Here is a 110099-nt window from a genome sequence, read left to right as displayed (position 1 = left end):
GTCCCGGCCACGCGGTCGTGAGCATCATGACGCCCGCGGCCGCGTAGCAGACCAGTGCGAACCACACCGTCCAGCGCGCTCCGCGGACCGTCGCGATCGACGAGATCCCCGCTTCCCTGTCCGCGACGACGTCCTGGACGGCACCGAACGCATGGGAGGCGACCCCCCAGAGCGCGAAAGCGACGATCACCGCCGCAAGCTGCCACGTCCAGGCGACACCGGCGAGCACCAGCCCGTACACGGCGGGGGAGAAGAAGTGGATGCTGGAGGTCACCGAGTCCGCGAACGGGACCTCCTTCAGCCGCAGTGGAGGGGCACTGTAGAAGACGACGAAGAACAGGCTCGCCGCCAGCACGATCCAGGAGGCCGGCGAGCCGACGATCAGCAGGTACACCACGAACGGCAGGCACGACACGGTCGCCGCCCACAGCGTGATGCGATGCATCCTCCGGTCCAGGACCGCCCCGTGGGCACCGCCCTTGCGCGGATTGCGCAGGTCGGTCTCGTAGTCGAAGACGTCGTTGATCCCGTACATCGCGAGGTTGTAGGGGATGAGGAAGAAGATCGCACCGATGATCAGGGTGGCGTCGATCTGACGCGTCGCCAGAAGGTACGCGGCGGCGAACGGATACGCCGTGTTGACCCAGCTCACCGGACGCGAGGCCACGAACAGCTGACCGATGATCGTGCTCACCCGCAGGGGGGTGCGCGACTGGCTCATGCGTGTCTCTCCTCGGGGGTCTTCCGTGTGAGCAGCGTGTATACGGCCGGAACCAGGAACGCCGCGCACAGCGGATACGAGAAGTCTTCCAAAGGTGCCAAGCCGATGCGCAATCCGCTCAGATGCTCCTCCGGATACACGACGAGCCCGGCCGCGATCATGGCGTTGTCGAACACGGCGGTGAGCACGAGGAGCACGGCCGCCGAGATCGCCGATGCCGCCATGCGACGGCCGAACGCCGGCCGGCGGAGCGTGGCGAGGGTGACGATCACCGTCACGACGACGAACGGGATGACGATCAGGGAATAGGTCACGACGACTCACCACCCTGCGACGGAGGCGCGTCGGTGCCGGGCTGCGTCGCCCGGCGCGCGAGCACGCGCATTCCCGCCGCCCACGCGACCAGCCCGAGGTAGCACAGGAAGGTGAGGAAGAAGAGCTCCTCGAGGGGCAGCTCCGGGGCGATGTCGATCCCGGTGAAGTAGGGGCTGTCGCCCTTGAGGAACACGCCGGTGACGATACCGACGGCATCCCAGGCGAGGAAGAAGGCGACGCCGACGCCGACGGCGGCGAGTGTCCGGCCGGGGGAGGCCCACAGCGCGAGCCGGAAGCGTGCGTCGAGTGTCGCGATGCCGGCGGCGGAGATCAGGATCGCGAGCAGGTACAGTCCGGGCACGTCAGACCCGGGCAGGCTCGGCGAGGGGACCGGGGGAGCGATCGCCGCGAAGGCGCTTCAGCACGAGTTCGGCTGAGATCAGGCACATCGGCAGGCCGATGCCGGGCAGCGCGGACGTGCCCGCGTAGGAGAGGTTGCGGACCTTCCTGGACGCATTGCGCGGGCGGAAGACCGCGCTCTGTCCGAGCGTGTGCGCGAGCCCGAGCGAGTTGCCGCGCCATGAGTGCAGATCGGTCTCGAAATCCCCGGGGGCGATCGTCCGACGCACGGTGATGCGCTCGGCCAGATCCGGGATGCCGCACCACTGGGAGATCTGCTGGATGACGTGATCTGCCGCGGTCTCCACGGCCGGGTCGCCGTCACCGTCGACGCCGCCGTGCCCGATACCGGGATCGGCGGGGACCGGCACGAGGACGAAGAGGTTCTCGCTGCCCGCGGGAGCGACGTCGTCGTCCGTCGCGCTCGGACGGCAGATGTACAGCGACGCGGGATCGGAGATCCGGGTCGGGGCGTCGAAGATGTCCTCGAAGTTCTCGCGCCACTTGCTTGCGAACAGCAGGGTGTGATGTGCGAGCTGGGGGAGCTCACCCTCCACTCCCAGCAGCAGCAGCAGCGCGCCCGGACTGGGGACCCGCTTGTCCCACCACTTCTGTGGATAGGTCTGCAGCTCCGGCGGCAGCAGCGTCGTCTCGGTGTGGTGCAGGTCGGCCGTGGAGACGACGAGGTCGGCGGGGATGCGGGTGCCGTCCGAGAGGCGGACGCCCGTGGCGACGGCATCCGTCGTCGTGATCTCCATCACCTCGGCGCCGGTGCGAATGGTCGCCCCGTGTGCGCGCGCGAGCCGCTCCACCGCGCGGATGACCTCGACGAACCCCCCGCGCGGGTACAGCACGCCGTCGTCGAGATCGAGGTGGCTCATCAGGTGGTAAAGGCTCGGGACGCCGTACGGTGAGCCGCCGAGGAACACGGCGGGATACTCGAGGATCTGCCGCAGTCGCTGGTCGGTGAAGCGCTTGTCGACATATCCCGCGAGCGTTTTGGTCAGCAGCGGCGCGAGTTGCCCGGCTCGCTTGAGCAGTTGCGGATCGCGCAGCCCCGCCGTGGTCTCGTACGTGTCGTACAGGAAGCGCGAGACGGACAGCTCGTACGCGTCCGCGGCGGAGTCGAGATAGGCGTCCAGCTTCGCACCCGCGCCGGGCTCGATGCTCTCGAAGAGGGCCGTCGCCTCGGCGCGCCCCGTCCGCACGTCTATCGGCGCGTCCGCGCTCATCGACGGATCGGTGTACACGCGATAGGCGGGGTCCAAGCGAACGAGGTCGAGCTCGTCCGCGGCGCTCGTGCCCAGCATCCGGAAGAAGTGGTCGAAGACCTCCGGCATCAGGTACCAGCTCGGACCGGTGTCGAAGCGGAAGCCCTCGTGCTCCCAGGATCCCGCTCGTCCGCCGAGTTGGTCGCGGGCTTCGAGGACGGTGACCGTCCACCCCTCGGCGCTCAGGAGGGCGGCTGTGGCCAGTCCCGCGATGCCGCCGCCGATCACGACAGCGGTGCCCTTGTCCTGCTCTGCCATTTCTCGGTCCTCTGCGGTCGGTGGGTGCGTGGTCATGTGCGGACGCCCGCGCCGCTCGGCCGGCGCGGCGGGAAGCCCAGAAGTGCGCGCGCGGCCAGGGTCGCCTTGACCGGATCGGGCACGCGCACGCGCTGCGTCGGGTTCTCGTCGCGCCGCAGGCGCTCGGAGAGTGCCGCGAACAGGTCGTGCGCCGCCGTCACGGCGCGGCGGCAGTCGGCGGGCAGCTGAGGCACGACGGCCGCGGCGGCCGCGAGATCGGCATCGATGCGGTCGAGGACCTCGATCCGGCGCCGGCCCCCCTCGGCGAGCCCGAGGTAGTCGCGTCCGAGTGCGTCTTCGTCGTGGTGCTGGTCGCGGAGGAAATTCACATCCTGGAACGCGGAACCGAGGCGCCGCGCGCCGTCGACGAGTTCCGCGGAAGCCGGGATCGGACGCGGCGCGCCGGCGTTCACGAACACCTGCAGACACATGAGCCCCACCACCTCGGCGGACCCGTACACGTAGTCGTCGTGCGAGGCGGAATCGTGGTGTGCGGTCTGCAGGTCCGTGCGCATCGAAGCGAAGAAGGGGCCGGTGAGGTCGGCGCCGATGCCGCACTCCCGCGCGGTGCGCGCGAACGCGTGGACGATGAGATTGGAACTGAAACCGCGCTCGATCGCCGCGAGCGTCTCCTCTTCCAGCGCGTCCAGCACGGCGCGCTCCGCGGCGGCGTCCAATCCCGCCTCCGCGGCGGGACCGTCCACGATCTCATCCGCGACGCGGACCAGCGCGTAGATGTTGCGCACGTGCGGGCGCGGACGCGGTCCCAGAAGGCGCGTCGCCAGGCCGAACGAGGTCGAGTACGCCGCAATCACCGCGGCGGCGGCATCCTGTGCTGTCCTGTCGTACAGGGCGAGCCCCGTCGGCTCGTGACTCACGGAATGCGCTCCTCGATGCGGTCGGCCAGCCCCTGGATCAAGGGGCGGGCGCAGGTGGGGAAGGAGGGATCCTCCACGGCGCTGCGCACACTCCCGAGCGTATCGTCGATCAGGGAACGCAGGCTCGCCCGGGCGCCGCTCTCTTCGAGCGCCCGCTGCGCCTCACGCACCGCGATCGGCCCGGTGTGGGCGATGGCGAGCGCATCGTTCACACGCGACCACGTGGTGGACTCCCGGGCCAGGGCGATCAGCGGCGTGCGCTTGGATTCGCGGAGGTCGCCGCCTTCGTCGCGCCCCGCCTGTGCGGCCGAGCCGAACGCGCCGATCAGGTCGTCGACGAGCTGGAAGGCCAGCCCCAGTCGTCCGCCTTCGGCATCCAACGCCGCGATCGCGTCAGGCGTCGCGCCGGCCAGCAGAGCACCCGCGCACAGCGGCGCGCTGAACGAGTACACCGCCGTCTTGTTGAAGGTGGCGTCGAAGATCGCCTCCGCCTCGGCGTAGTCGGGCGTCACGGCGTTCTCGACGTCGGCGAGCTCGCCGGCGGCGGAGACGTAGATCGCGTCATCGAGGAGGCCGAACAGGCCGGCGCGTACCGGCGCCGGGACGTCCGCGAGCGCGATCAGGCGCGACGCCTCGTGCAGCAGCAGGTCGCCCGCGAGGATCGCCGCAGCATCGCCGAGAACCACGGAGCCCTGCTCATCGGCGCCGCGGCGGCGGGCACGGTCTCGGAACTCACCACCCACATTCGGGATGCCGCGCCGCACGGTGTCGTGATCGATCACGTCATCGTGCACGACGAACGCCGTATGCAGCAGCTCGAACGCTGCGGCGACCGCGTACACCGCGTCGGTGTCGTCCTCTGATCCGCCGAACGCCGAGAACGACGCCGCGACGAGGGCGGGACGCAGTCGCTTGCCTCCGGAGGTCGCGCGGGTGACAGCATCGCCCAGATCGCTGAATCCGCCGCCCAGCTCGTTCGCGCGCCCGCGGATCCGCCGCAACGACCCATCGATCGCGTCGTCGATGGCCGTGCGGGTGGAGGGAGGGATCATGACGCCTGTCGTCGCTGGAGCGCCGGCCTGCCGGAGTCGAACAGGTGCAGCTGCTCGGCCTGCAGCACGAGCCAGGGGCTGAACGCCCACGGGGTGGCGGCGAGGGAGGTGCCCAGATCGACGGGGTCGACCCACATCGCATCGACGACTTCCAGCGGGTTCAGGACGGGCTCGTCCGTCGTGCGCGCGGTGTAGACCGGGCAGACCTCGTACTCGACGATGCCGGACGTGTCCACCGCGCGATACCGGAACAGCGGCAGGGCGAGCTCGATGTCGGTGAGGGTGATGCCGAGCTCGAACTCCGCGCGACGGTGGACGGCGCTGAGCACCGGCTCGGCGGGACGCGGGTGCCCGCAGAAGGAGTTGCTCCACACGCCCGGCCACGTCGTCTTGCTGAGCGCCCGACGTGTCACGAGGACCTTGCCGTCCTCGTTGAGGACGTGGCACGAGAAGGCCAGGTGCAGTGCGGTGTCCGTGCCGTGGACGCTCGACTTGGGCGCGGTGCCGATCGCCCGTCCTTCGTCGTCAAGGAGGACGACCTCGTCGGTGTCGCTCATCGATCCTCCTCAGATCGCTAGATTAGCTAGCAACATTGCCTTCCGCCGATGATACAAGGGCGTCGCGGGGAGTGTCCACACGACCCCCGGCGAGGACCGCTCGCCGCCTCCGGCGGTGTTCGCACGCCCTCGTGCGTACCATCACGTCCCTCCACGATGCCACGGATCGGCGTTCTCCGCGCCGCGCTGCAGACGACGAAGAAGGCGCCCCCCGGAGGGGACGCCTTCTTCGTTTTCGTTGCGGGGACAGGATTTGAACCTGCGACCTCTGGGTTATGAGCCCAGCGAGCTACCGAGCTGCTCCACCCCGCGGCACAAGAGGAAAGCCTAGCACGGATCCGGGGAGTCGTCACATCGCGGCGCCGGTTGCCGGGGGCACCGGCGACCGGTCAGGATGAACACATGCCTGCCGAGCGCGACACCGATCGTCACGACGACCTCGTGGACGGCCGGGACGAGTCTCCTGCGGAGCGCGCCGATCGCAACTGGAGCGAAGTCCTGCAGGAGCTGCGTGTCATGCAGACGGGAACGCAGATCCTGACCGGCTTCCTGCTCGCTCTGGCCTTCCAGCCCGCGTTCGCCGAGCTGGATGCCCGCCAACGCGGGGTGTACCTCACGCTCGTCGTCCTCTCCGCGCTCAGCTCGATCATCGCGCTCGCGCCGGTCGCCCTCCATCGCATGCTCTTCCGACAGCGCGCCAAGCAGCACGTCGTCGCGTACGGGCACGCGGCCCTGGTGACCGCGCTGATCACGGTGTCGGTGCTGTTGATCGGCGTCGTCGGTTTCCTCTTCGATGTAGTCGTCGACGTCGACGCCGGTGTGCTGGCGGCCGTCATGCTCGCCCTCGTGATCGTGATCCTCTGGGTCGCGGCGCCTCTCATCCTGCGCATCAGGGCACGAACGGAGGTCCGCTCGTGAGCGATTCCGCCCCCGGGCAGCCGCTGGCGATCGCGGCGGCCCAATTCGCCCCCGTCGCCGACAAGGCCGTCAACCTCGCCGCGATCGCAGACCTGGTCCGCATCGCCGCGGCGCGTGACGCGCGGCTGGTGGTGCTCCCCGAGTACTCCAGCTATTTCGTCGACCCTTTCGACGACTCGCTGGTCCGCAACGCCGAGACACTCACCGGCCCCTTCGTCGCCGCACTCACCGAGCAGGCGGGTGCGCACGGGATCGTGATCGTCGCGGGCCTGCTGGAACAGGCGGAAGACGGACGACGAGTGCGCAACACCGTCGTCGCGGTGGATCGCAGCGGCGTCGTGGCGCGCTACCGCAAGCTGCATCTGTACGACGCCTTCGGTCAGCGCGAGTCGGACTGGGTCGAGCCCGGACGCCTGGAACCTCCGGAGACGTTCGTGGTCGACGGTGTCCGCTTCGGGCTCATGACCTGCTACGACGTGCGCTTCCCGGAGGTCGCCCGCACACTCGCCGATGCCGGCGCCGATGTGTTCGCCATCCCCGCCGAGTGGGTTCGGGGCCCGCTCAAGGAGCACCACTGGCGCACCCTGCTGCACGCGCGCGCGATCGAGAACACCGCGTACGTGATCGCCGCGGACCACCCGCCGCCACTCGGCGTCGGCAACTCGATGGTGGTCGACCCGCAAGGCGTCGAGATCGCCGCAATCGGGACGACGACGGACGTCGTCGTTGCGCACGTGGACCCCGCGTTGATCGAGCGGGTGCGGCGCGTGAACCCGGCTCTGCGCCTTCGCCGGATGTCGGTGACGCCGATCGACTGAGCGCCCTCAGTCCGTCATGCGCGCCAGACGGGATGCCGCCTCATCCAGCACCGACAGGCGCTTGCACGCCGCGAACCTCACGAGCGTCGCGTAGCGATCGCGGTTCCGCGTCGTCGCGAACGCCGTCAGAGGAATCGCCACGATGCCGGCGCGGGCCGGCAGCTCGCGGCAGAACGCCGCCGCGTCCGTGACGCCCAGGGGAGCGGCATCCGCGACGGTGAAATAGGAGCCGGACGGCCGCGACACCTCCAGGCCGGCAGATCGCAACCCCTCGCCGAGGAGCGCGCTCTTCGCCCGCATCTGCTCCGACAGCGCCTGGAAGAACTCGTCGGGCAGGCGGAGGCCGGCAGCGATCGCCGGCTGGAAAGGTCCGCCGTTCACATACGTCAAGTACTGCTTCACCGCGAGCACGGCGTCGACGAGCTCGGCGGGACCGCTGATCCAGCCGATCTTCCACCCCGTCGCGGAGAAGGTCTTGCCGCCGGAGGAGATCGTCAGCGTCCGCGCCGCCGCGCCCGGCAGAGTCGAGATCGGTTCGTGCGTCCGTCCGAACGCGAGGTGCTCGTACACCTCGTCCGTGATGATGACGGCGTCGTGTCGGTCAGCCAGTCTGACCACTTCATCGCGGAGCTCGCGGGTGAACATCGTGCCGGTCGGATTGTGCGGGTCGTTCACGAGGATCGCGCGCGTACGGTCCGTCACCGCCGCGGCGAGTTCCTGCAGATCGGGCTGGAAGTCCGGCCAGCGCAGCGGCACCGGCACGAGGCGCGCACCCGTCAGCGCGATGATCGCCGCGTAGGAGTCGTAGTACGGCTCGAAGACGACCACCTCGTCCTCCGGGCCGTCGATCAGCGCCAGGAGGGCTGCAGCGAGCGCCTCGGTGGCTCCGGCCGTCACGAGGATCTCGCGGGCAGGATCCAACCGGATGCCGTAGAAGCGCTGCTGGTGCTCGGCGATCGCCTCGAGCAGCTCGGGCACACCGCGCCCCGGCGGGTATTGGTTGCGCCCGCTCGAGATCGCCGAGCGCGCCGCCTCCAGGACTTCGGCCGGGCCGTCCTCGTCCGGAAAGCCCTGGCCGAGGTTGATCGCTCCTGTCCGCGCCGCGAGGGCCGACATCTCGGCGAAGATGGTGGGACGGGTCGCGCCGTCGGCGTCGACCAGGCCCGCCCCTGCGGCGGCACGGCGCCATGCTCCGGGAAGAACTCGCATCACGCTCACGCTACTCGCATAGACGGCCCCCATCCCCGACATAAGAAACGCACAGACAGCGACTCCAGAGTGGTCATCGTCGGCAGAAGGAGCACACCATGAGCCAGAACCCGGGCGATCGCCCCGAAGAGACCACCCCTGAGAACGAGCACCGGGCGGAGACCCCCGAGACGGCGACGCCGCTGTCGGACGCGCCGTCGGACGCGACGGAACCCCGTGCAGCGGCGGAGTCGCCCGCGCAGACCGAGCCTGCCGCCGCGGCGATCCCGCCCCAGCCGCCCGCCCCTCAGGCTCCCGCGTCATCCGTGACGCCGGCGTGGCAGGCTCCCCAGCCTCCGCGTCAGGGCGCTTATCCCGCCTACCCGCAGCAGCAGTACGGCGCGCCCCGCCCTCAGCAATACGCGGGGCAGCCCGCCGCCGCACCCGCGTATGCGTCGTCCTTCGGCGCGGGCGCGAACCAGACCCAGCCGACCATCCCGTTCGACCCGCGCGCGACGGGCGCCGTTCCGACGTCGCCCTCCGCAGAGCCGAAGAAGAAATCCGGCGCCGGAAAGGTCGTCGGGCTCATCGTCGCCGCCGCGATCGTCGGCGGCGCGGCGGGTCTCGGCGGTGCCTACGCCGGCGTGAACCTCTTCACACCCGCCGGGACGAGTCCCGCGGCGGGGCCCGCCACCGTCACGGTGAACAACACCGACTCGGTCAACCAGACCACCGCGATCGCGGGGAAGGTCCTGCCGAGCGTCGTCACGATCCAGGCAACGGGCACGAACGGTGCCGGGACGGGCTCGGGTGTCGTGCTGACCAGCGACGGGTACGTGGTCACGAACACCCACGTCGTGACGCTGGACGGGCAGACCGCCGACGCCACGATCCGGGTCACGACCTCGGACGGCCGCGTCTACGACGCCGAGGTCGTCGGCACGGACCCGACGTACGACCTCGCCGTGATCAAACTGACGGATGCCGAGGATCTCACCCCGGTGGAGTTCGCCGACTCTTCGGCCCTCAACGTCGGCGACCAGACGATCGCGATCGGCGCTCCGCTCGGGCTGTCGAACACCGTCACCACCGGCATCGTGAGCGCGCTGAACCGCTCGATCCAGATCGCGTCCTCCGCGGCGCCCGACTCGGGCACGCAGCAGGATGACCAGACTCCGGAGGGTGAGGGGCAGCAGGGTCAGAGTCCCTTCCAGTTCGACTTCGGCGACGGCAATCAGGCGTCGACGCCCACCGAGTCCATCTCGATCGCGGTGATCCAGACCGACGCGGCCATCAACCCGGGCAACTCCGGCGGTGCACTCGTCGACGAGGACGGCAAGCTCATCGGCATCAACGTCGCGATCGCGACCGCGGGAGGCTCCAGCGGGGAGTCCGGTTCCATCGGCGTCGGATTCTCGATCCCCTCGAACATCGTGCAGCGCGTGACGGACGAGATCATCGAGACCGGTGCGGCCACGCACGGCCTCCTCGGTGCGAGCGTGCGCGACGCGGCGACGGTCGAGGACTCGACCACGACGGGCGCGTACATCGCCGAGGTCGTCGACGGGGGAGCGGCTGCGGCCGCGGGCCTGCAGGTCGGCGATGTCGTCACGGCCTTCAACGGTGTCCCGGTCACCGACGCGACGGATCTGACGGCGCAGGTGCGTGCGGCGGCGGCAGGATCCGACGCCACGGTCACGATCGTCAGAGACGGCAAGACCGTGACGCTGGACGCCACGCTCGGCCAGCTCCAGTAGCCGGCGCTCGTCCGCCGATACGGACGCCACCCCGCGATAGAGTCGCGGGGTGGCGTCCTTCTCGTTCGGCGCGGGGAACGCGCAGAAGCTCGCGAGCATCCCCCTGTACGCGCTCGGTCGCCTGGTCACGGCGCTCATCCCGCGTTCGGCGGACGGCTGGGTCTTCGGCTGCGCGGTCGGCATCGCTGACGGCGCGCTCGCACTCTGGAGGGTCGCGGCCGCCGACGGTGTGCCGGCCGTCTGGCTCGTCGATTCGGACCGCGAGTCGCGGGAGGCTGCGGCGCAGGGCATCCCGCACGCGCGCAAGCGCTCGCTGCGGGGCTTCTGGCTCACCGCTCGCGCGCGGGTCGTCGTGGTCACCCACGGCTTCGGCGACGTGAACCGCTACGCGGTCTCCGGGGCGTTCATCGTGCAGCTGTGGCACGGCATCCCGCTCAAGCGCATCGGGTTGGACTCGCCGGAGACCGTCCGCAGCGGCGTCCTCCCCGGCTGGGCGCCCGTCCGGGCGCTGCTGGCATTCATGTACCGCTCCGCGACCCGGCGGATCCGCCTGCTGCCGGCGGCATCGCACGCGGTCCGCGGGCGCCTGGAGTCCGCGTTCTCGGTGCCGGATGCGCGGGTGCCGGTGACCGGCGAACCCCGCGTCGACGTGCTCTCGCAGGGTACGCCGGAGGAGCGTCGATCCCTCGCCCGCGCCGCGATCGGGGCCGCAGCCGGATCATTCGATGCCGGCGACCGGCTCGTGCTGTACGCCCCGACGTGGCGCGACGGTGCGCCGGATCCGGCCGTCCCCTCGGCGGCGGAGTGGCAGGCGATCGTGGACGTGCTGACCCGGCGTCGAGCCGTCCTCCTCGTCCGGTCGCACCCCCTCGGAGCGGGCGAGTACACACCGCCATTCGCCACCGAACGAGTGCGGCATCTCGGCAGTGACGTGCTGCCTGACGTCACGCCGGTCCTCCCGGCCCTCGACGTCCTGGTCACCGATTACTCCTCGCTCGTGTTCGATTCCGCGCTCGTCCCGGTTCCCATCGTCTTCCTCGCCCCGGATGCGGACGAGTACGCCCGCACCCGGGGCTTCTACGGCTCGTACGCCGATGTCGCCGGCGCGGACTGGGCGACCGAGTGGACGGGTGCCGCCGCCCAGCTGGATGCCGTGCTCTCGGACGACGCGGAGCGTGCCCGGAGGATCGCGGCCGCAGCGCGGACGAGCGCCCGCGTGCACGCGTTCCGGGACGGGCAGAACACCCGGAGGGTGTACCGTGCGATCCTGGCGGGGACGGGCGCGCGGCCCACCCGTCCGACGGAAGGACCTCGATGACCGACGCCCGTTTCGCCTCTGACGACGGTGTCTCGCTGATCATCTCCGGACAGGGACCGCGTCCGGCGACCGCAGAGCTCGTCGGCCCGCGGGCACGGGTGAGCGGCACCCTGACCGGCCGCGGCAAGACCTGGCGCGCCGCGCTGCCGTTGCAGGCCTCACGCTGGGGCGGTGCCGAGCTTCCGCTGCCGTCCGGCACGTACACGCTGCGCATCGTCGGAGCGGACGGCTCCGTCATCGATCCCCCGGAGGGTGTTCCGCTCACGCAGCTCGGGACGCTGCGCGCGGCGCTCACGGGGGACGCGCTCACCGTCGGCCCGCCGATCGACCCGGCCTACGACTCCGGCGAGGGGCAGGCCGCCCTCGATCGCCGCTACGCCACGCGGCCGGCCGCTTTGGAGAACGCGGTGTTCTTCGAGAGCTTCTACGGGCGCAACGCCAGCTGCAATCCGCTCGCGATCGATCGTGAACTCGCCCATCGTGCCCCGGGAGTCACCCGGTACTGGAGCGTCGTGGACCTCTCGGTGCAGGTTCCCGACGGGGCGATCCCGGTGGTGGACGGCTCACCGGAGTGGTGGCGCGCCCGCGGCTCGGCGCGTCTGCTCGTCGTGAACGACTGGTTGCGCCGCACGTTCTCCCGGCGGCCCGGGCAAGTCGTGATCCAGACGTGGCATGGGACTCCGCTCAAGCGTCTCGCGCTCCATCGCCCCGGTTTCGACCCGCGACGGATGGCGGCGGTGATCAAGGAGTCGCGGCGCTGGAACGTGCTTCTCGCCCAGAATCCCTACGCAGCCCGCATCCTCGGCAAGGCCTACGCGTTCGTGACCCGCCCGGTCTGGGTGGAGGGGTATCCGCGCAACGACATCCTGACGACCGGCGACGGCGCCGCCACACGGGAGGCGCTGGGCATCGACGCCGGCGAGCGCGTGCTCCTGTATGCGCCGACGTGGCGCGACGACCGCGCGGAGATGGTCGATTTCGTGGACCCCGCCGCGCTGGCGAAGGCGACCGACGCGGTGGTGCTCGTCCGGGGTCACTCCCGCACGCTGCAGCCCGGGCGGGATGCCGAAGGCCCGCGTGTCGTGGACGTCACCGGCTTCCCGGACACGTCTCGGCTGCTCCTGGTCGCCGATGCGCTCATCACCGACTATTCGTCGGTTATGTTCGATTTCAGCGTGACCGGAAAACCCATGTACTTCCTCGTGCCCGACATCGAGCACTACCGGGGCCAGCTGCGGGGGTTCTACTTCGACCTGACGGCGCACGCGCCGGGTCCGGTCGTCCGCACCGAGGCGGAGCTCATCGCTGCCGTCCGGGACGGGGATCCGACCGCTTTCGCCGACCGCTACACGCAGTGGCGCGCGAAGTTCAACTCCCGCGACGACGGCCATGCCGCCGAGCGGGTCGTCGGTCGCATCCTCGATCAGCGCCTGATCGAGCGGGACTGAGTCAGGGCAGAGGGGTGTTGCGGTCGCCCAGCCGCGACGTGTCGACAGTGTCGTGCGCGCCGCGGATCAGACCGCCGAGGAACCCCGCGCCCCACGACAGGTGCATCGTGGGCAGCACCGCGAGCGTCCAGAGCTTGTCGCGCCAGCCCGTGCCCCCGCCGGGACCGATCGCGACGACGACCACGAGCAGGACGTATGCGATCACCGGGAGATAGACCAGGGCGGCCATTGCCGACCACAAGCCGGTGAGGATGCCGGAGACCTGCAGCACCCCCACGACGGCCGCGAGCACGAGGACGACCACGAGTGCCGGCGGCGCGAAGAAGCGCACCGAGTTGCCGCGGCCGTAGCGTCGCACGAGCTCACCGCGCCAGCGTCCGGTCGCGGAGAACTGGCGGGCGAGCCGCGTCCAACTCTCCCGCGGCCAGTACGTCACCGCGAGCGCGGGGTCGAACCACACCCGATAGCCGGCCCGGCGGATGCGCAGATTCAGCTCCCAGTCCTCGCCGCGGCGGATGCTCTCATCGAACATGCCGACTTCCTCGAGCACGTCGCGCCGCATGACGCCGAGGTAGGCGCTCTCGGCTTCGCCCTCCTGTGTGCCCCCGTGATACGCCCCGCCGCCGAGTCCGATCGGGGAGTTGTACGCGCGGGCGACCGCGCGCTGGAAGGGGCTACGCCCGTCTGCGCGCATCACGCCGCCCACGTTCGCCGCGCGCACGCGGGAGAGGGTGGCGAGGGCGCGCGTCGCATAGCCGGGCTCGAGTTCGGAGTGGGCGTCCACGCGGACGATCGTCGGGTAGCGGGCCGCGCGGATCGCACGGTTCAGCCCGATCGGGATGTCGGCCTGCGGATTGTCCACGAGCACGACCTCATGTCCCTGATCATGGCGGCGCGCGAGCTCCCGGGCGAGTTCCGTCGTCCCGTCGGTGGACGGTCCGAGAGCGAGGATCAGCTCGACCGGCCCGTCGACCTCCTGAGCAAGCACGGTCTCGACCGCGCGCTCCAGATACGCCTTCTCGTTGAGCACCGGCATCACGAAGCTCACCCCGGCGCCGGCGCCCACCACGGGCGCATCCTTGCGCCCCGGCTGGTCGACATGCACCCGTCGATCATGCCACGCCCGCACCGGGCCCCCGGGTGCGCCCAGCACGGCTCGGTATCCTGGATCGGTGGGAATCGTCTCGGATGCGAAGAAGGCCACCGCGCTCCTGCGGAAGGCCGTCGACAGTCGGAGCGCTGTGCGCGAAGTGCGTCGAACCCTCTCGCACCTGCCCGCGCACCCCTCCCACCACTATCGCGTGGCCGTCTACTTCGCCGACGGCGCCGTGAACATGTACCAGATGCGTCAGTGGTACAAGCCCCTGGCCGAACTGGCGCGTACGTGGCCCGTCGTCGTGCTCAGCAGGTCCGCGACGGGAGCGCGCGCTCTGCTCTCCGAGGACGCACCGCCGGTCGCGTTCGTCCCCACGGTGCGCGACGTGGAGCGCTTCATCGCCGATCAGGACATCCGGGTCGTCCTGTACGTGAATCAGAACACCCGCAATTTCCAGATGTTCCGCTACGGGCGCCGGTGGCACGTCTTCATCAACCACGGCGAGTCGGACAAGATGTACATGACGACGAACCAATACAAGGCGTACGACTACGCGTTCATCGCCGGTGAAGCCGCGCGAGAGCGTCTGGAGCGCGTGCTGTGGGACTACGACCTCGATCGCCGCACGATCCAGATCGGGCGCCCGCAGGCCGACCATTACTCAGGGGCGCTCCCGTACACGCCCGACGAGCGGACGGTCGTGCTGTACGCGCCGACATGGGAGGGTGACCGCCCGTCCGCGCACTACGGGTCGATCCGCTCGCACGGTGAAGCGCTGGTCCACGCGCTCCTCGCGACCGGGCGACACCGGGTCATCTACCGGCCGCATCCGCGTTCCGGCGTCGTCGATCCCGCGTACGGCGACGCGAACCGCCGGATCATCGCCGCCCTGCACGCGGCGAACGCCGCAGATCCGGCATCCGCTCATGTGTTCGACGACGGACCGGAACTCGGCTGGCAGCTCGCCGCCGCGGATGTCGCGATCGTGGACATCTCGGCGATGGTGTACGACCGTCTGGCAGCCGACCGCCCGCTCATCATCACGCGTCCGGCCGACCCCGAGGCGCTGATCGACACGAACGGCTACCTCTCGGCGTGCGAGTGGCTCGACAGCGCGGATGCCGGCCGCATCGTCGCCGAGACCGACCGGGTGCTCGGCGATGACGCCGCGGTGGCACGCCTCGAGCAGTGGGTGCGGCACTATTTCGGCGACACGACGCCCGGCGCGGCGACCGCCCGGTTCCACGCCGCGGTCGGCAGGCTGATGGACGAATGGGACCACTGGCACGCGCGGACGCTCGCGCGTGAGGACGAGGGCGACGACGAGCTCGACAATGACGAAGCGGAGCTCGACGACTGAGACGGCTCAGCCGACGCGGGCGGGTCCGTCGACCAGGCGCGCGATGGCCCGGAGGGGGATCGTGACCCAGGTGGGACGATTGCGCGCCTCGTAGATGGCCTCGTAGACCGCCTTGTCGAGTTCGAGCGCAGCCAGCAGCGGGCTGTCCTCGTCACCCGTCTCGCCGGACGTCGCCGCGTAGCCCTCCACGAAGGCGGCGCGGGATCTCTGCGCCCAATCGCGCACAGCCTCGCCGCGATCGGGACGATCCAGACGGATGGAGCCGGCGACGTAGTCGAACGACCGCAGCATCCCGGCGACGTCGCGCAAGGCGAGATCGGGCTGGATGCGCTCGGCCATGGGCCGCAGCGGCTCACCCTCGAAATCCAGCAGCACCCAGCCGCGGTGAGGGTCCTGCAGCACCTGCCCGAGGTGGTAGTCGCCGTGGATCCGCTGCAGCGGCGGCCAGGCGACCTCCATCGCTCGTGCGTAGACGGTCTCGATCGCCGCGCGGCGATCGGCGATGGCGGGCACCTCCGAGATCGCGATCCCGAGTCGGCGATGCCAGGTCGCCGTGGTCGCAGCACGGTCCGACGGTGCGCACGGGCGGATGGGGAAGAGCTCCGCGAGAGACAGGTGCACGTCCGCGGTCGCCGCGCCGAGCGCGCGCGCCCGATCGCGGAAGTCCTCGCCGCGCGCCGCGGCGTGCAGTGCCACGCGCCACGCATCCTCGACCCCCGGAAGGAACTCCTGCGCGAACGCCAGTGACCCCGACACCGGAGTGCCCCCGGTGCCCGGCCACGTGCCGTCGACGGACCCGACGGCCCGTGGCACGTGCGTGGACCCGGCGTCGGCGAGTGCGCTCTGCAGCTCGATGTCGGGGTTCAGCCCGGCGTGCAGCTGCCGGAAGACCTTGCAGATGATCGGCATCGCCCCGTCGCCGCGGTAGATGATCGACGTGTTGGACTGCTCGCCGGAGAGCACCGCTGCGGTCCGCGCGACGCCATCGGGCGCAACGGTGCGAATCGGCTGTCCGACCGCGACGGCATCCGGCCCCTCGCCCGCGCCGCCGCGGGTCACTATCTCCAGCAGCGCGCGACTGTACGCAGGATCGAATGGGCCGTCGATGTAGGTGGTGCCGGGTTCCGGGCTTCCGATGATGTGGTCGGCGGACGCGTCGACGCCGGCGGTGGCGCGCGCGACGACCGGGACCTGATACAGCACGGACGGCTGGGAGCCGTCGTCCGCGACCAGGAACGTGCGCACGCGCGCCTCGAACGTCGCCCCGGCGTCGGACTCCGCGCCCGCAACTGCGGGGGCGTCCCACCACGCGACGAGCCGCAGTGCGGGCGGACGACCCTTCGCGGCGTACCATCGCTGCCGCGGCATCCACGCCGCCAGGCACGCCAGCGTACTTTCCATGGTTCCGAGATTATGCCCTCGCGTGCAACACGTCGATTCGCGTGGTGCCTCGAACGGCTCCCGGTGACCGGGGATCCGCGGAATCCGCCGCGGCGGCCGGCCGGTCTGCGACGATGAGCGCATGAAGGAGCTCGAGGGCTGGCAGCGATCGTATCTGACGGTGGGCGAGGAGACCCGCGCGTACTACCGCAAGGGGGACGGTCGCGGGGTCATCATCATCCACGAGTTCCCCGGGATCGAGCCGAGCCTGCTCCGTCTGGCCGAGGAGGTGGTCGCGGCCGGCTTCACCGTCGTCCTGCCGCACCTGTTCGGCGATCCCGGCGCCGGGTTCTCGGCGCGCAACATCACGGGGGACATCCGGCAGTTCTGTGTGCGGCGAGAGTTCTCGGTGTTCGCCCGGGGGAGGACGAGTCCTATCGCCGGGTGGCTGCGCGCGCTGGCCAGGGACCTTCACGAGGGTGTCGGCGGACCTGGTGTGGGGGTGATCGGCATGTGCTTCACCGGAGGCTTCGGTCTGGCGATGATGGCCGACGCGCCGGTCATCGCCCCGGTGGTCGCCGAGCCGTCGCTTCCCGCCGCGATCGGCTTCCCCCGTTCGGCGGCTCTGCGCGGTGCCGACCTGGGGCTCTCACCCGCCGATGCGGATGCCGTCGCCGATTCCGGCTGCGAGGTCCTGGGTCTGCGGTTCCGGACGGACGTGGCGACCGGGACGCGCTTCGAGAGCCTCCGGCGCCTGCTGGGCGAGCGCTTCCTCTCTCTGGAGTTCGAGGGTCGCGGACATTCCGTGCTGACTGCCGATCGTCAGGAATTCGCGGTCGAGGAGGTGCTGGCCTTCCTGGATCGCACACTCAACGACGGGACGGTCCGGCGTGAAGCCGAGCGCGACCGCATGCTCGAATCCCGCCTCGAGACCGCGTTGGGTTCCGGTTTCGAAGCGCGCATCACGCACGGTCCCGACCGCGTCACCCTCCTGATCCAACGCGGACTCACCCGCAAGGGCCTCAAGCGCGTGCAGGGGATCACGCGGGAGGTCACCTCGGTCGACCCGGAAGTGGTGCGGGTCACCCCGCGCGGGGCCGTCGCCTCAGACGCCGTCGGAGGTTGAGGAGTCGTCGTCGGCGCCGGTCGGATCGGGCGGTGACAACGGGATCGCGACGGACGCGATCGAGGTGCCGAGCAGGCCGAGCGAGTCCGCCGAGTCGATCGGCTCGGGAAGCGCTTCGGCTCCGCTGCGGACGCGTTCCGGCTCGGAGGGGAGGCCGGCCCACTCCGTCGGCTCTTCGGGTCGCGTACTGAAGATTCCCATGGATCCATCCTGCCGCGCGTGCGGCGTCGTCAGTTCGAGGTGGTGTCCCGGCCGACGGAACCGTCGACGTCGGGCTCGGCATCCGGATTCTCGATCGCCGCGCGACCGCGGGGCGTGACCGCCTTCGCGACGCTGCGTCCTGCCGACCCGACCGCGGATCCGGCGCGAGTGAAGCCACCCGCGATCGCGCCGCCCGCCCTGCGGATTCCCCGCGTCGCGGCGTGCTCGAGGCGCAGTGTGTCGGGGCGCGGCTCCAGCTCAGCCGGCAGATCAAGCGGCGGCAGGCCGAACGCGCGGCGGGAACCCACGAGCACGCGACGCCCCAGGATGTGGTTGCCCGCGCCGCCCACCGCGGCGCCGATGCCGAACGGCAGCGCTTTGCCGACGAAGGACGCGCCGCCGCGCGCCGCGAACGACCGCACGAACGTCGTCTTCAGCCGATCGACGAGGGGACCCATCGCGGCGCGGGGGATCGTCTTGGTGACCAGTTCGCCCCAGTACCGGTCGCGAGTGGGGCCCTTGCCGGCGGCCTGGCCCGCGAGTTGGGCAACGAGGTCGACGCCCTCCTTGCCCAGCATCATGGTGAGCACGAGGGCACGAGCGCGGTCGGGGTCGGCCACCGGGATGCCGTGGACCTCGGCGACCGACTGGGCGAAAAGCGTCGTCGCCTCGAGGAAGCCGACGGTTTCGACACCGCTGAGCGCCAGGGTCACGCCCGTGCCGATGCCGGGGACGACGGCCGTCGCCCCGACCGCGGCGCCGCCCGTCGTCACCGCGGCGAGATATCGCCGCTCGAGGATGCGGACGATCTCCGCCGTCGTGGCCGTCGGGTGACGCAGACGGATGCTGCGCAGGTGCGCGAGTACGACCGGGCGCTGGATCGCGAGGACCCGGTCGAGCACCCGGACGAGCATCGGATGCTCCGCCGACCCGGCGGGCGGAAGCCCTCCCGTCCACGGCGCGTCGTCGGGGAGGGAGTGGATTCGGTGCACCTTGTCGGCCATAACGGCCCGATCCTATGCGCGCGCTCTGGATGAAGCCTGGGCTTGACACGCCGCGCCCACGAGCGCAGGCGGGGTCAGACGAAGAGGTTCGCGCGCTCCAGGTCTTCGGCGAAGTCCACCTCGACCGCGTACAGGTCGGAGATGTCCATCGGCTGGAGGCGGATGCCGTCCTGCTCGATCGCGAGCTCGAGGCCGCGCTCGAAGTAGTCCTGGTCGTCCACGCGCGACAGCTGACGGATGAACGCCTTCTTGTCCGCGGCGGAGATGTAGTTGATACCGACCGCCTCGCCGATGCCGCCGACCACCGTCTTGGAGAGCTGGTCGATGAATCCGTCCGCGGTCACGGTGTACTTGACCTCTTCGTCGCTCACCTTCGAGGTGTTGACGGTCACGAAGGACTGGTCGCGCTCGATGAGCTCGATCGCCCGGCCGAGGACCATGGGATCGAAGACGACGTCGCCGTTCATCCAGAGCACCCCGCCCTTGCCGCTCTTGGTGAGGGCGCGCAGGAGACTCTTCGAGGTGTTGGTCTGGTCGTAGCGGTCGTTGTAGACGTAGTCGACCTCGGGGAAGGCTTCCACGATCGTCTCGGCGCGGTAGCCGACGACGGTCATGATGCGGGCATCGGTCCCGAACGCCGCGCGGACGTTGTCATGCTGCTGCTGCATGATGCTGCGGCCGTCGCTGAGCTCGGTGAGCGGCTTGGGCAGGCTGCGGCCGAGCCGCGAGCCCATGCCGGCGGCCAGAATCACGGTCTGAAGGGTCAAAGTCTGCTCCTGGGATGAGTGTCTTCACTGTCGGTTCACCGACGCGACACTCCCTCGTGCCGGTTTCATGGTAGCGAAGACACCTGGGAAGGCGCATAATGCACCGGTCCCGTTGCCGATTCGTGATGTGGGGCGTGTCGCCGGCGTGTGGTTTCGCGCGGTGTCAATTCATTGGGGGCGCGGGCACGCGCTTGATACGTTGGGTCGGTGCCAGCCTCGCTGCCCCAGCCCGATGACGCCCCGACGGAGGACCCGACGGGCGAAGACGGTGGCGTGCCCGCGGCGATCCACAGCCTGCAGACGAGCGGGCGGGGCGAGGCCCCCGCGGCGCCGCACCCCGGTCCGCCGCCGCCCCTGCCCGCGGATCTGCGGATTCCTCCGCGCCCTCCCCTTCCCGTCGTGCAGCCGGTGCTCGTAGCTGAGCCTGAGCCGGAGACGGAAGCCGAGGCCGAGCTTGAACCCCACGTCGAACCCGAATCCGAGCCAGAGGGTGAACTCGAGTCCGAGTCCGAGTCCGAGTCCGAGTCCGAGCCCGAGCCGCAGGCCGAGCCCGAACCCGAGGTCGAACCCGAACCCGAGGTCCAACCCGAACCCGAGGTCCAACCCGAAGTCGAGGCCGAACCTGAGTCCGAACCCGACGTAGAGCCGGAACCCGAGGTCGAACCCGAACCCGAGATGATCCCCGATCCCGTCGACATCGAGGAGGCCGGCGACGAGTCGACGGATGCCGAGCTCGCCGTGGTCGATCCGAACGCGCTCGGCGCGGCATCCGTCGATACCGCTGGCGACGCCCTCGTGGTGAAAGGCGTCACGAAGGTCTTCGGCGACACCCGGGCGGTGGACGGCATCGACCTCACCGTGCCGGCCGGGATCTTCTACGGCCTGGTCGGTCCGAACGGCGCGGGGAAGACCACGACCCTGTCGATGATCGCGGGTCTGCTGCGCGCCGATCGCGGCACGATCCGCGTGAACGGAGTGGATGCCGCCGCCGATCCGGTCGGAGCGAAGCGCCAGATGGGCGTGCTGCCGGACCGCCTTCGCACGTTCGACCGCCTGACCGGCCGCCAGTTGCTGCACTACTACGGCGTGCTGCGCGGGCTGCCGTCCGCCGTCGTGGAGAGCCGCACCGCCGACCTCGCGCGCGCGTTCGACCTCACGGAATCGCTCGGGCGCGTCGTGTCCGACTACTCCGCCGGCATGGTGAAGAAGATCATGCTCGCCGGCGCCCTCATCCACTCGCCGCGACTGCTGGTCCTCGACGAGCCGTTCGAATCGGTCGACCCGGTCTCCAGCGCGATCATCCTCGACATCCTCAAGACCTACGTCGCCCACGGCGGGACCGTGATCCTCTCGAGTCACGGTATGGATCTCGTGCAGCGCGTGTGCTCGCGCGTCGCGGTGATCGTGGCGGGACAGGTGCTCGCCGAAGGGACGATCGACGAGGTGAGAGGCGAACTCACCCTCGAGCAGCGCTTCATAGAGCTGGCCGGCGGTCTCAGCGACGTGGAGGGCCTCGAGTGGCTGCACACGTTCTCCGACTGAGACTCGCCCTCCTCGTCGGCGCGCTGCGCGGCGATGCCGGGCACGTCCGGCGCACCGTGCTGGCGCTCTTCCTGCTGGTCGCCGCGACGGCGGTCGCGTGCTGGGCACTTCTCACGCTGCAGGATGCCGCGACCCCCGTGGTGCTCGCGGTCATCGTCCTCGGCGGCTCGGCCGTCACGCTCGGCTTCGCCCTCGCTCCGCTCGTGGCGGGGGCGACCGATCCGCTGGACCCCCGCCGCTTCGCCGTCCTGGGGCTGCCGAGCGGTCGCCTCGCCGCCGTGCTCGCCGTCGCCGGGTTCCTCAGCGTCCCCACTTTCGCGCTTCTGGCGGTCTCGGTCTGCGCGGCGATCGTGTGGACGGCGCACGGCGTGCCGTGGCCGGCTGCGGTGATCGGTGTCGTCCTGGGCGTCGCGACCTGCGTCCTGCTCGCCAGGGTCTGCATGGCGCTGACCGCGCTGTTCCTGCGCGAAAGGCGATCGCGCGAACTCTCGGGCCTCTTCGCGCTGGCCGTCCTCGTCGTCGTGGTCCCGGTCGGCGTGTTCTTCGCCTCACTGGAGTGGCGAGGACGGGTGCCGACGCAGCTGGCCGAAGCCGTCGCCACGCTCGCGGTGACTCCGCTCGGCGCGGCGTGGGCGTATCCCGGTCGCGTCGCACAGTTGGGGACGGGATCCGCGACGGCTTCACTGCTCGTCGCCCTCGGCACGCTCGTGGTGCTGGGCCTGCTGTGGGCACTCCTGGTCCGTCTCATGCTCTCGCGGACCGAGCGACCGCTGTCCGGTCGTGAGCGCGGCGGGCTCGGCTGGTTCGCGGTCGCACCGGGAACACCCGGGGGAGCGGTCGCCGCGCGCAGCCTCGTCTACTGGCTGCGCGATCGCCGCTACATCGTCAACGTCCTGATCATCCCGATCGCCGGCGCGATCACGACCGTGCCGCTGCTGATCGCCGGCGTTCCGCCTCAGATCGTCGCCCTCGTGCCCGTGCCGATCATCGCGCTGTTCCTCGGCTGGCTGCCGCACAACGACCTCGCGTACGACTCGACCGCCGTCTGGATGCACATCGCGAGCGGCTTGCGCGGGGTGTCCGACCGGGCCGGCCGGCTCGTGCCGGTGCTGGTGATCGGCATTCCCCTTCTGGCGATCCTGATCCCGGTCGCGATCTCGCTGCACGGCAGGTGGGCGCTCCTGCCCGCCATGGTCGGGGTCTGCGCCTCGCTGTTCCTGTGCGGACTCGGCCTGTCCAGCATCTCGTCGGTGCTCGCCCCCTATGCCGCGTCACGGCCGGGCGACAGTCCGTTCCAGCAGCCGCCGCGCGCGGGCTCCGCGAGCGCGATCGCCCAGGCGCTCGTGATGATCGGCGCGATCGTGCTGAGCGCACCGGCGTTGTGGTTCGCTTGGCTCGCCCTGACCGCCGACATCGAGGATTCGTCGACCGCTCTCTGGGTCGGGCTCGGCGGCGGGCTCGTCGTGCTCGCCGTCGGCGTCGCGATCGGCGCGGCGATCTTCGAGCGGCGCGGTGGGCGACTGATGGAGTTCGCGGAGTCGGTCTGAGCGCGTTCGCGGGGTTCGGCATCCGCCCGCCGTGTCATGCCCCGCGTTACACTGGCTGACCATGAGCACCCCCCTCGACGCCCCGGACCAGGGTGGCAACGAACCCGGCGGCACGATGACGCTCGACCGCGAACTCGAAGAGCTCATCCGCGAGGAGAACCTCGAGCCGGGCGATCACGAGCGCTTCTCGCACTACGTGAAGAAGGAGAAGATCCTCGAGTCGGCCCTGACCGGCAAGCCGGTGCGGGCTCTGTGCGGCAAGAAGTGGACACCGGGCCGCGACCCGGACAAGTTCCCGGTCTGCCCCACCTGCAAAGAGATCTACGAGTCGCTCGTCGGCTGACGCACCCTCGCGCTCACTCCCGCGCGTCGACGTAGACGGTGGGGATTGCCGGATCGGACTTGCTGAGCGCGAGCGCGCGCACCGGCAACTCCTCGCGGACCCGAGCGTGGTGGCTGCGGGCGCCCTCGACGCCGGCCGGTCCGACGTAGCGGGCATCCGTGCGGCCCGCCTCGACGAGCGGCACCTGCAACGGTCGTGCATCCGGATGCTCGGACGCGGTGTCCACGTGCTCGAAACCGTCCGAGACCGCGATGAGCTCGCTGGTCGCCGTGCCGTCCGCCACGGTGCGGAACGCGGCCTTGCGTCCGCCCTTGGACCCCTTGTCCGTGGAGGCCTTCGCCACCGCGATCCACGAGCCCGCGGCGTCCTGCCGCGCGACGAGCTTGTAGACCATCCCGGCGGTGGGCGTTCCCGACCCGGTCACGACCGAGGTGCCGACGCCGTACGCGTCGACGGGGGATGCCGCGAGAGAGGCGATCGCGTACTCGTCGAGGTCGCTGGTCACGGTGATCTTCGTCCCCGTCGCGCCGAGCGCGTCCAGCTGCGCGCGGACCTCGGCGGCGACCGTCGGCAAGTCGCCGGAGTCGATGCGGACACCGCCGAGTCGGGTTCCGGCGACCTGGACGGCGAGCTCGACTCCTCGTCGGGTGTCGTACGTGTCGACGAGGAGCGTCGTCCCCACGCCGAGCGCCTCGACCTGCGAGCGGAACGCGTCTTCTTCGGTGTCGTGCAGGAGCGTCCACGCGTGTGCCGCTGTGCCCATCGTGGGGATGCCCCAGCGCCGTCCCGCTTCGAGGTTGCTCGTCGCGCCGAAGCCGGTGATGTAGGCGGCGCGAGCGGCCGCGACCGCCGACTCCTCGGCGGCGCGCCGCGACCCCATTTCGGCGAGCGGGCGGTCGCCGGCGGCGATGCTCATGCGGGCGGCCGCCGTGGCGACCGCGGAATCATGGTTGAGGACGCTCAGCGCGAGCGTCTCCAGGATCACCGCCTCGGCGAACGTGCCCTCCACCGTCAGGATCGGCGAGCCGGGGAAGTAGAGCTCCCCCTCGCGATAGCCGCTGATCGAGCCGCGGAAGCGATAGTCGGCGAGGAAGGCCAGGGTAGCGGCATCCACGACCCTGTTGTCCCGGAGGAAGCGGAGTTCGTCGTCCCCGAAGCGGAAGTCGTCGATGAGGGAGAGCAGCCTGCCCGTGCCCGCGACGACACCGAAGCGGCGGCCGCCAGGGAGGCGTCTGCCGAACAGCTCGAAGACGCAGCGCCGGTGCGCCGTGCCGTCGCGAAGGGCCGCCTCGAGCATCGTGAGCTCGTACCGGTCGGTGTGCAGGGCGGTGCTCGTGGTCACGGCGTCAGCCTACTGAGAGTGAAGCCGCGGGTAGGCTGGTCGATCGTGGATGACGCGCCGATCGGGATCTTCGACTCCGGAGTGGGCGGCTTGACCGTCGCCCGCGCGATCTCCGCCCAGCTCCCGCGCGAGTCACTGCGCTACATCGGCGACACGGCACGCTCGCCGTACGGGCCCAAGCCGATCGCCGATGTGCGGCGCTACGCGCTCGAAGTGCTCGACACTCTGGTCGACGAGGGCGTGAAGATGCTCGTGATCGCCTGCAACACCGCGTCGGCCGCCATGCTGCGCGACGCGCGCGAGCGGTACGACGTGCCGGTCGTCGAAGTCATCGGTCCGGCGGTGCGCACCGCGATGTCCACGACCCGCAACGGCCGCATCGGTGTGATCGGCACGACCGGCACGATCGGTTCAGGTGCTTATCAGGACATGCTCGAGGTGAACGCGAAGCTCACGGTGTTCGCCGAGGCGTGCCCGCGGTTCGTCGAGTTCGTCGAGGCCGGGGTCACCGACTCGCCCGAAGTCCTGCGCGTCGCGGAGGAGTACCTCGCTCCACTCCGGCACGCGGGAGTGGACACGCTCGTGCTCGGCTGCACGCACTACCCGTTCCTCGAGGGCGCGATCAGCTACGTGATGGGCCCGGACGTCTCGCTCGTCTCCAGCGACACCGAGACGGCGAAGGACGTGTACCGCCAGCTCGTCAGCCGCGACCTGCTCGCGGGGCCCGACGCGATGCCGCACCACGTGTACGAAGCGACCGGTGAGTCTGCGGACGACTTCCTCCGTCTCGCGCACCGCCTGATGGGGCGCGAGGTCAGCGAGGTGCAGCTCGTCCAGACCGGCGTGATCGAGCTTCCGCGCTGAGCGCCCAGCGCCCCCTGACCGCCCTTGCCCGGCACCCCGCCGGACCTTCCCCGACGTGAGGAACCTCATGACCGACACCACCGCCCCCACCGTCCGCGCCGACGGACGCTCTGCGGATCAGCTTCGCGAGATCACGATCGAGCGCGGATGGAGTGCGCACGCCGAAGGCTCGGCACTCATCTCCTTCGGCGGCACGAAGGTGCTGTGCACGGCGTCCTTCACCAACGGCGTGCCGCGGTGGCTCACCGGCAAGGGCAAGGGCTGGGTCACCGCGGAGTACGCGATGCTGCCACGGGCGACCAACAGCCGCAACGACCGCGAGTCGATCAAGGGCAAGGTCGGCGGGCGCACGCACGAGATCTCACGCCTGATCGGGCGCGCCCTGCGCGCCGTCGTCGATACGAAGGCACTCGGCGAGAACACGATCGTGATCGACTGCGACGTGCTCCAAGCCGACGGCGGCACGCGCACCGCGGCGATCACCGGTGCCTACGTGGCGCTCGCGGACGCGATCGAGTGGGGTCGGCGCAAGAAGTTCATCGGACAGAAGGCGACGCCCCTCATCGACTCTGTGTCCGCCGTGTCGGTAGGGATCATCGACGGTGAGCCGATGCTCGATCTCGCCTACGTCGAGGACGTCCGTGCCGAGACGGACATGAACGTCGTCGTGACCGGCCGGGGCCTGTTCGTCGAGGTGCAGGGCACCGCCGAAGGGGCCCCGTTCGACAAGCGCGAGCTCGACGCGCTGCTCGAGCTCGGCGTGGCCGGCTGCGCCGATCTGCGCGAGGCGCAGCTGGCAGCGCTCGCGGCGGAGTGACCGACGTGCACAACTCCTCAGATCCGGCGGTTCCGACTCGCAGAATCGTCCTGGCGACCCACAATCCGCACAAAGTCGAGGAGTTCCGCGCGATCGTCGCCCAGACCAGGCCCGATCTCGAGGTCGTCGGGTACGACGGCCCGGAGCCGGTGGAGGACGGTGTCACGTTCGCGGAGAACGCGCTCATCAAGGCCCGCGTGGCGGCCGCGCACACCGGGTTGCCCGCGCTCGCGGACGATTCGGGCATCTGCGTCGATGTCCTCGGCGGATCCCCGGGCGTGTTCTCGGCGTACTGGGCCGGTCACGCGAAGGACGCCCGCGCCAACCTCGAGCTGCTGCTCGATCAGCTCTCCGACGTGCAGGATCCGCACCGCACCGCCTCCTTCGTCTCCACGATCGCCCTCGTGATCCCCGTTGACGGGGGACCGGATGCCGCAACCGAGCACACCGTCGAGGGCCGGTGGCCCGGTCGGCTGGCGCGCGTCGCGTCGGGCGCCGGCGGCTTCGGGTACGACCCGGTGTTCGTGCCGGACGACCAGCCGGCCGGCGCGGAGCGGACGGTCGGGGAGTGGTCGGCGGAGGAGAAGAACGCCGCCTCGCATCGAGCGCGGGCCTTCGTCGCACTCGTGCCGCTGCTCGCGCGGATCCCGTGAGAACGGCGATCATTCCCGACTAGACGGAATGCCCCGACCCGCGCACGGCGCGGCTCTACCCTGGGCGTATGCACGATCACGCGCCCGGCATCCGCGGCACCGGCAACCGCCGGCTGCTCGCGATCTCGCTCGCGATCACGACGGTCGTCATGGTCGTCCAGATCGTCGGCGCGGCACTTTCCGGCTCCCTCGCCCTGCTCGCCGATGCGGCGCACATGTTCACGGATGCCGCGGCGCTCGTGATCGCGCTGATCGCGAGCATCGTGGCGGCACGGCCGGCGAACGACCGCCGCACGTTCGGGTTCCAACGGGCGGAGGTGTTCGGCGCCGCCGTGAACGCGGTCATCCTGATCGCGCTCTCGGTATGGGTCTCGATCGAGGGCATCACCCGACTCGTGCGGCCGTCGGACGTGGAGGTGTCCGGCACCCTCATGCTCGCGATCGCGATCATCGGACTGATCGCGAACGCCGTCGCGATGTGGCTGCTGAGCGCCGCGCAGCGCACGAGCATCAACGTCCGCGGCGCGTACCTCGAGGTCATGGGCGATCTGATCGGGTCGGCGGCGGTGATCGTCGCCGCGATCCTCATCGTCACGACGGGCTGGGTGCAGGCCGATGCGATCGCCTCGCTGTTCATCGCCGCCATGATCATCCCGCGCGCGATCTCCCTCTTGCGCGAAGTCGTCTCGGTGCTGAGCGAGTCGACGCCGAAGGGCATGCACGTCACCGAGATCCGCGACCACATCCTCGCGACGCCGGGCGTCGTCGGCTGCCACGACGTGCACGTCTGGCAGCTCACGCGCGGGGCGCCGGTGTTCACCGCTCACGTGGTCGTCGACGACCAGGTCCTCGCCGAGGGACGGTCCGGGGCGATCCTGCAGCGGCTGCAGTCGTGCCTGAGCGATCACTTCGACGTCGAGCACTCCACGTTCCAGCTCGAGCCCGCCGGACACGTCGAGCACGACGCGCACGCCTGATCAGGACTCGCGGACGACGTCCTCGGGCGCCTTGTCGGGGCGGAGACCCCGCCAGCGCGAGTGGCGGAGGATGCCGCCGGGAGTGAACTCACCGAACTCGACTTCGCCGACGAGCTCCGGACGCACCCACTGCACACCGCGGGCATCGAGCGCCGGCACATCGCGGAGCGGGCGCTCCGCGGTGTGCAGGGGGGCGAGGGTCTGCATGAGCGAACGCAGCGTCGTGTCGCTGAAGCCGGTGCCGACCCGTCCGGCGTAGTCGAGACCGTCGGGTCCCGGGATGCCGAGCAGGAGCGATCCGAACGTCTGCGCGCGGCCGCCCTGCCCCGGCCGGATGCCGACGATGACGACTTCCTGTGTCCGGGTGAGCTTGACCTTGAGCCAGGACTCCGATCTGACACCGCGCCGGTACGTCGAGGCCGGGTCTTTCACTACGATGCCCTCGAGGTCGAAGCGGCGGCTCGCCTGGAGGGCGGCATCCACGTCGTCGAACACGGGCGGCAGGACCAGTGGCGCGGTCACCCGCGCGGCGAGGCGCTCGAGCATCGTGCGGCGGTCCGCGAGCGGCCGTGCGGTGAGATCGTGTCCGTCGGCGGCGAGCAGGTCGAACAGGTGGTACTGCACCGGAGTCCGCGTGCGCTCGCGCGCGATCTCGGCGGGCCGCTGCAGGTTCATGCGGCTCTGCAGGAGCGGGAAGCTGGGCCGCCCGTTCTCGTCGATCGCGACGATCTCGCCGTCGATGATCGCAGGTTCCGGACCGAGCCCCACGTCGATCTCGGTCACTTCGGGATACTTGGCGGTCACGTCATTGCCGCTGCGGGCGACCAGTCGCAGCCTCGATCCGTCCCACACGCCGATCGCGCGGATGCCGTCCCACTTGGCCTCTGCCCACACCGGGTCTCCCCACCGACGCGCCGCGAGTTTCGCACGCTCGGGTGTCGCGCTCGTGGACAGCATCGGCCGCAGGTCCTCGCGGGTCGGCGGCCAGGTCGCGGTCGGATCCTCGGCCGGTGCCGTCTCCGCCTGCGGGGCGGGCTCGACCACGATCCCGTCCGCCTGCGGGGAGGGCTCGACGACGACCCCGTCCGGCTGCACCCGCCCCTCGGCATCCGTCTTCATGCGGTGAAGGAGCCAGCTGGACTTCTCGCCGTGACCGTCGGTGCGGATCAGGGCGAGGCGCACCCGCCCGAGCGGGCCGCCCGGTCGACCCTCGAGCGTCGCGATGATCTCGTCCTCGCGCCACTTCTCCAGTTCGTACCGCCCGTCGTCCCAGATGGTGACGCTGCCGCCGCCGTATTCTCCGGCCGGGATCGTCCCCTCGAAGACGGCGTAGGACATCGGGTGGTCCTCGGTCATGATCGCGAGGTTGTTGCGCCGAGAGGAGTGCGGAACCCCGCGAGGGACGGCCCAGCTCACCAGCACGCCGTCGTGTTCGAGGCGGAAGTCCCAGTGCAGGGCGGTCGCATGATGTTCCTGGATCACGAAGATCGGCAGCGTTGCCGGACCCGGCGGCTCCGCCGACGGGTCGTCGGGCACCGGCTCGGGCGTTCTGGCGGCCGAGCGCTTGGCGATGTATGCGCGCAGCGGCGCGTCGTCCGCGGACCGTGCACCCGCATGGACGCCGAGCGCCGCCATCGGATCGCCGATCGAGTCGACGCGGTCCAGGACCTCGTGGAACGACAGCTGACCGAGTTCGGGGTCGTCGAGTTCCTCCCACGTGCGCGGCGCCGCGACGTTCGGATGAGCGCGACCGCGCAGCGAGTAGGGGGCGATCGTCGTCTTGGCGGTGTTGTTCTGGCTCCAGTCGATCAGCACCTTGCCGCCGCGGAGATCCTTCTTCATCGTGCTCACGACGAGATCGGGGTGATCCGCCTCGATCGCGCGCGCCAGCTCGTGCGCGAGTGCGGATGCCGCTTCGCTGCGCTGCCCCGGCGGGAGCGCGCAGTACAGCTGCATACCCTTGCTGCCGCTCGTGACCGGGTACGGGTCCAGCCCCATGTGACCGAGGATCTCGCGCGCCCAGCGCGCCACCTGCGCGCACTCCGCAAGACCTGCGCCGGGGCCCGGATCCAGGTCGAGCACGAGGCGGTCGGCATCCCCGCGCGTCCCCTCCGCCGTGAAACGCCACTGCGGCACGTGCAGTTCGAGGCTCGCGACCTGCGCGAGGTAGACGAGCGTCGGCACGTCGCCGATCAGCGGGTAGTCCTTCGGCCCGCCGGAGTGCGGGATCGGCAGGCGATGAACCCAGCCCGGTGCGCCCGGCTCGAGATCCTTCGCGAAGAAGGACTGCGCGGGGTGCTCGTCGGTGCCCACGCCGTCCGGCCAGCGCTTGCGGGTGACCGGACGGCCCGTGACGTGCGGGATCATCACCGCGCCGATGCGCGTGTAGTAGGCGATCACCTCGCCCTTGGTCGTCCCGGTCTCGGGGTACAGGACCTTGTCGAGGTTCGTGATCTTCAGACGGCGTCCGCCGACGGTGACCAGCTGTTCCTTCGACGCGCTCCGATCCGCCCGCGCATCCGCCATCCCCTCATCCTGCCCTCAACCGGCGCGGGCGCGCAGGATGCGGAGTCGGATGAACCGGTAGCCGACGCCGAGCAGGACGACGGCGGTGCCGATCACGACCGCCGTCGGGGGGAGGGTGACCACGAGCACCGCGCAGCCGATCACGCCGAGGATCTGGAGGGTGCGCGGGTAGCGGCGGTGCGGCGCGCGCTGTCGCCAGGCGGCGAGGTTCGCGACGAAGTAGTAGAGGAGCACGCCGAACGACGAGAAGCCGATCGCGCCCCGAAGGTCGGTGACCGCGACTGCCACGACGACGATCAGGCCGATCGCGACCTCGGCGCGGACGGGGACGTTCCGGCGCGGGTGGACGGCGGAGAGGAAGCGCGGCAGATCGTCCTCGCGCGCCATCGCGAGGGTGGTTCGGCCGATGCCCGCGATCAGGGCGAGCAGGGCTCCGAGGGATGCCGCTGCCGCGCCGACGCGGACGACCGGCTGCGTCCATCCCCAGCCCGATGCCGCGGCGACGTCGGCGAGCGGCGCGGGGGATGCCGCTGTCGCGGCCGGGCCGAGGACCGTGAGCACGGTGACGGCGATCACCGCGTACACCGTGATCGCCAGCAGCAGAGCGAGGACGATCGCGCGGGGGATCGTCCGGGCGGGGTCGCGCACCTCTTCGCCCATCGTGGCGATGCGGGCGTAGCCGGCGAACGCGAAGAACAGCAGCCCCGCCGACTGCAGGATGCCGTACACCCCGCTCCGGAGAAGATCCGGTGCCGCAAACCCGACGTGATCGGGTGCGGCGATCCCCGCGGCCACGACGACCGCGAGCGTCAGCAGCACGGCGACGACGATGATCCGGGTGAGCTGGGCGGTGCGGGTGACGCCGAGGCAGTTCACGGTCACCAGCGCGATCACGGCGAGGATGCCAACGGGGCGTTCCCAGCCGGGCGGCGCGGCGTACGCGGCGAACGTGAGCGCCATCGCCGCACAGCTGGCCAGCTTGCCGATCACGAACGACCAGCCGGCGATGAAGCCCCACCAGGGCCCCAGCTCGGCGCGACCGTAGGCGTAGGTGCCACCCGAGGTCGGATACGCCGCGGCGAGCTGGGCTGAGGCGGTCGCGTTGCAGAAGGCCACGATCGCGGCGAGGACCAGACCGACGAGGAGCCCGGCTCCGGCGGCGGCCGCGGCCGGGGCGAACGCGGCGAACACCCCCGCACCCATCATCGACCCGAGCCCGATGAAGACGGCGTCCGTGAGTCCCAGGCGGCGCTGCAGCGCGGGCGGATCGGAGGGGGCACTCACTCTGCCGACTTTACGGACAGCGGGTGAACGCATGGTGACTCAGCCGCGGAGGTAGCGGGGCTCGGTGTGACAGGTGTGTACTGGTGTGATGAGAGCGATCTGGAAGGGCGCGCTGACCTTCGGCCTCGTGAACGTGCCGGTCAAGGTGTACTCCGCGACCGAGGACCACGACGTGCCGCTGCACCAGGTGCACAACAAGGACGGCGGGCGTATCCGCTATCAGCGCATCTGCGAGATCGACGGTGAGGTCGTGCCGTACGCCGACATCGACAAGGCGTACGACGACGGCGAGCGTACCGTCGTGCTCACGAAGGAGGACATCGACTCGCTCCCCTCGGAGCGCAGTCGCGAGATCGACGTCGTCGAATTCGTCCCGAGCGACCAGGTCGACCTGCTCACCCTCGACCGCGCCTACTACCTCGAGCCGGACTCGGCATCGCCGAAGGCCTATGTGCTGCTGCGCAAGACGCTCGAGCAGACCGACCGCACCGCGATCGTCCGCTTCTCACTGCGGCAGAAGACGCGTCTGGCGGCGCTGCGGGTGCGCGGGGACGTTCTGGTGCTGCAGACCCTGCTGTGGGCGGACGAGGTCCGCGAGGCGGCCTTCCCGGCGCTGGATGAGCCGGTGCGCATTTCGGCGAAGGAACTCGAGCTGTCGGCATCCCTCGTCGAGAGCTTCGCGGCCGATTTCGATCCGACCGAGTTCACGGATGAGTACCAGGAGGAGCTGCGCACCCTGATCGACGCGAAGCTCGAGAAGGGGGAGGCGCTGGACACGACCGAGACCTTCGGCGAGCAGGACGAGGACGCGAAGGGCGGCGAGGTCATCGACCTCATGGAGGCGCTGCGCGCGAGTGTCGAGCGCAGCCGCGCCGCGCGGGCGGGATCCGCGGATGCCGAGGCGAAGCCCGCGGCGAAAAAGAGCGCCGACGCGAAGAGCCCGGCAAAGAGCACATCGAAGAAGGCCGCCGGAAGCACGGCGAAGAAGAAGTCGAAGGCCTCTTAGCCGAGCGGGTTCTTCGGCGCGGGGCCCGCGTCGGGGTGGCCGGGGCCGTGCTCGAACACCTCCGGGTCGAGGACGAGGGCTTCGGCCTCCTCATGGTCGGTCACGACGTCTTCGCCGGCGGCCGCCGCCTTCTTCGCCTTGCGGCGCTCGCTGAGATAATGCCAGAGCGTGACGATCGCCGTGCCGCCGACGGCGACCAGCAGGATGATGTCGATGTACTCGGTGACGATGTCGGCCACCCAGGGGATGAAGCCGATCAGGTAGCCGACCATCGTGAGCCCGAAGCCCCACAGCATCGCGCCGATGAAGTTGTAGAGGGTGTAGCGCCGCCACGGCATGTGTCCGACGCCCGCCGCGACCGGCGCGAACGTCCGCACGATCGGGACGAAGCGGGCGAGGATGATCGTGAGGCCGCCGAAGCGCTCGAAGAAGGCGTTCGTCCGCTCGACGTTCTTCTTGCTGAAGACGCCGGACTCCTTGCGCTCGAACACGGCCGGTCCGCCCTTGTGGCCGATGAGGTATCCGACCTCGCCGCCCACGAACGCGGCCAGGGCGATCAGCAGCGAGACGACCCAGATGTTGACGCCGAAGATGTTGCTCGTGTTGGTGAGCAGACCCGAGATGATCAGGAGCGTGTCACCGGGCAGAAGGAACCCGACGAGCAGGCCGGTCTCTGCGAACACGATGAAGCAGACCACGAGCAGAGCCCAGGGGCCGGCCGCAGCGATGATCGTCTCGGGATCCAGCCAGGGGATCAGGGCGATGTTGTGCAAGGGTCTTCCCGTCGGTCGGCACGGTCGGCGGTCATATCGTCGGTGCGGGTGCGGATGATCGCGTGCGGAAGGTGGGACTTGAACCCACACGCCCGAAGGCACAGGAACCTAAATCCTGCGTGTCTGCCGATTTCACCACTCCCGCGGGTCGGATCAGTCTATCCGGGCGGGTCCGCGCCCACCGTAGGGATGACCCCCGCTCTCGGTCGCTTCTCGGCCAGCGGATGCGATGGCGCGGATCAGCGGTTGCGGTGCACGTAGAAGTAGGCGAGCGGACCGATCCAGTTGATGAGGATCACGGGGATCCACGCGGGCTTCGGTCCTCTCACCTCGTCTGCGCGACGGTGGGAAAGGTCCCAGAAGGCGAGACCGGCGAGGGCGAACTGCACGACACCCAGAAGACCCATCGCGACCCGTCCGGCGGGGGAGACATCGGTGTTCGTGCGCGACATGGGGATCCTCTCGACCGGTCCTCCCATCCTGCCTCGCGGCGGGCGCGCGCGCACCTGTGGATAACTTCCAGACCGGATGCCGGGGGATTGCGAGGATGCTCGGATGACTCTCGCGTACACTGGCACGTCCTCCGCTGCGGCGGTCGTGGCGGAGCGTGTGCGTGAGCGGCTCCGTGCGGAGCGGACGGACCCCACCCGCGAGCCGGAGCTGGCGACGAGGATCGTGCACGCCGAAGTGCGCCGGCACAACGACTTCGCCCTGGCGCGCGGGCTCACGCCGGTCGACGATGAGGGCGCTTGCGTCCGCGAGGTGCTCGCCGCCGTCGCCGGATACGGCCCGCTGCAGCCCTACCTCGACGACCCGACGGTCGAAGAGCTGTGGATCAACGCACCCGACCGGATCTTCATCGCCCGAGCAGGCGTCGCCGAGCGCGTCCCGCTGAACCTGACCGACTCCGCGGTGCGCGATCTCGTGGAGCGGATGCTGCACGCGACCGGTCGGCGGGTGGATCTGAGTCAGCCCTTCGTGGACGCGTCGATGCCCGACGGGAGCCGGTTGCACGTCGTCATCCCGGACATCACGCGCCGGCACTGGTCGGTGAACATCAGGAAGTTCCTTCCTGCGTTCCGCGATCTCGGACGCCTCGTGCATGCGGGCTCGATCGCGCCGTCGGCGGCGGGGATCCTGTCGGAGGCGATGTGCGCGGGACGCAGCGTCCTCGTCTCGGGAGCCACTCACGCGGGGAAGACCACGCTGCTGGCGGCTCTGATCGCCGCGTGCCCGCCCGAGCATCGGGTCATCACGGTGGAGGAGACGTTCGAACTCGCGGTGGACGCGCCCGACCTCGTCAGCCTCCAGGGTCGTCAGCCGAGTCTGGAGGGCACCGGGGAGGTCTCGCTCCGCCGGCTCGTGAAGGAAGCATTGCGCATGAGGCCGGACCGACTCGTGGTCGGCGAGGTCCGCGACGCGGAGGCGCTGGACCTCCTGCTCGCGCTGAACACCGGCGTCCCGGGCGCCGCGACGATCCACGCGAATTCGGCCCGCGAGGCGCTCGCCAAGCTCGCGGCGCTGCCGCTGCTCGCCGGCCGCAACATCGATGCCGGCTTCGTCCTTCCCGCGGTCGCCGCGTCCGTGGATCTCGTCGCGCACTGCGAGCGCGATGCGACCGGGCGGCGTCGCGTGGTCGAGATCGTGACGCCGACCGACGTGACCGGATCCACGATCCAGGCACGGACGCTCTATCGGGCGGACACCCCATGAGCATCGTCTGGGGCGCGGTCCTGGCGGCCGGGATCCTGCTCCTGATCTCCCCGTGGGTCTGGCCGGCGCACGAGCGCCGTGCTCCGCGCGCCGCGACCGGCGCGCTCACCCGACTTCTCGAGTCGGCGGGCCTCGGCCGGGTTCCTCCCGCGGGCGTCATCGCGGCCTCCGTCGGCGTCGCCGTCCTGCTCGCCTCCCTCGCGTGGCTGCTCACGCAGGTGCCGGCGCTCGTCGTGGTCGCGGCGGTTGCCGGTGTCCTGGCCCCGTTCGGCGCGCTGCGCGCCCGCCGGTCCCGCCTCATCCGTTCCCGCCGCGCGCTGTGGCCCGACGTCTGCGATCTGCTGATCGCCTCCGTGCGTGCGGGCATGTCGCTTCCCGATGCGGTCGCGAGTCTCGCGGCATCGGCTCCGGCGCCGCTCCGCCCGCCGTTCGCCGCGTTCGCGCGCGACATCGCCGCGTCGGGTCACTTCGATTCGAGTGCTCAGCGACTGAAGGTCGCGTTGTCCGATCCGGTGGGGGACCGGATCGTCGAGACGTTGCGGATGGCGCGACAGGTCGGCGGCACGGAGCTCACGCCGGTGCTGCGGGCGCTCGCCGCCTCGGTCCGCGCCGACGCCTCCCTTCGGGCCGAAGTCGAGGCGCGACAGTCCTGGATCCGCGGCGCCGCCGTCCTCGGGGTCGCCGCACCGTGGGTCATCCTCCTCCTGCTCGCGATGAGACCGGAGGCCTCGCGCGCCTACAGCAGCCCGGAGGGCGTCGTACTGATCCTGACCGGTGCGGCGGTCTCCTTCGTCGCGTTCCGCGTCATGCTCCGCATCGGTCGGCTTCCCGAGCCGCGGAGGTGGTTCGGATGACCGCTCTCGGTGCGACGGATGTCGCACTCGCCGTCGTGCTGGGCGCCTCGTTCGGACTGGGCGTGTGCCTTCTGGTCTCGCTCGCCCCGCGCTGGGGTGCGCCCTCGCTCGCGCGCCGCATCGCGCCGTACATCCGCGACGTCACGGATCCGCGCGGAACGAGTCTCCCGACGAACCTGCCGGGGACGACGTTCGCTGAGATGTGGGGTGCGCTCCAGAGCCGACTCGGCCGCATGATGGGCGGGTCCGCGGCGATCGAGCGTCGTCTGCAGCAGGCGGGATGGGCGATGGATGCCGCGACCTTCCGTGGTCGGCAGCTGGCGTGGGCCGTCGGCGGCTTGGCCGCAGGTGGGGTCCTGGTGGTCGTGCTCGTCCTCACAGGCCGTGCGACCGGTGCGTCGGTGCTCGTTCCGCCGACCGCCGCGGCGATCGCTGCGGTGCTGTGCGACGCAGGCCTCTCGCGGGCGGCCCGCGGGCGCGTCACCCGGATCCAGGAGGAGCTGCCGACCGTGCTGGAGTTCCTCGCGCTGTGTCTGTCGGCGGGCGAAGGCATCCTCGATTCGCTCCGCCGGGTGAGCACCGTCGGCGCCGGGGAGTTCACGGGCGAGCTGCGCGGGGTGGTCCTCGCCGTCGGAACCGGGTCGTCTCTCCCGGAAGCACTGGGGCGCGTATCGCGACGTCTGGACATCCCGGCGGTCTCGCGGAGCATCGATCAACTCGTCGCGGCGATCGACCGCGGGGCACCTCTCGCGCAGGTGCTGCACTCCCAGGCGCTCGACGCGCGCGAAGAGGCCAAGCGCGGCCTCATCGAACGTGCCGGGCGGAAGGAGATCTACATGCTCGTACCGCTCGTCTTCCTCATCCTGCCCCTGAGCGTGCTGTTCGCCGTCTTCCCGGGGATCTTCATGCTTCGACTCGGAATCGGCTGACCGCCGGAAGGAGAACCCCATGATCCGAAACGCCTTCGGTCGACTGGAGATCCCGCGTACGATCGCCCGGCTCTGGCGCGACGCGCACGACGACGAGCGCGGCGACGTCCCGGGCTGGGTGCTGATCACCCTCATGACCGCAGGGTTGGTCGTCGTGATCTGGGCGCTCGCAGGTCCCGCGCTCGCCGGGTTGTTCGAGCAGGCGATCTCCCGGGTCTCCGGCCTCTGACCCGTGCGCGGCATCCTTCGCCGTCTGCGCGACACGCTCGGCGACGAGACAGGATCCAGCCCCGTCGAGTTCGTCCTCGTGGGGACCCTCCTGACGCTTCTCACGCTCGGCGTCCTGCAATTCGGGCTCACGGTGTACGTCCGCAATGTCGTGCACGATGCCGCGGTGGAGGGTGCGCACGAGGCCGCGCTGGCGGATGCGACGCTCGGCGACGGTGTCGCGCGCACACGGGCGATCGTGGAGCGCACCGTCGGCGCGGAGTACGCCGCCGATGTCCGGGCGCGCGAGACGGACGCTCTCGGACACGCTGCGGTCGAGGTGCGCGTGAGTGCCACTCTGCCGCTCGTCGGTCTGCTCGGTCTGCCGCGGCTCCTGGAGGTGACCGCTCATGCGCCGATCGAGTCACTGGACTGATCGCATCGACGACGAGACCGACGATGGCGGGTCGGCGGCACTCGAGTTCATCGTCGTCGGCCTGCTCCTGCTCGTCCCGTTGGTCTACCTCGTCGTCGCGCTGGGTCTCATCCAGGGGCAGTCTCTCGGGGCGGAAGCGGGTGCGCGGCACATCGCGCGAGCGCTGTCGACAGCTGAGAACGCGGATGCCGCGCGGCGAAGCGCAGATCGGATCCTGCAGTCCGTCATCGAGGAATACGACCTCGATCCGGGATCCGTCGGCGTCTCCTTCGCGTGCCGACCCGCCGGCGCGACGTGCCCCGCAGCCGGCGCCACTCTGGTGGTGACCGTCCAGACCAGGGTCGCTCTTCCGCTCGTCCCTCCCGTGCTCGGACTCGACCGACTCGCCAGCATCCCGGTCGAAGCCTCGGCGGCGCAGAAGATCTCGCGGTTCTGGGGGTCCGGATGATGCGGTGGCGCGAGGATCACCGGCGGGGGCGCCCGGATGATGAGGGCAGCATCCTGCTCCTGACGCTCGGGTACGCGCTGCTCGCGATCGCGGTCATCCTCGTGTGCATCGACGCGACGAGCCTGTACCTCGCCCAGAAGCGACTCGATGCGCTCGCCGACGCCGCCGCACTGGCGGGTGCGGACGGCTTCACACTCGTGGTCGACGGCGGCGAGCCTCGGGCGGTGCTCTCCGATGACGGCGTCCGGGATCAGGCTGAGGCGATCGTCGCCGAGGTGGGGGACGGGGCGACGGTGATCGAGGCGGGCACCCCCGACGGCGTGTCGGCCCGTGTGCGGGTCGCGGACACATGGCGTCCACCGCTGGTCGCGCTGTTCGTCCCCGACGGTGTCGCGCTCAGCGCGACGGCGACGAGCCGCACCGCTCTGCGGTGATCGCGCGGCTCAGGCGCGCGATCCGGTTCTGCTCGCCGCGACGATGCCGGTCACCGGCACCGCCCACAGCGCGATCGCTACGACGAGTTCGACCGTCGACATCACGATGACCGGGACACCGAGCCCCGCCACCGTCTCCGTGACCGATTGCGGCTCCAGCACCGACTCCGGCAGGGGGGAGAGCAACAGGTCGAGCACCGAGACCGTCCAGTGCGTCACCCCCGCGGCATAGACAGCACTCACGAGCGCGGAAGCGGCGGCGAACCCGAGTGCGACCAGCCCGCACACGAGGGCTCGGCGCGACCGGCTCCGCACGCCCATCACGAGACTCCCGACGGCCAGGACGATGTACAAGCCCAGGAAGACGAGCAGCATGTCCTCACGTTACTGCTGCCCGGTGGGTCCCTCGCTCCATCCGTGCGTGTTGAACCAGTCAGCGCGGTCGAGGCTCTCCTGAGCGGATGCCGCTCCCGCGGTGTCATGCTCATCCAGGAACCGCGCCCCGACGAGGGGGATGAACCGCAGGCATACCGGGCAGAGCGCACGCCCCGCGGGGAACCCGTTCGATAGGAGCTCGGCGGGCGCGCCCGGCGCCCCGGACCCGGTGCACCGCGGATCGTCGGCTCCGGCATCCGCCCACATGATCGTCCGGTGACGATGCAGTCCCCGGTGGTCGAGCTCGCGCGTGCAACGCCGGCCGCCCCTGCGACTCCGACAGAAGACGACCGTCATGATGCGCTCTTCGGGACGAACATCGGCACCCAGCGCGCGAACGCGACCGCGCCGAGGAGCGCCACGACACCGATCGCGCCCGTCGCGAGACCGAGCGACGAGGCCGCCGCGATCGCCGAGACGGCCAGTGGCGCGACGGCACCGCCGGCATCCGTGAGGGTGCGCCACGACCCGAGGAACGGCGCCGGATCGGCGCGGGGGGCGACGTCGGCACCGAGTGTGAGGAGGATGCCGCTGGAAAGGCCGTTGCCCACACCGAGCACGGCGGCGAACATCGCGAACCACATGGCCGCGGAGTCCAGGTCGTGCGTGAACGAGAGTGCCAGGAATCCCGCACCCATCAGCAGCATCGCGGGAAGAGCCGCCCAGAGCCGGCCGAATCTGTCCATGACCTGCCCGCTCGCGTAGAACAGGGCGAAGTCGATCGCGCCCGAGATGCCGACGACGAGGGCGATCGTCTGCGCGTCCAGCCCGATCGACAGGCCCCAGATCGGCAAGACCACCTGGCGCGCCGAGCGCACCGCCGACAGAGAGGCCGCGGCCAGACCCAGCCGGACGAGCACGCGGCGGAACCGCCACATCGTCCGGAACACCCCCGCGCGCTCCGACGTCGGGATCGATCCGGTCACGGCCTCGCCGGTGTCCTCGGCGACGCCCGGTCCCTCGTCCGACGTTTGCAGTTGCTTCTCCGGGTCGGGTCCGAGGAGCACCAGCAGCACGGTGGCGACCAGGCACACGCCGAAGAACCAGATCGCGGCGTGCTCGTCGCCGAAGACCGCCAGGAGTCCCGCCGCGATGAACGGACCCACGAACATGCCCAGCCGAAAGGTGCCGCCGAGCAGCGACAGCGCCCGCGCGCGGAACGCGAGTGGGACCCGGGTCGTCATGAACGAGTGCCGCGCGAGGCCGAACCCGGCGGCGCAGAACCCGATGAGGAAGACGGAGGCGGCGAAGACACCCAGGACCGGAGCGAACACCATTCCGAGCACTCCGACGAGCGACAGCATCCCCGCGGTCGCCATCGTCATGCGTTCGCCGACGTGCGCGACCGCCCAGCCCGCCGGGATGTTGCCGACGAGCTGCCCGACCACGAGAGCCGACGCCACGAGCGCAGCGAGGGCGACATCGGCGCCGAGACGCGCCGCGATGATCGGGATCAGCGGGATGATCGCACCCTCGCCGAGCGCGAAGAGGATCGTCGGGCCGTAGATCATCGGGCCGAACCGCCACAGGACGGATGCGGCGCGGTCGGTCACCGCATCCACGTTAGTCTGGACTGTCATGCTCGACTTCGATCCTTCCGCCGACATCCAGGCGCTGCGCGCCACGTTCGCCGACATCAAGGCGGTGGTCGACGTCCCCGCTCTCGAGGCCGAGATCGCGCGCCTGAGCGACGAGGCCGGTGCGCCGGACCTCTGGGACGACGTCGAGAAGGCGCAGAAGGTCACGAGTGCACTGAGTCACCGGCAGGCCGAGCTCAAGCGGGTCACCGATGTCGAGCGGCGCCTGGACGACCTCGAGGTGCTCGTCGAGCTCGCGAACGAGATGGACGACGAGGACTCCGCCGAAGAGGCCCGGCACGAGATCGCCGAGCTCGAGGACATCGTCGGCCAGCTCGAGGTGCAGACCCTGCTCGACGGCGAGTACGACGCGCGGTCGGCGGTCGTCACGATCCGCTCCGGCGCGGGCGGCGACGACGCGACCGACTTCGCCGAGATGCTCATGCGCATGTACCTGCGCTGGGCCGAGCGGCACAAGTACCCCGTCAAGGTCATGGACACCTCCTACGCCGAGGGCGCGGGCATCAAGTCGGCGACGTTCGAAGTCGACGCGCCCTACGCGTACGGCACGCTCTCCGTCGAAGCCGGGACCCACCGTCTCGCGCGCATCAGCCCGTTCGGCTCGGCCGACAAGCGGCAGACGAGCTTCGCGGCGGTCGAGGTCATCCCGGTGATGGAGGAGGCCGTCGAGGTCGATGTTCCGGACGGCGACATCCGCGTGGACGTCTTCCGCTCGTCGGGCCCCGGCGGGCAGTCCGTCAACACGACAGACTCCGCGGTGCGCATCACGCACCTGCCGACCGGACTCGTCGTCTCGATGCAGAACGAGAAGTCGCAGATCCAGAACCGTGCGGCCGCGATGCGCGTGCTCCAGACCCGCCTCCTGCTGCTCAAGCGCGAGGAGGAGGCGGCGACGAAGAAAGAGCTCGCCGGCACGATCACCGCGAGCTGGGGCGATCAGATGCGCTCGTACTTCCTCTACGGACAGCAGCTCGTGAAGGACCTCCGCACCGGGCACGAGGTCGGCAACCCCGCCGTGGTGTTCGACGGCGACCTCGACGGGTTCATCTCGGCCGGCATCCGCTGGCGCAAGCGGAAAGACGACGACTGACCCGTCGCTGAAGCGGGTGTCGCAGAACGCCCTGACGGATGCCGCCGCTTAGGCTCATCTGGCCATGATCCGGTTCGAGAACGTCACGAAGCGCTTCCGCGGCACCGCGAAGCCCGCCCTGAGCAACGTCGACTTCGAGGTGGTCCGCGGCGAGTTCGTGTTCCTCGTCGGCGCGTCCGGGTCGGGCAAGTCGTCGTGTCTGCGGCTCATCCTGCGAGAAGAGGTTCCGAGCGACGGCCGCGTCGTCGTGCTCGGGCGCGACCTGCGCTCGCTCTCCAACCGCAAGGTGCCCTACTTCCGGCGGCATGTGGGGGCGGTCTTCCAGGACTTCCGGCTGCTGCCCAACAAGACCGTCTTCCAGAACGTCGCGTTCACCCTGCAGGTGATCGGATCGTCTCGCGGATTCATCCAGCAGGCGGTCCCCGAGGTGCTCGCCCTCGTGGGTCTCGCGGGCAAGGACAAGCGTCTGCCGCACGAGCTCTCCGGCGGTGAGCAGCAGCGCGTAGCGATCGCGCGCGCGCTCGTGAACCGGCCGCAGGTGCTCCTGGCCGACGAGCCGACCGGAAACCTGGACCCCGCCACCTCGGTCGACATCATGCAGCTGCTCGCGCGCATCAACGCGAACGGCACGACCGTGGTGATGGCCACGCACGAGGCGGGATTCGTCGACCAGATGCAGCGCCGTGTGATCGAGCTCGTCGACGGCGAGATCGTCCGCGACGAGCGCCACGGTGGCTACGGCGACACGTCGAGCCTGCCGAGCCTGGCTCCCGAACCCGAGCGGGGAGCGGCCGCGGTCGCCGCGCTCACCGCCGTCCTCGAGGTGCAGCGCGAGACCGCCGCGAACCCCTCGACCGCTGTCGCGAGCGCGTACGGTCACGGTGGTGCTGCCGACATTGCCGCGCGCGCAGCCGCCACCGGCGCGGTCGCCGCCGTGGCGGCGATGGCGGAGGCGCGGGAGGATGCCGAGACTCCGGCGTCAGCGCCGGCCGACGTCGCCGCGTCCGAGCAGCCGGCGCCCGTCGCCGAAGACGCCGCGGCGTCACCGCGCACCCAGCCGGTGCCGCTCGTGGATATCGCCGAGGTGGATGTCGCCGAGCTCGGACTCGCCGACCGCCTGGGCCTGGGGGATCCGGATGCCGACGAAGTGGGGCCGACCTCATGAGGGTCGGGCTCGTCCTCTCGGAGGCGCTCACCGGACTCCGCCGCAATGCGTCGATGGTCGTCTCGGTCGTACTCGTCACGTTCGTCTCGCTCACGTTCGTGGGCGCGGCGATCCTGATGCAGATGCAGATCGGCCAGATGAAGGACTACTGGGCCGACCGTGCCCAAGTCGCGATCTACATGTGCACCGCGATCTCGCAGGCCCCGACGTGCACCGACGGCGTCGCAACCGACGATCAGCTCGCCGAGGTGCAGACCAAGCTCGACAGCCCCGCCCTGGCCCCGCTCATCCGCGACCTGCGCTTCGAGGACCGCGAGCAGGCCTACGCGAACGTCATCGAGCTGCTCGGCGAGGACTACGCGAGCGTGATAACGCCCGAGCAGCTGAACGAGACGTATTGGATCAATCTCGTCGACCAGAGCCAGTCCGATGTGATCGTCGAGGCCTTCACGGGGATGAAGGGTGTGGAGGAGGTCAAGGATCAGCTCCAGTACCTCGAGCCGCTGTTCTCCGCGCTCACGGTCGCGACCTACATCGCCGTCGGCATCGCCGCGCTCATGCTCGTCGCTGCCGTGCTGCTGATCGCGACGACGATCCGCCTGTCCGCGTACGCCCGACGTCGGGAGCTGGGCATCATGCGGCTCGTCGGCGCGTCGAACCGGTTCATCCAAACGCCGTTCATCCTCGAGGGGGTGTTCGCGGCGCTGCTCGGATCGATCCTCGCGGGCGCGGCGGTGCTCGCCGGCGTGCACTTCGGCGTCGACCAGTACCTCCGTCAGCGCGTGGACTTCGTCACGACGTGGGTCGGCATCTCCGAGGCCTGGATCGTGGTGCCGATCCTGATCCTCATCGGCGTGCTGCTGGCGGCGCTGTCCGCGGGCTTCGCGATCCGCCGGTGGCTGCGCGCCTGAGTCGGGGTGCTAGGCTGACAGGCTGCCGTACGCCCGGTGCGGCATCCCGAGTCAGTCCCGACCCGGTCATCGAGGAGTCGTCATGCCCAAGGAACGCGGTGAGAAGGTCGTCGCGACCAATCGTCGCGCGCGCCACGAGTACAACATCGAAAAGACGTACGAGGCGGGTCTGGTCCTCACCGGGACCGAGGTGAAGTCTTTGCGGCAGGGTCGCGCGAACCTGTCGGACGGTTACGCCTTCATCGACGGCGGCGAGGCGTGGTTGGACGCGGTGCACATCCCGGAGTATTCGCAGGGCCACTGGACGAATCACGCGACCAAGCGCACGCGCAAGCTCCTCCTGCACAAGGACGAGATCGTCAAGCTCTCGCACGCGATCTCGGCGGGCGGGTACACGCTCGTGCCGCTGAAGCTCTACTTCTCCGACGGTCGCGCGAAGGTCGAGATCGCGATCGCCAAGGGCAAGAAGGAATGGGACAAGCGCCAGACGCTGCGTGAGCGCCAGGACAAGCGCGAAGCCGAGCGCGCGATGCGCTCGCGCAATCGCCTCGGCGAGTGACCGACGGACTCAGCGCACGACAGGGTCGGCAGCTGCCTCGAGCACGGCGCGATCGGTGAAGGCCGTTTTCGGCACGAAGATCAGCGCGACCGCCGCGACGAGCGCGGTCGCGCCGCACACGACCCAGACGGTCACGTAGCCTGAGAACGAGCCGGCAGTGCTCTCCGCGGTTCCGGAGACCGCGCCCTGCAGCAGCGCGATGCCGAACACGCACGATGCGATCGCGCCACCGACGGTCTTCACCGAGTTCGTCAGCCCGGTCGCGACCCCGGTCTGCGTGGCGGGCGCCGCGGATGCCGCCGCCGCGGGGAGCGCGGCGACGAGGGCTCCCGAGCCGAGGCCGACCACGAGCATGTTCACGATGACCTGCGTATACGTGTCATGGAACGGCAGGAACATCAGGAATCCGATCCCGACGAGCGTGGAAGCGCCGATGAGCGTGAGCCGGGGAGCGGTGAGCCGGGCGATGACCGGGAACAGCAGCGCGCCGGCGATCATCGCGATCAGATAGATCCCGATGATGAGCGACGTCGCGAATCCGGTGGTGCCCAGCCCGTACCCGTAGACGTCCGGATCCGTGCGGGCGAACGTCGACAACGGCGCCTGCGCGCCGAGCACGCTCACGCCGAAGAGTCCCGCCGTGAGGAAGACCGGACCGAGGGCGGGGGAGCGGAACATCCGGACGTCGATCAGCGGGTCGTGGTGGCGCAGCTCCCAGAGCGCGAACGGGATCACCAGCATGATGCCGAGCACGACGACCGCCCACGACCACGGGTTCACGAGTCCGCCGTCGAGACGCAGAAGGCTGAGGCCGCCCGTGAAGCAGATGAGCGCGAGAGAGATGAGCACGAGTCCGACCGTGTCGAACACGCCACCGGTGGGCTCGGGCGACTCCTTCACCCCGAACAGGATCACGAAGAAGCACACGACGATCAGGACGGCCGGGATGAGCAGCACCGCTGTGAGCGGGAGGGTGTCGATCAGTGCGCCGCCGACCAGCGCGCCGGTGATCGCGCCGAGCTCGAGCGCGGCCACCAGCAGCCCGGCCGCCCGGGCCGTGATGATCGATCGCCCCTCCATGCGTCGCGAGCGCGACCAGATCAGGGCGATCTCCAGCGGCAGCCACACGACGTAGAAGCCCATGAGCGCCCAGGCGATCAGGAACACCGCGAACGAATCGGTGAACGGCAGCACGAGTGCAGCGGAGCCGGTGAGGGCGGTCGAGATGAGCAGCATGCGCTTGTGCCCGACCATGTCGCCGAGCTTGGCGAAGGCGGGCACCACGAGGGCGGAAAGCATGAGCTGCGCCCCCTCGAGCCAGTTCACATCGGCGTCGTTGATGCCGAGGTGACGGGCGATGTCGGTGAGCATCGGCGTGTAGTAGCCCTGCAGCACGCCGCTGGTGAACTCGACGAAGGCGAGGAAGCCGACGACGCTCGCCAGCGCCCCGAGGGCGGCACGCTTCATCGCGGATCCTTCCGGCGGAGGGGTTCGGGTGCGATCACTGTAGCCGCTGCAGGAGGGTGCGGTGGAACAGCTCACCGCGCTCGAGAGACGCGATCTCGACGCGCTCGTCCACGCCGTGGATCGATGCTCGCTGGGCGCCCGTCATCCGCAGCGGAGCGAACCGGTACACCGCGGGTGCGAAGCGATGGAAGTGCCGGCTGTCGGTGGCCGCCATCATGACGTACGGCACCGTGGCGGCATCCGGATACGACGCGGCGAGGGCCGCTGCGATCAGAGCGAACTGGTCGTTGTCGGTCGGAGACTCCGGGGACGGTTCGCTCGATTCGAGGACCGTTACCTGGACAAGAGGGTCGCGGATGCGGCGCGTCACCCGCCGGACGGTGCCGGCGACGGTCTCGCCGAGGGCGATGCGCAGGTTCAGGGTGGCCGATGCCTGTGAGGGGAGGACGTTCGCCGCGGTGCCGCCCTCCTGCATGGTGGCGGCGACGGTCGTGCGGACCAGCGCGGCGGGTTCGCCGCCGAGGGTCGTGAAGATGCGCGCGGTGAGGCGCGGAAACGTCGCCAACGTGCGCAGGATCGTCTGATCCCGCCCGCGCGCCCTGTCGGCGAACACGCTCAGCATCCGCGTGATCGCCGGAGGTGTGCGGGCCCGGAACGTGCCGGGCTCGAGCCGATCGATCGCCCGGGCTATCCGGCCGACGGCCGTCACGGAGGGCGGTGCCGACGCGTGTCCGCCCTCGCCTCGGGTGCTCAGATGCAGGGTCAGGACGCCTTTCTCGGCGACCCCCACCATCGCCGCGTCACCGACGGCGAACGGGAGGGGAGCGTCCACGACCGCGCCGCCTTCATCGACGACGAGCCACGGGACGATCCCGCGCTCGCGCAGGGTGGTTGCGGCCGCCACGGCCGCGGCGCCGTAGGTCTCCTCGTTGCCGCCGAAAGAGAGGTACACGTCCCGCGGCGGGGTGAAGTCCGCCTCCAGCAGATTCTCGACGGCCTCCAGGATCACCAGGAGCGGGCCTTTGTCGTCGAGGGCACCGCGACCGTGCACCCAGCCGTTCTCTATCGCACCGGCGAACGGCGGGTGCGTCCAGTCGTCTGATCCGTCGACCGGAACGACGTCGTAGTGCGCCATGAGCACGACGGGCGCTGCGGATGCCGACACCCCGGCCCACCGGAAGAGCAGACCGAACTCGGTGATGCGCTCGAGTTCGAGCCGTTCATGCACGAGCGGATAAAGGTCGGCCAAGAGAGCGACGAAGTTCTCGAACGGCGCGGTCCCGCGGCTGTCGATCTCGGCGCTGACCGTGGGCAGCTGGATCATCCGCGACAGGCGCTCGGGCGCGCCGGTGCGCACGGAGACGGGCAGGTCGGTCATGCGCGCTCTCAACGGGCGACGAAGCGCGCTTCGACCGCAGCGGTCACCACGATGTCTTCGGGCTGGAGCTCGACGGCCGGTGCGGAACCGGCATCCATCGACATCGCCATCGCGCGCATCATCTTCGGTGCCGGCGCGGGGGAGTCCGACGAGCGGGAGAGCAGTCCCACGTCGGCGATCTCGAGCGGGGTGAGGTTCGCGAGGCCCAGGGCGGCGGCGTAGGCCGTGGCCCGGTCGACGGCGACGCCGACCGCCTGTGCGGCGACCTCCGACTCGGTGGCCTTCGACGTCGCCGGGGTGAGACGCCAGGTCACGGTGTCGACCTGCACGCCGTCACGCTCGGCGACGTCGGTGAGCCACCACGACATGACGGCGAAGTCGCTGAAGGTCGCGGTGATCTCCACGGAGGCGTAGTGGACGAGGGCGAGCTGCTTGCCCTCGTTGTTCCACGGACGGTTCGCCCACACCGAAACGCGCTGGCTCGACCAGTCCACGAGCGCGCCGGCGTCCTTACGGGCGGCGAGGTCTTCGCGAAGCGGAGCCGCAAGGGCGGCGATCTGCTCCACGACGGGACCCCGTTCGGGTCCCTCCGCCCGGACGGTGAGGTGGGCCACGGCTTCTTCGGGAGCGACGCGGGCTTCGTGCTCGCCCCGGACGGTGATGGTGACGTCGGTCATGGCTCAGACTCTACGCTCCGGGCGGGAATCGCCGAGGAGCGGCATCCGTTGTAGACTGGGATGCTCGGCGCCTCCGGTGCCGAGTGGCAAGACAACTCCACAGAGCGTGACAGCGGTCCTCTGCATGACAGGGGAGACCATGGGGATGATCGGTTTCGACATCGCCTGAGCTCCTGCGAGAAGCGGGCCGAGGATGCAGGGTTATCTCGTAAACGATCTCTGCAAAACAATAAGTGCCGATGCAAAGCGCACTGAGTTCGCCCTCGCTGCCTAAGCGAGCCTGAACTCCGTCAGACCGTAGGTGTTCCCGCTACGGATTCTGGCGTCATCTAGGGGACTTGCTGTGTGGCGGCGTCTGGACGTCACGCGGGACTCTTCCCAGACTGGGCTTGTCGACCTGGATGCCTGTGGCAAAGGTCGGAGCCGAGCAGAACGTCAGCACAGGCTACGCCCGTAGAAGGCGCAGAGACACAGCGATGGACGGGGGTTCGATTCCCCCCATCTCCACCGATCCGCTGTCACGCGGAAGGCCCGAGAGCCGCGGAATTCCGTGGGTCTCGGGCCTTTGTGTTCTCAGCCCCGAGCCTGTGCTCGGCTGGATCACCAGACCGTTCCGCCGCCGATTGAGATCCCGCCCCACGTGAGTGCGATGAAGATCGCAGCGAACACGACGGGAGCGATTCCCTTGCCGCTGCGTGCGAGCCCCTTCAACAAGGCGATCACGGCGAGGATCGCGGCGACGATCGAGAGGCCGCCGCCGAGGATCAGTCCGATGAAGACCGGGATCGGCATGAGGAGGAGACCGGCCAGCGCGAACCAGAAGGCAGCCCATGCTGCGGGATTCGTGCGGCGTTCGACGGAGGAGGACATGCGTACATCATCCCTCACGCGGAGGCTTCGATCCCGATCGCACGGGGCAGTCTCACCCCGACTCCGCCGTACTCGGCACTCCAGGGGGCGTTGGGGGCCCGCTCTTCAGCGCGCCACCGTTCGGCCTGTGGGATCACCCGGATACGTGCCCTCGAGAAGGACGTGTCCGGATCGCTCGGTGAGCCGGCTGACGATCAGCGCGCGCCGACCGACCATCCACTCGGGTGTCACCGCGTCCCACTCATCCTCGGGCGGAACATAGAGAACGAGCGGCGTGACACCCCAGCCGGCATCGAAGATGAAGCCACGGGAGCCCTCCCAGTAGATGACCTCCTCCTTCCACCGACCTTCCACTTCGAAGGTGTCGTCGTCGCCGCGCTGCACACACGGAAGAGTAGCGCCGTGCGCGTGGTCCGGGCGACGCGGAATGCCGGCATCCTCATCCGGCTTTCACCTCTCATGCGAACGATCATCTACACCCAGCGCGGCCCGTCTTCCGTCCTCGATCTGGTCGATCGTGAACCGGCTCAGCCCGGGCCCGGTGAAGTGCGCGTGCGCATCGCGGTCTCGGGTGTGAACCCGACGGACTGGAAGGCGCGTGCCGGCGGAACACCGATGGGCTTCGATGAGATCACACCGAACCAGGACGGCGCAGGCGTCGTGGATGCGGTGGGCGAGGGTGTCAGCGGTCTGACGGTCGGGGATCGGGTCTGGCTCTTCCTTGCTGCGCACGAGCGCCCGACGGGCACCGCGCAGGAGTTCGCCGTCGTCCCCGCGAGCCGGGCCGTCCGGGTTCCCGACGGCATCGGATTCGACGTCGCAGCCAGCCTCGGCGTTCCCGCCATGACGGCCCATCGCGCCCTGACGGTCCACGAGGACGGTCCTGCGCGACTGTCGCCGGGCTCGCTCGCGGGCCGGACCGTCCTCGTGCAGGGTGGCGCGGGCGCCGTCGGGCACGCCGCGATCCAGCTCGCCGTGTGGGCAGGAGCCACGGTGATCGCGACGGTGAGCAGCGAGGAGAAGGCGGAATTGGCTCGCTCGGCGGGCGCACACCACGTTGTGCAGTACCCGGATGCCGATCTCGTCGGCGCGATCCGCGCCGTGGCTCCGGACGGAGTCGACCAGATCGTCGAGGTCGCACCGGCCCAGAACGCGGCGCTCGATGTCGACGTGATCGCCAATCACGGCAGCATCGCGTACTACGCCAACAACAACGGCGACGAGTTCACGGCGCCGATCGTGGCGAGCTTCGCGAAGAACGTACGGTGGCAGGGTCTGCTGCTCTACACCGTGGGGGATGCCGCCCTCCAGGCCGCCGCCGCCGACATCACCGTTGCGCTCCAAGACGGTGCACTGCCCGTCGGAGCTGCCGCGGGACTGCCCCTGACGTGGTTCGCACTCGAGGAGACGGCATCCGCTCACGACGCCGTCGAGGCCGGCGTCACCGGCAAGGTGCTCATCCGCGTGGCGGACGACCTCACTTGATCAGGTCCGGTCAGCGCACCCAGGCCCGCTCGATCGAGACCTTGCGGCCGAGCACGTTCTCGGCGGCGCGGTGGCCTGAGCACATCGCGGCCGTCACCGTGGCGGGGTCATCCGTCCACGTCGCCTCGCCGGCCAGATGCAGCACACCGCCTCCGATCGGTGCCGCCAGTGCGTCGTGGTCGGCGGTCGTGGATCCCACTTTCATGTAGGCGTAGGAGCCGTGACTGAGCGGATCGTCCTGCCAGTCGGTGATGTGAACGTGCGCCGGCGCGGGGATCTCGGGCCCGTAGAGCCTCCGCAGCTGCTCCATCACGGACTCGACGATCTCGTCCTCGCCCCAGTCCCGTGTCTCCCGGGCGGCCGGGCCGGCGGCGAACGTGAGAAGCGTGGGCGTGCCGTGCAGCGCGGTGAGGTCGTACCAGGAGTGCCACCAGCGACCCTCCGGTCCCTGCTGGCGGACCGCATAGACTCCGTCGTCCCAGAACTTGGCCGGAAACCGGAGGAAGATCTTCTCGAAGGCGTTCATCGTCAGGCGTCCGAGGGCACCCGCGACCGGCTCGGGAATCGGCGGGTCGATCTCGAAGTCGTCGGACTGCAGGACGCCGACCGGAACCGTGATGATCGCCCGTGCGGCGCTCACCGTCCCGAAGTCGCTCGTGACCTCGACACCGGTCTCTGTCCACACCACGCGCTCGACCACATGGGTGAGCCGGATGTTCAGGCCCTCGGCGAGGTGGGAGGCGAGCCGGTCGTATCCGTCGGGGAACACGACTTCATCGCCGCCGATCGAATCGTCGTCGAGTCCGTGCGCCGCGAGATCGTCGATCCATGCGCCGTACTGCTCTTCCGAGCGGTGCTCCAGGTACTCGCGGACGCGCTGGGCGCGTTCGGGTGCCCACCCCTGCCGCGCGAGAGCGTCCTCGGTCACGTCGCGGTAGGAGGCGTCGGGCGCCGAACTCTCGATCACGTCGCGGAGGGTCGTGTCGACGGTGTGGATGTCGTCGACGAAGCTCTGGGCGTCGGCATCCTCGAGCCGCTCACCGTCGGGGCCGTAATAGGCGATCGGTCGGCTGTCGGGCTGGTAGCCGCCGACGGTGAACTCGACCATGCGCATACCGAACGCCTCGGCCGCAGCGGCGACCGGGGAGTCGGTGATGCCGTGGATCCACGATGCGCCGAGATCGGTCGCGAGTCCGTAGCGACGGTCGGTCACGACGCGACCGCCGACGCGGTCGCGCGCCTCGAGCACCAGGACGTCTTCGCCCTCGCCGCTCAGCAGCCGCGCGGCCGTGAGTCCGGCGACCCCGGCGCCCACCACGATCGTGTCGAAATGTTCCATCCAGACCCGCCTCCTCGCCCGCCCCTCCGACCGTAGCGGACGTAGATTGACCCCATGGCTTTCGAGGACTACAACGACCGGATCATCGCGGAGTTCCGCGCGAACGACGGCGAGGTCGCCCACTTCGGGCGGGATCTCGTGCTCGTGCACCACGTCGGCGCGAAGAGCGGCATCGAGCGCGTGAGCCCGCTCATGGGCATCCGCGTCGACGACGACACGTGGCTGATCGCGGCGTCGAAGGCGGGAGCGCCGTCGCATCCTGCGTGGTACCACAACCTTCTCGCTCATCCCGAGGTGCTGATCGAGACTGCGGATGCCGGCACCGTCGCCGTGCGGGCGCGCGAGCTCATCGGCGCCGAGCGTGACGAGGCATGGACGCGCTTCACGACGCGCAGCAAGGGCTTCGCCGATTACGAGGCGCGCACGACGCGCGTGATTCCGGTGATCGCACTGGAGCGCCGCTGACCGGGCCTTTCGCTCCCTGACGCGGTCGCACCGATGTCGGAGGTCGGCTCTAGCGTGGAGTCATGAACGAGGGGTCGCCCACCGCCGAGATGCTCCGCGCGAGCGCTCTCGATCTCGTGGTCGACCTCGGGGCGACGATGGCGATGTGGGCGGCTGACCGTCTCGTGCAGATCGATCTCATGCGTCAGGAATACCTCGCGGACGCCGAGGCGGCCGGGCGACGGCTGACCGATGTCGTGCTGCGCGGGTTGCGACTCGAGCTCGCGGCGGCGATGCGCGTCTCCGAGCACGATGCCGGCACCATGATCACGCGGGCTGAGGCGCTCGTGCATCGCTACCCGCAGGCTCTGGATTCCCTGCAGACCGCACGTATCACCGAGAAGCACGCGGACGTGCTGGTCGCGGGCCTCGACGAGCTGGAGCCCGAGCTGCGCGAACGTCTGCAGGGACGCGTCATCGCAATGGCCGAGCAGCAGCCCGTCGGGCAGTTCCGGCGCTCGCTGCGTGCTCTGGTCGAGCAGACGCGCGTCGTCACTCTGTCCGACCGGCACGAGGCGGCGCTGGCCGCCCGTCGGGTCCACGTGGAGGCGGTGGCCGACGGGATGGCCTGGACGCACCTCTACGGGCCGCTGGTCGAGGCGCACGCGGCGTTCGGTCGGCTGACGCAGATGGCGAAGGTGATCAGCGGACACGAGGAGGAGACGCGGACGCTCGACCAGATCCGTGCGGACGTGATGGGCGATCTGCTCATCGAAGGGACCACCGGCGAACGGCCCGACCAGGGACGCGGCATCCGCGCGACCGTCGTGGTGACGGTCCCGGCGCTCGCGCTGCTCGAAGAGGACGACGCTGCCGTGGCCGCGCGGGGGAACGAACCGGCGACGGTCGAGGGTCTCGGGCCCATCCCGATCGAGCGTGCGCGTGAGCTGTGTGGCGGCGACGCGGCGTGGATGCGGGTCCTCACCCACCCCGAGTCCGGAATGATCCTCTCGGTGGGACGCACCCGCTACCGGCCGCCGCCGGAGCTCCGACGGCTCGTGACCTGGCGGGCAGATCGGTGCATGGGCCCCGGGTGCGGGATGCCCGCCTCCCGCTGCGACGTGGATCACACGATCGCCTGGGAGGACGGTGGTGCCACCGGCATGGAGAACCTTGCCCCGCTGTCCAGAGGCCATCACATGGTGAAGCACCACGGCGGGTGGAAACTGCGACAGATTCCGGGCAGTGGCGGGGCCGTGGAGTGGGTGTCACCTGCAGGGCGCCGATATGCGGTTGGACCCGAACGGCGGGTTCCGGTGTTCAGCGTCACCGGTTCGCCGGCCCCGGGCCACGGCGACGCGCCGTTCTGAGCGGGCCGGCCGGTCCGCGTAGGCCATGACCGCGGATTCGTCTCGATCGGGAAGTCTCGGGGCGCCCGTGCTGTTCACGTATGGGTGGTTCGCGCGATCCGCGCGGCCACGGCCTCAGATCTACAGCAGGGAGCACCACGAATGCGCGCACTCACCCACCCCACGTTCGCCGACGCCGCGGAGGTCCTCGAGGTGACGGAGGTTCCGCTCCCCACCCCCGGGCCCGGTGAGGTACGAGTGCGCACGGTCCTGTCGCCGATCCACAACCACGACCTCTGGACGATCCGCGGCACGTACGGCTTCAAGCCGGAGCTTCCCGCGCGCAGCGGAACCGAGGCCGTCGGCGTCGTAGACGCGCTCGGTGACGGCGTGGAGAACCTGACCGTCGGACAGCGCGTCGCCACGGGCGGGACGTTCGGGGTGTGGGCCGAGTACTTCGTCGCTCCGGCGGCAGGTCTCGTCCCGGTGCCGGACGGCATCAGCGACGAGACGGCCGCACAGCTGATCTCCATGCCCTTCAGCGCCCTCAGCCTCCTGGACAGTCTCGACGTCAGCGCCGGCGACTGGATCGTGCAGAACACCGCCAACGGCGCGGTCGGGCGCCTCGTCGCTCAGTTCGCCGCGGCGCGCGGCATCCGCGTTCTCGGGCTCGTGCGACGGGATGCCGGCGTCGACGAGCTCGCAGCGATCGGCATCCGCGACGTCGTCTCGACCGAGAGCGACGGGTGGCGTGAGCGTGCCGCGGCGATCCTCGAGGGTTCCGAGCCGCGCGCTGCGGTGGACTCGGTGGGCGGAAAGGCTGCGGGCGACCTGCTGTCGCTCCTCGGCGTCGGCGGCACACTCGTATCGTTCGGGGCGATGGGCTCCGGCAACCTCGAGATCTCCTCGGGTGACCTCATCTTCAAGCAGGCGACCGTGAAGGGCTTCTGGGGGAGCGTCGTGAGCAGGGAAATGGACGCAGCCAAGCGCGGAGCGCTTTTCGGGGAGCTGCTGCAGCGCATCGGTTCGGGCGAGGTCTCGCTGCCGGTGGAGGCGATCTTCCCCTTCGAGCAGGCGCGTGAGGCCGCGGCGGCCAGCGCACAGCCGGGTCGCGACGGCAAGATCCTGCTGCGCTTCTGACAGGCGCGTCGCGGGGCGGGGTCTGTCAACCCCCGAGCGTTCAGGGTCGGGGCGGCGCAGAGTGGACGAGCCTGACCCGCCCGGCCGGTGACCCACCGACCGGATCCGCCACGGAAGGACGCACAATGAGCACGCCCGCCCCGCACTCGCACCACTCCGACGACGCGACCGCCGACGACGCGCCCCCGACCGACGGCATCACCGACGAGGTGCGCAGCGACTCCGCCGCGCACACTGGGGGTGCTCCCCAAACGGGGGGACCGGACGATCGCGGCGACGGCGACGTCGACCCCGCCGATCTGAACATGCCGGGCCGGGGCGGGACCGAGGGCACCGAGCAGGAGCTCGACGCCGACAACGCCGTCGAGGCCGACACCCTCGCGACGCTCGACCCCGAAGCGCCGCCCGCCTGATCCGCCGGGCGGCTGTCCGGGCCCGCGGGTACCCTCGACGCGTGGTCCATCACCTCACCCGCGACCAAGCACGCCGCATCATCGTGCGCGCGCAGCTGCTCGACGGTGCTCGGCCCGGCGACGTGGTCGAGGTCGCCGAGCAGCTCGGGTACACCAAGATCGATCCGACGGCGGTGATCGCACCGTGCGAGCACACCGTGCTGTGGTCGCGGATCGGGTGGTCTTACGAGCCGGGCCAGCTCGCCAAGGCGGTCGAGATCGATCGCCAGCTGTTCGAATTCGACGGTGCCTTCCGCCCGATGAGCCTCCTGCCGCTCATGAAGCCCGCGATGCGACGCTGGCCGGAGCGCGAGAACACCCGGCAGTGGCTCGAGGCCAACACGCGGTTCCGTGCCGACGTGCTCGCGCGGCTGCGCGCTGAAGGGCCCCTTGAGGCGGGGGCCATCGATGACACGGCGCAGCTTCCTCGAAAGCCCGACGGATGGTCCGGGTCGAACGTCGTGACGATGCTGGAGTGCCTCCTGCGCCAGGGCGAAGTGGCGGTCGCGGGCAGGCATGGTCGGCACCGCCGCTGGGATCTCGCCGAGCGCGTGTACCCGCTCGACCTGCCCGAGTACGACGAGGAGGAGGCGCAGTCGCTGTGGGACGCGCGCCGGCTGCAGGCAGCCGGCCTGGCGAAGCAGCGTTCGCCCTGGACTCCGGTCGGCACGGCGGGGGAGGAGGCGCGCGTGGAGGGGAGCGCGTGGAAGTTCCGCGTCGATCCCGACGCGATCGTCGCGCTGGAGGAGGAGGCGGCGGGGCGAGTCGCGATCCTCAACCCGTACGACGGAATGCTGTTCGACCGGCCCCGTCTCGAGCAGGTGTACGAATTCACGTACGTCCTCGAGCAGTTCAAGCCCAAGCCCCAGCGACGTCACGGCTATTTCGCGCATCCGATCCTCCTGGGCGATCGGTTCGTCGGGATGCTGGATGCCGAGGTGGATCGGACCGGCGACACCCTGAAGATCGCGGCCGTCCATGAGTTCCTCCCGCTCGAGGAGGAGGAGCGCGAGATGGTGGATGCCGAGATCCGCGAACTGGCCGAATGGCTGGGCGTCGACCCGGCCTTTTCCCCCTGATCCGAAAAAGATCATTCAGCTGCATCCAAAACCCGTCCACGCACGGAAGTACTCATCACAGGGCGGAAGAGCCGCCCCCCAAGGAGGACAACGTGCGTAAGACCATCGCTGCCGGTGTCGTTGCCGGCTTCGCCCTCGCGGCGGGCTTCGTCATGCCTGCCCAGGCCATCTCTGCCACCAACGCGGATCTGTATGTGTTCCACGGCATTCCCGACACCCCGGTCGACGTCTACGTCAACGGCGCGCTCACGCTCGACGACTTCCAGCCGGGAACGTTCGCCGGACCGGTCGACCTTCCGGCCGGTGACTACGACATCGCCCTCACGGCCCCGGACGCGGCTGACGCCAGCGCTCCGATCCTCGAGGCGACAGTCACTCTTGCGGCGAACACGAGCTACACCGCCACGGCGAACTTCGCCGAGGACGGAACTCCCGCGCTCAACCTGTTCACGAACGACATCGCCACGACGAACGCCGGAGAGGGCCGCCTGACGGTTCGCCACGTCGCAGCCGCACCCGCGGTCGACGTCCTGGCCGGGGGCACCGCGGTCATCTCCTCCCTCGCGAACCCGGACCAGGCCACGCTGAACCTGCCGGTCGGAACCGTGTCGGCGTCCGTCGCCGCCGCGGGGACCACCGAGCCCGTGCTCGGCCCGGCAGACGTGCCGATCCAGGACGGCGTCCTGACGATCGCGTACGCCTGGGGCAGCCTGGAGGACGAGACCCTCGCCCTGGCCACGCAGAACATCACCGTCGGTCACTCGACCCCCGGTGGCGTGCCTTCCGGAACCGCCGGCTACGCGGCCGAGCGTGACGCGATGACGCAGGCGTTCTGGATCGCCGGTGTGGCATTCGCCTTCGCCGCGGCATCCGTCGCCATCGTGGTCGCCCGCCGCGCCCGCGAGTCCAAGATCGAGTCCTGACCCGACTCACCCGAGAGAGCTGACGATGACCCTGCGACTGATCGCACCCCTGGTGCTCATCCTCGCTCTCTCGGCCTGTGCGCCCGCCCCCGCCCCCAGCGGGGCGGGCGCACCCGTCACCCCTCCGACCTCGCCGGCCCCCACGGCGACCCCGACCGCCGCCGTCGACGTCCCCATCGTCGACGGATCACTCACGTCGGTGCGTGCACCCGTTCCTCCTGTACGGGTGCAGGTGCCGGCGATCGGCGCGGACATGGAGGTGGTCCCGGTCGGGGTCGAACCGAACGGCGCCATGGAGCTGCCTGTCGATCCCGCGGTCGCGGGATGGTATCGGTTCGGCCCCGATCCGTGGAGCCCTGACGGCAACACGGTGATCGCCGCCCACATCGACGCTCCCGACTACCCGATCGGCCCGTTCGCGGGGCTTCGCGATCTGCCCGCGGGAGCGGAGGTCACGGTGACCGGGGCGGACGGCGCGTCCGCCGTCTACACGGTGAGCACCGTCACGTACTATCCCAAGCAGGAACTGCCGACGCAGGACCTGTTCGCCCGCCAGGGCACGAGGGCTCTCGTGCTCATCACGTGTGGAGGCGAGTTCGATGAGACAACAGGTCATTACGACGACAACGTCGTCGTCGTCGCCACTCCGGTGGCGTGACCGGCCCGCGCAGGATGTCGGGCACGATCGGGATGACGAGCGGAGAACGGAGGCGCTTCGGGTGAGCGCTAAGGACGCGGCTGCGGCGAGCGAAAGCGCCGACGCCGAAGCGGCGTGGGACGCCCGGTTCATCACGGGTGACGAACGCGCACTCGAGCATGTCTATCGCCGATGGTCGCCCGTGGTGTTCACCCTCGCTCTTCGCTCGCTCGGCGACCGAACCGATGCGGAGGACGTCACGCAGAAGACCTTCGTCTCGGCGTGGACGTCGCGCGCGTCCTTCGACCCGTCGCGGGCGCGCCTGTCGACGTGGATCGTCGCGATAGCGAAGCGCCGGATCGCCGACACGCACGAGGCGCGCGCACGCGTGCGTGCTCTGCAAGAGCAGCTCCAACGCGTCACCCGGCCTGACGATCTGGTCACCGACGAAGTCGACCTCGGCGAAACGGTCCTGGTCGCACAGGAGATGGAGCGGCTCGAACCCGACGCCCGGCGGGTGATGAGGATGGCCTTCTTCGACGATCTGACCCATCAGGAGATCTCCCGCCGCCTCGACATGCCGCTGGGGACCGTGAAAAGCCACATACGACGAAGTCTGGAAAGAATGCGCACTCGACTGGAGGTGACACATGCCGCACATTGATCCCGAGAGACTCGCCCTGTTCGCGATGGGTGAGCCTGTCGCTACCGCGAGCGAGACCGAGCATCTGGCCGATTGCGCCGCATGCGTCGATGACCTGGCCGCATTGCGCCACGTCGCCGTCGCCGGTCGGGCCAGCATCGACATCGGCGACCTGGAGTCGCCGCCCGAGGCCGTGTGGGCCCGGATCTCCAGCGAACTCGGATTGGGCACCCGCGTACTCGACGGGGCGGAGGAGTCCGCGCCCGCGGCGGCTGCACAGCCCGCGCCCGTCGATGCACGCTCCGCGCTCCCCCTGGATCCCGGGTCGTCTCCCGTCGAACCGCAGCCGGCGCACGACGCCGCGCCGCCACGCCGGCGTCTGATGACCCGACTCTTCGCCCTTGCGGCATCCGTCGTCCTCGTCGCCGGCGTCAGTCTCGGTGTCTGGGCGATCAACCAGGGCTCCGGGCTCACCGAAGTCGCCGAGGCCACTTTGGATCCGTTCCCCGACCACCCCGACGCCGTCGGTGCCGCCGTCGTGGAGGAGCGTCCCGACGGGACGTTCGCCGTGCGGGTGAAGGTCGACGCGGATGCCGCTCCCGACACGTTCCGTGAAGTGTGGCTCATCACCGCCGACGCGTCGGCGCTCGTGAGTCTGGGCGTCATGGACGGCGAGGAGCAGACGTTCGCGGTCCCGGCGGATGTGGATCTGCGCGACTACGTGCTGGTGGACGTGTCGCAGGAGCCGGTGGACGGCGACCCCACGCACTCGGGTGACTCGATCGTCCGAGGTGAGCTCACGTTCCTCTGACCGCGGCGCGGACGGCCGCGGCGCGGACGGCCGCGGCGCGGCTCAGCCCCAGGTGACCAGCAGCAGGCCCTGCTTGGTGTCGGCGTATTTCACCCAGCCGTCACCGAACAGGTAGGTGAGGCCGTAACCGTCGCCGTCCGTGGCGACCGTCGTGTCGGCGCTCTCGGTGACGATCAGTCCCTCCGGCGACTCCTCGACGCGCCAGCCGAGTGCGACGAGCTCGTCCTGAGCGTCATCCGCGGCCTCCGCCGAGATCGGGGCCCAGCCGTAGATCTGGACGTGGTCGGTCGCGGTCGTGAAGTCTCCCCAGACACACTGGACGCCGCCCTCGAGCTCCTGCTCGCCGATGCGGAAAGGCTCGGCGCGGACGGTCCATCCGACGCTGCCGAAATCCTCCACCGTCGCCGCGGGGATGATCGTCTCGCACGTCGGATCTCCGAGCGGCTCGGTCGTCGCCGTCACGGAGGGTGTGGGCGTCGGCGAGGTCGCGACCGGTTGCGGGCTCGGGGGCGGTCCGGCCTCGGTGGACCCCGCGCAGGCGGTCAGCACGAGCACTCCCGCCGTGAGCAGGAGCGAGGATCCGAAGAAGGTGCGGCGGCGGGTCATGCGGGAGCCTCCGTCTTCGCGTGGAGCAGGTCGAGGAACTCCGTGTGAAGCACTCCGTTCGTCGCCAGTGAGGAACGCTCGGAGAGCGAGTCGCGGCCGGCGAACGAGGTGAACCGGCCCCCCGCTTCGGTGATGATCGGCACGAGCGCGGCGATGTCGTACTCCTTCACGCCGAACTCGGCGACGAACTCGAGGCGGCCCTCGGCCAGGAGCATGTACGGCCACGCGTCGCCGTAGCCGCGATCGCGCCACACGGCGCGGGAGAGCCGGATGACGGCATCCAGCTGACCGGCGTCATCCCACTGACGGATGCTCTGGAAGCTCACACTCGCCTCGGCCAGGGTCGAGACAGCCGAGACGGCGAGAGGAGCGACGCCGCCGTCGGGTGTGTTCGTCCACGCGCCCAGGCCCTTCGCCGCCCACCACCGGCGTCCGAGGGCCGGCTGGCTCGCGACACCCACGCGCGGCACGCCGTCGATCGCCAGGGCGATCAGGGTCGTCCACATCGGGATGCCCTTGAGGTAGTTCGCGGTGCCGTCGATCGGGTCGATGATCCACTGGCGCGCACTGTCGCCGCTCGTCCCGTACTCCTCGCCGAACACGCCGTCGGCAGGGCGCTCCGCCGCGAGGACGCGGCGGAGCTCGCGTTCCGTGGCGAGGTCCGCCTCGGTGACGTGGGACGCATCCGGCTTCACCGCGACGTCCAGATCGGCCGCGTCGAAGCGCGACATGGATGCCGCATCCGCGGCGTCGGCGAGCCGGAGTGCGAGGTCGAGATCGGCCTGGAGATCGCCTTCGAAGGGCGCATCGAACGAGACCGGGCGGGAGGGGGAGGTCACGTCGACCAGCCTAACCGCGCGGTGTCGCCTCGATTTCCGGGTCGGCGGATCGTGATGGTAACGTTGACCCTCGGTTCGCCTCATGCGGATCACGCACCTCTAGCTCAATCGGCAGAGCAACTGACTCTTAATCAGTGGGTTCTGGGTTCAAGTCCCAGGGGGTGCACCATGAGCTCTTACACGGTCGCGACCGACGGCGCCTGCATGCGCAATCCGGGTCCGACGGGCTGGGCGTGGGTCGGTGAGGACGGTCGCTGGGCGGCGGGTTCGCTCGAGGACGGCACGAACAACATCGGCGAACTCCTCGCGGTGCTCAACGCGATCCGCGACAACGCCGACGTCGAGAACCTGCACATCCAGGCCGACTCCATGTACGCGATCAACACCTACCAGTCCTGGATGGACGCGCACCGTCGCCGGGGCTGGAAGACCAGTGCCAAGGAGCCGACGAAGAACGTCGACATCCTGGAGGCGCTCATCGAGGCCCGCGACGCGCGGCGGGCGGCAGGACTGCCCGACGTCACGTTCGAGCACGTGCGCGGACACGCCGGCCACCGCCTGAACGGCTGGGCCGACGAGCGGGCCGTCCGGGCCTCGCAGCACGGCAACCGCGGCCTCGCGTCGGTGTGGTCCACCGACCGCGGTCAGGAGCGGATCGACGTGAGCGTGGATGCGCCGCGCTCCGGCGAGGACAAGCCCGCCCGCAAGCGCTGAGCGGGCGTCCCCACGGGCCGGATTCGACTCACGCGGCGTCGCCGACCAGGACGGCCGCCCCCTCGTCCGCCGCATCGGCCGCACGCCCGTCGACTCCGGCGAGCAGCCCCCGTCCGACGGCGATGATCACCACGGCGATCAGAACCGACGCCGCTGCGAACAGATAGGGCACGGTGGGACCTGCCAGGTGCCACAGCAGCGCCGCGACCGGGGGAGCGGCGGCGCCACCGAGGAACCGCACCGCGGAGTAGGCCGACGACGCGACGGAGCGCGGCAGGTCGGTCGCCTCCATCACGGATTCCGTCAGCACGGTGTTCACGATCCCGAGCAGGAATCCGCCCGCGACGATGCACGCCACGAGTGCGGCGGGGGAGGTGACCACCAGGCCCGCGGCGACCAGGTCGAGCACGAGCAGCGGCAGGACGAGCAGCAGCACACCGGTCCGCGACATACGTCGAGTCAGCAGGGGAGCGACCCATACGCTCGAGATCGCGAGCGCCACCCCCCATCCGAAGAACGTGAGCCCGATGCCGAGCGCGGAGAAGCCGAGCGGGAACGGCGAGAACGCCAGCAGGACGAAGAAGCCGATGTTGTAGAACAGGGCTGCCGCGGCGAGGAGTGCGAGCGCGGGGTGACGGAGAGCGCGCAGCGGCGCGCTCAGGCGCGTGGGCGTCCGAGGTCCTTCGTCGCCCTTCAGGAGCACTGACACCCCGATCAGGGCGATCGCCATGAGCGCAGCGACACCGAAGAACGGGCCTCGCCAGCTCACCGAGCCGAGAAGTCCGCCGAGAAGAGGACCGATCGCGATGCCGAGGCCCAGAGCCGCCTCGTAGAGCACGATCGCCGCGCCGCTGCCGCCGGCTGCGGCGCCCACGATCGTGGCGAGCGCTGTGGAGATGAACAGGGCGTTGCCCAGTCCCCACCCGGCGCGGAAGCCGATGACCGCATCGACGCTGCTGCTGAGCGCGCACGCGAGTGCGAAGACCAGGATGAGGGCCAGTCCGATCAGAAGTGTGGCCTTCGCGCCGATGCGACTGGAGACGAAGCTCGTCACGAGCATCGCCAGACCGGTCACCAGCAAGTAGCTCGTGAACAGGAGTTCCGTCTCGACGGGGCTCGCCTGGAGCTGGTCGGCGATCGCCGGGAGGATGGGGTCGACCAGGCCGATGCCCATGAAAGCGACGACGCACGCGAACGCGACGGCCCACACCCTCACCGGCTGCCGCCACACGCTGGGGGCCTGGCTCGTCTGTGCGCGGGTCATCGGGCGAGCTCCGCCGCGCCGGTCTTGCGGGCGAGGATGCCGGCGGTGCGGCTCAGCGCCTCCCAGTCCCGGTCATCCAGATCGGAGAAGTGCGGAGCCAGGGCGTCCGTGAGCTGGGACATCCATGCTTCCAGCGCGGAGACTCCGAAGTCGGTCACCTCCACCCGCGTGACACGCGAGTCCTCGGCATCCGTCGACTTCCGCACGAGCCCGGCCTCCGTCATCGCGCCGACCAGACGAGTCATGCCCGGCTGGGTGACGCGACTGAGTGAGGCGAGTTCGCCCAGACGCAACGGCCCGTTCTCGCGGAGGATCGTGAGGGTCCGCCACTGGGCGGCGGGCGTCTCATTGCGCGTTTCCTGCGCAGCGATCCGGGTCAGGGCGTGCGCGGCCACCACCAGGTTCCGCAGATCTTCGGAGTGAGTCATACCTCAAGTATATACCGTAGGTATGTGTGTGGCTCCGAGAGCTGTGACGGCGTCGCATTGACAGCGGTCGTCCTCTTTCGTAACGTAGCGAGTACCTGAATCAGGTTTCAGGTAGATCCCTTCCAATGGTGAAAGGCACGCACATGCGGGTTACGAAGAAGTTTCTCCTGGGGTCCGTGATCGCCACGGCCGCGCTCGCCCTGGCGGCCTGCGCACCGCAGACGGCGCCGAGCGGCGGCGCGACCGAGGAGTCCGGTGGCCCGGCCGAGATCACCGTCGGTATGGTCACGAGCGAGACGGGTCCGCTCGCGGGCTACGGCAAGCAGTACCTCGACGGGTTCAAGGCCGGTCTCGATTACGCGACCGACGGCACGGACGAGGTCGCCGGGACGAAGATCGTCGTCGAGTACAAGGACGACGCAGGAGATCCCGACAAGGCCGTCACCGCCGTCAAGGAGCTTATCGGCTCGGGCGTCACCATCATCGGCGGCAGTGCATCCTCGGGTGTCGCCCTCGCTGTGGCCGAGCAGGCCGCGCAGAACAAGGTGCTCTTCGTCTCGGGGCCCGCGGCGGCCGATGCGATCACCGGTGTGAACGACTACACGTTCCGCTCCGGTCGACAGAGCGCGCAGGACGTCGCGACCGCGGGCACGTTCCTCGACGACCTCGAGGGCAAGAAGATCACCGTCCTCGCCCAGAACAATGCGTTCGGGCAGGGAAACGAAGCAGCAGTGAAGGCGATCCTGGGTGCGAAGGGAGCGACCGTGGACTCGGTGCTCGTCGCGGAGGATGTGACCGAATTCACGCCGTTCGCCCAGCAGGTGCTCGCCGGCAGCCCGGACCTCGTGTTCGTGGCCTGGGCGGGGGCGACCTCCGGCGCGATGTGGCAGGCGATGAGCCAGCAGGGCGTCCTGGACGAGATTCCGGTCGTCACCGGACTCGGCGACTCGGCGACGTTCGGGGCGTACGGCGAGGCATCCGAGAAGATCAGCTTCCTGAACCACTACTTCCCCGGGGCGAACGACAACGACGTCAACACCGCGATGATCGAGGCGATCGAGGCGGAAGGGGGCACCCCCGACCTGTTCAGCCCTGACGGCTTCAACGCGGCGATCATGATCGTGCACGCGATCGAAGAGGGCAAGGGCGACGTCGATGCGATGATCGCTGCGCTCGAGGGCTTCGAGTTCGACGGTCCCAAGGGTGCGATGACCGTGCGCGCGGAGGACCACGCCCTCATCCAGGAGATGTACCAGGCGAAGCTCGTCGCAGACGGTGACGCGTTCGTCCCCGAACTCGTCGATACGGCCACCGCCGACGAGGTCGCCCCGCCCGCTGCGGCGAAGTAGGTCGCGCGTACCATGGGCGCCCCTGTCCCGTCCGCGCTGAAGATCCAGGCCCTCGGCCTGCAGATCGGCGGTGCGACGATCCTCAAGGATGTCGAACTCGATGTCGCCGCCGGCTCGCTGGTCGGGGTCATCGGACCCAACGGCGCCGGCAAGACGACGCTGTTCAACGTCGTCTCCGGCCTCATGAAGCCCACGGCGGGCCGGGTCCTGATGGACGGCGTCGACGTCACGACGAGCTCGGTGCCCGCACGGGCGCGGGCGGGACTGGGGCGCACTTTCCAGACGTCGAGCCTGTTTCCGCGATTGAGCGTGCTCGAGAACGTCCGACTCGCCGCACAGGTGGCGCTCGGCGGGGACTACAGCCTGTTCCACTTCCCCCGCAGATCGGATGCCGCCACCCGGGTGGCCCTGGACGGCCTCGCTGCCGTAGGGCTCAGCCACAAGCGCGACACCGCGGCCGGTGACATCTCGCACGGCGACAAGCGCAAACTCGAGATCGCCGTGCTTCTGGTGACGAAAGCGTCGATCGTGCTGCTGGACGAGCCGATGGCGGGAGTGGGTTCCGGCGACGTCCCCGGGCTGGTGGAGATCATCCGGCAGATGCAGCGCGACACGGGCTGCACGGTTCTCATGGTCGAGCATCACATCGATGTCCTGATGGGTCTCGTCGACAAGGTCGCCGTCATGTACTTCGGCAGCATCATCGCCTACGACACGCCCCAGAAGGTCATGGCCGACCCGCTCGTGCAGAGCGCCTACCTGGGGACGGCGGCATGAGCGCACCCATCCTCGAGGTCGCCGGCCTGCGGTGCTCGATCGCCGGGCAGCAGGTCGTCGAAGACGTCAGCTTCACGGTGCCGGCGACAGGCGTGACCGCCGTGCTGGGTCGAAACGGCGTCGGCAAGACCTCGACGCTGCGGGGGATCCTCGGACTCATCCAGCGTCGCGGACGGGTCACGCTCGCGGGCGAGCGGATCGACGGGCTCCCCACCCACCGCATCGTCCAGCGCGGTGTGGGCTACGTCCCGGAGGATCGCGAGGTGTTCGCGAAGCTCACGGTGGCCGAGAACCTGTCCCTCGCGGAGCGGCAAAAGAATCCGCGCCGCGACTTCGTCGACCAGCTCTTCCCCGACCTCGTGCAGCGTCGCGCTCAGATGGCCGGCACGCTGTCGGGCGGACAGCAGCAGATGGTCTCCGTCGCCCGCGCCCTTCTCAATGACAACCGCCTGCTGCTGGTGGACGAGCCGACGAAGGGCCTCGCCCCCAAGATCGTCGGCGAGGTCGCCGACGCGCTGCAGGAGGCGTCGCGTATCGTGCCGATCCTCCTGGTCGAGCAGAATCTCGAGGTCGTGCGCCGACTCGCCGACACGGCGATCGTGATCGGCGGCGGCCGCGTCGTCCATACCGGCTCCGCTCGCGGGATCCTCGACGACGAGGAGCTCACCCGCCGCCTGCTCGGTGTCCACGCGGAAGTCGGTGCGGCATGAGCATGCTCGTCCTCACCCTGATCACGGGCGTGGGTCTCGGTGCCCTCTACTTCCTCGTCGCGTCGGGACTGAGTCTGATCTACGGACTCATGCACGTGCTCAACTTCGCGCACGGTGCGTTCCTCACCTTGAGCGCCTTCATCGGCTGGGCGGTCGCGCAGGCGCTGGGCACGGCATCCTGGGGCGCATTCCTGCTGTCGATCGTGGTCGGCTCGCTCGTCGGCGCCGCATTCGCGACGCTCACCGAGCTCATCCTGATCCGTCCGCTGTACGAGCGGCACATCGAGCAGGTGCTCGTGACCGTCGGGCTGTCCTTCGCCGCGGTCGCCCTGTTCGAAGGCATCTGGGGCACGGACGCGATCAACGTCTCGGGGCCGCCGTGGCTCCGGCAGACCACCGAGGTGCTCGGTGCACGGATCCCCAACACGTACTGGGTGCTCATGATCGCCGCCGCGCTCGTTCTCGCGGCTCTCGTGCTGTTCCTGCAGCGCACCCGCTACGGCATGATCATCCGCGCCGGTGTCGAGAACAGGTCGATGGTCACGGCGCTCGGCATCGACGTGCGACGCTCGTTCACGCTCGTGTTCGCGATCGGCGGTGCGGCAGCCGGGATCGGCGGGGTGCTCGCGATGCACTACACCACGTTCGTGTCGGCTCATCTCGGATCGACGCTGCTCATCTTCGCCTTCATCGTCACGGTGATCGGCGGGCTCGGGTCCCTCACGGGTGCGGCGATCGCGTCGGTCCTGGTGGCCGTCCTGCAGCAGTTCGCCAACTCGTATCTGAACGGTACGGGGGACTTCATCGTCGTGATCCTGCTCGCGGTCGTGCTGCTCGTCCGCCCCTCCGGCATCCTCGGGAGGAAGGCATGATCCGTCGCTTCGTCCCGACGATCGTCGGCGCTGGCCTGGTGATCCTGATGGCGGTGCTTCCGCTGCTGAACATCTCGATACCCGGCGTCCTGCCCACCCCGACCTATCTGCCGGGAACCCTCGCGCTGCTCTCCCTGTGCATGGTGTTCGCCGCGCTGGCGCTCTCGTACAACCTCCTGCTGGGCTCTGCCGGCATGCTGTCCTTCGGTCACGCGCTCTACTTCGGGGCGGGCGCCTACGGCCTCGGCATCGCGCTCGAGCGCTTCGGCGTTCCGCTCTGGCCGGGGATCTTCATCGCTCTGATCGGCGGGATGCTGATCGCCCTGGTGACCGGTGCGGTCGCCATGCGCGTCTCCGGCATCCCGTTCGCGATGGTCACGCTCGCATTCGCGCAAGCGGGATCCGTGCTCGTGCGGCGCAACTCCGAGATCACCGGCGGCGAGGAAGGGCTCGGACTGCAGACGAGCGGCGTGCCCGACTTCCTCGTCGGGGTGATGAACACCCGCAATCTGTACTGGTTCACGCTCGTCGTCCTCGTGGTGGTCTACCTCGTCGTACTGTGGGTGGACACTTCGCGGCTCGGCCACCTGGCCCGCGCGACCCGCGAGAACGAGCAGCGGGTCCGGGTCCTCGGGCTCCGTCCCTACCGGGCGAAGCTCGTCATCTTCGTGATCGCCGCAGTGCTCGCGAGCCTGGCGGGCGTGGCCTACATGCTCCTGCAGTCGGGAACGGTTCCGCGCGCGGTCTCGGCAGATCTCACGATCACGATCCTGGTGATGGTCGTGCTGGGTGGCGTCGGATTCCGCTGGGGTGCCATCGTGGGGGGCGTGCTGTACACCCTGCTCGATCAGCGACTGACCGTGATCGCCGGATCCGACGCCGTCGCGGGCCTCCCCGACGCCCTGCGCATCCCGCTGTCCGAACCGCTCTTCCTGCTCGGTGTGCTCTTCATCCTCGTCGTCATGTTCCTTCCGGGCGGCATCGCCGGCACGATCGATTCCTGGTGGCGCCGACGCAAGGGCGAGCGGGTCCGCCTGTCGCTGCGTCAGATGGACGATGCGGATGCCGAGGCCGAAGCGCCGGCAGAGGTCAAAGCGTGAGTGCCGAGACAGAGGATGGGCCGCACACGATCGGCCGCTGGCTCACCGACCGCGCGGCGCGCTCACCGCACCGGATCGCGATCGACGACCGCGGCGTGCGGACCGACTACGCGACGCTCGGTCGACGTGCCGAGGAGCTGGCCGCAGCACTCCGAGCGGCCGGCTACGGGCCGGGGGACCGCATCGCCACCGTGTCGGGCAACTCGACCGACCACGTCGTCCTGTTCTTCGCCTGCGCCCTGGCGGGGATCGCCCTCGTGCCCTTGTCGTGGCGCAGCACGCCGAGCGAACTGGTCGCGGTGATGATCCGGTGCACGCCCGCGCTCATCCTGATCGACGACGAGTACGCCGCGCTTGCTGACGAAGCGATGCGCGGGCTCGAGAATCCCCCGCCCAGCGCGTTCCTGGGCTCGACCGGCGTCGAAGCGTCGATCCCCGGTGCGCCCACGCCGCGCGAGAGCAGGCGCGTCCGCGACGATGACCCACTCCTGGTGATCTTCACGTCCGGCAGCGAAGCGACGCCGAAGGGTGTCGTGCTCACGCATGCGAACTGCTTCTGGAACAACCTCGCCCTCGCCCAGGCGCTGCCGCTGACGCACGACGACGTCGTGCTGGCGATCCTGCCGCAGTTCCACGTCGCCGCCTGGAACTGCCAGCCGCTCCTCGCATGGTGGGTCGGGGCCACGGTCGTGCTGGAGCGCACCTTCCAGCCCGCCCGCGCCCTGCAGCTGATCGCCGAGCGACGGGTCACGGCGATGATGGGGGTGCCGACCCAGTACGGTCTCCTCGCCGCCGATCGGGACTGGGAGAGCGCGGACGTCTCCTCCCTGCGGCTGGCGCTCGTGGGCGGAGCCACGATGCCGACCGCGCTGCACGCGCAGTGGGCTTCGCGCGGCGTGCGGCTCGTCCAGGGATACGGGCTGACCGAAGCGGGACCCAACGTCCTGCACGTCGCACCGGACGATGCCGGCGTCACGTCGGGCGGCGTCGGCCGACCGTACCCGCATGTGAGCGTGCAGATCGTCGATCCGGACACACACCTCCCGCTGCGCGGGAGCGCGACGGGTGAGCTGTGGGTGCGCGGTCCGAGCGTCTTCGCGAAGTACCTCGGCGACGATGAGGCGACGCGGCGCGCGATGGCAGGCGACTGGCTGCGCACGGGTGACCTGGTTCAGCGCGATACGGCCGGCACCTACCGGGTGGTCGATCGACTCAAGGACATCTTCATCTCCGGTGGCGAGAACGTGGCTCCGGCCGAAGTGGAGTCCGCCCTCGTGCAGCATCCCCTCATCGAGGCTGCCGCCGTCGTCGGCGTCCCCGACCCGGTGTGGGGCGAACGCGGCGTCGCGTTCGTCGTCGCCGCGGGTCCGATTTCGCCGGACGAGGTGTTCGCGCATGCGCGTCGCCTGCTCGCCGGCTTCAAGGTCCCCGTGCGCATGGAATTCGTCGATACGCTCCCGACGTCGACGATCGACAAGCTCGCTCGCTCCCGACTCAGGGACCGAGCGCGACGGATGGTGGAAGGTGTGCCGCATGACCGCTCCCGATGAGCTGATCGACGAGGAGGCCGCTCTCGTCTCGCCCGCGACCGGCCGCCCGCTGACCAAGCGTGGCGAGGCGACCCGCCGGCGCCTGCTGGAGGCGGCCGAGGTCGTGTTCGCCGAGCAGGGGTACCACGAGGCGTCGATCGTCAAGATCACCGAGCGCGCCGGGATCGGGCTCGGCACGTTCTACCTGTACTTCGACAGCAAGCAGACGATCTTCGAAGCACTCGTGATCGACTTGAACCGGCGCGTGCGCCACTCGATGTCGGAGGCGATGGCGGGAGCAGCGACGCGACTGGAAGCCGAGCGCGCGGGTTTCGAAGGGTTCTTCCGGTTCACGGCGGCGCACCCGGCGTTGTACCGCGTCGTGCGCGAAGCGGAGTTCGTCTCGCCGGAGACCCTGCGGCTGCACTACAGCCGCATCGTCGACGGATACGAGGCGGGTCTGCGCGCCGCGCAGCAGGCGGGCGAAGTGGACCGCGCTCTGGACCCGCACGTGACCGCCTGGGCGCTCATGGGCATGGGTGAGCTCATCGGCATGCGCTTCCTGCTGTGGGAGCGCGACGGCCTCGGCGCTGCGCCGTCCGCGATCGAGCCCGCGGTCTTCGACGACATGATGCGCTTCATCGACAACGCCCTGGCGCCCCGGGCCGGCGCAGACGAGAACGGAACCCCCGAATGACCGAACAGGACCTCGCCGGCAGGCGCGCGCTCATCACCGGCGGCGCGAGCGGCATCGGACTCGCGTGCGTTCGGGAGTTCGCCGCGCGCGGCGCGCACGTCATCGTCGCCGACCACCACGTCTATCTGACCGAGTCCGTGGCCGAAGAGGTCGGGGGTGAGCCGTGGCTCGTCGATCTCGCCGACACGGCAGCGCTCGAGGACGTCTCGCTCGACGTGGACATCCTCGTCAACAACGCCGGCATCCAGCGGGTGAGTCCGATCGCGGAATTCGTGCCCGAGGACTTCCGGCTCATGCAGCGACTCATGGTGGAGTCTCCGTTCCTGCTCATCCGCGCCGTGCTCCCCGGGATGTACCGACGCGGATGGGGCAGGATCCTCAACGTCTCCAGCGCCCATGGACTGCGCGCGAGCCCGTTCAAGTCCGCGTACGTCACCGCGAAGCACGCCCTCGAGGGGTTGTCGAAGGTCACAGCCCTCGAAGGCGGACCGCACGGGGTCACGAGCAACTGCATCAACCCCGCCTACGTCAACACACCGCTCGTGCAGAAGCAGATCGCCGATCAGGCGGCGGTGCACGGCATCCCCGAGGACGAAGTCGTCGAGAAGATCATGCTCACCGAGTCCGCGATCAAGCGCCTGATCGAACCCGAGGAGGTCGCCTCGCTGGCGGGCTGGCTCGTGTCCGATTCGGCGGGCATGGTCACCGGCGCCTCCTACACGATGGACGGCGGGTGGACGGCGCGATGACCGAGACGCTCACGCACTACCGCACGCTCGACGTTCCCGTCGAGGGCGGCGACATGCGGGTGGGTCTGTGGGGCCCGGATGCCGGTCCCGCGGTCCTGCTGATCCACGGGGTGACGGCATCCCACCTGTCGTGGCCGTTCGTCGCCGAGCGGCTGCCGGGCGTCCGGGTGATCGCGCCGGACCTCCGCGGCCGCGGCCGGAGCAACGGTCTGACCGGTCCTGCCGGACTCGCGGCGCACGCGCGGGACCTCGCCGACGTGATGGACGCGCTCGAGGTCGAGCGCGCCGTCGTGGTCGGACACTCGATGGGCGCGTTCGTGGCACTCGTCTTCGGCGATCTCCACCCCGATCGGGTCGACGGCATCGTGCTGGTGGACGGCGGACTGCCGCTCGATCTGCCCGCGGGCATCTCTGCCGACGAGGCGATCCGCACGGTCCTGGGGCCGACCGCCGACCGGCTCGCCCTGCGTTTCGCGAGCGTCGAGTCCTACCGGGAATTCTGGCGGGCGCACCCCGCGTTCGCACGGGATTGGACGCCGGAACTCGAGGCCTATCTCGCGTACGACTTGGTGGGAGAAGAGCCCGAGCTGCGCCCTTCCACGAGCTACGCCACGCTCGAGGAGGACTCGATCGATCAGAACACCGGCACGGCGATCGTCGACGCGCTCGCGCACCTGCGTCGTCCGACGGTGCTGCTCACGGCCGAGCGCGGGCTCCTCGATCAGGTGCCCGCCCTGTACGACGCGGAGCGGGTGCCCGAATTGCTCACGCGGTATCCGGGTCTCGGGCACGTCGCCGTCGAGGATGTGAATCACTACACGATCGCGATGTCGCCGCGGGGCGCTGATGTGATCGCCAGTGTCGTGCGGGAGCGTCTGCCTGCGCGCTGATGCTCAGCGCTGCGCGGACGCGACCCTCGTGGTGAGTTGATGCGCGTGTGCGAGCAGGATGCGTCCGAGTTCGGCAAGCCGATCCGGACCGAAGCGGAACTGCACCCCGGTCAGGCTCAGCGCCCACTGCGGATGCCCCTCGCGCGTGAACACCGCCGCTCCGAGCCCGAAGCTGCCCTCGACGATGAGCCCGGGGTTCAGGGCGAACCCCCGCTCGTGTGTCTCCTTCAGCCGGGTCCGCAGTCGCGGCTCCGCGTGTGCGGCACCCCAACGCTGCCCGAGCTCGGGGTGACGCTCGAAGTAGGCGTCCACATCGTGGGGTGGGAGGAAAGCGAGGATCGCGAGTCCCGCGGATGCGACACCGAGCGGGAACCGCACGCCTTCCGAGAGGACGAACGACCGGATCGGGAAGCTGCCCTCCTCCCGGAGAAGGCACACCGTCTCATCTCCTCGTCGCACCGACAGGAACGCGCTCTCCTCCGTGCGCACGGCGAGGGATCGCACGACGTCGCGCGCGATCCCGGTGATGTCGTAGCGGGATGCCGCGACCGTGCCCATGAGATACAGCTCGGGCCCCGGCATCCATCGCCCGCTGCGTTCGTCCTGGTCGACGAGTCCCTCATGGCGGAGAGCCGTGAGGAGTCGATGCGCGGTCGGGCGCGTGAGGTCGGCGCTCCGCGCGAGCTCGGCCACGCTGAGCCCGTCCGCGCCGGCCGCGGTCACCAATCGCAACAGGCGTGCCGCCCTGGCGATCGATTGTGCGCCGGGAACGGATCGACCCGATGTTGTGTCCACCATATGGACGGTAGTCGCGCAGGGTTCCACATGACAAGCGCAGGGGTGCGCTCGGCATCCGGTCGGCGCAGGATGGGAGCACCCCGCTCGTACCGACACAGGAGTCGTCCGTGATCGACAAGACCTACGCGTCCGCCACCGAGGCCGTCGCCGACATCCCGGAGGGCGCCTCGCTCGCCGTCGGCGGTTTCGGCCTGTCCGGCAACCCGACCGCGCTCATCCAGGCACTGCTCGCTCAGGGCACCGGCGACCTCAGCATCGTCAGCAACAACTGCGGTGTCGACGACTGGGGACTCGGGGTGCTCTTGAACGCGAAGCGCATCCGCAAGATGACCTCGTCGTACGTCGGCGAGAACAAGGAGTTCGAGCGGCAGTTCCTCTCCGGCGAGCTCGAACTGGAACTCACTCCGCAGGGCACGCTGGCCGAGAAGCTGCGGGCCGGCGGCTCGGGGATCGCCGCGTTCTTCACGCAGACCGGCGTCGGCACGCAGGTCGCCGAGGGCGGTCTGCCGCGTCGGTACGACGGACAGGGCGGAGTCGCCGTCGCCTCACCGGTCAAGGATGTCCGCGCGTTCGTGGTGGGCGGGATCGCCGGCGACTACGTGCTCGAGGAGGCGATCGTGACCGACTTCTCGCTCGTGCACGCCCTCAAAGGCGACCGCCACGGCAATCTGATCTTCAACAAGGCGGCGCGCAATTTCAACCCGCTCGCGGCGATGGCCGGCCGGGTGTGCATCGCCGAGGTCGAGGAGCTCGTGGAGCCGGGGGAACTCGATCCCGACCAGATCCATCTGCCCGGAATCTACGTCCACCGCATCATCGAGGTCGGGCACGACATCGAGAAGCGCATCGAGCGCCGCACCGTGTCGGTCGCCGATGCACTGAGCCGCGACATCCCCGAAGGAGCATGACCATGGCCCTGACCCGCAACGAGATGGCGGCCCGCGCGGCCGCCGAGCTCTCCGACGGCTCGTACGTGAACCTCGGCATCGGGCTGCCCACGCTCGTGCCCAACTACGTGCCCGAGGGCATGACCGTCGTGCTGCAGTCCGAGAACGGCATCCTGGGCGTCGGTCCCTACCCGACCGAGGAGAACGTCGACCCCGATCTCATCAACGCGGGCAAGGAGACGGTCACCACGCTCCCCGGCGCGGCGTTCTTCGACTCCGCCACGAGCTTCGGGATGATCCGCGGCGGCAAGATCGATGCGGCGATCCTCGGTGCGATGCAGGTGTCGGCGCAGGGCGACCTCGCCAACTGGATGATCCCCGGCAAGATGGTCAAGGGCCCGGGCGGCGCGATGGATCTGGTGCACGGGGCCGAGAAGGTCATCGTGCTCATGGAGCACGTCGCGAAGGACGGCTCGGCGAAGATCGTCGATGCGTGCTCGTTGCCCCTCACCGGCAAAGGCGTCGTGGACCGGATCATCACCGACCTCGCCGTGATCGATGTCACCGCCGACGGGCTCGTGCTCGTGGAGACTGCGCCCGGCGTGAGCGTCGACGAGATCATCGCGGCCACCGAACCTCCGCTCATCGTCGCGGATGAGCTCACCGCACGAGAGAAGGAGGTCGTCTCATGACCACCGAGGACGCCACCGAACCTCCGCTCATCGTCGCGGATGAGCTCACCGCACGAGAGAAGGAAGTCGTCTCATGACCACCGAGGACATCGTCATCGTCGCTGCCGCACGGACGCCGCAAGGGCGGCTGAAAGGACAGCTGTCGTCCTTCACGGCACCCCAGCTCGGCTCGCTCGCGATCGCCGGAGCACTCGCCCGGGGCGGTGTGCCGGTGGACGCCGTGGACGCCGTGCTCGTCGGACAGGTGCTGCCGGCCGGCTCGGGTCAGAACGCCGCCCGTCAGGCGGCGATCGGCGCCGGCATCCCGTGGAGCGTCCACGCCGCGTCGATCAACAAGGTGTGCCTGTCCGGCCTGACGGCGATCATCGACGGTGCCCGCATGATCCGCACCGGAGATGCGACCGTCGTGGTCGCCGCCGGCATGGAGTCCATGACACGCGCCCCGCACCTGCTGATGGGATCCCGCGAAGGCTGGCAGTACGGGACTGTCGAGGTGCTCGATCACATGGCGTTCGACGGGCTCACCGACGCGTACGACAAGGTGTCGATGGGCCTGTCGACCGAGCAGCTCAACGATCGCTACGGCCTGACTCGAGCGGACCAGGACGCCGTGGCGGCGCGTTCCCACCAGCGCGCGGCCGCTGCGTACGAGGCCGGTCTGTTCGAGACGGAGATCGTCCCGGTCGAGGTGCCGCAGCGCAAGGGGGATCCGCTCATGCTCACGCGCGACGAGGGCATCCGCCCGGAGACGACGACCGACACGCTCGCGGGCCTGCGTTCCGCGTTCGCACAGGGCGGTTCGATCACGGCCGGCAACTCGTCGCCGATCTCCGACGGCGCATCGGCGGTCGTGCTGACGACGCGCTCGCACGCGGACGAGAACGGGTGGGAGGTGCTCGCCGTGATCGGCGCATCCGGTCAGGTGGCCGGCCCCGACAATTCGCTGCACGCGCAACCCGCGCGCGCGATCGAGAAGGCGCTCGGCAAGCAGGGCATCACCGCCTCCGATCTGGACGTCGTCGAGATCAACGAGGCCTTCGGCGCGGTCGTCGCTCAGTCGCAGCGCGAGCTCGGGCTCTCGGATGACGTGGTGAACATCCACGGTGGCGGCATCGCGATCGGGCACCCGATCGGTGCGTCCGGAAACCGGCTCGTCGTTCACGCGGTGCACGAACTCGTCCGGCGCGGGTCGGGCACCGCGGCCGTGGCCCTGTGCGGCGGCGGCGGCCAGGGGGACGCGCTCATCCTCACCCGCTGAGCGACTACTCTCGCCACCATGTCCGCGATTGCGCCGCTCGCCCCGGAAGATCACGACGAATGGATGCCGCTCTGGCGGGCGTACCTCGAGTTCTATGAGACCGAGCTCACCGACGCGCAGAACGAGCTGACGTTCGCACGGCTCGTGTCAGCGGACGACGCCGTGCACGGCGCCCTCATCCGCGACGAAGCGGGCGCGGCCCTGGGTTTCGTGCACTGGCTCACGCACCCGTCCACGTGGTCGGACGGTCCGTATTGCTACCTGGAGGATCTGTTCGTCCATCCCGACGCGCGCGGTACCGGAGCGGGCGAGTCGCTGATCGCGCACGTCCGGGAGTGGGCACGGGAGAACGGCAGCCCGAAGGTCTATTGGCTCACTCAGCGCACGAATGCCCGCGCGCGTCGACTCTATGACCGGGTGGCCGTCGACACCGGGTTCGTGCACTACGAGATCGACCTGGAGGTCAGCGGCGGATCCGCTTCTTGAGCAGGTCCGTGCGATTGTCGTCGACGGGGGAGTCCGTCGCGATGAGCTTGCCGCGGGACGCACGGCGGGTGTCGACGACGGAGCCGATCGCGAGGGCGAGGGTGATGCCCCAGCTGAGCCACGCGAGCGCCGTCCGCCACGTGAACGTCTCCTCGCTGCGCAGGCTCCGCAGCAGAGTGACGCCGCCCATGACGGCGCTGACGAGCCCGGTTCCGAAGAGGTACTTGCGCATGCCGACAACGCTATCGGCTGACCGCAACCCCCACGGCCCCTTGACAGCCCGCTGTTAGCCTGGGAAGCCCCCGAGTCAGGAGTCCTCCGTGCACAAGGCCGAGTTCGTCGTCGTCGCCAACCGCCTCCCGGTGGACCGCGTCTCCGACGCCGGAGAGGGGGAGTGGCGTCGTTCTCCCGGTGGCCTGGTGACCGCGCTGGAACCGGTGATGAAGAAGGCCGACGGCGCGTGGGTGGGCTGGGCCGGTCAGCCCGACGTCGATCTGGACCCGTTCGAGTTCGACGGCACGATGCTCGTGCCCGTCACGCTGAGCGCGGAGGACGTGGAGCTGTACTACGAGGGTTTCTCGAACGACACGATCTGGCCGCTGTACCACGACGTGATCGCCGAACCGCGCTACAAGAGAGTCTGGTGGGAGTCGTACGTCCGGGTGAACCGCCGCTTCGCGCAGGCGGCCGCCGACGCGGCGGAGCCGGGAGCCACGGTGTGGGTACAGGACTACCAACTGCAGCTCGTGCCGCGGATGCTGCGCGATCTGCGGCCGGATCTGGTCATCGGCTACTTCCACCACATTCCGTTCCCCGCATACGGTCTGTACTCGCAGCTGCCGTGGCGTCGGCAGGTGCTGGAGGGCCTGCTCGGCGCCGACGTCATCGGCTTCCAGCGCGTCGCGGACGCCGGCAACTTCGCCCGTGCCGTGCGCCGTCAGCTGCGGTACGAGACGAAGGCCTCCGGCATCGTCGTACCCGAGAAGGACGGCACGACCCGCCGTGCCCTCGCGAAGGCCTTCCCCATCTCGATCGACGCGACCTCCTACATCGAGCTCGCACACCGTGACGACGTGCAGGCCCGCGCCCGTGAGATCCGCGAGAGCCTCGGCAATCCGAAGCGCATCTTCCTCGGCGTCGACCGTCTCGACTACACCAAGGGGATCCGTCATCGCCTGAAGGCGTTCGGCGAGCTGCTGACCGACGAGAAGCTCAGCGTCGACGACGTCACGCTCGTGCAGGTCGCGAGCCCCAGCCGCGAGCGCGTCGCCGCCTACATTCAGTTGCGCGACGAGATCGAACTCACGGTCGGACGCATCAACGGCGATTTCGACACGATGGGGCACACGGCGATCCGCTATCTCCATCAGGCCTACCCGCGCGAGGAGATGGTCGCCCTGTTCCTCGCGGCCGACGTCATGCTCGTGACGGCCCTGCGCGACGGCATGAACCTCGTGGCGAAGGAATACGTCGCGTCCCGGGTGGACAACCGCGGCGTCCTGATCCTGAGCGAATTCGCCGGCGCCGCCGATGAACTCGGCACCGCCCTGCGGGTCAATCCGCACGACATCGAGGGCCTCAAGGAGGCCATGATGCGCGCGGTCGAGATGGCGCCCGCCGAGCAGGGGCGACGCATGCGCGCGGCGCGGCGCCGAGTGCTCGAACACAGCGTCGAGGACTGGTCCCGCGAATTCCTGGAGGCACTCGCGCAGTTCCACGGCGCGGGCCGGTCCGGAGTCGACGCGTGAGCGGCGGGTCCCTCCACGGCGCACTGGCCCGGGTCGCGGCATCCGATCGGCTCCTGGTCGCACTCGACTTCGACGGCACGCTCGCTCCGCTCGAGGACGACCCGATGAGTGCTCGGGCGCTGCCGGAGGCGGCGGCCGCCGTCGCAGCGCTGGCAGACCTTGCGGATACGCCGGTCGCCTTCGTCTCGGGCCGGAGCCTGCACGATCTGCGGGAGATCGCGGAGCACGGCGACGACTCGCCCGTGTACCTCGCCGGATCGCACGGGGCCGAATTCTGGGTGCCCGGCGAAGGACAGGTGGCCACCGCCGGCGACGCGGCGGCCGACGCGCTCCGCGACGCGCTCCGCGAAGAGCTCACCTCGCGGTTGGCGGACCTGGACGGAGTGTGGGTCGAGCCGAAGACGTACGGATTCGGCATCCACACCCGCGTCGCGAGCGCCGCGGACGCCGCCACCGCACGCGACGCCGCCGACCGGCTCGTGGCCGAACGGGCGCCGCACTGGCGGCGCCGCACCGGCCACAACATCGTCGAGTACTCCTTCCGCCACGAGGGCAAGGACTCCGCCATCGCGGCGCTGCGCGAGCGGCTCGGCGCGACCGCGGTGCTGTTCGCGGGAGACGACGTCACGGACGAGGACGCACTGGCGAGCCTCGGGGATGCCGATCTCGGCATCCGCGTCGGCGACGGCCAGACGGCGGCTTCGGTGCGTGTCGGAAGCATCCAAGAATTGGCCGACGCGTTGAGCGCGCTGGCACGGATGCGGGCATCGTCGCGGCAATAGACTTTCAGGATGCCCGGTCCTGAGAACTCCATCGACATCAAACCCCGCAGCCGTGTCGTCACGGACGGCATCGAAGCCACGACGTCGCGAGGCATGCTCCGCGCCGTCGGCATGGGGGACGCCGACTGGGACAAGCCGCAGATCGGCATCGCCTCCAGCTGGAACGAGATCACCCCCTGCAACCTGAGCCTCGATCGCCTCGCGCAGGGTGCGAAGGAGGGCGTGCACTCGGGCGGCGGCTATCCGCTGCAGTTCGGAACGATCTCGGTGTCGGACGGCATCTCGATGGGTCACGAGGGCATGCATTTCTCGCTCGTGAGCCGCGAGGTCATCGCCGACTCCGTCGAGACGGTCGTGATGGCCGAGCGCCTGGACGGCACCGTGCTGCTGGCCGGCTGCGACAAGTCCATCCCGGGGATGCTGATGGCCAGCGCGCGCCTGGACCTGTCCAGCGTCTTCCTCTACGCCGGATCGATCGCGCCGGGCTGGGTGAAGCTCTCCGACGGCACCGAGAAGGACGTCACGATCATCGACTCGTTCGAGGCGGTCGGAGCGTGCCTCGCGGGGAAGATGAGCCAGGAGGACCTCAAGCGCATCGAGTGCGCGATCGCGCCGGGCGAAGGCGCGTGCGGCGGGATGTACACGGCCAACACGATGGCCTCCGTCGCCGAGGCGCTCGGTCTGAGTCTGCCCGGCTCCGCGGCGCCGCCCGCCGCCGACCGCCGCCGCGACTATTTCGCCCACCGCTCGGGTGAGGCCGTGGTCAACCTGCTCAAGCTCGGCATCACGACGCGGGACATCCTGACGCCGGAGGCATTCGAGAACGCGATCGCCCTCGCGATGGCGCTCGGCGGATCGACGAACGTCGTGCTGCACCTGCTCGCGATCGCGAACGAGGCCGAGGTCGAACTCACTCTCCACGACTTCAACCGCATCGGCGACAAGGTGCCGCACGTGGCGGACATGAAGCCCTTCGGGCAGTACGTCATGAACGACGTCGACCGCCACGGCGGCATCCCCGTCATCATGAAGGCGATGCTCGACGAGGGACTGCTCCACGGCGATGCGCTCACGGTGACCGGCAAGACGCTCGCGGAGAACCTCGCTGACCTGAACCCCGACCCGGTGGACGGCACCGTCATCCACTCCTTCGACAACCCGATCCACGAGAAGGGCGGCATCACGATCCTGCACGGCTCGATCGCGCCCGAGGGCGCGGTCGTCAAGTCAGCGGGCTTCGACTCCGACGTGTTCGAGGGTCCGGCGCGCGTCTTCGAACGCGAACGCGCCGCGATGGATGCGCTGGAAGCGGGCGAGATCTCGGCCGGCGATGTCGTCGTGATCCGCTACGAGGGCCCCAAGGGCGGCCCCGGCATGCGCGAGATGCTGGCCGTGACCGCCGCCATCAAGGGCGCGGGGCTCGGAAAAGATGTACTACTCTTGACAGACGGCAGATTCTCAGGCGGCACAACCGGCCTGTGCATCGGCCACATAGCACCCGAAGCGGTGGACGCAGGTCCGATCGCCTTCGTGCGCGATGGTGATCTGATACGGGTCGATATCGCGGCTCGCACTCTCGACCTACTCGTCGATGAGGCTGAGCTTGACTCCCGCCGCTCCGGCTGGGAGCCGCTTCCTCCGCGCTATACCCGTGGCGTCCTGGCCAAGTACTCCAAGCTCGTGCGCTCCGCTGCGGAGGGCGCGGTCACGGGATAGGCCCGACTTCCTGCTCTTTCATCCCCGACAGAGGACCATCATCATGCCCGCCGAAACCGCCACGGCCGTTCCCCGGCCCCCCGCTCGCACCGCTTCGGCGCCCGTGCTCACGGGCGCGCAGGCGGTCGTCCGTTCGCTCGAACTGCTGGGTGTGACCGACGTGTTCGGTCTGCCCGGCGGCGCGATCCTTCCGGTCTACGACCCGCTCATGGACAGCTCCGAGCTGCGTCACATCCTCGTTCGCCACGAGCAGGGCGCCGGACACGCCGCCGAGGGCTATGCCGCGGCGTCCAACAAGATCGGCGTCGCGATCGCGACGTCCGGTCCCGGGGCGACGAACCTCGTCACCGCGATCGCGGACGCCTACATGGACTCCGTCCCGATCGTCTGCATCACCGGTCAGGTGTTCTCGACCCTGATGGGAACGGACGCCTTCCAGGAGGCCGACATCGTCGGCATCACGATGCCGATCACCAAGCACTCGTTCCTCGTGAAGGACGCCTCCGAGATCCCGGGCGCGATCGCCGCGGCATTCGAGATCGCCGGAACCGGTCGTCCGGGGCCCGTGCTCGTGGACATCACGAAGGACGCGCAGCAGGCGGAGGTGCCCTTCGTCTGGCCGCCGAAGATCGATCTGCCCGGCTACCGTCCGGTCACGAAGGCGCACGGCAAGCAGATCCTCGCGGCGGCACAGCTGCTCGCCGAGGCGAAGAAGCCGGTGCTGTACGTCGGCGGCGGTGTGATCCGCTCGCAGGCATCCGCTGAGCTCCTGGCCCTCGCCGAAGCGACCGGCGCTCCGGTGGTCACGACCCTGATGGCGCGCGGCGCCTTCCCGGACTCGCACCCGCAGCAGCTCGGCATGCCCGGCATGCACGGCACGGTGCCCGCGGTGCTCGCCCTGCAGGAGGCCGACCTGCTCGTGTCGCTGGGCGCGCGCTTCGACGACCGCGTGACCGGCAAAGCGGCGCTGTTCGCTCCGCACGCGAAGGTGGTGCACGTGGACATCGACCCTGCCGAGATCGGCAAGATCCGCACGGCCGACGTGCCGATCGTGGGTGACCTGAAGGAGGTCCTCGTGGACCTCGAGGCCGCATTCCGGACCCAGGTGTCCGCCGCCGGGCCCGACACCGAGGAGTGGTGGTCCTACCTCGACGGCCTGCGCACCGAGTTCCCCCTCGGCTACGCGCAGCCCACTGACGGACTCATGGCGCCCCAGTATGTCATCCAGCGGATCGGCGAGCTCACCGGCCCGGAGGGCGTCTTCGCCGCCGGTGTCGGACAGCACCAGATGTGGGCGGCGCAGTTCATCAAGTACGAGCGTCCGAACGCATGGCTCAACTCCGGCGGAGCCGGCACGATGGGCTACTCCGTACCCGCCGCGATGGGCGCGAAGGTCGCCGAGCCCGACCGGGTCGTGTGGGCGATCGACGGCGACGGCTGCTTCCAGATGACCAATCAGGAACTCGCCACGTGCGCGATCAACAACATCCCGATCAAGGTCGCGGTAATCAACAACTCCTCGCTCGGGATGGTGCGCCAGTGGCAGACGCTGTTCTACGACGGCCGCTACTCGCACACCAACCTCAACACCGGACACGGCACGGTCCGCATCCCCGACTTCGTCAAGCTCGCCGAGGCGTACGGCTGCCTCGCGATCCGCGTGGAACGCGAAGAGGATGTGGATGCCGCGATCAAGCTCGCGCTCGAGACGAACGACCGCCCCGTCGTGATCGACTTCGTCGTGAGCGCGGATGCCATGGTGTGGCCGATGGTCCCGCAGGGTGTCAGCAACAGCTTCGTCCAATACGCCCGCGACCACTCGCCCGCGTTCGATCAGGAGGCCTGAGCCATGTCCACGCACGTGCTGAGCCTCCTCGTGGAGGACAAGCCCGGTCTGCTGACCCGTGTCGCCGGGCTCTTCGCCCGCCGCGGCTTCAACATCGAATCCCTCGCCGTGGGCGTCACCGAGGTGCCGGGCCTGTCGCGCATCACGGTGGTCGTCGATGTCGATCAGCTGCCGCTCGAGCAGGTGACCAAGCAGCTGAACAAGCTCATCAACGTGATCAAGATCGTCGAGCTCGACGCATCCGCATCCGTCCAGCGCGAGCACGTGCTCGTGAAGGTGCGCGCGGACAACGCGTCGCGATCGAACGTCCTCGAAGTCGTGAACCTGTTCCGCGCGTCCATCGTCGACTACGCGCCGGACGCCCTCGTGATCGAGGTCACCGGGGACAAGGGCAAGGTCGAGGCGTTCCTGAAGGCGCTGGAGCCCTTCGGGATCAAGGAGCTCGCGCAGTCGGGCCTGCTCGCCCTCGGCCGCGGCGGCAAGAGCATCACCGAGCGCGTCCTGCGCGGCTGACCCCAGAACCAGAAAAACAAGGAGAAACACACCCCATGGCCGAGATCTTCTACGACGCCGACGCCGACCTCTCGCTCATCCAGGGCAAGAAGGTCGCGATCGTCGGCTACGGCTCCCAGGGCCACGCCCACGCCCAGAACCTCCGCGACTCCGGCGTCGAGGTCGCCATCGCGCTGAAGGAGGGCTCGAAGTCCGCTCCGAAGGCCGAGGAAGACGGCTTCGCCGTCAAGAGCGTGGCCGACGCGACCGAGTGGGCCGACGTCATCATGATCCTCGCTCCGGACCAGCACCAGCGCGGCATCTACACCGACAGCATCAAGGACAAGCTGACCGAGGGCAAGACGCTCGCGTTCGCGCACGGATTCAACATCCGCTTCGGCTACATCGACGCGCCCGAGGGCGTCGACGTGATCCTGGTCGCCCCGAAGGCGCCCGGACACACCGTCCGCCGCGAGTTCGTCGCCGGCCGCGGCATCCCCGACATCATCGCGGTCGAGCGTGACGCATCGGGTCAGGCGTGGGACCTCGCCCTGTCCTACGCGAAGGCGATCGGCGGCACGCGTGCCGGCGTGATCAAGACGACGTTCACGGAAGAGACCGAGACCGATCTGTTCGGCGAGCAGGCGGTGCTGTGCGGTGGCACGTCGCAGCTCGTCCAGTACGGCTTCGAGACGCTCGTCGAGGCCGGCTACCAGCCCGAGATCGCGTACTTCGAGGTTCTCCACGAGCTCAAGCTCATCGTCGACCTCATGTGGGAGGGGGGCATCGCCAAGCAGCGCTGGTCGATCTCCGACACGGCGGAGTACGGCGACTACGTGTCCGGACCCCGCGTCCTGGACGCCACGGTCAAGGAGCACATGAAGGAGGTGCTCGGCGACATCCAGTCGGGTGCGTTCGCGAAGCGCTTCATCGCCGACCAGGACGCCGGCGCACCGGAGTTCCTCGCGCTGCGTGAGAAGGGTGCCGCGCACCCGATCGAGGCCACCGGCAAGGAGCTGCGTTCGCTGTTCGCGTGGAAGCAGACCGACGCCGACTACACCGAGGGCAGCGCCGCGCGCTAACCGTCCCTGAGACCGCCGTCCGATCCGGCACGGCTTCGGCCCGGTTCCGCTCCTTGCACCCCGAGGAGCGGAACCGGGCCACTTCTGTATCGCCGGTGGGCGGAGTAACCTCCCGAACGGGAGGTCCCGATGAGCGAGGGAAGCGGCACGAGGGACGATCCGTGGCGGCTGACCACTGCGCCGGGAACCTCTGCGTACACGATGTACCGCGATGAGGACGCGGACCCTCCGGCGCTCGTCTGCCAGGTCGGATCGACGCGGTTGACGTATCGGTTGAGGGCCGTGGAGGATCTCACGAACTGGCTCCGCGCGCAGGAGGAGTGGGTTCCCCTCGGCGCAGCCGATGAGCAGAAGCCGGCCGCTGAGGGGTCGGTGGAGGCGTGGGGTCGCAGTCAGAGCAATCCGGTCGGCGGCTGGTACGGCCTGCGGAAGGGATATCGAGGCCGGTTCGGCATGTACCTCCCGCCGCTCCTCGAGGCGCTCGGTCTGGCTGAGATGACACACGACCCGCGCAACAACCGCGTCCGCGCGATCTGAGAGCTCAGGTCATCTCGCGCAGGCGTGCGATGCGCGTCAGCGCGGCCTCCTCCGACGTGGACCGCTCGCCCAGGAGCGACCGGGCGGACCGCAGCACCAGGCCGGTCGCCGGCACCGCCAGCGGAGCTGGACGACCGAGGCCGAGCATCGCGCGCTGCGAGGGATCGAGCGAGGCGATCGCGCCCTGGAACATGATCCGGTACGCCGGCAGCATCCCGGGGACGAGGGGAGGCCGGCGGATGAAGCGCACGACGTCGTGCACGCGGTCATCCGCCCGCAGGGTGCCGGCCTCGGAGAAGCCGCGTAGGCGCGCCCGCATGTCCGCGGCGGTGAGCGGGGGATCGGTGAGGCCGATGAGCTCTCCGGCCACGGCCCATTCCCGCACGTACGCGTCCGGTCCGCCCGGGATCTCCGTCTCCCAGATCTCGTGGCACGTCAGGAACGCGTCGGTGAAGGCCAAGTGCACCCACTCGATCAGGTCGGGATCGCCGGCGCTGTAAGGCACGGAGCGCCCAGACGCGTCGAGGTAGGTGCCGCGCACGCGCTCGTGGAGCGCGCGCACCATCGCCGAGGAGCGTTCGGCGGTCGCGCGATCGCCGAACGTGACGGTGATGAGCCAGCGGATCGTCCCGGTCAGCCTGCCGAGCGGATCCTCCCGATACCGCGACCAGTCGTGAACGCCCGCCATCGCACCCGGGTGCATCGCCTGCACGAGCAGGGCGCGGATGCCGGCGACCATCGTGGCCATGCCGCCGTGCACGGCCCATGACGCCGACCCGGGACCGAAGTACCCGGCATCCGTGCCCTCGGCGAGCTGCCTGACCCACGGCGGCGAGCCGTCGTCGGTGCCGGACAGCGTCTGCAACAGGTGCGACCGCCACCGATCCCGCATCGCCGTCATCCCGCCAGTACAGCACGCGCCGGAGCGCCGAGGGTCGGATCGGTCTATTCGCGCGGCTACGCTGGCACCATGGCCCGCGGCACAGACGACGACGCGCTCTCCTGGGACGGCGACGACGACCCGACGCTCGCCGTGGGGCAGACCCAGGATGCCGCTCCCGCCACTCTTCCCGAGGGCTTCACGCCCGTCGGACGCGGGAGCGAGAACGTCGGCGCTGTCTCGACCGGTTCGGCGGCGGATGCCGCGGCGGCGGGGGAGCCCGTGGTGAAGGCTCCCATGGGCAACGTGACGCTCGTGTCGCTCGGGATCCTCGGCGGCGTGTACCTGCTGTACGCCCTCGGCTGGGCGATCGGCGGACTGCGCCTGCAGGGTCGCGCCGCCTACCTGGTGACCGATGTGATGTTCCAGGGGAGCTTCTGGCTCGCCGTGCTCGCAGCGCCACTCTGGTTCGCCACGGTCTACCTCCTGACGGCCGGGGGGAAGGCATGGGTGCGTTTCGCGTGGCTCATCGGCGGCGTGGCGCTCCTGCTGCCGTGGCCCTTCGTGATGATCGGGGCGGTGGGCTCATGAGCGGGGATGCCGTCCCACCGGAGACCGCGAACGTCCCGCGCCGAACACCGACCTGGCTCGTGGCCACGATCGCGGGCGGCTTCGGGCTCTTCTACGCCTACGCGGTCTGGAACGCTCTCGGAAACCTGATCCAGAGCGTGCAGTTCGCGGGCGAGAACGGTTTCGTGCTGAGCCCGATCGGCTGGGTCATCTGGATCCTCGCGGTCATCTTCCCGATCGCCGCGTTCGCAGCCGCGTTCGCGATCGGGTATCGACGTCCGGCCCACTATCTGATCCTCGTCCTGCTCACGGGGCTCGCCCTGACCGCCGTGTTCTGGCTCAACGTCGTCGCGTACACCGAACTGAACTACGCCTCGCTGCTGGCGTAGCCGGGTGTCCCGGCCGTCATACGGGCGGGTCCTCACGGGGCGAGCCGATAGAGTGTGAGTGAATGCGCCCCGATGGCGTGCGGCGCAGCATCCACTCGTCTGTTCGGCCGCGATTCGCGCGCCCACGCTCCAAAGGATCCGCTGTCGTGACGAAGCCCGTCGTGCTCATCGCCGAAGAACTCTCTCCCGCCACGATCGACGCGCTCGGTCCGGACTTCGAGATCCGCCAGATCGACGGGACTGACCGCCCCGCGCTCCTGGCCGGTCTCGCCGACGCCAGCGCCGTGCTCGTGCGGTCGGCGACGCAGATCGATGCGGAGGCGATCGCCGCCGCTCCCGTGCTGAAGATCGTCGCCCGAGCCGGCGTGGGCCTGGACAACGTCGACATCAAGGCGGCCACGACCGCGGGTGTGATGGTCGTGAACGCGCCCACATCGAACATCATCTCCGCAGCCGAGCTGACGATCGGGCACATCCTGAGCCTCGCCCGGCACATCCCGGCCGCGCACGCTTCTCTTGCCGCGGGCCAGTGGAAGCGCAGCGCCTACACCGGCACCGAGCTGTTCGAGAAGACCGTCGGCATCGTCGGACTCGGGCGCATCGGCGCCCTGATCGCCGAGCGGCTGCGCGCCTTCGGCGTGCGTGTGGTGGGCTATGACCCCTACGTCACGCCCGCGCGCGCCCAGCAGCTGCAGGTCGAGCTCCTGCCGTTCGATGACGTGCTGCGCCAGAGCGACTTCGTGACGGTGCACATGCCGAAGACGCCGGAGACCACCGGCATGATCGGCGCCGAGCAGCTCGCCCTGATGAAGCCGTCGGCCTACGTGATCAACGTCGCCCGGGGTGGTCTCATCGACGAGGTCGCGCTGCGCACGGCGCTCGTGGACGGGGTGATCGCCGGTGCCGGCCTCGACGTGTTCACGTCCGAGCCTCCCGTCGCCGAGTCCACGGCGGCGGCGCTGCTGGACCTTCCGAACGTCGTCGTCACGCCGCACTTGGGCGCCAGTACCGACGAGGCGCAGGAGAAGGCCGGCATCTCGGTCGCCCGGTCGGTCAAACTGGCACTCGAAGGCGATCTGGTCCCGGACGCCGTGAACGTCGCGGGCGGCATCATCGATCCGTTCGTGCGCCCGGGGATCGCCCTGGTCGAGAAGCTCGGACAGTTCTTCACGGGTCTTGCGCACGCCGCCGTCACGAGCCTGGACATCGAGGTCCGGGGCGAGCTCGCCGCCTACGACGTCAGCGTGTACCGGCTCGCGGCGCTCAAGGGCATCCTGACGAACATCGTCAGCGAGAACGTCTCGTACGTGAATGCGCCGCTGTTCGCCGAGCAGCGGGGCATCGAGACGCGGCTCGTCGTCGAAGCGGACAGCCCGCTCTACCGCAACCTCACCGTCCTGCGCGGGACGCTCGCGGACGGGACCGTGCTCACGGTCGCGGGGACGCTGGCGGGCACCCGCATGGTGCCGAAGGTCGTCGGCATCAACGGGTACGAGATCGAGGTGCCGTTCGAGCAGCACCACATCGTGATGCGGTATGCCGACCGCCCGGGAATCGTCGCGATCTACGGGCAGCGTCTCGGCGATGCCGGCATCAACATCGCAGGACTCCAGGTCGCGCACCCGGACGCCTCCGGTCGTGCCCTGTCCGTCCTCACGGTCGACTCGCCCGTGCCCGAGGAGATGCTGACCGAGCTGCACGCCGCGGTCCAGGCAGATCTCTTCCGCCAGATCGAGATCACCGAGCCGTAGTCAGCGCTTCGCGGCGCGCTCCACCAGGGCGATCAGTGCGTCCATCTCGGGTCCACGGGGCACCGGGCCGGGTATCGAGCCACCGGCCAGGGCATTGTTGAAATAGAGCCCGTCGCTGACGAGCATCACGAGGTCGAGGGATGCGGCATCCCTCGTGTGCGGTCGCAGCGCGTCGCCCCAGCGTTCCCGCACCTCACGCAGCGCGGTGCTCGCCGCCGCGTTCCCGCCCTGGGCGAGCCGCGACGTCGCGAGGATCGCGCGGTCCAGCGGATCGTTCTGCATGATCGAGGATCGCAGGAAGTACGAGATCGGCCCGTCGGGGGCGGACGACATCTGCGTGATGTCATCGCTGACGAGCAGATCGAGCCGCTCGATGACGCCGCGCTCGAGCGCGTCCTTCGACCCGAAGTGATACAGCAGTCCGCCCTTGGAGACGCCGGCCGCGCGGGCGGTCGCGTCCATCGTGGCGGAGCGCTCACCGTCTTCGATCAGGATCGCCTCGAAGGCGTCGAGCACGCTCTCTCGGGCATGCGGGGGACGGCTCATCGCTCGATCGTATCCGTCGGGTTGGTCGCCACATCTGATACTATACCGGCTGGACGGTTTAGAAACTGAGGATGACATGACGGACACACTGACCAGGATTCCGACGACGGCGGCACCGCGCGTCGGATGGCGCGGCTGGGCCGCCCTGGTCGTGCTCATGCTGCCGGTCCTGCTCGTCTCCGTCGACAACACGGTGCTGAGCTTCGCCCTTCCGCAGATCGCGCTCGACCTCGAACCGACCGCGACGCAGCAGCTGTGGATCATCGACGCCTACCCGCTCGTGCTCGCGAGTCTGCTCGTGACGATGGGCGTGCTGGGGGACCGCTTCGGCCGCCGCCGGATGCTTCTGATCGGCGCGACCGGGTTCGGCGTCGTCTCGGCGCTCGCGGCCTTCGCGCCCAGCGCCGAGTGGCTGATCGCCGCGCGCGCGGCGATGGGCGTGTTCGGGGCCATGCTCATGCCCTCGACGCTCTCGCTCCTGCGGAGCATCTTCACGAACCGCGATCAGCGCCGCCTCGCGATCGCGGTGTGGGCTGCCGGCTTCTCGGCCGGTGCGGCCCTCGGTCCGGTCGTCGGCGGCATCCTGCTCGAGCACTTCGCGTGGGGAGCTGTGTTCCTCATGGCCGTGCCCGTGCTGGTGCCGCTGCTGATCCTCGTGCCGATCCTGGTGCCGGAGAGCCGCGACCCGAACCCCGGTCGCTTCGACCCGATCAGTGTCGCGCTGTCGCTGCTGACGATGGTGCCGATCGTCTACGCGATCAAGGAATTCGCGGTGCACGGCACGGAGACCGCGATCCCGTTCGTGCTCGTCGTGGTCGGCATCCTGTTCGGCGTGCTCTTCGTCCGTCGCCAGAACCGGCTCGAGACGCCCATGCTCGACATGGCGCTGTTCCGCACGCCGAGCTTCTCCGGCTCGATCCTGGTGAACCTGCTGAGCGTGATCGCGCTCGTCGGCTTCCTCTACTTCGTCGCCCAGCACCTGCAGCTCGTGGTCGGGCTCTCGCCGCTGGATGCCGGACTTGCCCTCGTGCCCGGCCTGCTCGCGATGATCGTCGCGGGGATCGGCGTCGTCCCGATCGCGAAGCGCGTCGCCCCGCGGCTCGTGGTGCCGATCGCGCTGCTGTTCTCGATCGCCGGCTACCTCCTGGTCGCGGTGAGCGCGCAGACGGGTGCCCTCGCGGTGCTGATCGTCGCGTTCATCGCCCTCGGCATCGGCATTGGCGCTGCGGAGACGGTCTCGAACGAGCTCATCCTCGCCAGCGCCCCGCCCGCGAAGGCCGGCGCCGCCAGTGCCGTCTCTGAGACGGCGTACGAGCTCGGGGCGGTCCTCGGAACGACGATCATCGGTGGGCTCCTCGCCGCGTTCTACCGTGCGAACCTCGTGCTGCCCGACGGCCTGCCCGCGACGATCTCCGAAGCCGCGCGCGAGACGCTCGCGGGCGCGGTCGCCGGTGCGGCCACGCTCGACGAGGCTCTCGGCGACGCGCTCCGAGAGGCCGCGGCACACGCGTTCGACGCGGGCGTCGGGGTGACCGCGCTGATCGGCGCCGGTCTGATCGTGATCGCCGCGGTCATCGCCGCGGTGACCCTGGGCGGTCGCCCGCACCGCGAGCGCGTGGAGCACTGATCCGTCGAGTGTCCAGGGCGCGCCGTGTGCGCACCCGCTGACGCGGCGCGCCTTGGACACTCAACGCCGATGTCACGCCGGTACGCTGGTCGGATGCACCCCGAACGCACCGTGAAGCTCGCCGTCATCCCGGGTGACGGCATCGGACCCGAGGTGATCGCCGAGGCCGTGAAGGTCCTCGACGCGGTCACCGCAGGCTCCGGCATCCGCTTCGACAGGACGACGTTCTCGCTCGGCGCCGCGCGCTACCTCGAGACCGGCGACACGCTGACGGATGCCGACCTCTCGGCGATCGCCGAGCACGACGCGATCCTGCTCGGCGCCGTCGGGGGAGTGCCCGGCGACGCGCGCCTGAAGAACGCGAACATCGAGCGCGGGTTGCTGCTGAAGCTGCGCTTCGCGCTCGATCACTACGTCAATCTGCGCCCGTCGAAGCTCTACCCCGGCGCTCCCGGACCGCTCGCCGACCCCGGTGAGATCGACTTCGTCGTCGTCCGCGAGGGCACGGAAGGCCCGTATGTCGGCAACGGCGGCTCGATCCGCACGGGAACCGCGCACGAGATCGCGAACGAGACGTCGGTGAACACCGCGTACGGGATCGAGCGGGTCGTGCGGTACGCCTTCGACCTCGCCGAGCGGCGCCGCAAGAAGCTCACGCTCGTGCACAAGACGAACGTGCTCGTGCACGCGGGCGGCATGTGGCAGCGCATCGTGAACGAGGTGGCGGGGGAGCACCCCGATGTCGCGGTAGATTATCTGCACGTCGACGCGGCGACGATCTTCCTGGTCACAAACCCGTCCCGCTTCGACGTCATCGTCACCGACAACCTCTTCGGCGACATCCTGACAGACCTGGCCGGCGCCGTCACCGGTGGCATCGGTCTCGCCGCTTCCGGGAACATCAATCCGGACGGCGCGTTCCCGTCGATGTTCGAGCCCGTCCATGGCTCGGCGCCGGACATCGCGGGTCAGCAGAAGGCCGATCCCACCGCCGCCATCCTCTCCGTCTCGCTCCTGCTCGACCACCTCGGGCTGCGCGAGGAGGCCGAGCGCGTCACCCGCGCCGTCGAGGACGACATTCAGGCGCGGGATGCCGCTTCCCGACCCACCGCGCACATCGGCGACGCGATCGTGGCACGGCTGCAGGCGTAGCCTGGAGCACGCGCGCGTCGCCCGCACTCTCACTCAGGACGTGAAATGACACTCATCGGAACCGACCCCGACACGGGCCTTGCCCCGCTGCAGTTCGCCGTGACGAAGAACCTCGCCGCGAAGAGCCCGGCAGAGCGGGACGCGATCCTCGCGAATCCCGGATTCGGCCAGCACTTCACCGACCACATGGTCGACATCTGCTGGTCCACCGGCGGCGGGTGGCACCGTCCGCGCGTCCAGCCCTACGGCCCGATCACCCTCGACCCTTCCGCCGCGGTCCTGCACTACGGGCAGGAGATCTTCGAGGGCATCAAGGCCTATCGGCACGCCGACGGATCGATCCACACGTTCCGACCGGATCAGAACGGCCGCCGACTGCAGCGATCCGCCCGGCGTCTCGCTCTTCCCGAGCTTCCGGTGACGTACTTCATCCAGTCGCTCCGCGAGATCATCAAGGCCGATGGCGCGTGGGTGCCGTCGGGCGAGGACCAGAGCCTGTACCTGCGCCCGTTCATGTTCGCGAAGGAGGCGTTCCTCGGCGTCCGCCCGGCGCACAAGGTCGCGTACTACGTGATCGCCTCGCCCGCTGGGGCCTACTTCCACGGGGGCGTGAACCCGGTGAGCATCTGGCTGAGCGAGGACTACGCGCGCGCCGGGAAGGGCGGCACGGGCGCGGCCAAGACCGGTGGCAACTACGCCGCTTCGCTCCTCCCGCAGTCCGAGGCGTACGAGAACGAGTGCGACCAGGTGGTGTTCCTGGACGCGGACCGCAACGTGGAGGAGCTCGGCGGCATGAACGTCGTGTTCGTCTACAAGGACGGCACGATCGTCACCCCGCAGTCCCCGTCGATCCTCGAAGGCATCACGCGCGACTCGATCCTGCAGCTCGCGAAGGATCGCGGCCACAAGGTGGAGGGACGTGCGGTCTCGCTCGACGAGTGGCGCCGGGGTGTCGCCTCCGGCGACATCGTCGAGGTGTTCGCGTGCGGCACGGCCGCCGTCGTGACGCCGATCGGCGTGCTCAAGGGCGCCGACTTCTTCGACGAGCAGCCCACCGGCACACTGGCCCTCGAGCTGCGCAAGGAGCTCACGGACATCCAGTACGGGCGCGTCGAGGACCGTCACGGCTGGCTGCTTCGTCTGGACGAGTGACCGGTCTGCGGGCCGGGGAGGCGGATGGCTGCCCTGAGTAGGCTGGTCGGGTGAAGATCGCTCGATTCAGCCACCAGGACACCATCCGCTTCGGAATCGTCGACGAGACGGACGTCGTCGTCCTGGACGGCGACCCGATGTTCGCGGGGTTCGACACGACCGGTGAACGGATTCCGCTCGCGGACATCGCCTTGCTCGCACCGGTGATCCCGCGGTCGAAGGTCGTGGCCGTCGGGCGCAACTATCGCGCGCACGCGGAAGAGCTCGGCAACGAGGTCCCCGCGGAGCCGATGCTGTTCTTCAAACCCAATACGTCGGTGATCGGACCCGGGGACACGATCGTGCGCCCCCGGCAGTCGCAGTTCACCTCGTTCGAAGGGGAGCTCGCGGTCGTGATCGGCTCGATCGCGAAGAACGTCGCCGCCGAACGCGCGTCCGAGGTGATCTTCGGCTACACGATCGCGAACGACGTGACCGCCCGCGATCTGCAGAAGACCGACGGGCAGTGGGCACGCGCGAAGGGCTTCGACACGTTCTGTCCGCTCGGACCGGTCATCGAGACCGAGTTCGATCCCGCCTCGGCCACTGTGCAGACGCGCCTGAACGGGCAGACCGTGCAGGACGCGCCGCTCACGGACATGATCCACTCGATCGGCGACATCATCGCCTTCGCGTCGGCGGCCTTCACCCTGCTCCCGGGCGACGTGATCCTCACCGGCACGCCCTCCGGCGTCGGCGCCTTCGTGGCCGGCGACACGATCGAGGTCGAGATCGACGGGCTCGGCATCCTCCGCAACACCGCGCGCGACGCGTGAGGTCCCCGCGTGGGTGAGTCGGCGCCGCTGGGCGCCGAGGACCTCGCGCGCATCCAGCGCCGCACCGTCTGGGTGCTCTCGATCGCCCAGGTGCTCGGAGGTCTCGCGTTCGGCGCGACCATCTCGCTCGGGGCGGTGCTCGCTGCCGACATCTCCGGGGACGAGGCGTTCTCCGGGCTCGCCGCAGCTGCCGTCACGTTCGGAACAGCGCTCATCGCGATCCCGTTGGCACGGCTCGCCCGGTCGCGCGGTCGCCGGCTGTCCCTCACGGGCGGCATGGCCGTCGCGCTCGTGGGTGTCGGCCTCGTGGTCTTCGCGGTCGGCATCGGCTCGTTCCCGCTCCTCCTGCTGGCATTCCTCCTGATCGGCGGCGGTCAGGCCGCGAATCTGCAGTCACGGTTCGCGGCGGCCGATCTCGCCACCGACGCATCGCGCGGCCGGGATCTGTCGATCGTCGTGTGGGCGACCACGATCGGCGCCGTCCTCGGCCCCAACCTCACCGGACCGGGCGCGGTCGTCGGAGACGCGCTCGGGATGCCGCCCCTGACCGGTCCGTACGTCTTCACGATCATCGGCCAGACGCTCGCGATCGTCCTGTACGTCACGGCACTGCGGCCGGACCCACTGCTTCTCGCCCAACGCGTGGTCGCGTCCAAGGACGACGCCGCGGGAGCGATCGCCCGGCCGGACGACCCGCGGCTCGCGCGCTATGCGATCTTCGCGATCGCCGCCTCCCACGGCGTCATGGTCGCCATCATGGCCATGACTCCGGTCCACCTTCTGCATCAGGGGGCGAGTCTCAGCATCATCGGCCTGACGATCAGCCTCCACATCGCAGGGATGTACGCCCTGTCGCCGGTGTTCGGCATCCTCGCCGACCGGGTGGGACGAATCCCCGCGATCCTGGTCGGACAGGTGATTCTCGCCGCCTCGCTCGTCACGGCCTCCTTCGGGCAGGACTCGCCCGCGGCCGTGACGATCGCCCTCATCCTGCTGGGCCTGGGCTGGAGCGCGACGACGGTGGCCGGTTCGGCGCTGCTGACGGAAACGTCCTCCGAAGCGCAGCGGACCCGCCGACAGGGCCTCAGCGACTTCACGATGAGCATGGTCGCCGCCGTGGGGGCGATTCTGGCGGGCGTCGTCCTCGGTCTCATCGGCTACGGCGGACTCGCGCTCGTCGTCGGGGTGGCGGTGGTCGCGGTCTTCGCCCTCGCGCCGTTCGCGACGCGCTCGAGTCCGGTCAGCGGCCGAGCGCGCTGAGGGCGGCGTCGACGTCGTCGCGGTCGTTGAAGACGTGGAAGGCCACGCGCGCGCGTCCCGCGCGACCCGATGCCGTGATGCCGGCATCCGTGAGCCTTTTCAGATCCGCCCCGGCGGCGTCGACCCACGTGACGATCGCGCTCGGGCGCTCGGGGAGATCGAGACCCATCCCGAGGCGGAAGGCGGTCGCGAGTTGCGTCGCGTGCGCGTACAGGGCGGCGCGATCCGTCGCGGCGAAGAGCTCGAGGACGGGTTCGGCGCCCACGAAGGCCTGCCACGCGGGGGAGACGTCGAAGCGCGTGGCGTCGTCCGCGAGGGCGCCGGCTGACCCGTAGCACGAGGTCCACGGGTCTGCGGCGGAATACCAGCCCGCGAAGATCGGAGGCACCGCCGCGGCGAACTCCTCGCTGATCGCGAGGAACGCCACTCCCCGCGGTGCGCAGAGCCACTTGTACGCGTGGCAGATGAGCGCGTCGTGGTCCTTCGCGTTCACGGGAAGCCAGCCGATCGCCTGCGTCGCATCGCACAGCGTGCGTGCTCCGTGCCGGTGTGCGGCGGCGGAGATCCCCTCCGCATCGGCCACCTCGCCCGTCGCGGACTGCACGATCGAGTACGCCACGAGCCATGTGTCGGCGGTGATCGCGTCGGCGAGCTCGTGCACCGGCGCGGTGCGCAGCCGGATGCCGCGCCCGGCGTGTGCGAACGGCTGCACCATCGACGCGAAGTCGCCGTCGGCGCACAGCACCTCGGCGCCGTCCGGCACCGCGGCGGCGATCAGACCCGCGAGCACCGAGGTCTGCGATCCGATCGCGATGCGCGCGGGGTCCGTATCGACCAGTCGCGCGAAGTGGCCGCGCGTGCGCTCCACCACGGCGGAGTACGCCACCGCGCACGCGCGACCGGACGCCGCGGCATCGAGGTCGGCGATCATCGCAGCGCGGCTCGCCCGTGTCGGCAGGCCCAGCGTGCACGCCGCGAGGTACGACCGCCCACCGGTGAACTCCGCGCGCACGGAGAGCAGGTCGGGAGGGGCGAGAGCGGTCATGACCCCAGCGTGCTCCGCGCCGAATCATTCGTCTACAGCAGGTCTTCGATCGGAATCATGCTCAGACGTTATTCTTGCGGGATGACTGATGCCCTCGATGTGGACGTGCAGTCGCTTCGGGTGCTCAAGGCGATCGCCGATGAAGGGTCTCTGACCGCGGCGGCAGCGGCCCTCGGCTACAGTCAGCCCGCCGTCAGTCAGCAGGTCAAGCGGCTCGAGCAGCGGCTGGGGCTCGCGGTGATCGAGCGCGCCGGCCGCCGGGTGCGGCTCACGGAGGCGGGGCGCGTGCTGGCCCGCCACGCCTCGGCCGTCACGAGTGCCCTGGACGCCGCAGCGGGCGAGCTCGCCGAGCTGCAGGGTCTGCGCGCGGGACGCGTCCGCATGGTGGGGTTCCCGTCGGCGTCGCCGGGGGTCATTCCGCGCCTCCTCGCCGATCTGGGCGAACGCCGCCCGGGCATCACGATCACCTATGTCGAAGCCGAGCCGCCCGAGGCGGTCGCCGCCGTCCGTGAGGATCGCGCCGACATCGCGCTGACATTCAGCTATCCCGGCGACCGGAGCGATCCCCACGGGGCCAGCGCACGGGGGCTGTCGGTGCGCACGATCGGCACCGACGATCTGGTCGCGGTGCTGCCGGAGGGGCACCCGGCGGCCGCCGCCGCCGCTGTGGATGTGTCCCTCCTCGCGGACGAGAACTGGATCGCCGGCTGCCCGCGGTGTCGTGGCCATCTGCTCGAGCTGTGCGGACGTGCCGGATTCACTCCGCGCATCGGCTTCGAAACCGACAACTTCGTGGCCGTCGAAGGGCTCGTGGCGCAGGGTATCGGCGTCGCCACCCTTCCCCGGATGGCGATCGAGTCGTTCCCCCGCATGCCGGGCGTCCGCACGGTCGCGCTCCCGGCGCAGGAGGCGCGGACGCTCCACGTGGTCACGGCGTACCGCGCTGATCGGGTGCCGGCGATCCGCAGTGCGCTCGACGCGCTGGATCGTGTCCTCGCCCCGGTGGGGCACGGCGCGGCGAACTAAGCTGGGGGGCGATGTCTACTCCCGATCCTCGCACCACGACCGCTTCCGGCTCCGACGTCCGGGTCCGCTTCTGCCCGAGCCCGACGGGACTGCCGCACGTCGGTCTCATCCGCACCGTGCTGTTCAACTGGGCCTACGCCCGTCACAACGGCGGCACGCTCGTGTTCCGCATCGAGGACACGGACGCCGCGCGCGACAGCGAGGAGAGCTATCAGCAGCTTCTCGATGCGCTGCGGTGGCTCGAGATCGACTGGGACGAGGGCGTGGAGATCGGGGGACCGCACGCGCCCTACCGGCAGTCCCAGCGTCACGACATCTACTTCGACGTGCTCGAGAAGCTCAAGGCGACGGGAGCGGTGTACGAGAGCTATTCGACGCCCGAGGAGATCGATGCCCGCAACGTGGCGAACGGGCGCGCGAAGCAGCTCGGCTACGACAACTTCGATCGCGACCTCACCGAGGACCAGAAGGCGGCCTTCCGTGCCGAAGGTCGCGAGCCCGCGTGGCGGGTTCGCGTCCCCGACGAGGATCTGACCTACGTCGACCTGATCCGCGGAGAAGTCACCTTCCCGGCAGGATCGTTCCCGGACTTCGTGATCGTCCGGGCGGGAGGGGTACCGCTGTACCCGTTCGTGAACCCGGTCGACGACGCGCTCATGGGCATCACGCACGTGATCCGCGGCGAGGACCTCATGCCCTCGACGGCCCGTCAGCTGGCGCTGTACCGCGCGCTCGTGGATGCCGGCGTCACGGAGTTCATCCCTCGTTTCGCGCACATGCCGCTCGTGTTGGGCGACGAGGGGAACAAGAAGCTCTCCAAGCGCGACCCGAAGGCCGACCTCTTCCTCCAGCGTGAGCGCGGTTTCATCCGCGAAGGACTGCTGAACTACCTCTCGCTGCTGGGCTGGTCGCTCTCCCATGACCGCGACGTCTTCTCGCTCGATGAGCTCGTCGCCGCGTTCGACATCGCTGACGTGAATCCGAATCCGGCCCGGTTCGACCAGAAGAAGGCCGAGTCGATCAACGGCGACCACATCCGGATGCTGGAGCCGGAGGACTTCGCGCGCCGACTCGTCCCGTATCTGGCGTCCGCCGGCGTCGTGAGCTACCCGCCGACGATCCCTCAGGGCGAGCTCCTCGCGCAGGCCGCGCCGCTCATCCAGGAGCGCCTCCAGCTCCTCGGCGATGCGCCGGGTCTCCTCGGCTTCCTCTTCACGGACGACGTCGTCTATGCGGACGACGCGCTGGCCGCCCTGCCCGAGAACACCGGGCTCGTGCTGGCCGCCTCCGTGAGCGCGCTCGAGCTCATCCCCGAAGCCGACTTCACCGCGGCGGCCGTCCAGGAGGCGCTCTCCGGTGCGCTGATCGACGGGCTCGGGCTCAAGCCGCGAGTCGCGTACGGCCCGTTGCGGGTGGCGGTCAGCGGCCGGCGCGTCTCGCCGCCGTTGTTCGAGTCAATGGAGTTGTTGGGCAAAGCGGAGTCGCTCCGACGACTCGCCGCGCTCGAGGCGTTCCGCGCGGGCTGAGCCTCCGCCCGGTTTGGCGAGGCCGCGCTCGTCACGTAGACTTGATCTTCGGCACGGGCTCCGGCTCAGCGCCTTGGGGTATGGTGTAATTGGCAACACGGAGGTTTCTGGTACCTTTGTTCTTGGTTCGAGTCCAGGTACCCCAGCCATCGAAAACCCCCGCTGAGCGGGGGTTTTCGGCATTCCGGCCCTACTCGCCCGACACCTCGGGATAATTGAGGCATGAGCGCTCCGCTGCGATCGTCCGGGTCGCCGGAGGCGCAGGCTGAGCTTGACGCCCTGCGCTCCCGCGCGTACGGACCGGATGCCGACATCGATCGCGATGCCGATGCGCTCGCGCGACTGGTCGAGTTGGAGGAGCAGCTGCGCAGCGGTGCCGCGCCCGACGAGGCGGTCGAGCTCGGTGTTCGGCAGACCGTGGACCCCGAGGTCCCCGTGCCGGACGGAGCAGTGGTCACCGGTACGCCGGACGGTTCGGCGTCCGATGTGCGTCGGCGCGGCCTTCGGCGCGTTCCGGTGTTGGTCTGGGTACTGCTGGCCCTTGCCCTCGGGGCGGCCGGCGGGTTTCTTCTGCCCTTCGTCGGAGCACCTCAGCCGGTGACAACCCTCGAGCGTGCACCACTCGGAGATGCACCGGTGGACTTCGAACTGTACGGCGTGAGCGCGGAGTCACCCGTCCGCTACGAGCCCTACCACGACCTGCAGATCTGGTCGGGGATCACCGAGCAGGGCTCGACCTGCATCGTGATCACGAACGATGCGGGGGAGTGGATCGCCGCCGGGTGCGCGCCTGAGCCGCTGCATCCCGTCGCCGATGTCATCTTCTTCCCGGGCATGCGCCAGATCGAGGGACTCGACCTGCCCGACGGCAGTGTTCTCCGTTTCACGCTGCGTGACGACGTCATGGAGGTCTGGGTCGCCGAGACCGTCGGCGACGCTCAGTCCTCCGCCGCGACGAGCTCGGCGACGGCCTCGGCGCCGAGCTCGGCGTACGGCGGATCGTCGTCGCTCTGACCGAGCAGCATGAGCGCCACGGCGGCCGCCCATCCTTTCGCCCGGGTCCACGTCGCTTCGTCGTACCGATCCGACAGCTCGGCGCGGAACGCGGTCCGCCCGTCCCGGTCAAACGCCATCCAGGCCACCGAGAGGTCGTACGCCGGGTCGCCCGCCGTGACGTCTCCGAAGTCGATCATCGCGACGAGTCGTCCGCCGCGGGCGACGAGGTTGCCGGGATGCAGATCGCCGTGGATCCATACCGGGCCGTCCGACCACGCGGGGGCCCGCAGTGCGGCATCCCAGATCAGAGCGAGCCGCGCCAGCGCGTCGGCAGCGACCTGACCCTTCAGGGCATCCACCCGGGCGTGCACGGCCGCGGCGCGGGTCCGCAGTGCGACGCCGCGGACGGGGTTCGGCGGAAACCCGGGCGCAGCCGGAGTGTGCAGCAGCCGGACGGCCCGCGCGAGCGGTGCGGCCCAGCCGATGCGTCGGACGCGCGGGACGACGAGCCCGGTGTCGCCCGCGAACCACGGCACGATCGACCACGCCCAGGGGTAGCGCCTTGCCGGGCGACCCGTCACGAGTGGGACGGGAACTCCGAGGCCGGCGGGAGCGAGGCGGCGCGCGATCCCGGGCAGCACCTGCTGTTCGTGCAGGATCAGCGGTGCGGCCATGGCGCGCCGCGGCAGGCGGACGGCGAGATCGTCGCCGAGACGCCAGACCGCGCAGTCCCACCCGTCCGCGACGTGACGGAGGCCCTCGTCTGCGGCGCCGGCGAGCTGGGGTGCCTGCTCCTGCAGGAGTTCGCGGACGAGCTCCGCATCGATCCGGATCTCCGCGGCCGGCTTGTCGGGCATTCCCCGACGCTAGTGCAGCGGCATCCGATTGAGGAAGAACTCCGTGACAGCGCTTGTGTTCATGTTGGTTTGTGTTGTAATGTGTGGGAAATTCCAGTGGAGCCCTCGCAGACGAAGGAACACGATGTACGCAATGGAGCGCCAAGAGCTCATCGAGCGGATCCTGCTCGATGAGGGCAGGGTGAGCGTCGTCGATCTGTCCCGTCGCTTCGACGTCACGACCGAGACCGTGCGGCGCGACCTCGATCAGCTCGAGCGCAGCGGCGCCCTCCGGCGCGTGCACGGCGGCGCGGTCAGCCGCGAGCGCGACAGCACCGCCGAGCCGACGCTCGCGGAGCGCACGCGGGTCCGCAGCGAGGCGAAGTCGGCGATCGCGCGCCGCGCGATGGAAGTGATCGGCCCCCGGTTCCACGGATCTCTGTACCTCGACGCCGGCAGCACGACCCAGGCGATCGCCACGCAGCTGCCCGAGCGGCTGTCCCTCGCGGGCGGGCAGGTCGAGATCGTCACGCACGCGATGCCGCTGGCCTACGCGCTCGCGGGGACCCCGGATGCCGACGTCACCGTCATCGGCGGACGCGTGCGCACCGCCACGGCGGCGGCCGTGGGCGCCGACACGGTTCGTTCGATCGAGCGGCTGCGGCCCGACATCGCGTTCCTCGGAACCAACGGCATCTCCGCCTCCTTCGGTCTGAGCACCCCCGACCCCGATGAGGCGGCCGTCAAGTCCGCGATCGTCGGCGCGGCGCGGCGCGTCGTGGTCGTCGCCGACGCCGACAAGCTCGGTACCGAGCTCCTCGTCAGCTTCGCCCGGCTCGACGCGATCGACGTCCTCGTGACGGATGCCGCTCCCGACGCCGCGCTGGCCGCAGCCCTGTCCGACGCCGAAGTGGAGGTCTGGATCGCATGAGTCCGATCGCACCGGCGGGTTCCATCGTCACCGTGACCGCGAACCCGTCCCTGGACCGCACGATCACCCTCGATGCCGCGCTGCAGCCAGGCGAGGTGCAGTCCGCCGTCTCCTCCCGCGAGGACGCCGGCGGCAAAGGCATCAACGTCGCCCGCGTGGTCGCCGCCGCGGGCGTGCCCACGACCGCGGTGCTGCCGCTCGCCCAGGACGACCCCTTCTCGACGGCGCTGCGCGCCTCGCACGTGCCGGCCCACCCGGTCGAGGTCGCAGGGCACGCCCGCGCGAACGTGACGATCACGGATCCCGCGGGCGTCACGACGAAGCTCAACCTGCCGGGCGCGGCGCTCTCCACCGCAGATGTCTCCGAGCTCATCGCGGCGGTCGTGACGGCGAGCGAAGGTGCGGCGTGGCTCGTGCTGGCGGGCTCGCTGCCGCCGGGGGCGGGCGGCGGCCTCTACGTCGAGATGATCCGCGCGGTGCGCGCACGCTGGGGGGCGGGCGCTCCGCGGATCGCCGTGGACACCTCCGGACCTGCTCTTCGCGCCGTCGTCACCGAAGCCGCGCCGGATCTGATCAAGCCGAACGACGAGGAACTCGCCGAACTGGCCGGGGTCGACCTGGAGGCGGGCGCCGACCTCGCCGCCGCGGTGCTCCCCGTCGCGCGAGCGCTCGTCCCCGCGCAGGTCGCTGCGGCCCTGGTGACCCTCGGCGCGGACGGGGCCGTCCTGGTCAGCACGGACGGCGCCTGGCAGGCCACACCGCCGCGCATCCGCGTCGTGAGCACCGTCGGCGCAGGCGACAGCTCGCTCGCCGGCTACCTGCTCGCCGACGTCGCCGGCGACGCGCCGGCCGATCGGCTGCGTCGATCCGTGCGGTACGGCGCGGCAGCGGCATCCCTCCCCGGAACCCAGGCACCCACCCCCGACGATCTGCCTCCGGGCGAGGTCGTCGTCCGAGAACTGAACGACTGACGAACCCACCGCATCATCCGCACTACCGACCATTGGAGGTCATCGTGTCCCAGACCATCACCGCCGAGCTGGTGTCACTCGACACCCCGCTCGGATCCGACAAGGCGGCGGTGATCCGCTCCCTCGCTGCGCGCGTCGCGCAGCAGGGTCGCGCCACCGACGCCGAGGCGCTGTTCGCCGACGCATGGGCGCGCGAGCAGAAGGACGAGACGGGCCTGCCCGGCGGCATCGCGATCCCGCATGCCAAGAGCGCCGCCGTCGTCACGCCGTCCCTCGCCTTCGCGCGGCTCAAGCCCGGAGTGGACTTCGGCGCCGCCGACGGCCCCGCCGACCTGGTCTTCCTGATCGCGGCGCCGGACGGTGCCGCCGAGGCGCACCTGGCCGTGCTCTCCAAGCTCGCCCGGAGCCTCATGCAGGACGACTTCACCGCCGGGCTGCGCGCGGCCACGACCGCGGACGACGTCGTCGCGATCGTGAACGCGGCGATCGGCGAGGGGCAGGCCCCGCGAGCCGCGGCCCCGGCGGCGGCTGCCACGGCCACGGCGTCGGACGCCCTCAGCATCGATGGACACCCCGCGCGCATCGTCGCCGTGACCGCGTGCGCGACCGGCATCGCCCACACCTTCATGGCGGCGGATGCGCTGACGGCCGCGGGCAAGAAGGCCGGCATCGACCTCGTCGTCGAGCCGCAGGGCTCCAGCGGCTACCAGGCTCTTCCGCGCGACGTGATCGACGGGGCGGATGCCGTCATCTTCGCCACCGATGTGGACGTGCGCGAGCCCGGGCGCTTCGCCGGCAAGCCGGTCGTCCGTTCGGGGGTCAAGCGCGGTATCGAGCAGCCCGACCAGCTGATCGCCGAGGCGATCGCCACGGCGAAGAACCCGAACGGCGCCCGGGTGAGCGGCAATGCCGAAGCGGCATCTGCGAGTTCGGCCGCGCCGATCTCGTTCGGCGCCCGCATCCAGCGGATCCTGCTGACCGGTGTCAGCTACATGATCCCGTTCGTCGCCGGCGGAGGCCTCCTGATCGCGCTCGGCTTCGCGCTGGGCGGGTACGAGATCACCGCCGACGCCGGCACGATCATCACCCAGAACTCGCTGTGGGATCTGCCGACCGAGAACATCACCTCGCCGTTCGGGCCGTTGGGTCAGTACCTGGGCGCGGTGTTCTTCATGATCGGCGCCACCTCGATGGGCTTCCTCGTCTCGGCGCTGGCCGGATATATCGCCTACGCGATCGCCGACCGGCCGGGTATCGCTCCCGGCTTCGTGGCCGGCGCGGTCGCAGTGCTCATGAACGCGGGCTTCATCGGCGGTATCGTCGGCGGTCTGCTCGCCGGTGTGGTGGCGTGGTGGCTGGGACGGCTGCCGGCTCCGCGCTGGCTGCGCGGCCTGATGCCGGTCGTGATCATCCCGCTCGTGGGATCGATTGTCGCGTCGGGCCTGCTGATCCTCTTCCTCGGTCGACCGATCGCGACGCTCATGACCTGGCTCACCGACTGGCTCACGAGCCTGACCGAGTCGGGCGGATCCGCGGTCGTCCTCGGCATCATCCTGGGCCTCATGATGTGCTTCGACCTCGGCGGTCCGGTCAACAAGGTGGCGTACTCGTTCGCCGTCGCCGGCCTCGCCGCCGGCTCGATCGACAACCCCGCGCCGCTGTACATCATGGGTGCGGTGATGGCCTCCGGCATGGTCCCGCCGCTCGCCATGGCGCTCGCCTCGACGGTGCTCGCCCGCAAGCTCTTCACGCCGGTCGAGCGCGAGAACGGCAAGGCCGCCTGGCTGCTGGGCGCATCGTTCATCTCCGAGGGTGCGATCCCGTTCGCCGCAGCCGACCCGTTGCGCGTGATCCCCGCCTCCATGGTCGGCGGCGCCGTGACCGGTGCGCTGTGCATGCTGTTCCAGGTCGGCTCGTACGCGCCGCACGGCGGCATCTTCGTCCTCTTCGCGATCAGCCCGATCTGGGGCTTCCTGGTGGCGCTGGCGGCGGGCGTGGTCGTGACCGGATTCCTCGTGGTCGGCTTCAAGCGCTTCATCGCTCCGAAAGAGCTCGCGCAGGCGGAGTCGAACCTCCAGGTCGCGGCCGTTCCGGCCTGACCCCTCGCCACAGCATTCCGGATGAGGAATGCTGGATCCTGCGATCTCTACGAAAGGCACATCATCATGGCAGAACGTCAGGCAACCATCGCCAGCAGCTCGGGCCTCCACGCCCGCCCCGCGAAGCTCTTCGTGCAGGCGGTGCAGGAGAAGAAGGTGCCGGTCACCATCTCGGCCGACGGTGGACCCGACCTGAACGCCGGCAGCATCCTCTCCCTCATGGGCCTGGGTGCGTCGCACGGCACGGTCGTCACGCTCAAGGCGGAGGGCGACGGTGCCGAGCAGGCGCTGGACGAGCTCGTGGCGCTCCTGGAGACGGACCTGGACGCCGTCGAATAGAAGCGGGAACGATGGATGCCGCGGACCGATCGGTCCGCGGCATCCGTCGTTCGCGCTCAGAGGTCGACGGAATCGCCCGGGTCGAGGTCGAGGAACTCTCCGCCGTTCTTCTCCGTCGCCCACCGCAAGCGGGCGCGGTGCATGTTGCGGCCGATCACCGAGAGCGTCATGTCGTGCGTGCCGAACGCCTGACGCGGCGCGACGGCCAGCACGAAGTCCATCGCGTCGCCGATCTTGAGCCACGGCGCGCCGAGCGGCGCCGCGAGAAGCGCCACCTCTACGCCTTCGGGAACCTCGTACGAGTCGCCGGGGTAGTACAGCTCGTCATTGACCAGGACCCCGACGTTGTCGACGACGGGCAGGGTCTCGTGGATCACCGCGTGCGTTCCGCCGAAGAAGCGCAGGGTGAACGGCTCGACCGATACGGTCTCGCCCGGTCGGACGACGGTGATCGGGTACCCGGCGGCGGCTTTCGCCACGCCTTCCGGCGCGAAGATCGGGACGCCCGGCGCCTTCTCCAAGAGCCGGTCCAGATGTTCCGGCGTCCAGTGATCGGGGTGCTCGTGCGTCAGCACGATCGCGACCACCGCACCGAGGTCGACGAGGGGATCGGTGAAGGAGCCGGGGTCGATGACGAGGGTCTTGCCCGACTCATGCACGGTCAGGGCGGCGTGGTGGAACTTCGTGACTCGCATGTCTCGAGTCAACCGACCGCGCGCGGTGCTGGCAAGCGGTCCGCGGATGCTCGTGTTGATTTGTGGCGTCGCCGGGCGCATGGCATAATCGAACGGTTGCGTGAACGGCCCCATCGTATAGCGGCCTAGTACGCCGCCCTCTCACGGCGGTAACGCGGGTTCGAATCCCGCTGGGGTCACCAACGAGAAATCCCGGTCTTCCAGACCGGGATTTCTGCGTTTCCCGCCGACCCGCGGAGTACCCTCACGACATGGATCACCCTTCGCACACGGATGAGCCCGGCTGGTCGGACGAAGTCTCGGCGGCCCGCGACGCACTGGGCGGCCTGCACGCACCGCTCGCGGGTCGACCTGCTCGCGCCGGCGACCGTGCGGTGCCGAATCTGCCCGCCCGCGACTTCGCGGCCACGATCGCGTTCTACGGCTCGTTCGGGTTCGAGGTGTCCTACCGCGACGGGGGCTGGCTCATCCTGCGCCGCGGCGGCATCGTGCTGGAGTTCTTCCTCGCGCCCGAACTGGATCCGTACTCGAGCGGCTACATGGTCAGCATCCGTGTGGCCGACCTCGATGCCTTCTACGCCGCCGTCCGCTCCGCGGGCATCGCCGAACGGACCACGGGGATCCCGCGGCTCGTTCCGGTCGCCCTGCGCGAATGGGGTCAGCGGGCGGGCTATCTCGTCGATCTCGACGGAACCCAGCTGCACCTCATCGAGGACGCCGGATGACGTCGGAGCCGCGTGCCATGATCGCGGCATGACGCGCTTCGCCATCGACGCAGCTACCGCGCTGCGGATCGTCCTCGAGGATCGCACCGTACGGCCGGAGCACGCCCTCGTCGGCCCCGTCGTCCTCCGATCGCACGTGCTGTCCTCGCTCTATCGGCAGACCCGCGCTGGGCAGCTCGACGAGAAGGCGGCGCGAGCGGCACTGGACCGGCTCGCGACCATGAAGATCAGGCTGCTGGGCGATCGGGTCTCGCGCGCCACGGCCTTCCGCATCGCCGGGTCCCTCGACGGGGAGGACACCGCCCTCGCCGAATACCTTGCGGTCGCGACGCTGCAGGCAGATGTGCTCGTGACAGACGATCGCGAGCTTCGACGGGCCGCCGAAGGCCTGATCGCGGTGGACGGCTATGACGCGCTCTGGCGCTGACGACTCCCGCCCGGGGGGCCGAGAGTGCGTCGCAGGGCTCGTCGCGTCACCCGCACCGGCGGCAGATCGTGGGGCCAGTGGACGAAGACGGTCCGGTATCCGCGTGAGAGCCGACGTACCAGGGCACGTCCGTCGCGGAACGGTCGCATCGACATGCCCATCGCGGCGCCCGGCAGATAGCGGATGCTGTGGCGCTCGCCCAGGTGGAACGACAGATCAAGATCGTCGTGGACCTCGGGATCGTTTCGATGCACACGCGAACGTATGCCGAGCCAGGCTTCGCGGCGGAACGCCAGATTCGATCCGAACAGTGGGAGGTGGCCCAGTGCGGTCGCCGCAGAGACGTTGTATGCGGTGAGATATGCGGCGGCGGAGATCCGCGCCGGTGTGCGGCGCGATCGCCCCGTCATCCGCCCGATGGGTTGTCGACCGGGCGGCCGTTCTCGTCGGTCGTGTCGGGCAACTCGACCGTGTCGGACGTGTTCTGTCGATCCTGGGGGTCGTGATCCGGCTCGCGCTCTTCCGAATTCCTCGGGTCGCTCATGTCTGTCTCCGTTCGTCGGGAAGTGCAAGGCAATCACACCGCCCGTCTCCGGGAGAGGGGCCTTGCCAGGCGCGGGCTGCTGTGCATGAGTGCACGCCCGCGGGGTCAGCTGAGCGCGCGCAGGGCGGACCCCTTGTGCGCGGCACGGTCGCCGCTCTTCTCGGATTCGACGATGTAGCTCGGCTCTTCCTCGGATGCCGTGAAGTGCTGACCGGCGAACTCGAAGTACTTCACCCGCCGCTCGACCACGGTCCCGCTTGTGCGCCCCTGCGACGTGTTCCAGCTGACACGGTCGCCTTTCGACAGATCCTTCGACATCGGCTCCTCCTCGTCCTCATCGATAGCGGTAGTGCTCCGACGAGGCATTCACCCATGTCGCGAACCTGCCGGCTTGGACATTTTGACCTGCGGGCACGGGGACGAGCCAGACCTTGCCCTGGACGTCGATCACGAGGTAGAGGGCGGTCGGATCGACCGCCCGGGGGAGGAGTCGGGGCGTGATGCCGCCCGCGGGGCCCGCGAGAACGCGGGCCCGGGCTGCCGCTCCGAGCTTTCCGGTGCGCAGCAGATCCGCACCGCGCGCGACGACCGCGACGGCCCCGGCGATCTGCTCGCTCAGCCGTCCGAATCGGATCGTCCGGCCGTCGACGACGATGCCGCCGAAGGCATCCGGAGTGCCGAGACTGTCGCCTTCACGGAGCGCGACGTCGCGTTCGCGGAGATCGATGAAATGCTCCGTCCACTGCCGACCGTCCCACCATCGCTGCGCGCCGCGTCCGTCGTCGTACCAGCCGGGCTCAGGTCCACTCGCCATGCACTGAGCGTACGACCGCGGCGCCGCCGGTCGCCGTCAGGATGCCGAGAGGATCGCGGCGATCCGACGGAAGAGCTGGTCGGCAGGGTGCGCCTTGGGCTCCACATTCGACTCGTTCATGAACACCGCGATGGTCGCTGCGGTCGCCGGATCGTGGAACACCGCGGCGGTGAAGCCGAGTCCCTCCCCGTTGTGGCCCCACCACCCGTCGGTCTCGCCGATGCCGAGTGCGTACAGGTCGTACGGCGGGCCGACCTCCAGCGGCGCCCCATCGAGGCGCTCGGCCTGCGTCTCGGGACTCAGCAGCGCTCCCGTGGCGAGCGCCGTGCCCCAGACCCGCATGTCGTCGATCGTGGAGACCATCGAGCCGGCGGGCCCGAAGATCGACAGGTTGTCGGGTTGCACCAGGGGATCGCCGTCGTCGATCACGTAGCCCACCGGGTGGGGCTGCTCCCAATCCGCGGCGTCGAGGATGTAGCGAGTGTCGGTGAGCTCGAGCGGACCGAGGATGCGCTCTTCGAGCACGTCCCCGAAAGACTCACCCGTCACCTTCTCGACGACCGCGCCGAGCAGGTTGGTGTTCGCGTTCGTGTACACGTGCCGTGCGCCGGGATCGAACTGCGCGGGCTGACCGAGGACGAAGCCGTTCAGTTCCTCCAGCGTGAACAGACGGGTGGGGTCGGCGCTGAACTCCGCCACGAACGCGTCGTTCGTGTAGTCGGCGTTGCCACTGGTCATGTTCGCGAGCTCGCGGAGTGTGATGCGATCGCCGTTCGTGATCCCGTCCACGTACTCGTCGATCGTGTCGTCGAGGCGCACACGGCCTTCGTCGACCAGCTGCAGGATCAGGGTGACCGTGAACGATTTCGTGACGCTGCGCAGAGGCCACTGCATGGTCGGATCCGCGGCCGTGCCGGTGGAGAGGTCTGCTGAGCCTGCAGCGAAGACCCAGCTGCCCTGGCCGGGTACCCAGACCCCCACCACCGCTCCCGGGACCGCATACTCGGCGACCGTCGCGTCGAGCGTGGTCGCCAACGCGGTGCGCACATCATCGTCGAACTCACCGGTCGGCGCGTCGGGGATGATGAGGGCCCCGCCGGGTGGCGGAGATGTGTCGGGGTCCGGGGTCGCCGTGCACCCGGACAGAAAGGACATGGTCGCCGCAAGGGCGACGAGCGCGGCAGCGGCGCGACGCGTCTGTGATCCCGGCATCGGTACCCTCATGAGATGACTGTACGACCCCTTGCCGACGGCGCGACGCTCAGGGCTGCCGAGCCCGGCGACGAAGAAGGCATCCTCGCCGGCATCCACGCCCTCGCCGTCTACGAACGCGAGCCCGATGCAGTCGCGAACACGGCTTCCGCCCTCGCCGACACGCTGTTCGGCCCTGCGCCCGCCGCGTTCTGCCATGTCGTCGAGCGTGAAGGTCGGATCGTGGGCATCGCGCTCTGGTTCCTGACTTATTCGACGTGGACGGGACGTCACGGGATCTGGCTCGAGGACCTCCATGTCGATGAGACCGAACGGGGACGAGGCTACGGGAAGGCGCTCATCGCCTCCCTCGCGGAGCTGTGCGTCCAGCGCGGCTACAGCCGCCTCGAGTGGACCGTGCTCGACTGGAACGCGCCGTCCATCGCGTTCTACCGGGCCCTCGGCGCCGAGCCGATGGATGAGTGGACGACGCAGCGTCTGACGGGGGAGCCCCTGACGGTGCTCGCGCGGCACGCCGCGAGCTGATCGAGCGACAGGACCAGGCAAGCGGAAGGATCGACGCGTGTACCCGATACCGGCACCGAGCGCACAGGGGGATGGACCCGGCGGGCACTCCTACGGAGCGATCATCGCCCCGGACGGCGAGGATGCGTCAGCTCGAGTGGACCGCGTTCTTCGCGACATCCGCTTCTCGGGCTGGATCGCTCCGCCGGCCGACGGGGTGATCGTGGTGGTGGGTGATCCGGGCGACGGGGTCGTGGCCGATGACCGACGCGGGATCATCGAGGTGGCGGGGCAGCTGGCGGCGGTGATCCGCGGTCCGGTGCTGGCTGTGCGCGTGCGCGGCGACCGGCAGCTCGCGCTGGTGGCGTGGAGCAGTGCGGAGGAGGTCGTCCGCTATTGCAGTGACCCGTCCCGGGAGCCGGGCGCGGATCCGGAAGTGCTCACCGATCCGATCGGCGCGGAGGGCGCGGGCGTCCTGGCCGACCTGTGGCACCGTCCGGACGCCGAGGAGAAGCTCGGCGAGCTGCTCGAGGAGGAGCTCGACCCCGACAGCGTGAACGAGTCGGAGCGCCTCGGCATCGTGCTGCGGCTGCTCGGGCTCCCGACCTGGATCGTGTCCGCGGGAGCCCTCCCGCGGGCCATGCCCCGGGGGCCCGCCGTGTCCGAGCTGACGCGGCTGCGCGCCGGTGCGACCGGCATCGCCGGCCGCTCCCGGGATGCCGCCCTGGGGCCGCTGCGGAAACGCCAGCAACCGCCGCCCGTCATCGAGGATCCACCCACAGGGATGGCCCCGGAGCCGTGGATGTTCTGATCCGGGTCAGACGCGCGTGCCCACCCAGCCGAGTGCCGGCGCGACGTAGCGCGCGAAGCACTCCACGACCCGGAGGTTGAAGGCGACCCCGAGCTGGCTCGGGATCGTGAGCATGAGCGTGTCGGCGCTCCTGATCGCGGCATCCTGCAGCAGCTGCTCGACCAGCACGTCCGGCTCCGCCGCGTACGTCTTGCCGAATGTCGACCGCATGCCGTCGATCACGCCGATCTGGTCGCCGTCCTGGCGTCCGCCGAAGTACATGTGCTCCTCGGCGGTCGTGATCGGGAAGATCGACCGGCTCACGGACACGCGCGGCTTACCCGCGTGTCCGGCATCGCGCCAGGCGGTCCGGAAGGTCTCGATCTGCTGGGCCTGGAGCTCGTCGAACGGCTGCCCGCTCGCTTCGGTCAACAGGGTCGACGACATGAGGTTGACCCCGACGGTTCCCGCCCAGCGCGCGGACTCGCTGTTGCCGGCGCCCCACCACACGCGGGATCGCAGCCCGGGCGACTGCGGCTCGACGGCCTGGAGTCCGGTGCCGCCGCCGAAGGGGCTGTGCGGATCGCGCTCGGCGAAGCCCTCGCCGTCGA

At 69.8% G+C, this 110099-nt stretch carries 119 protein-coding genes, 5 tRNA genes and 1 other RNA gene (2 of these 125 only partly in view); 80 read left to right on the top strand and 45 right to left on the bottom strand.

Annotated features, from left to right (window positions below):
• From ABD197_RS10615 to ABD197_RS10580, 8 genes are all read right to left on the bottom strand, one after another.
• Window positions 1–721: the 5' portion of a prenyltransferase gene (locus ABD197_RS10615; protein ID WP_344054311.1), read on the bottom strand. 176 nt of this gene lie to the left of the window's left edge; 721 of the gene's 897 nt are visible here — the first part of the coding sequence; its start codon is at window positions 719–721; its stop codon lies beyond the left edge, outside the window.
• Entirely contained in the window at window positions 718–1035 is a 318-nt protein-coding gene (locus tag ABD197_RS10610) for a lycopene cyclase domain-containing protein (protein WP_344054308.1), read from the bottom strand. The genes ABD197_RS10615 and ABD197_RS10610 overlap by 4 nt, the downstream gene beginning before the upstream one ends.
• Window positions 1032–1397 (bottom strand): lycopene cyclase domain-containing protein, encoded by a 366-nt coding sequence (locus ABD197_RS10605; protein ID WP_344054306.1) that lies wholly within the window; start codon window positions 1395–1397, stop codon window positions 1032–1034. The genes ABD197_RS10610 and ABD197_RS10605 overlap by 4 nt, the downstream gene beginning before the upstream one ends.
• A gap of 1 nt (window position 1398) precedes the next feature.
• Window positions 1399–2964, bottom strand: a complete 1566-nt coding sequence (gene crtI, locus ABD197_RS10600; RefSeq protein WP_344054304.1) for a phytoene desaturase family protein — start codon at window positions 2962–2964, stop codon at window positions 1399–1401.
• 32 nt (window positions 2965–2996) lie between these two features.
• A complete protein-coding gene (locus tag ABD197_RS10595; protein ID WP_344054302.1) occupies window positions 2997–3881 on the bottom strand; it encodes a phytoene/squalene synthase family protein in 885 nt (294 codons plus the stop codon).
• The gene (locus tag ABD197_RS10590) at window positions 3878–4933 is read right to left on the bottom strand and encodes a polyprenyl synthetase family protein (RefSeq protein WP_344054300.1); all 1056 of its coding nucleotides are present in this window, start codon (window positions 4931–4933) and stop codon (window positions 3878–3880) included. Before ABD197_RS10590 ends, ABD197_RS10595 begins: the two co-directional genes overlap by 4 nt.
• Complete coding sequence (idi, locus tag ABD197_RS10585) at window positions 4930–5490, bottom strand: isopentenyl-diphosphate Delta-isomerase (protein ID WP_344054298.1); 561 nt, start codon at window positions 5488–5490, stop codon at window positions 4930–4932. The genes ABD197_RS10590 and idi overlap by 4 nt, the downstream gene beginning before the upstream one ends.
• 238 nt (window positions 5491–5728) lie before the next feature.
• Window positions 5729–5802: transfer RNA gene (locus tag ABD197_RS10580), tRNA-Met, on the bottom strand.
• Window positions 5803–5892: 90 nt separating this feature from the next.
• On the opposite strand from ABD197_RS10580, the gene ABD197_RS10575 reads away from it, so the two are divergent.
• Together ABD197_RS10575 and ABD197_RS10570 are read left to right on the top strand one after the other, a co-directional pair.
• Window positions 5893–6408: a DUF6328 family protein gene (locus ABD197_RS10575; protein ID WP_344054296.1), complete on the top strand. Its 516-nt coding sequence runs from the start codon at window positions 5893–5895 to the stop codon at window positions 6406–6408.
• Complete coding sequence (locus ABD197_RS10570; protein ID WP_344054294.1) at window positions 6405–7226, top strand: carbon-nitrogen hydrolase family protein; 822 nt, start codon at window positions 6405–6407, stop codon at window positions 7224–7226. The genes ABD197_RS10575 and ABD197_RS10570 overlap by 4 nt, the downstream gene beginning before the upstream one ends.
• Window positions 7227–7232: 6 nt before the next feature.
• On the opposite strand, the gene ABD197_RS10565 is transcribed toward ABD197_RS10570, so the two are convergent.
• Entirely contained in the window at window positions 7233–8435 is a 1203-nt protein-coding gene (locus ABD197_RS10565; protein ID WP_344054292.1) for an aminotransferase class I/II-fold pyridoxal phosphate-dependent enzyme, read from the bottom strand.
• 98 nt (window positions 8436–8533) lie between these two features.
• On the opposite strand from ABD197_RS10565, the gene ABD197_RS10560 reads away from it, so the two are divergent.
• The 3 genes from ABD197_RS10560 to ABD197_RS10550 are packed head-to-tail and all read left to right on the top strand — an operon-like array spanning window position 8534 to window position 12937.
• A complete protein-coding gene (locus ABD197_RS10560) occupies window positions 8534–10171 on the top strand; it encodes a S1C family serine protease (protein ID WP_344054290.1) in 1638 nt (545 codons plus the stop codon).
• A gap of 49 nt (window positions 10172–10220) precedes the next feature.
• Window positions 10221–11489, top strand: a complete 1269-nt coding sequence (locus ABD197_RS10555; RefSeq protein ID WP_344054288.1) for a CDP-glycerol glycerophosphotransferase family protein — start codon at window positions 10221–10223, stop codon at window positions 11487–11489.
• The gene (locus ABD197_RS10550; protein WP_344054286.1) at window positions 11486–12937 is read left to right on the top strand and encodes a CDP-glycerol glycerophosphotransferase family protein; all 1452 of its coding nucleotides are present in this window, start codon (window positions 11486–11488) and stop codon (window positions 12935–12937) included. The genes ABD197_RS10555 and ABD197_RS10550 overlap by 4 nt, the downstream gene beginning before the upstream one ends.
• Before the next feature lies 1 nt (window position 12938).
• Here the strand turns inward: ABD197_RS10550 and ABD197_RS10545 are convergent, their stop codons facing one another.
• Window positions 12939–14042 carry a glycosyltransferase gene (locus ABD197_RS10545; RefSeq protein WP_344054284.1) on the bottom strand — a complete coding sequence of 368 codons (1104 nt, stop codon included), beginning with the start codon at window positions 14040–14042 and terminating at the stop codon, window positions 12939–12941.
• A 67-nt stretch (window positions 14043–14109) separates the two neighbouring features.
• Between ABD197_RS10545 and ABD197_RS10540 the strand changes: the two genes are divergently transcribed.
• Window positions 14110–15393 carry a CDP-glycerol glycerophosphotransferase family protein gene (locus ABD197_RS10540; RefSeq protein ID WP_344054282.1) on the top strand — a complete coding sequence of 428 codons (1284 nt, stop codon included), beginning with the start codon at window positions 14110–14112 and terminating at the stop codon, window positions 15391–15393.
• 6 nt (window positions 15394–15399) lie between these two features.
• Here the strand turns inward: ABD197_RS10540 and ABD197_RS10535 are convergent, their stop codons facing one another.
• On the bottom strand, window positions 15400–16794 hold the full coding sequence (locus ABD197_RS10535) for a maltokinase N-terminal cap-like domain-containing protein (RefSeq protein ID WP_344054280.1): 1395 nt from the start codon (window positions 16792–16794) through the stop codon (window positions 15400–15402).
• A gap of 121 nt (window positions 16795–16915) precedes the next feature.
• On the opposite strand from ABD197_RS10535, the gene ABD197_RS10530 reads away from it, so the two are divergent.
• Window positions 16916–17899 (top strand): dienelactone hydrolase family protein, encoded by a 984-nt coding sequence (locus ABD197_RS10530; protein ID WP_344054278.1) that lies wholly within the window; start codon window positions 16916–16918, stop codon window positions 17897–17899.
• Here the strand turns inward: ABD197_RS10530 and ABD197_RS10525 are convergent.
• The 3 genes from ABD197_RS10525 to ABD197_RS10515 all read right to left on the bottom strand — a co-directional run bounded on the left by ABD197_RS10525 (window position 17879) and on the right by ABD197_RS10515 (window position 19871).
• Entirely contained in the window at window positions 17879–18100 is a 222-nt protein-coding gene (locus ABD197_RS10525) for a hypothetical protein (RefSeq protein ID WP_344054277.1), read from the bottom strand. The genes ABD197_RS10530 and ABD197_RS10525 overlap by 21 nt on opposite strands.
• 29 nt (window positions 18101–18129) lie before the next feature.
• Window positions 18130–19104, bottom strand: a complete 975-nt coding sequence (locus ABD197_RS10520; RefSeq protein WP_344054275.1) for a hypothetical protein — start codon at window positions 19102–19104, stop codon at window positions 18130–18132.
• Between the two features lie 74 nt (window positions 19105–19178).
• Entirely contained in the window at window positions 19179–19871 is a 693-nt protein-coding gene (locus ABD197_RS10515) for a phosphocholine cytidylyltransferase family protein (RefSeq protein ID WP_344054272.1), read from the bottom strand.
• 354 nt (window positions 19872–20225) lie between these two features.
• Here ABD197_RS10515 and ABD197_RS10510 point away from each other — a divergent pair, with 354 nt between their 5' ends.
• The 3 genes from ABD197_RS10510 to ABD197_RS10500 all read left to right on the top strand — a co-directional run bounded on the left by ABD197_RS10510 (window position 20226) and on the right by ABD197_RS10500 (window position 23303).
• Window positions 20226–21413, top strand: coding sequence for an ABC transporter ATP-binding protein (locus ABD197_RS10510; protein WP_425561034.1), 1188 nt, complete (start codon window positions 20226–20228; stop codon window positions 21411–21413).
• Complete coding sequence (locus ABD197_RS10505; protein ID WP_344054268.1) at window positions 21389–22960, top strand: hypothetical protein; 1572 nt, start codon at window positions 21389–21391, stop codon at window positions 22958–22960. Before ABD197_RS10510 ends, ABD197_RS10505 begins: the two co-directional genes overlap by 25 nt.
• 61 nt (window positions 22961–23021) lie before the next feature.
• Window positions 23022–23303, top strand: a complete 282-nt coding sequence (locus ABD197_RS10500; RefSeq protein ID WP_344054259.1) for a DUF3039 domain-containing protein — start codon at window positions 23022–23024, stop codon at window positions 23301–23303.
• A 13-nt stretch (window positions 23304–23316) separates the two neighbouring features.
• Here the strand turns inward: ABD197_RS10500 and ABD197_RS10495 are convergent, their stop codons facing one another.
• Window positions 23317–24645, bottom strand: coding sequence for a nicotinate phosphoribosyltransferase (locus ABD197_RS10495; protein WP_344054257.1), 1329 nt, complete (start codon window positions 24643–24645; stop codon window positions 23317–23319).
• Between the two features lie 45 nt (window positions 24646–24690).
• Here ABD197_RS10495 and murI point away from each other — a divergent pair, with 45 nt between their 5' ends.
• The 4 genes from murI to ABD197_RS10475 all read left to right on the top strand — a co-directional run bounded on the left by murI (window position 24691) and on the right by ABD197_RS10475 (window position 27956).
• Window positions 24691–25509, top strand: coding sequence for a glutamate racemase (gene murI, locus ABD197_RS10490; RefSeq protein WP_344054255.1), 819 nt, complete (start codon window positions 24691–24693; stop codon window positions 25507–25509).
• 67 nt (window positions 25510–25576) lie between these two features.
• Window positions 25577–26326 carry a ribonuclease PH gene (gene rph / locus ABD197_RS10485; protein ID WP_344054253.1) on the top strand — a complete coding sequence of 250 codons (750 nt, stop codon included), beginning with the start codon at window positions 25577–25579 and terminating at the stop codon, window positions 26324–26326.
• Window positions 26323–26979, top strand: a complete 657-nt coding sequence (gene rdgB / locus ABD197_RS10480) for an RdgB/HAM1 family non-canonical purine NTP pyrophosphatase (protein ID WP_425561010.1) — start codon at window positions 26323–26325, stop codon at window positions 26977–26979. Before rph ends, rdgB begins: the two co-directional genes overlap by 4 nt.
• Window positions 26980–27047: 68 nt before the next feature.
• Window positions 27048–27956 carry a cation diffusion facilitator family transporter gene (locus tag ABD197_RS10475; protein WP_344054250.1) on the top strand — a complete coding sequence of 303 codons (909 nt, stop codon included), beginning with the start codon at window positions 27048–27050 and terminating at the stop codon, window positions 27954–27956.
• Here ABD197_RS10475 and ABD197_RS10470 read toward each other — a convergent pair whose 3' ends face one another.
• Together ABD197_RS10470 and ABD197_RS10465 are read right to left on the bottom strand one after the other, a co-directional pair.
• Complete coding sequence (locus tag ABD197_RS10470) at window positions 27957–30482, bottom strand: ATP-dependent DNA ligase (protein ID WP_344054249.1); 2526 nt, start codon at window positions 30480–30482, stop codon at window positions 27957–27959.
• A gap of 15 nt (window positions 30483–30497) precedes the next feature.
• Window positions 30498–31799, bottom strand: coding sequence for an APC family permease (locus ABD197_RS10465; RefSeq protein ID WP_344054247.1), 1302 nt, complete (start codon window positions 31797–31799; stop codon window positions 30498–30500).
• A gap of 55 nt (window positions 31800–31854) precedes the next feature.
• On the opposite strand from ABD197_RS10465, the gene ku reads away from it, so the two are divergent.
• Window positions 31855–32772, top strand: a complete 918-nt coding sequence (gene ku, locus ABD197_RS10460; RefSeq protein ID WP_344054245.1) for a non-homologous end joining protein Ku — start codon at window positions 31855–31857, stop codon at window positions 32770–32772.
• Here the strand turns inward: ku and ABD197_RS10455 are convergent.
• The 3 genes from ABD197_RS10455 to ABD197_RS10445 form a co-directional block, all read right to left on the bottom strand.
• On the bottom strand, window positions 32769–33545 hold the full coding sequence (locus ABD197_RS10455; protein ID WP_344054243.1) for a DedA family protein: 777 nt from the start codon (window positions 33543–33545) through the stop codon (window positions 32769–32771). The two genes, ku and ABD197_RS10455, sit on opposite strands and share 4 nt — an antisense overlap.
• A gap of 63 nt (window positions 33546–33608) precedes the next feature.
• Window positions 33609–33690: transfer RNA gene (locus ABD197_RS10450), tRNA-Leu, on the bottom strand.
• 94 nt (window positions 33691–33784) lie between these two features.
• Window positions 33785–33997: a PLDc N-terminal domain-containing protein gene (locus tag ABD197_RS10445; protein WP_344054241.1), complete on the bottom strand. Its 213-nt coding sequence runs from the start codon at window positions 33995–33997 to the stop codon at window positions 33785–33787.
• A gap of 103 nt (window positions 33998–34100) precedes the next feature.
• On the opposite strand from ABD197_RS10445, the gene ABD197_RS10440 reads away from it, so the two are divergent.
• From ABD197_RS10440 to ABD197_RS10410, 7 genes are read left to right on the top strand one after another with little or no spacing between them, the layout of a single operon-like run.
• Window positions 34101–35258 carry a TadA family conjugal transfer-associated ATPase gene (locus tag ABD197_RS10440; RefSeq protein ID WP_344054239.1) on the top strand — a complete coding sequence of 386 codons (1158 nt, stop codon included), beginning with the start codon at window positions 34101–34103 and terminating at the stop codon, window positions 35256–35258.
• Complete coding sequence (locus ABD197_RS10435) at window positions 35255–36112, top strand: type II secretion system F family protein (protein ID WP_344054237.1); 858 nt, start codon at window positions 35255–35257, stop codon at window positions 36110–36112. Before ABD197_RS10440 ends, ABD197_RS10435 begins: the two co-directional genes overlap by 4 nt.
• The gene (locus tag ABD197_RS10430) at window positions 36109–37041 is read left to right on the top strand and encodes a type II secretion system F family protein (RefSeq protein ID WP_344054234.1); all 933 of its coding nucleotides are present in this window, start codon (window positions 36109–36111) and stop codon (window positions 37039–37041) included. The genes ABD197_RS10435 and ABD197_RS10430 overlap by 4 nt, the downstream gene beginning before the upstream one ends.
• Window positions 37042–37060: 19 nt before the next feature.
• Window positions 37061–37270: a hypothetical protein gene (locus tag ABD197_RS10425; RefSeq protein WP_344054233.1), complete on the top strand. Its 210-nt coding sequence runs from the start codon at window positions 37061–37063 to the stop codon at window positions 37268–37270.
• Between the two features lie 3 nt (window positions 37271–37273).
• Complete coding sequence (locus ABD197_RS10420) at window positions 37274–37684, top strand: TadE/TadG family type IV pilus assembly protein (protein ID WP_344054231.1); 411 nt, start codon at window positions 37274–37276, stop codon at window positions 37682–37684.
• Window positions 37659–38132: a TadE family protein gene (locus tag ABD197_RS10415; RefSeq protein WP_344054228.1), complete on the top strand. Its 474-nt coding sequence runs from the start codon at window positions 37659–37661 to the stop codon at window positions 38130–38132. The genes ABD197_RS10420 and ABD197_RS10415 overlap by 26 nt, the downstream gene beginning before the upstream one ends.
• The gene (locus ABD197_RS10410) at window positions 38129–38566 is read left to right on the top strand and encodes a pilus assembly protein TadG-related protein (protein WP_344054226.1); all 438 of its coding nucleotides are present in this window, start codon (window positions 38129–38131) and stop codon (window positions 38564–38566) included. The genes ABD197_RS10415 and ABD197_RS10410 overlap by 4 nt, the downstream gene beginning before the upstream one ends.
• A gap of 9 nt (window positions 38567–38575) precedes the next feature.
• Here ABD197_RS10410 and ABD197_RS10405 read toward each other — a convergent pair whose 3' ends face one another.
• From ABD197_RS10405 to ABD197_RS10395, 3 genes are read right to left on the bottom strand one after another with little or no spacing between them, the layout of a single operon-like run.
• On the bottom strand, window positions 38576–38941 hold the full coding sequence (locus tag ABD197_RS10405) for a hypothetical protein (protein WP_344054224.1): 366 nt from the start codon (window positions 38939–38941) through the stop codon (window positions 38576–38578).
• A 9-nt stretch (window positions 38942–38950) separates the two neighbouring features.
• Window positions 38951–39298, bottom strand: a complete 348-nt coding sequence (locus tag ABD197_RS10400) for a hypothetical protein (RefSeq protein ID WP_344054222.1) — start codon at window positions 39296–39298, stop codon at window positions 38951–38953.
• Complete coding sequence (locus ABD197_RS10395) at window positions 39295–40581, bottom strand: MFS transporter (protein ID WP_344054220.1); 1287 nt, start codon at window positions 40579–40581, stop codon at window positions 39295–39297. The genes ABD197_RS10400 and ABD197_RS10395 overlap by 4 nt, the downstream gene beginning before the upstream one ends.
• Between ABD197_RS10395 and prfB the strand changes: the two genes are divergently transcribed.
• The 4 genes from prfB to smpB all read left to right on the top strand — a co-directional run bounded on the left by prfB (window position 40580) and on the right by smpB (window position 44324).
• Window positions 40580–41689 carry a peptide chain release factor 2 gene (gene prfB, locus ABD197_RS10390; protein WP_344054218.1) on the top strand — a complete coding sequence of 370 codons (1110 nt, stop codon included), beginning with the start codon at window positions 40580–40582 and terminating at the stop codon, window positions 41687–41689. The genes ABD197_RS10395 and prfB overlap by 2 nt on opposite strands.
• Before the next feature lie 64 nt (window positions 41690–41753).
• On the top strand, window positions 41754–42854 hold the full coding sequence (ftsE, locus tag ABD197_RS10385) for a cell division ATP-binding protein FtsE (RefSeq protein ID WP_344054215.1): 1101 nt from the start codon (window positions 41754–41756) through the stop codon (window positions 42852–42854).
• A complete protein-coding gene (gene ftsX, locus ABD197_RS10380) occupies window positions 42851–43765 on the top strand; it encodes a permease-like cell division protein FtsX (protein WP_344054212.1) in 915 nt (304 codons plus the stop codon). The genes ftsE and ftsX overlap by 4 nt, the downstream gene beginning before the upstream one ends.
• Before the next feature lie 82 nt (window positions 43766–43847).
• A complete protein-coding gene (smpB, locus tag ABD197_RS10375) occupies window positions 43848–44324 on the top strand; it encodes an SsrA-binding protein SmpB (RefSeq protein ID WP_344054210.1) in 477 nt (158 codons plus the stop codon).
• A 9-nt stretch (window positions 44325–44333) separates the two neighbouring features.
• On the opposite strand, the gene ABD197_RS10370 is transcribed toward smpB, so the two are convergent.
• From ABD197_RS10370 to ABD197_RS10360, 3 genes are read right to left on the bottom strand one after another with little or no spacing between them, the layout of a single operon-like run.
• Window positions 44334–45791, bottom strand: coding sequence for an MFS transporter (locus tag ABD197_RS10370; protein WP_344054209.1), 1458 nt, complete (start codon window positions 45789–45791; stop codon window positions 44334–44336).
• Window positions 45792–45825: 34 nt separating this feature from the next.
• A complete protein-coding gene (locus ABD197_RS10365; RefSeq protein ID WP_344054207.1) occupies window positions 45826–47169 on the bottom strand; it encodes a M20/M25/M40 family metallo-hydrolase in 1344 nt (447 codons plus the stop codon).
• An 8-nt stretch (window positions 47170–47177) separates the two neighbouring features.
• Entirely contained in the window at window positions 47178–47846 is a 669-nt protein-coding gene (locus tag ABD197_RS10360; RefSeq protein WP_344054204.1) for an SIMPL domain-containing protein, read from the bottom strand.
• A gap of 141 nt (window positions 47847–47987) precedes the next feature.
• Between ABD197_RS10360 and ssrA the strand changes: the two genes are divergently transcribed.
• Window positions 47988–48356, top strand: a transfer-messenger RNA (tmRNA) gene (ssrA, locus tag ABD197_RS10355).
• A 90-nt stretch (window positions 48357–48446) separates the two neighbouring features.
• Here the strand turns inward: ssrA and ABD197_RS10350 are convergent.
• Together ABD197_RS10350 and ABD197_RS10345 are read right to left on the bottom strand one after the other, a co-directional pair.
• Window positions 48447–48716: a hypothetical protein gene (locus ABD197_RS10350; RefSeq protein WP_344054202.1), complete on the bottom strand. Its 270-nt coding sequence runs from the start codon at window positions 48714–48716 to the stop codon at window positions 48447–48449.
• A gap of 105 nt (window positions 48717–48821) precedes the next feature.
• Window positions 48822–49100, bottom strand: a complete 279-nt coding sequence (locus ABD197_RS10345) for a hypothetical protein (RefSeq protein WP_344054200.1) — start codon at window positions 49098–49100, stop codon at window positions 48822–48824.
• Window positions 49101–49175: 75 nt separating this feature from the next.
• Between ABD197_RS10345 and ABD197_RS10340 the strand changes: the two genes are divergently transcribed.
• Window positions 49176–50201 carry an NADPH:quinone reductase gene (locus tag ABD197_RS10340; protein ID WP_344055837.1) on the top strand — a complete coding sequence of 342 codons (1026 nt, stop codon included), beginning with the start codon at window positions 49176–49178 and terminating at the stop codon, window positions 50199–50201.
• Window positions 50202–50211: 10 nt separating this feature from the next.
• On the opposite strand, the gene ABD197_RS10335 is transcribed toward ABD197_RS10340, so the two are convergent.
• Window positions 50212–51540 (bottom strand): flavin monoamine oxidase family protein, encoded by a 1329-nt coding sequence (locus ABD197_RS10335; RefSeq protein ID WP_344054198.1) that lies wholly within the window; start codon window positions 51538–51540, stop codon window positions 50212–50214.
• 54 nt (window positions 51541–51594) lie between these two features.
• On the opposite strand from ABD197_RS10335, the gene ABD197_RS10330 reads away from it, so the two are divergent.
• The 9 genes from ABD197_RS10330 to ABD197_RS10290 all read left to right on the top strand — a co-directional run bounded on the left by ABD197_RS10330 (window position 51595) and on the right by ABD197_RS10290 (window position 59018).
• Window positions 51595–52005, top strand: coding sequence for a nitroreductase/quinone reductase family protein (locus tag ABD197_RS10330; RefSeq protein WP_344054196.1), 411 nt, complete (start codon window positions 51595–51597; stop codon window positions 52003–52005).
• A gap of 62 nt (window positions 52006–52067) precedes the next feature.
• Window positions 52068–53354, top strand: coding sequence for an HNH endonuclease signature motif containing protein (locus ABD197_RS10325; RefSeq protein WP_344054194.1), 1287 nt, complete (start codon window positions 52068–52070; stop codon window positions 53352–53354).
• Window positions 53355–53495: 141 nt separating this feature from the next.
• Window positions 53496–54473: a zinc-binding dehydrogenase gene (locus ABD197_RS10320; RefSeq protein ID WP_344054192.1), complete on the top strand. Its 978-nt coding sequence runs from the start codon at window positions 53496–53498 to the stop codon at window positions 54471–54473.
• A 125-nt stretch (window positions 54474–54598) separates the two neighbouring features.
• Window positions 54599–54886 (top strand): hypothetical protein, encoded by a 288-nt coding sequence (locus tag ABD197_RS10315; protein WP_344054190.1) that lies wholly within the window; start codon window positions 54599–54601, stop codon window positions 54884–54886.
• A 41-nt stretch (window positions 54887–54927) separates the two neighbouring features.
• Complete coding sequence (locus tag ABD197_RS10310; protein ID WP_344054188.1) at window positions 54928–56004, top strand: DNA glycosylase AlkZ-like family protein; 1077 nt, start codon at window positions 54928–54930, stop codon at window positions 56002–56004.
• A gap of 92 nt (window positions 56005–56096) precedes the next feature.
• Window positions 56097–56927 carry a DUF4397 domain-containing protein gene (locus tag ABD197_RS10305; RefSeq protein ID WP_344054186.1) on the top strand — a complete coding sequence of 277 codons (831 nt, stop codon included), beginning with the start codon at window positions 56097–56099 and terminating at the stop codon, window positions 56925–56927.
• Between the two features lie 25 nt (window positions 56928–56952).
• Window positions 56953–57585 carry a class F sortase gene (locus tag ABD197_RS10300; protein ID WP_344054183.1) on the top strand — a complete coding sequence of 211 codons (633 nt, stop codon included), beginning with the start codon at window positions 56953–56955 and terminating at the stop codon, window positions 57583–57585.
• Window positions 57586–57646: 61 nt separating this feature from the next.
• On the top strand, window positions 57647–58228 hold the full coding sequence (locus ABD197_RS10295) for an RNA polymerase sigma factor (protein WP_344054181.1): 582 nt from the start codon (window positions 57647–57649) through the stop codon (window positions 58226–58228).
• Window positions 58215–59018 carry an anti-sigma factor gene (locus ABD197_RS10290; RefSeq protein ID WP_344054179.1) on the top strand — a complete coding sequence of 268 codons (804 nt, stop codon included), beginning with the start codon at window positions 58215–58217 and terminating at the stop codon, window positions 59016–59018. The genes ABD197_RS10295 and ABD197_RS10290 overlap by 14 nt, the downstream gene beginning before the upstream one ends.
• 42 nt (window positions 59019–59060) lie before the next feature.
• Here the strand turns inward: ABD197_RS10290 and ABD197_RS10285 are convergent, their stop codons facing one another.
• Together ABD197_RS10285 and ABD197_RS10280 are read right to left on the bottom strand one after the other, a co-directional pair.
• On the bottom strand, window positions 59061–59624 hold the full coding sequence (locus ABD197_RS10285; RefSeq protein WP_344054177.1) for a hypothetical protein: 564 nt from the start codon (window positions 59622–59624) through the stop codon (window positions 59061–59063).
• Entirely contained in the window at window positions 59621–60463 is an 843-nt protein-coding gene (locus ABD197_RS10280) for an inositol monophosphatase family protein (RefSeq protein WP_344054176.1), read from the bottom strand. Before ABD197_RS10280 ends, ABD197_RS10285 begins: the two co-directional genes overlap by 4 nt.
• Window positions 60464–60556: 93 nt before the next feature.
• Here ABD197_RS10280 and ABD197_RS10275 point away from each other — a divergent pair.
• Together ABD197_RS10275 and ABD197_RS10270 are read left to right on the top strand one after the other, a co-directional pair.
• A tRNA-Lys gene (locus ABD197_RS10275) sits at window positions 60557–60632 on the top strand.
• Window positions 60632–61177 carry a ribonuclease H family protein gene (locus tag ABD197_RS10270; RefSeq protein WP_344054174.1) on the top strand — a complete coding sequence of 182 codons (546 nt, stop codon included), beginning with the start codon at window positions 60632–60634 and terminating at the stop codon, window positions 61175–61177. The genes ABD197_RS10275 and ABD197_RS10270 overlap by 1 nt, the downstream gene beginning before the upstream one ends.
• A 28-nt stretch (window positions 61178–61205) precedes the next feature.
• On the opposite strand, the gene ABD197_RS10265 is transcribed toward ABD197_RS10270, so the two are convergent.
• Window positions 61206–62441 carry an MFS transporter gene (locus tag ABD197_RS10265; protein WP_344054173.1) on the bottom strand — a complete coding sequence of 412 codons (1236 nt, stop codon included), beginning with the start codon at window positions 62439–62441 and terminating at the stop codon, window positions 61206–61208.
• On the bottom strand, window positions 62438–62869 hold the full coding sequence (locus tag ABD197_RS10260; RefSeq protein ID WP_344054171.1) for a MarR family winged helix-turn-helix transcriptional regulator: 432 nt from the start codon (window positions 62867–62869) through the stop codon (window positions 62438–62440). Before ABD197_RS10260 ends, ABD197_RS10265 begins: the two co-directional genes overlap by 4 nt.
• A 143-nt stretch (window positions 62870–63012) precedes the next feature.
• Here ABD197_RS10260 and ABD197_RS10255 point away from each other — a divergent pair, with 143 nt between their 5' ends.
• Genes ABD197_RS10255 through ABD197_RS10215 form a run of 9 tightly spaced genes read left to right on the top strand, consistent with a single transcriptional unit; the run spans window position 63013 to window position 71542 of the window.
• Window positions 63013–64218 carry a substrate-binding domain-containing protein gene (locus tag ABD197_RS10255; protein ID WP_344054169.1) on the top strand — a complete coding sequence of 402 codons (1206 nt, stop codon included), beginning with the start codon at window positions 63013–63015 and terminating at the stop codon, window positions 64216–64218.
• A gap of 12 nt (window positions 64219–64230) precedes the next feature.
• A complete protein-coding gene (locus tag ABD197_RS10250; protein ID WP_344054167.1) occupies window positions 64231–64995 on the top strand; it encodes an ABC transporter ATP-binding protein in 765 nt (254 codons plus the stop codon).
• Window positions 64992–65705, top strand: a complete 714-nt coding sequence (locus tag ABD197_RS10245; protein ID WP_344054165.1) for an ABC transporter ATP-binding protein — start codon at window positions 64992–64994, stop codon at window positions 65703–65705. Before ABD197_RS10250 ends, ABD197_RS10245 begins: the two co-directional genes overlap by 4 nt.
• On the top strand, window positions 65702–66577 hold the full coding sequence (locus ABD197_RS10240) for a branched-chain amino acid ABC transporter permease (protein WP_344054163.1): 876 nt from the start codon (window positions 65702–65704) through the stop codon (window positions 66575–66577). The genes ABD197_RS10245 and ABD197_RS10240 overlap by 4 nt, the downstream gene beginning before the upstream one ends.
• Window positions 66574–67677 (top strand): branched-chain amino acid ABC transporter permease, encoded by a 1104-nt coding sequence (locus ABD197_RS10235; RefSeq protein WP_344054161.1) that lies wholly within the window; start codon window positions 66574–66576, stop codon window positions 67675–67677. Before ABD197_RS10240 ends, ABD197_RS10235 begins: the two co-directional genes overlap by 4 nt.
• The gene (locus ABD197_RS10230; RefSeq protein WP_344054159.1) at window positions 67674–69227 is read left to right on the top strand and encodes a class I adenylate-forming enzyme family protein; all 1554 of its coding nucleotides are present in this window, start codon (window positions 67674–67676) and stop codon (window positions 69225–69227) included. The genes ABD197_RS10235 and ABD197_RS10230 overlap by 4 nt, the downstream gene beginning before the upstream one ends.
• A complete protein-coding gene (locus tag ABD197_RS10225; protein WP_344054157.1) occupies window positions 69211–69903 on the top strand; it encodes a TetR/AcrR family transcriptional regulator in 693 nt (230 codons plus the stop codon). The genes ABD197_RS10230 and ABD197_RS10225 overlap by 17 nt, the downstream gene beginning before the upstream one ends.
• Complete coding sequence (locus ABD197_RS10220) at window positions 69900–70652, top strand: 3-hydroxybutyrate dehydrogenase (protein WP_344054155.1); 753 nt, start codon at window positions 69900–69902, stop codon at window positions 70650–70652. The genes ABD197_RS10225 and ABD197_RS10220 overlap by 4 nt, the downstream gene beginning before the upstream one ends.
• The gene (locus ABD197_RS10215) at window positions 70649–71542 is read left to right on the top strand and encodes an alpha/beta hydrolase (RefSeq protein WP_344054153.1); all 894 of its coding nucleotides are present in this window, start codon (window positions 70649–70651) and stop codon (window positions 71540–71542) included. The genes ABD197_RS10220 and ABD197_RS10215 overlap by 4 nt, the downstream gene beginning before the upstream one ends.
• 3 nt (window positions 71543–71545) lie before the next feature.
• Here the strand turns inward: ABD197_RS10215 and ABD197_RS10210 are convergent, their stop codons facing one another.
• A complete protein-coding gene (locus ABD197_RS10210) occupies window positions 71546–72340 on the bottom strand; it encodes an IclR family transcriptional regulator (RefSeq protein WP_344054151.1) in 795 nt (264 codons plus the stop codon).
• 107 nt (window positions 72341–72447) lie between these two features.
• Between ABD197_RS10210 and ABD197_RS10205 the strand changes: the two genes are divergently transcribed.
• From ABD197_RS10205 to ABD197_RS10190, 4 genes are all read left to right on the top strand, one after another.
• Window positions 72448–73248, top strand: coding sequence for a CoA transferase subunit A (locus tag ABD197_RS10205; protein WP_344054149.1), 801 nt, complete (start codon window positions 72448–72450; stop codon window positions 73246–73248).
• A gap of 2 nt (window positions 73249–73250) precedes the next feature.
• Window positions 73251–73919: a CoA transferase subunit B gene (locus tag ABD197_RS10200; RefSeq protein WP_344054147.1), complete on the top strand. Its 669-nt coding sequence runs from the start codon at window positions 73251–73253 to the stop codon at window positions 73917–73919.
• 73 nt (window positions 73920–73992) lie between these two features.
• Window positions 73993–75177: an acetyl-CoA C-acetyltransferase gene (locus ABD197_RS10195; protein ID WP_344054145.1), complete on the top strand. Its 1185-nt coding sequence runs from the start codon at window positions 73993–73995 to the stop codon at window positions 75175–75177.
• Window positions 75178–75195: 18 nt separating this feature from the next.
• The gene (locus ABD197_RS10190) at window positions 75196–75663 is read left to right on the top strand and encodes a GNAT family N-acetyltransferase (RefSeq protein WP_344054143.1); all 468 of its coding nucleotides are present in this window, start codon (window positions 75196–75198) and stop codon (window positions 75661–75663) included.
• Here the strand turns inward: ABD197_RS10190 and ABD197_RS10185 are convergent.
• Complete coding sequence (locus ABD197_RS10185) at window positions 75641–75895, bottom strand: hypothetical protein (protein WP_344054141.1); 255 nt, start codon at window positions 75893–75895, stop codon at window positions 75641–75643. The two genes, ABD197_RS10190 and ABD197_RS10185, sit on opposite strands and share 23 nt — an antisense overlap.
• A gap of 88 nt (window positions 75896–75983) precedes the next feature.
• Here ABD197_RS10185 and ABD197_RS10180 point away from each other — a divergent pair, with 88 nt between their 5' ends.
• The 7 genes from ABD197_RS10180 (at window position 75984) to ABD197_RS10150 (ending at window position 83866) form a co-directional block, all read left to right on the top strand.
• Complete coding sequence (locus ABD197_RS10180; RefSeq protein ID WP_344054139.1) at window positions 75984–77411, top strand: alpha,alpha-trehalose-phosphate synthase (UDP-forming); 1428 nt, start codon at window positions 75984–75986, stop codon at window positions 77409–77411.
• Window positions 77408–78193, top strand: coding sequence for a trehalose-phosphatase (otsB, locus tag ABD197_RS10175; RefSeq protein WP_344054137.1), 786 nt, complete (start codon window positions 77408–77410; stop codon window positions 78191–78193). The genes ABD197_RS10180 and otsB overlap by 4 nt, the downstream gene beginning before the upstream one ends.
• 9 nt (window positions 78194–78202) lie before the next feature.
• A complete protein-coding gene (gene ilvD / locus ABD197_RS10170; RefSeq protein ID WP_344054135.1) occupies window positions 78203–79909 on the top strand; it encodes a dihydroxy-acid dehydratase in 1707 nt (568 codons plus the stop codon).
• 43 nt (window positions 79910–79952) lie between these two features.
• A complete protein-coding gene (locus ABD197_RS10165) occupies window positions 79953–81755 on the top strand; it encodes an acetolactate synthase large subunit (RefSeq protein ID WP_344054133.1) in 1803 nt (600 codons plus the stop codon).
• Between the two features lie 3 nt (window positions 81756–81758).
• On the top strand, window positions 81759–82268 hold the full coding sequence (gene ilvN / locus ABD197_RS10160; RefSeq protein ID WP_344054132.1) for an acetolactate synthase small subunit: 510 nt from the start codon (window positions 81759–81761) through the stop codon (window positions 82266–82268).
• A gap of 35 nt (window positions 82269–82303) precedes the next feature.
• Complete coding sequence (gene ilvC, locus ABD197_RS10155; protein WP_344054130.1) at window positions 82304–83329, top strand: ketol-acid reductoisomerase; 1026 nt, start codon at window positions 82304–82306, stop codon at window positions 83327–83329.
• A gap of 129 nt (window positions 83330–83458) precedes the next feature.
• Window positions 83459–83866, top strand: a complete 408-nt coding sequence (locus ABD197_RS10150; RefSeq protein WP_344054128.1) for a DUF6855 family protein — start codon at window positions 83459–83461, stop codon at window positions 83864–83866.
• A 4-nt stretch (window positions 83867–83870) separates the two neighbouring features.
• Here the strand turns inward: ABD197_RS10150 and ABD197_RS10145 are convergent, their stop codons facing one another.
• Entirely contained in the window at window positions 83871–84767 is an 897-nt protein-coding gene (locus ABD197_RS10145; protein WP_344054126.1) for an oxygenase MpaB family protein, read from the bottom strand.
• A gap of 69 nt (window positions 84768–84836) precedes the next feature.
• On the opposite strand from ABD197_RS10145, the gene ABD197_RS10140 reads away from it, so the two are divergent.
• From ABD197_RS10140 to serA, 3 genes are all read left to right on the top strand, one after another.
• On the top strand, window positions 84837–85337 hold the full coding sequence (locus tag ABD197_RS10140; RefSeq protein WP_344054124.1) for a DNA polymerase III subunit gamma/tau: 501 nt from the start codon (window positions 84837–84839) through the stop codon (window positions 85335–85337).
• Window positions 85334–85705, top strand: a complete 372-nt coding sequence (locus tag ABD197_RS10135; protein WP_344054122.1) for a bacitracin resistance protein — start codon at window positions 85334–85336, stop codon at window positions 85703–85705. Before ABD197_RS10140 ends, ABD197_RS10135 begins: the two co-directional genes overlap by 4 nt.
• Before the next feature lie 146 nt (window positions 85706–85851).
• On the top strand, window positions 85852–87456 hold the full coding sequence (gene serA, locus ABD197_RS10130) for a phosphoglycerate dehydrogenase (RefSeq protein WP_344054120.1): 1605 nt from the start codon (window positions 85852–85854) through the stop codon (window positions 87454–87456).
• Here the strand turns inward: serA and ABD197_RS10125 are convergent, their stop codons facing one another.
• On the bottom strand, window positions 87457–88002 hold the full coding sequence (locus tag ABD197_RS10125; RefSeq protein ID WP_344054118.1) for a TetR/AcrR family transcriptional regulator: 546 nt from the start codon (window positions 88000–88002) through the stop codon (window positions 87457–87459).
• A 76-nt stretch (window positions 88003–88078) separates the two neighbouring features.
• On the opposite strand from ABD197_RS10125, the gene ABD197_RS10120 reads away from it, so the two are divergent.
• From ABD197_RS10120 to ABD197_RS10100, 5 genes are all read left to right on the top strand, one after another.
• Window positions 88079–89629, top strand: a complete 1551-nt coding sequence (locus tag ABD197_RS10120; RefSeq protein WP_344054116.1) for an MFS transporter — start codon at window positions 88079–88081, stop codon at window positions 89627–89629.
• Between the two features lie 93 nt (window positions 89630–89722).
• Complete coding sequence (locus ABD197_RS10115) at window positions 89723–90781, top strand: 3-isopropylmalate dehydrogenase (protein ID WP_344054114.1); 1059 nt, start codon at window positions 89723–89725, stop codon at window positions 90779–90781.
• 45 nt (window positions 90782–90826) lie between these two features.
• The gene (locus ABD197_RS10110; protein ID WP_344054112.1) at window positions 90827–91933 is read left to right on the top strand and encodes a branched-chain amino acid aminotransferase; all 1107 of its coding nucleotides are present in this window, start codon (window positions 90827–90829) and stop codon (window positions 91931–91933) included.
• Between the two features lie 50 nt (window positions 91934–91983).
• Complete coding sequence (locus ABD197_RS10105) at window positions 91984–92748, top strand: fumarylacetoacetate hydrolase family protein (RefSeq protein WP_344054110.1); 765 nt, start codon at window positions 91984–91986, stop codon at window positions 92746–92748.
• 9 nt (window positions 92749–92757) lie between these two features.
• Window positions 92758–94008 (top strand): MFS transporter, encoded by a 1251-nt coding sequence (locus tag ABD197_RS10100; protein WP_344054108.1) that lies wholly within the window; start codon window positions 92758–92760, stop codon window positions 94006–94008.
• Here the strand turns inward: ABD197_RS10100 and ABD197_RS10095 are convergent.
• Complete coding sequence (locus ABD197_RS10095; RefSeq protein ID WP_344054106.1) at window positions 93989–95053, bottom strand: aminotransferase class V-fold PLP-dependent enzyme; 1065 nt, start codon at window positions 95051–95053, stop codon at window positions 93989–93991. The two genes, ABD197_RS10100 and ABD197_RS10095, sit on opposite strands and share 20 nt — an antisense overlap.
• Before the next feature lie 81 nt (window positions 95054–95134).
• Between ABD197_RS10095 and ABD197_RS10090 the strand changes: the two genes are divergently transcribed.
• The 4 genes from ABD197_RS10090 (at window position 95135) to ABD197_RS10075 (ending at window position 98619) form a co-directional block, all read left to right on the top strand.
• Window positions 95135–96079 (top strand): LysR family transcriptional regulator, encoded by a 945-nt coding sequence (locus tag ABD197_RS10090; protein WP_344054104.1) that lies wholly within the window; start codon window positions 95135–95137, stop codon window positions 96077–96079.
• 11 nt (window positions 96080–96090) lie between these two features.
• The gene (gene gltX / locus ABD197_RS10085; RefSeq protein WP_344054102.1) at window positions 96091–97605 is read left to right on the top strand and encodes a glutamate--tRNA ligase; all 1515 of its coding nucleotides are present in this window, start codon (window positions 96091–96093) and stop codon (window positions 97603–97605) included.
• Between the two features lie 74 nt (window positions 97606–97679).
• A tRNA-Gln gene (locus ABD197_RS10080) sits at window positions 97680–97754 on the top strand.
• Window positions 97755–97827: 73 nt separating this feature from the next.
• Window positions 97828–98619 carry a hypothetical protein gene (locus tag ABD197_RS10075; protein ID WP_344054100.1) on the top strand — a complete coding sequence of 264 codons (792 nt, stop codon included), beginning with the start codon at window positions 97828–97830 and terminating at the stop codon, window positions 98617–98619.
• On the opposite strand, the gene ABD197_RS10070 is transcribed toward ABD197_RS10075, so the two are convergent.
• Window positions 98544–99458, bottom strand: a complete 915-nt coding sequence (locus ABD197_RS10070; RefSeq protein ID WP_344054098.1) for an aminoglycoside phosphotransferase family protein — start codon at window positions 99456–99458, stop codon at window positions 98544–98546. The two genes, ABD197_RS10075 and ABD197_RS10070, sit on opposite strands and share 76 nt — an antisense overlap.
• Before the next feature lie 124 nt (window positions 99459–99582).
• Here ABD197_RS10070 and ABD197_RS10065 point away from each other — a divergent pair, with 124 nt between their 5' ends.
• The 4 genes from ABD197_RS10065 to ABD197_RS10050 all read left to right on the top strand — a co-directional run bounded on the left by ABD197_RS10065 (window position 99583) and on the right by ABD197_RS10050 (window position 103777).
• Window positions 99583–100368, top strand: coding sequence for a DeoR/GlpR family DNA-binding transcription regulator (locus ABD197_RS10065; RefSeq protein ID WP_344054096.1), 786 nt, complete (start codon window positions 99583–99585; stop codon window positions 100366–100368).
• The gene (gene pfkB, locus ABD197_RS10060) at window positions 100365–101339 is read left to right on the top strand and encodes a 1-phosphofructokinase (RefSeq protein ID WP_344054094.1); all 975 of its coding nucleotides are present in this window, start codon (window positions 100365–100367) and stop codon (window positions 101337–101339) included. Before ABD197_RS10065 ends, pfkB begins: the two co-directional genes overlap by 4 nt.
• A 44-nt stretch (window positions 101340–101383) precedes the next feature.
• Window positions 101384–103438 (top strand): PTS fructose transporter subunit IIABC, encoded by a 2055-nt coding sequence (locus tag ABD197_RS10055; protein ID WP_344054091.1) that lies wholly within the window; start codon window positions 101384–101386, stop codon window positions 103436–103438.
• A gap of 66 nt (window positions 103439–103504) precedes the next feature.
• Window positions 103505–103777, top strand: coding sequence for an HPr family phosphocarrier protein (locus ABD197_RS10050; protein ID WP_344054089.1), 273 nt, complete (start codon window positions 103505–103507; stop codon window positions 103775–103777).
• 56 nt (window positions 103778–103833) lie between these two features.
• Here ABD197_RS10050 and ABD197_RS10045 read toward each other — a convergent pair whose 3' ends face one another.
• The gene (locus ABD197_RS10045) at window positions 103834–104472 is read right to left on the bottom strand and encodes an MBL fold metallo-hydrolase (protein ID WP_344054087.1); all 639 of its coding nucleotides are present in this window, start codon (window positions 104470–104472) and stop codon (window positions 103834–103836) included.
• A gap of 106 nt (window positions 104473–104578) precedes the next feature.
• On the opposite strand from ABD197_RS10045, the gene ABD197_RS10040 reads away from it, so the two are divergent.
• From ABD197_RS10040 to ABD197_RS10030, 3 genes are all read left to right on the top strand, one after another.
• Window positions 104579–104654 (top strand) — tRNA-Glu (locus ABD197_RS10040).
• A 69-nt stretch (window positions 104655–104723) separates the two neighbouring features.
• Window positions 104724–105197, top strand: a complete 474-nt coding sequence (locus tag ABD197_RS10035; RefSeq protein ID WP_344054085.1) for a bleomycin resistance protein — start codon at window positions 104724–104726, stop codon at window positions 105195–105197.
• A 28-nt stretch (window positions 105198–105225) separates the two neighbouring features.
• Complete coding sequence (locus tag ABD197_RS10030) at window positions 105226–105624, top strand: hypothetical protein (protein WP_344054083.1); 399 nt, start codon at window positions 105226–105228, stop codon at window positions 105622–105624.
• A 406-nt stretch (window positions 105625–106030) separates the two neighbouring features.
• On the opposite strand, the gene ABD197_RS10025 is transcribed toward ABD197_RS10030, so the two are convergent.
• The 4 genes from ABD197_RS10025 to ABD197_RS10010 all read right to left on the bottom strand — a co-directional run bounded on the left by ABD197_RS10025 (window position 106031) and on the right by ABD197_RS10010 (window position 108206).
• Entirely contained in the window at window positions 106031–106168 is a 138-nt protein-coding gene (locus tag ABD197_RS10025; protein WP_344054081.1) for a hypothetical protein, read from the bottom strand.
• A 105-nt stretch (window positions 106169–106273) separates the two neighbouring features.
• A complete protein-coding gene (locus ABD197_RS10020) occupies window positions 106274–106486 on the bottom strand; it encodes a hypervirulence associated TUDOR domain-containing protein (RefSeq protein ID WP_344054079.1) in 213 nt (70 codons plus the stop codon).
• Between the two features lie 16 nt (window positions 106487–106502).
• On the bottom strand, window positions 106503–106982 hold the full coding sequence (locus ABD197_RS10015) for a DUF2510 domain-containing protein (RefSeq protein ID WP_344054077.1): 480 nt from the start codon (window positions 106980–106982) through the stop codon (window positions 106503–106505).
• Between the two features lie 36 nt (window positions 106983–107018).
• Window positions 107019–108206, bottom strand: coding sequence for a serine hydrolase domain-containing protein (locus tag ABD197_RS10010; protein ID WP_344054075.1), 1188 nt, complete (start codon window positions 108204–108206; stop codon window positions 107019–107021).
• A gap of 3 nt (window positions 108207–108209) precedes the next feature.
• Here ABD197_RS10010 and ABD197_RS10005 point away from each other — a divergent pair, with 3 nt between their 5' ends.
• Entirely contained in the window at window positions 108210–108719 is a 510-nt protein-coding gene (locus tag ABD197_RS10005; RefSeq protein WP_344054073.1) for a GNAT family N-acetyltransferase, read from the top strand.
• Between the two features lie 37 nt (window positions 108720–108756).
• Window positions 108757–109509, top strand: coding sequence for a hypothetical protein (locus tag ABD197_RS10000; protein ID WP_344054071.1), 753 nt, complete (start codon window positions 108757–108759; stop codon window positions 109507–109509).
• Between the two features lie 6 nt (window positions 109510–109515).
• Here the strand turns inward: ABD197_RS10000 and ABD197_RS09995 are convergent, their stop codons facing one another.
• Window positions 109516–110099, bottom strand: partial view of an LLM class flavin-dependent oxidoreductase gene (locus tag ABD197_RS09995; protein ID WP_344054069.1) — the 3' portion only. 445 nt of this gene lie beyond the right edge of the window; only the last 584 of its 1029 coding nucleotides appear in the window; its start codon lies beyond the right edge, outside the window; the stop codon is at window positions 109516–109518.

Source organism: Microbacterium lacus, assembly GCF_039531105.1.
In the GTDB taxonomy this organism is placed as follows: Bacteria; Actinomycetota; Actinomycetes; order Actinomycetales; family Microbacteriaceae; genus Microbacterium; species Microbacterium lacus.
This window is presented reverse-complemented; position numbering and strand designations above follow the sequence as displayed.

Coding starts and splice junctions, on each gene's coding strand:
- ABD197_RS10430 (WP_344054234.1), top strand. CDS start 36,109: ATGACCGCTCTCGGTGCGACGGATGTCGCACTCGCCGTCGTGCTGGGC.
- ABD197_RS10520 (WP_344054275.1), bottom strand. CDS start 19,104: ATGGCCGACAAGGTGCACCGAATCCACTCCCTCCCCGACGACGCGCCG.
- ABD197_RS10150 (WP_344054128.1), top strand. CDS start 83,459: ATGAGCGAGGGAAGCGGCACGAGGGACGATCCGTGGCGGCTGACCACT.
- ABD197_RS10140 (WP_344054124.1), top strand. CDS start 84,837: ATGGCCCGCGGCACAGACGACGACGCGCTCTCCTGGGACGGCGACGAC.
- ABD197_RS10445 (WP_344054241.1), bottom strand. CDS start 33,997: ATGTCGCGCACGAACACCGATGTCTCCCCCGCCGGACGGGTCGCGATG.
- pfkB (WP_344054094.1), top strand. CDS start 100,365: ATGAGTCCGATCGCACCGGCGGGTTCCATCGTCACCGTGACCGCGAAC.
- ABD197_RS10165 (WP_344054133.1), top strand. CDS start 79,953: ATGCCCGCCGAAACCGCCACGGCCGTTCCCCGGCCCCCCGCTCGCACC.
- ABD197_RS10025 (WP_344054081.1), bottom strand. CDS start 106,168: ATGAGCGACCCGAGGAATTCGGAAGAGCGCGAGCCGGATCACGACCCC.
- ABD197_RS10525 (WP_344054277.1), bottom strand. CDS start 18,100: ATGGGAATCTTCAGTACGCGACCCGAAGAGCCGACGGAGTGGGCCGGC.
- ABD197_RS10185 (WP_344054141.1), bottom strand. CDS start 75,895: ATGCGCAAGTACCTCTTCGGAACCGGGCTCGTCAGCGCCGTCATGGGC.
- ftsX (WP_344054212.1), top strand. CDS start 42,851: ATGAGGGTCGGGCTCGTCCTCTCGGAGGCGCTCACCGGACTCCGCCGC.
- ABD197_RS10210 (WP_344054151.1), bottom strand. CDS start 72,340: ATGGTGGACACAACATCGGGTCGATCCGTTCCCGGCGCACAATCGATC.
- ABD197_RS10065 (WP_344054096.1), top strand. CDS start 99,583: ATGTACGCAATGGAGCGCCAAGAGCTCATCGAGCGGATCCTGCTCGAT.
- ABD197_RS10330 (WP_344054196.1), top strand. CDS start 51,595: ATGGCTTTCGAGGACTACAACGACCGGATCATCGCGGAGTTCCGCGCG.
- ABD197_RS10250 (WP_344054167.1), top strand. CDS start 64,231: ATGGGCGCCCCTGTCCCGTCCGCGCTGAAGATCCAGGCCCTCGGCCTG.
- ABD197_RS10360 (WP_344054204.1), bottom strand. CDS start 47,846: ATGACCGACGTCACCATCACCGTCCGGGGCGAGCACGAAGCCCGCGTC.
- ABD197_RS10245 (WP_344054165.1), top strand. CDS start 64,992: ATGAGCGCACCCATCCTCGAGGTCGCCGGCCTGCGGTGCTCGATCGCC.
- ABD197_RS10325 (WP_344054194.1), top strand. CDS start 52,068: ATGAACGAGGGGTCGCCCACCGCCGAGATGCTCCGCGCGAGCGCTCTC.
- ABD197_RS10260 (WP_344054171.1), bottom strand. CDS start 62,869: ATGACTCACTCCGAAGATCTGCGGAACCTGGTGGTGGCCGCGCACGCC.
- ABD197_RS10090 (WP_344054104.1), top strand. CDS start 95,135: ATGACTGATGCCCTCGATGTGGACGTGCAGTCGCTTCGGGTGCTCAAG.
- ABD197_RS10465 (WP_344054247.1), bottom strand. CDS start 31,799: ATGCGTTCACCCGCTGTCCGTAAAGTCGGCAGAGTGAGTGCCCCCTCC.
- ABD197_RS10340 (WP_344055837.1), top strand. CDS start 49,176: ATGCGAACGATCATCTACACCCAGCGCGGCCCGTCTTCCGTCCTCGAT.
- ABD197_RS10075 (WP_344054100.1), top strand. CDS start 97,828: ATGAGCGCTCCGCTGCGATCGTCCGGGTCGCCGGAGGCGCAGGCTGAG.
- ABD197_RS10020 (WP_344054079.1), bottom strand. CDS start 106,486: ATGTCGAAGGATCTGTCGAAAGGCGACCGTGTCAGCTGGAACACGTCG.
- ABD197_RS10215 (WP_344054153.1), top strand. CDS start 70,649: ATGACCGAGACGCTCACGCACTACCGCACGCTCGACGTTCCCGTCGAG.
- ABD197_RS10530 (WP_344054278.1), top strand. CDS start 16,916: ATGAAGGAGCTCGAGGGCTGGCAGCGATCGTATCTGACGGTGGGCGAG.
- ABD197_RS10470 (WP_344054249.1), bottom strand. CDS start 30,482: ATGGCGGATGCGCGGGCGGATCGGAGCGCGTCGAAGGAACAGCTGGTC.
- ABD197_RS10405 (WP_344054224.1), bottom strand. CDS start 38,941: ATGCTGCTCGTCTTCCTGGGCTTGTACATCGTCCTGGCCGTCGGGAGT.
- ABD197_RS10315 (WP_344054190.1), top strand. CDS start 54,599: ATGAGCACGCCCGCCCCGCACTCGCACCACTCCGACGACGCGACCGCC.
- ABD197_RS10370 (WP_344054209.1), bottom strand. CDS start 45,791: ATGAAGCGTGCCGCCCTCGGGGCGCTGGCGAGCGTCGTCGGCTTCCTC.
- ABD197_RS10300 (WP_344054183.1), top strand. CDS start 56,953: ATGACCCTGCGACTGATCGCACCCCTGGTGCTCATCCTCGCTCTCTCG.
- ABD197_RS10440 (WP_344054239.1), top strand. CDS start 34,101: ATGACTCTCGCGTACACTGGCACGTCCTCCGCTGCGGCGGTCGTGGCG.
- ku (WP_344054245.1), top strand. CDS start 31,855: ATGAGAGCGATCTGGAAGGGCGCGCTGACCTTCGGCCTCGTGAACGTG.
- ABD197_RS10425 (WP_344054233.1), top strand. CDS start 37,061: ATGATCCGAAACGCCTTCGGTCGACTGGAGATCCCGCGTACGATCGCC.
- ABD197_RS10235 (WP_344054161.1), top strand. CDS start 66,574: ATGATCCGTCGCTTCGTCCCGACGATCGTCGGCGCTGGCCTGGTGATC.
- ABD197_RS10220 (WP_344054155.1), top strand. CDS start 69,900: ATGACCGAACAGGACCTCGCCGGCAGGCGCGCGCTCATCACCGGCGGC.
- ABD197_RS10285 (WP_344054177.1), bottom strand. CDS start 59,624: ATGACCCGCCGCCGCACCTTCTTCGGATCCTCGCTCCTGCTCACGGCG.
- ABD197_RS10400 (WP_344054222.1), bottom strand. CDS start 39,298: ATGACGGTCGTCTTCTGTCGGAGTCGCAGGGGCGGCCGGCGTTGCACG.
- ABD197_RS10190 (WP_344054143.1), top strand. CDS start 75,196: ATGTCCGCGATTGCGCCGCTCGCCCCGGAAGATCACGACGAATGGATG.
- ABD197_RS10560 (WP_344054290.1), top strand. CDS start 8,534: ATGAGCCAGAACCCGGGCGATCGCCCCGAAGAGACCACCCCTGAGAAC.
- ilvC (WP_344054130.1), top strand. CDS start 82,304: ATGGCCGAGATCTTCTACGACGCCGACGCCGACCTCTCGCTCATCCAG.
- ABD197_RS10110 (WP_344054112.1), top strand. CDS start 90,827: ATGACACTCATCGGAACCGACCCCGACACGGGCCTTGCCCCGCTGCAG.
- ABD197_RS10135 (WP_344054122.1), top strand. CDS start 85,334: ATGAGCGGGGATGCCGTCCCACCGGAGACCGCGAACGTCCCGCGCCGA.
- ABD197_RS10010 (WP_344054075.1), bottom strand. CDS start 108,206: ATGAGGGTACCGATGCCGGGATCACAGACGCGTCGCGCCGCTGCCGCG.
- ABD197_RS10590 (WP_344054300.1), bottom strand. CDS start 4,933: ATGATCCCTCCCTCCACCCGCACGGCCATCGACGACGCGATCGATGGG.
- ABD197_RS10290 (WP_344054179.1), top strand. CDS start 58,215: ATGCCGCACATTGATCCCGAGAGACTCGCCCTGTTCGCGATGGGTGAG.
- ABD197_RS10565 (WP_344054292.1), bottom strand. CDS start 8,435: ATGCGAGTTCTTCCCGGAGCATGGCGCCGTGCCGCCGCAGGGGCGGGC.
- ABD197_RS10255 (WP_344054169.1), top strand. CDS start 63,013: ATGCGGGTTACGAAGAAGTTTCTCCTGGGGTCCGTGATCGCCACGGCC.
- ABD197_RS10270 (WP_344054174.1), top strand. CDS start 60,632: ATGAGCTCTTACACGGTCGCGACCGACGGCGCCTGCATGCGCAATCCG.
- ABD197_RS10320 (WP_344054192.1), top strand. CDS start 53,496: ATGCGCGCACTCACCCACCCCACGTTCGCCGACGCCGCGGAGGTCCTC.
- ABD197_RS10050 (WP_344054089.1), top strand. CDS start 103,505: ATGGCAGAACGTCAGGCAACCATCGCCAGCAGCTCGGGCCTCCACGCC.
- ABD197_RS10035 (WP_344054085.1), top strand. CDS start 104,724: ATGGATCACCCTTCGCACACGGATGAGCCCGGCTGGTCGGACGAAGTC.
- ABD197_RS10195 (WP_344054145.1), top strand. CDS start 73,993: ATGACCACCGAGGACATCGTCATCGTCGCTGCCGCACGGACGCCGCAA.
- ABD197_RS10410 (WP_344054226.1), top strand. CDS start 38,129: ATGATGCGGTGGCGCGAGGATCACCGGCGGGGGCGCCCGGATGATGAG.
- ABD197_RS10240 (WP_344054163.1), top strand. CDS start 65,702: ATGAGCATGCTCGTCCTCACCCTGATCACGGGCGTGGGTCTCGGTGCC.
- ftsE (WP_344054215.1), top strand. CDS start 41,754: ATGATCCGGTTCGAGAACGTCACGAAGCGCTTCCGCGGCACCGCGAAG.
- rph (WP_344054253.1), top strand. CDS start 25,577: ATGACCGACACCACCGCCCCCACCGTCCGCGCCGACGGACGCTCTGCG.
- ABD197_RS10575 (WP_344054296.1), top strand. CDS start 5,893: ATGCCTGCCGAGCGCGACACCGATCGTCACGACGACCTCGTGGACGGC.
- ilvD (WP_344054135.1), top strand. CDS start 78,203: ATGCCCGGTCCTGAGAACTCCATCGACATCAAACCCCGCAGCCGTGTC.
- ABD197_RS10265 (WP_344054173.1), bottom strand. CDS start 62,441: ATGACCCGCGCACAGACGAGCCAGGCCCCCAGCGTGTGGCGGCAGCCG.
- crtI (WP_344054304.1), bottom strand. CDS start 2,964: ATGGCAGAGCAGGACAAGGGCACCGCTGTCGTGATCGGCGGCGGCATC.
- ABD197_RS10415 (WP_344054228.1), top strand. CDS start 37,659: ATGCGCCGATCGAGTCACTGGACTGATCGCATCGACGACGAGACCGAC.
- ilvN (WP_344054132.1), top strand. CDS start 81,759: ATGTCCACGCACGTGCTGAGCCTCCTCGTGGAGGACAAGCCCGGTCTG.
- ABD197_RS10500 (WP_344054259.1), top strand. CDS start 23,022: ATGAGCACCCCCCTCGACGCCCCGGACCAGGGTGGCAACGAACCCGGC.
- ABD197_RS10145 (WP_344054126.1), bottom strand. CDS start 84,767: ATGACGGCGATGCGGGATCGGTGGCGGTCGCACCTGTTGCAGACGCTG.
- ABD197_RS10120 (WP_344054116.1), top strand. CDS start 88,079: ATGACGGACACACTGACCAGGATTCCGACGACGGCGGCACCGCGCGTC.
- ABD197_RS10475 (WP_344054250.1), top strand. CDS start 27,048: ATGCACGATCACGCGCCCGGCATCCGCGGCACCGGCAACCGCCGGCTG.
- smpB (WP_344054210.1), top strand. CDS start 43,848: ATGCCCAAGGAACGCGGTGAGAAGGTCGTCGCGACCAATCGTCGCGCG.
- prfB (WP_344054218.1), top strand. CDS start 40,580: ATGCTCGACTTCGATCCTTCCGCCGACATCCAGGCGCTGCGCGCCACG.
- ABD197_RS10015 (WP_344054077.1), bottom strand. CDS start 106,982: ATGGCGAGTGGACCTGAGCCCGGCTGGTACGACGACGGACGCGGCGCG.
- ABD197_RS10365 (WP_344054207.1), bottom strand. CDS start 47,169: ATGACCGACCTGCCCGTCTCCGTGCGCACCGGCGCGCCCGAGCGCCTG.
- ABD197_RS10200 (WP_344054147.1), top strand. CDS start 73,251: ATGGCCCTGACCCGCAACGAGATGGCGGCCCGCGCGGCCGCCGAGCTC.
- ABD197_RS10125 (WP_344054118.1), bottom strand. CDS start 88,002: ATGAGCCGTCCCCCGCATGCCCGAGAGAGCGTGCTCGACGCCTTCGAG.
- idi (WP_344054298.1), bottom strand. CDS start 5,490: ATGAGCGACACCGACGAGGTCGTCCTCCTTGACGACGAAGGACGGGCG.
- ABD197_RS10095 (WP_344054106.1), bottom strand. CDS start 95,053: ATGACCGCTCTCGCCCCTCCCGACCTGCTCTCCGTGCGCGCGGAGTTC.
- ABD197_RS10005 (WP_344054073.1), top strand. CDS start 108,210: ATGACTGTACGACCCCTTGCCGACGGCGCGACGCTCAGGGCTGCCGAG.
- ABD197_RS10030 (WP_344054083.1), top strand. CDS start 105,226: ATGACGCGCTTCGCCATCGACGCAGCTACCGCGCTGCGGATCGTCCTC.
- gltX (WP_344054102.1), top strand. CDS start 96,091: ATGTCTACTCCCGATCCTCGCACCACGACCGCTTCCGGCTCCGACGTC.
- ABD197_RS10395 (WP_344054220.1), bottom strand. CDS start 40,581: ATGACAGTCCAGACTAACGTGGATGCGGTGACCGACCGCGCCGCATCC.
- ABD197_RS10225 (WP_344054157.1), top strand. CDS start 69,211: ATGACCGCTCCCGATGAGCTGATCGACGAGGAGGCCGCTCTCGTCTCG.
- ABD197_RS10350 (WP_344054202.1), bottom strand. CDS start 48,716: ATGTCCTCCTCCGTCGAACGCCGCACGAATCCCGCAGCATGGGCTGCC.
- ABD197_RS10550 (WP_344054286.1), top strand. CDS start 11,486: ATGACCGACGCCCGTTTCGCCTCTGACGACGGTGTCTCGCTGATCATC.
- ABD197_RS10115 (WP_344054114.1), top strand. CDS start 89,723: ATGCACCCCGAACGCACCGTGAAGCTCGCCGTCATCCCGGGTGACGGC.
- ABD197_RS10535 (WP_344054280.1), bottom strand. CDS start 16,794: ATGGAAAGTACGCTGGCGTGCCTGGCGGCGTGGATGCCGCGGCAGCGA.
- ABD197_RS10435 (WP_344054237.1), top strand. CDS start 35,255: ATGAGCATCGTCTGGGGCGCGGTCCTGGCGGCCGGGATCCTGCTCCTG.
- ABD197_RS10070 (WP_344054098.1), bottom strand. CDS start 99,458: ATGCCCGACAAGCCGGCCGCGGAGATCCGGATCGATGCGGAGCTCGTC.
- ABD197_RS10045 (WP_344054087.1), bottom strand. CDS start 104,472: ATGCGAGTCACGAAGTTCCACCACGCCGCCCTGACCGTGCATGAGTCG.
- ABD197_RS10335 (WP_344054198.1), bottom strand. CDS start 51,540: ATGGAACATTTCGACACGATCGTGGTGGGCGCCGGGGTCGCCGGACTC.